Origin of the sequence: Rhizobium lentis (assembly GCF_014200175.1) — a bacterium.
GTDB classification, from domain to species: Bacteria; Pseudomonadota; Alphaproteobacteria; order Rhizobiales; family Rhizobiaceae; genus Rhizobium; species Rhizobium mulingense.
Map to the genome: position 1 here is coordinate 1 of NZ_JACHBD010000011.1, position 113,312 is coordinate 113,312.

The following is a 113,312-nucleotide window of genomic DNA, read 5'->3' on the forward strand; positions in this document are numbered from 1 at the left end:
ATCAATGCCAAGCTGAAAGGTATGCCTGGACGCGGCGAGTGGCGTTGTTCCCGATGCGGAAGCGCGATCTGCGTTCGAGGCTGCGGCGAAGGAAGAGCGGCACGCCGCTTGCGGCGTTGTCCGCCGGTTCGGCGGCGATGATGGTCGACATGGAATTTGATCCGAATCCGCGGACGGCTGCGTCAAGGCAGTCCGTCCGACATAAAAGGATCGCGTCACGGCGCTACCGCAACGCGGGGTCAGGCAAGAATCGGATCGGAAGGCGGCGCGCGAGGGCCAATATTGCGCGGAAAGAGCTGGCGATGGAAGGCTTCGGCCTTGCGAGGGAGCTCGACAGTCGCTGCCAGCAGCATCGGTGAGCCGACGAGATCCGTCGGCGTCGGCAGGAGCACGGAGGCTGTGATGCGGCAGGCTTCGCAGCCTCGGAAATGCGCTGCCGTGTCATGCTGCTTCCCCGCCTCGTCAGTGATCCTCACGCAAAGCGTAGGGACCGTTCCATCGGGAAGCGTATATTCGGTAAGGTTTGGAACACCCGCGTCAGCGCTCAGAGCAGGAACTTGATGCGCGAAGCCGACGAACAACAGAGCAACGGCGCACAGAGTGCGCACCGCCCATTGCTCGAATTGCGTCAGATAGCGTTTCATTGTTCCCCGCCGCAAAGGCGCGACGAACCTGATAGCGGCAATCACGGCAAAGCTCAATGCGGCATTCTGTTCGCGCCCTGATGCGGCAGGTCGCTGAGCTCCTGATCGCCGAACCGATCCTGAAAAGAAACGCGGCCGCATATACCAACGTCGCCTGTATCCACATCAGCGGGCCCGCTTTCTCTTATAAAGCGTTAGGGCGGGGGGTCATTTGTATCTCTCCCTGCGTTGATATCAGTCGGAGTGCCGTCAGTAGCCGCAAATGCGACGAGCACCTTAGCGTTGTTTCCTGGCGGATTGGCGAGTTCGTGGGTTTACCGTGACGGTGTTAAGAGTGTTTGCGGCGTCAATGTCTTTCCTATTGCTACCGTGACGGTGGTGGGTGGTGTGGCCGGAAGCGTTTTGTTGCTTCTAACCCCATCCAGCGTATTCGATGGCATCCTGCCATGGCTGTTGCTGGCGGCGACATTGATGCTTGCTGCAGGTTCAAGACTCAGCGCCCAGCTTCGGACGCAGACGCGTGCGAATGCTTTTGCATTCGCAATAGTTCAGTTCTTGCTGGGGCTTTATGGCGGCTATTTCGGGGGCGCAGTGGGTCTCATGATGCTCGCGGCGTGGAGCGCGCTCGGGGGCGGAGACATCAAGAGCCTGAATCCGACAAGAATGGTGATGGTAACTGCCGCGAACGCAGTTGCCGTAGTCGTCTTCATACTGGCCGAGCCTATCGTGTGGCAACAGTGCATTTCCATGACGTTAGGAGCGGTTATCGGCGGGTGGATCGGAGCGCATGTCGGACGCAGGCAGCCATCATCAGTCGTACGAGCGCTCACTCTTGCAGTCGCCGTTTTGACGACGGCGGTGTTCTTTTCCCGAGCCTATCTTTGAGTAGGTCGGGGGCACCTAGGAAGCTGGGTCTACGGTATTGGGGAAGAACTCTCTCGTTTCCCGATCCAGATTGCCAGCTTGCCCGCCGTTATCGAGAATGCCGATCGCCAGACATTGGCGTTCGCACCCAGTAGCCGACCAGGGCATGCCAGTGATGGCGAGGAAAAAGATCAGGATGCCGGCGAATGCCCCTGTCACAGCGTGCAGGTCGCGCCAGAACACCCGACGCGCCGGTGCAGATGGTCGGTGACACCGGCTGGGCTCAGCCGTCCACTCGGCTCATGCGACATCGATGATTTCGGTGATTTTTTCACCCGCCACCGTGAAGATCGACACACCGGATACGTCAATCTCCTGACCCGCTACCCAGCCGTTTGCCAAATCGGAAGCGATAACACCGTTAAACTGGACGTGAAGCACGGTCCTGCCATCTCTTGTCGACGATGATACGACCTTCTGGCGGCGTGATTTGAACATGGAGGCGCTCGACCGTGCGAGTTCCGCAAAGGCATCGCGTCCTTTCAGCGCGTGCGTGGTCTCTCCGCTCATTACATGAAGGAACGATACGCCGCCATCCAACTGTTCGACCATTCTGTCGATATCCTTGAGGTTATATGCGGTCACATAGTCGGCGACAGGGCGCGGCAATGCATCTTGAGACGTCTCACGTTGTTCAGACATAAATAAAGCCTTGATCATGTGTCGAAATCAGTCGCAGGAAAGATAGCCTGCGTGATTGTTTCTCGCTATTTCAAAGGAAGCAACACCCTGTATAACGGCGGTCGACACGCTTCCCGAATGGTTCACGCCACCGCGTTGCGAAAGTGTCTTCGAGGCAATTGTGGCAAAACCAAAACAGCTCTTTGACGGTGAAGAACATGGCAGATCGAGACGACTTTGTCGGTTTGGACGAACGGGCGGTTTTTTATTTTCTCTGCGTATATGAGCATGGATCATTGCGTTCCGCTGCCGAGGCCCTGGGGCTGACGCCATCGGCAATCGGCAGAAAGATCCAAATTCTCGAGCACCAGATTGGATACCCGCTTTTGAATCGAGACCTGCGAGGGTCGAAGCCCACACCGGCAGCTGATCTGCTGGCAAAATACCTGAAGGACCGAAACAAGCGTGACCGCCAGGTTCTTCACCAGATTTCCGAGCATGAGGGGCTGGAGAGCGGGGAAATTGCCATCAGTACGGGTGAAGGCTTCGCTCAGGACATGATGGAAACCGTCTTGGCGGAATTCATGCTCGCTCGTCCTGGCATACGGGTAAAGGTCGCGATTGGAACAACCGAAGAAATCATCAAGGACCTCCTTGAAAACCGTGCCGATGTCGCGATCGCCTATAATGCCAATCGGAACGACGAAATCGAAATCGTTGCTGAGTGCTCAGACCCCTTATGCGCCTATGTGCATCAAAGCCATCCGCTGGCGGGTAAAGGTGAGGCTTATCTAAGCGAGCTCACCGACTATCCGTCTGCGCTGCATTCGAAATCGTCAGGTATTCGAGCAGCAATGACGCGGTTTCAAAACGATGAAGGGATAACGCCGAGGATTCAGTTCGAGACAAGCTCCCTCCAGCTGTTAAAGTCCTATGTCGAGAAAAACATCGGCATTACGTTTCTGCCGGCTTCGGCGGGGACATTCCTGTTTGCTGCGGAGATAAAGAGGATCTCCCTGATAGACGCCGCTTTTGATAATGCAACGAACCAGTTGATGCTGCACCGAGGGCGGGCTCACTCTGGGATCACAATGCAATTGATAGGGATCGCGCGGGAAAAAATGATAACACTGCGAACGAAAGAAGCCCCTTCGAAAAGGAGACGGACTCATTCGTGACGAAAACTGGGTGCAACCCGTAAATCACGGATAGAGGCCCAGCTTTGGAAACTAGTAATGTCAGAGCTCGACAAAATCAGAAACATGACGCGCCGCTCTCCGGCATATTCGAACCCTTCCTCGTCTGGGGATACCAAGATCAGCAGCGGATCATCGACGGTTTCGGAGGGAAATCCTCCGGGACGGCTGTCGGCGTTCAGTAGAATAACGTGAGCCGCTTCAAGTCCTCTCGAAGCGTGGATCGTTTTGAAGGACATGCGCAATCCGGGGTGTCCGTATCGAAGATCCGGCATATTCGGGATGCTCGATCACGATGATCGTAGCCGCGACCTGATCACGCGCGTCTTCGATGGCGCCGATGAAGGGCTGACGCGTGACGATGTCCTCGACAACATTACGCTCTATTGGCTTACCAACACCGCAGTCTCCTCGGCGCGTCTCTACTGGGAAAGCAAGCTTGCCTTCTTTCAGCCGAAAGGAGTCGAGCTGCCGATGGGCGTGAGCGCATTTCCGGACGAGATCTATACCGCGCCGGAAAGCTGGGCGCGAAAGGCCTATCCCAAGCTCATCCACTACAAGCGGCTTTCCAAGGGCGGCCATTTTGCCGCATGGGAACAGCCACAGGTTCTGGCTGAAGAACTGCGCGGAACCTTCCGTCCGCTGCGTTGAGGAAAACGGCGACGCCCGGCAGGATATGCTGGGCGTCGACTATCGAGGCATTCGTGGAACTTACCTGCTACTACAATCCTGGTCGCCTTGACCGGCATTCTGCTGCTCTCGATCGTGATCGATCCGGTGACGGCTGGCGGCCTACTTGCCCCGCTTTTTGTGGCGATGGACCTGTTCGCGCTCCGCTATACGGCTTTCCGGAACCGGCAAACAAACCGTTGGAGCGAGGCAATATTGCTGCCGCGCCCGGTATTACCCAACCTGCTTCACAGCGAGGGTGCCTTTGGCAAGCGGCCTGATCAACGACTTTGCCGAAACGGTCGGATCGAGCCAGTTGGCCCATGCGTTGCGCTCGAGGATGACGATCTGCCGGTCGTGGTAGGGCGCGATATCCGGTCCCGGCGCCATCGTCAGCATCGTGAAGGCCTCTCCAATCTCCGGCGTTTCGCGCCAGATGCCGGCGATGCAGAAGATCGGCTCATCCTTCTTGGTGAACAGCCATTTGTCCTTGCGCTTCTTCTTTGGATCCTGTGGTTCGGTGAACTCGTAAAAGCCGTCGGCGACGATCAGGCAGCGATTGGAAGCGAACTCCCGACCTTCCGACCGAAAATTATACACCGGGCGTTTGTTTGGTCCGGGCCAACTCCAGCGCCGCTGCACGAGCTCGGCCTCATCGCCGGCTCCATCGATCGTCCGGATGATTGGGCCGACGTCGGTAATCTTAATGTCCTCGCGCGCTTCGAGGTTCGGTATGCCCTCACCAAAGCGGATCTTGATCTTCACATCGGCGAAGTCCTTCGCGATCGAAGCAGCATCCACCATCAGCCGATAATCATTGCACATGCGTCCTCCATGACAGGTTGGTTGCTTCGAAAAATTGTTCCTGATATGTTCTGTCCATGATGCGCGCGAAGGTTTTCCAGCCAGACGCCCCGCTCGATGAGCGCCGCGTCATCATAAGACGCCATGACGGCGATGTGGAGATGGTGGAGCTGCCATGGGGGCTGCGTCCCCGCGATGGCGGTCCGCGCGCCGCAAACGTCGTCCGATCGGAAGGACGGAGCTTCCCGACGCACCGCTGCCTGATCCCAGCTTCGGAGTTTCGCCATAGAAGCTTCAGCTTCGCGCTCGCCAATGGCGACTGGTTCTATTTCGCGGGGATCTGGCGGCCGGCGGCTGAGGATTGGCCGGAAGCCTATGCCATCCTTACCATCGAAGCGAATGCCGATATCGCGCCCTTCCATAACAGGCAGATGGCAGTGCTGACACGGGACCAACGCATGGCGTGGCTCGATGGAACTGTTGCCGAAGAGGAAATCCTGCGGCCGCTTCCGGCGGGGACATTCCGGGTCAAGCGCCGGGCTGGCGCCTCCGCTCAGCCCCTCCTGGCGATCTAAAGCGCCAACCGCAGCTGCGGCTCCGTTGAAGCGGCGCGCCGTTCCAGCGAGGAGAGGGTGACACCGAGCAGGCGCATGCCCTTTCGGGTCGGAAAGATCGGCGCCAGCAGCAGGCCGACGATCTCCTCAAGGTCGGCGATCGCGGCCAGAGGAGTGGGAACAGTCTTGCTGCGGGTGATCTGGTTGAAGTCGGCATATTTGACCTTGAGGGTCACCGTCTTGGCGCCGATCCCATTGGCCTCGCAATAACCCCACACCTTTTCGATCAGCGGCAGAAGCCCTTCGCGCGCCGGCTCGTAGGCATGGAGATCTTGCGAGAAGGTATCTTCGGCTCCGACGGATTTTCGTACCCGGTTCGGCTTGACCTGGCGCTCATCGATGCCGCGGGCGATGCCGTAAAAATAGGGACCGGACTTCCCGAAATGATCCACCAGGAATTCCAGCGTCTTTCCCTTGAGGTCGGCACCAGTGTCGATCCCCAGCCGGTGCATCTTTTCGGCTGTTGCCGGCCCCACGCCATGGAATTTCTTGACGGGAAGGGCTTCGACGAAAGCCGGCCCGTTTTTCGGGGTGATGACCGCCTGGCCGTTGGGCTTGTTGAGGTCGCTCGCCATCTTGGCGAGGAACTTGTTATAGGAAATACCCGCCGATGCGTTGAGGCCGGTGACCGCTTTGATCTTGGCGCGTATCGCCAGCGCGATCTCGGTGGCGATGTCCATGCCTTTCAGGTTCTCGGTGACATCGAGATAGGCTTCATCGAGCGACAGCGGCTCGATCAGCGGGGTGTATTCCGCAAAGATTTCCCGGATTTGCTGCGACACCGCCTTGTAGACGTCGAAGCGCGGCGGCACGAAAATCAGGTCCGGGCACTTTCGCTTGGCGGTCACCGACGGCATGGCTGAGTGAACGCCGAATTTGCGCGCCTCGTAACTCGCCGCCGCTACCACGCCGCGAGCGGCGGATCCACCGACGGCGATTGGCTTACCGCGCAGTTCCGGATTATCGCGCTGCTCGACTGACGCATAAAAGGCGTCCATGTCGACATGGACGATCTTGCGCGGCCGCTCGTGACCTTCATCGTTTGTCATGACTTACTTCCATCGGGACCATCTGTGTCCGCCAGACATGGGAAGTGCGCGCCGCATTTGTCACCTTCCGGCGTTTGCATGCGCAACCCATGGCCATCCGCCGGCGGAGTACCGCGAAGCTCGCACCGCCGCCGAACGCTTTCACCAACAGCTTGCGCTCGATCGTGCCATGGCGGTCACATCGCTGACAGATGAATTCGATAACCGGCTCACGATAATCCTTCAGTATCAAATCATTCAACGGCTCCGTCGGGCCATGCGAAAAAATTCCTAATTCAGCCATCGAATTGAATCCGTTCATGGAATTCGTCAGGCCCTCCTCCGCCTCAACTTCAGCGCGCTTCCTGTGCATTGACTCGTTTTTGCTTTGAGAACAAATAAAGAACATATCGCATTTTCTCAAGTCAAAACGGGCTGCCGCAAGGAGATCATGACTGCATCAGTCGCCACTTCGAATGCCGTTCTCAATGGGTTGCGCGAAAAAATCGCCAGCCTGGAAGGAGTGGGTTCGCGCCGTCGCAGTGTCCTGCCGTTCGGCGTTGGCGAGATCGATGCGCGGCTGCCGGGCGGTGGCCTGGCCTACGGCGCGCTGCATGAAGTGGCCGGCGGCGGGAACGGCGCGATCGACGGAGCGGCCGCGGCCCTCTTCATCGGCGGGATTGCGGCCCGTACCACCGGCAAGGTCGTCTGGTGCCTGACGCGTTTCGACCTGTTCTTTCCCGCACTCGCCCAGGCCGGGCTTCACCCCGACCGCGTCATCTTCGTCGAATGCGACAAGGAAGAGACGGTGCTGGCGAGCTTCGAAGAGGCCTTGCGCTATGGCGGCCTCGGCGCGGTCGTCGCTGAGCTGGTGCGCCTGCCCATTACAGCATCGCGCCGGCTCCAGCTTGCAGCGGAAAAGTCCGGCACATTGGGCCTGGTGATCCGCCGCTGGCGGCGCCAGACGGAAGCCTCCGATTTTGGTATGCCGACGGCCGCGGCAACCCGCTGGCGGATCTCGGTGCTGCCGTCCGAGCCGCTTCCGGTGCCGGGTATCGGTCGCGCGCGCTGGCTGGCGGAGCTCATGCGGGTCAGGGCAGGCGAGGGAGGAGAATTCATTATCGGAGCAAGTGATGGCAAGGGTCGTATCTGTCTTTCTTCCGACACTGCCGACCGACCGGATCAGGCGCGCCGATCCTTCGCTCAATCCTGACACGCCGCTGGTGGTAATCGCCAGGAGCGGGTCGAAGCGATGGGTGGCGGCGGCCGATCCGGCAGCTCACAAACTCGGACTGCGCGTCGGCATGCCCGCCGCCAAGGCGCAGGCGCTGGTCCAGGGGCTGGCGATGATCGACGCCGATCCGGCGGCTGACCTCGCGACACTTGAACGGCTGACGCTCTGGGCCTTGTCGCAATATTCTCCCGTCGTTGCCATGGATCCCCCTGATGGCATCGTCATGGATACCGAAGGCGCCGACCATCTGCAGGGCGGCGAGGACCTGATGCTCTCCGGTCTCGTCAACCGTTTCCGCGGCCGGGGTCTCTCGGCGCGAGCGGCGATCGCCGACAGCTGGGGTGCGGCGCATGCGCTCGCCCGGTCAATGGATCGCGAGACGGTTATCATCCCGCGCGGCGAGACCGCCAAGGCCGTAAACCGTTTGCCGCTGTCCTCGCTGCGGCTGCCGGCCGAGATCGTCGGAAGTCTCCGCACGCTCGGCTTCGCCACCGTCGGCGATCTGGCAGCGACACCGCGGGCACCGCTGACGTTGCGTTTCGGGTCCGAGGTTGGACGCCGCCTCAACCAGATCTTCGGCCGGCTCGCCGAGCCCATCGATCCGATCCGGCCGGCGGACCTCGTCGAGGTCCAGAAATCCTTTGCCGAGCCGATCGGGGCAGCGGAGACCATCGAGAAATATGTTAGCCGTCTGGTGCGGCAGCTCTGTCTTGAGCTCGAGAAGCGAGGGCTTGGTGTGCGGCGCGCCGACCTCATCGTTCACCGCGTCGACAACAAGATCCAGTCGCTCCGGGCGGGCACGGCCAAGCCGGTCCGCGACGTCGCCTGGCTGACAAAACTCTTCCGAGATCGGATCGAGAAGATCGAGCCGGGCTTCGGCATCGAGAAGCTGAGCCTCGCGGCCATCATCGCCGAACCGCTTGTTGAGATGCAATCGGCTTCCTCGCTGATCGAAGAGCGGATCACCGATGTGACGCCGCTGATCGACGTGCTGGGAAACCGCGGCGGCCAGCGGATCTTCCGTGTCGCGCCTGTCGCAAGCGATGTGCCCGAACGCAGCGTCCAGCGGATCGCCCCGACGGCCGACGAGGTCGGCACCACCTGGCCGCTCCATTGGCCGAGGCCATCCAGGCTTTTGCCACATCCGGAAACCATCGAGGTGATTGCCCTGCTGCCGGATCATCCGCCGGTCTCCTTTACCTGGCGTGGAAAGCGGCGCCGGGTAAAGCGCGCCGACGGCCCTGAGAGGATCTTTGGAGAGTGGTGGCAGCGCAGTTCGGAATGGGTTGCCGTTCGCGACTATTTCGTCGTCGAGGATGATGCCGGAGAGCGCTTCTGGATTTTCCGGTCCGGCGATGGCGTCGACGCCGATACCGGATCGCGCAAGTGGTTCCTGCATGGGGTGTTTGCCTGATGCGCTACGCCGAGCTGCAGGTCACCACCCACTTCTCTTTCCTTCGCGGCGCAAGCTCGGCGGAAGAACTTTTCGCGAACGCCAAACTCATGGGCATCGAGGCGCTCGGCGTCGTCGACCGCAACAGCCTGGCCGGTATCGTCCGGGCGCTGGAAGCATCGCGCGCCACCGGCCTGCGCCTCGTCGTCGGTTGCCGGCTCGATTTGGCTGACGGCATGTCGATGCTCGTCTATCCCACCGACCGCGATGCCTATTCGCGGCTGACGCGGCTCTTGACGCTGGGCAAGGGCCGGGGTGGCAAAGCCAACTGCATCCTGCATCTCGATGATGTGGCGCACTATTCCGAAGGCCTGATCGGCATTCTCGTACCGGATCTGGCCGACGAGGTCTGCGCCGTGCAGTTGAGGAAGATGGCGGATGTCTTCGGCGGCCGTGCCTACGTCTCGCTCTGCCTTCGCCGGCGCCCGAACGATCAGCTACGGCTGCACGAGTTGTCGAACCTGGCGGCGCAGCACCGGGTGAAGACGGTCGTCACCAATGACGTGCTGTTTCACGAGCCCGGCCGGCGGCAGCTGCAGGACGTCGTCACCTGCATCCGCACCGGCACCACCATCGACGATGTCGGCTTCGAGCGCGAGCGGCACGCGGACCGCTATCTAAAGCCGCCGGATGAAATGGCGCGTCTGTTTCCCCGCTACCCGGAAGCGCTGGCACGCACGATCGAAATCGTCGAGCGCTGCAGGTTCAGTCTGGAGGAGCTCGTTTATCAATATCCCGAGGAAGCGTTGATCCCGGGCATGACCGCCCAGCAATCGCTGGAACACTATACCTGGGAAGGCGTGAAGACGCGGTATCCCGAAGGCTTGCCGACGCATGTCGAAAAGACGATCCGTCACGAGCTGTCCCTGATCGAGACGATGAAATATGCCCCGTATTTCCTGACGGTCTTCTCCATCGTCCGCTTTGCCCGGTCGCAGGGCATTCTCTGCCAGGGCAGGGGATCGGCGGCCAACTCCGCCGTCTGCTACGTGCTCGGCATCACCTCGATCGACCCGGAAACCAACGACCTCCTCTTCGAGCGCTTCGTCAGCCAGGAGCGGGACGAGCCACCCGACATCGATGTCGATTTCGAACACGAAAGGCGGGAGGAGGTGATCCAATGGATCTACAAGACCTACGGCCATCACAAGGCCGCACTCTGCTCGACGGTGACCCGCTATCGTGCCAAAGGCGCCATTCGCGGCGTCGGCAAGGCGCTCGGCCTGCCCGAGGACCTGATCAAGGCGCTTTCCTCCGGCATCTGGTCCTGGTCGGAAACGGTCGGCGAGCAACAGCTGCGCGCACTCGGCCTCAATCCGGACGACCGTCGTCTCGCCTTGACCTTGCGGCTTGCCCAGCAGCTGATGGGAGCGCCGCGGCATCTCGGCCAGCACCCGGGTGGATTTGTTCTGACCCATGACAGGCTGGATCATCTCGTGCCGATCGAGCCGGCGGCGATGGCCGGCCGCCAGGTGATCGAATGGGACAAGGATGATGTCGAGGCGCTCAAAATGATGAAGGTCGATGTATTGGCGCTCGGCATGCTGACCTGCATGGCCAAGGCGTTTGCCTTTATCGGCGAGCACAGGCACCACGATCTCGATCTCGCGACTATCCCGCACGAGGATCCGGCGACCTATGCAATGATCCGCAAGGCCGACACATTGGGCACCTTCCAGATCGAGAGCCGGGCGCAGATGTCGATGCTGCCTCGCATGAAACCGAAAACCTTCTACGATCTCGTCATCCAGGTGGCGATTGTCCGGCCGGGGCCAATCCAGGGCGACATGGTCCATCCTTATCTGCGCCGCCGCGAAGGCAAGGAGAAGGTTGAATATCCGACGCCCGAACTGGAGGCGGTCCTCCACAAGACGCTCGGCGTGCCGCTGTTCCAGGAGTCGGCGATGAAGGTGGCGATGGTCTGTGCGGGGTTCACGGGCGGCGAAGCCGACCAGCTCCGAAAATCCATGGCGACCTTCAAGTTCACCGGCGGCGTCTCACGATTCCAGGACAAGCTTGTGAGCGGGATGATCCGAAACGGCTACACAAAGGAGTTTGCCGAGAAGACGTTTTCGCAGCTGGAAGGTTTTGGCAGCTACGGCTTTCCCGAAAGCCATGCGGCCTCCTTCGCGCTGATCGCCTATGCCAGCAACTACATTAAATGCCATTTCCCGGACGTCTTCTGCGCCGCTCTGTTGAACTCGCAGCCGATGGGGTTTTATGCGCCGGCACAAATCGTACTCGATGCGAAGAAACACGGCGTCGAGGTGCGACCGGTCTGCATCAACCGCTCCCGCTGGGACTGCACGCTCGAGGAGGTGGAAGGCACGGACCGGCACGCGGTACGGCTTGGCATGCGTCTGGTGCGCGGTTTGGCGACCGCCGACGCCGCACGCATTGTCGCCGCGCGCGCCGACGAGCCGTTCGCATCGGTGGATGACATGTGGCGCCGGTCCGGTGTGCCCGTGGCCTCCCTCGTCGAGTTGGCCGAGGCCGACGCCTTCCTGGCGTCATTGCGACTCGAACGACGCGATGCGCTTTGGGCGATCAAGGCGCTACGCGACCAGCCGCTGCCTCTGTTCACGGCCGCAGCCGAACGCGAGGCGCGGGCAGTCGCCGAGCAGCAGGAGCCGGAAGTCGAGCTCAGGCAAATGACCGATGGGCATAACGTCGTCGAGGATTACAGTCACGTCGGGCTGACACTCCGCGAGCACCCATTGAGATTCCTGCGGGCCGACCTTGCCAAGCGCCGGATCGTCACCTGTGCCGAGGCCATGACGGCCCGCGACGGCCAGTGGCTGATGGCGGCCGGCCTGGTGCTGGTGCGCCAGCGGCCGGGTTCGGCAAAGGGCGTGATGTTCATCACCATCGAGGATGAGACCGGCATTGCCAATGTCGTCGTCTGGCCAAAGCTGTTCGAGCGGTCGCGTCGGGTCGTGCTCGGCGCCAGCATGATGGCGATTAACGGCAAGATCCAGCGAGAAGGCGAGGTGGTTCACCTGGTCGCCCAGCAGCTCTTCGACCTTTCGGCCGACCTGTCAGGGCTTGCCGGGCGTGACGGTACGTTTTATCCGCCAACCGGCCGCGGCGACGAGTTCGCCCATGGCTCGGCGAGCAGTCCCGATTCACGCGAAAAAGCACCTCCGGGCGTTCGGGCGAGGGACATGTTCGTGCCGGATCTTCATATCGATACGCTGAAGATCAAGAGCCGGAATTTTCAGTAAACTGGCTAATCGCCTGTTGCAATCGCGGGGTCTTGGGTTAAACGCGTTCGGCGCAATACAGCCTTTCATGCGCAGCTGCCTCGCCGCGACATGGGTCGCCTAGGCGATACCTCATGGGCGGGGAGGACGCGCGCGCAGACAACGAATTCTTCCGCGCCCGGTTCACTCTGGTGTCCGCCTGCTGCTATCGACATAGTCATGGGGAGTGTGGCAAGACCTCGAATGCGTGCATAGTGGGCGGTCAGCGAGGAACAGCGCGGTCAGCGGTCGATTTGCAGCCATGTGCGACGATGTCCGGTGTGCCGCGAGCGCGACTTGGTCGTCGTAGATTTCGATTAGCGTGTAGCTGTCCGTCAGGGTGCTCGACTTGAACAATTCGTACAGGCGGCTACCCGGTTCATTGGCGCGCACCGCAGCGGCCTGGACCGCGAAGGCGCGTTCAAATGCGTCGGTGTTACCCGGCGCGACTGTGAGTTCGACCATCATCCCGATCATCGTATCGCCTCGCATCTACGGCCAACAGAAGCCCGGCCCATAACCGGGCCGGGTCCAGCGACGGATTATGCCTTCGCCACGAACTCCTGCGCGGTGATGGCGTTGGCATAAAAGGGTGCGATCTCAGCAACGAAGTCGTCCTGCTGCTTCCGGGTATAGCCGGCTGACGCGTCGTAGATGACGTTGGTGTGGTAGCCGAGGTCGTGCGCGTTGCGCATCGAAGACTCGACGCACTGTCGCAGCGAAAACCCCGACAGGTAGATCTCATCGATGCGGTTGTTGCGCAGATAGCCGTCGAGCGTGGTTCCGACGAAGACGCTGCTGCCGCCGGCGCGTTCGCGAACGACATGTTCGCCCGCCGCCGGCTCGAAGCCGGGGAAGAAATCGGCCTGCTCGCCCAGAAACGAGCCGTAGTCACGCATCATCTTGCGCAGGCCATATTTGGCCTCGCCAAGCACCTTGAAGGTCGGCTCGAACTTCAGCGAGGCGTGGATCACGTGCATGCCGCGACGGCGGGCCTCTTCGAGAGTGATCTTCGAATTGGCGACGGCGGTGTCGACCTGCTCGCGATCTTGAAACGCCGGATATATGCCACCGGTCGGCGAGAGCCAGTCGTTGACATATTCGATTAGGATCAGCGCGCTCTTGGATGCGTCGGTCATGGTATAACTCCTGGGATGTTTGTTAGGGTCAGGCGGCGATCATCGCGCCTTGCTGGCGCAGGTGCTCGCGAAACAGATCGGGATAGGTGTCGATCACAGCGTTCTTGACACTGGGTCGTTCGGCAAGTGCCGCGCGCCATGCGGTCACGCGTGGCAGGCCAGCGAAGATCGGGTCCGCCACGGCCGGATTGATGATCCCGAAATAGCGGAACAGCGGTGCGTAGACCGCATCGACCAGACCAAAATCCGCCCCGGCGAAATACGGGCCGTCGCCTAGTTCGGCCTCGATCTTGCATAGCCGATCATGGAAGGCGGCCCGCTTGGCGTCGGCGGTCGCCATGTCCTTGGCGTGAAGGAACTGCCAACCCTCCGCAAAGGTCTGGGTGGCGAATTCGATCCAGGCGCGATGCCGGGCACGCACCAATGCATCGTCGGGATACATCGCCGCGCCACCCTGCGTCTCGTTTAGATATTCGCAGATCACGACGCTTTCGAAGAGGATCGCATCCTCACCGTTCGGCTGGCGCACCTTCAGCACTGGCACCTTGCCGGTCGGCGACAAGGCCAGGAACCAGCCGGGCTTGGCCGATAGGTCGACGTTGACCCGGTCGAAGGCCACCCCCTTTTCGAGGAGGACGATCGCGGCGCGCTGGACGAATGGGCACAGCGGGTGGCTGACGAGAGTGAGGTTTTTCTCGGTCATGACGGTGTCTCGATGTGGTGGAATGGAGATCAGAGCGACTGGCCGCCCGACACGTCGAACGTCGTGCCGTTGGCCCAGCCGAAATCGTCGGACAGGATGGCTGCGACCGCGCCACCGATGTCGTCGGGCTGGCCGACGCGGCCGAGCGCGATATTGCCGGCAACAAAGTCATTGATTTGCTTGTCGTCGCGCACCCGGCCGCCGCCGAAGTCAGTGGCGATGGCGCCCGGCGCAATCGCGTTGACGCGGATCTGACGAGCGCCCAGTTCGACCGCCATGAACTTGGTCAGCGTCTGCATCGCCGCCTTGGCGGCGGCATAGAGGCCATAACCGGCCATGGTCGTCCGCACAAAGCCGGTAGAGACGTTGAGGATGCGCCCGCCGTCGACGATCAGCGGCAGCAGCTTCTGGGTCAGAAACAGCGGCCCGCGCAGGTGCATGTCGACCATCTGGTCGAACTGGTCCTCGCTCGCGTCGGCAACCATTACATACAGGCCCTCACCACCGTTGTTCACCAGATAGTCGAACCGGTCGACGCCAAACGTGGTCCCCAGCGTGTGGGTGACCGCCTGCGCGAAGCCGGAAAAGCTTGCCGTGTCAGTGACGTCGAGCGCCAGCATTGCCGCCTTTCCGCCCAGGGCTTCGATCTCTTCAACCAGTGACTGGGCTTCTGCGGCGCTGTTTCGGTAGGTGCCGATGACGCCCACACCACGCCTGGCGAGATGCAGCGCCATGTTGCGACCGAGGCCGCGGCTGGCGCCGGTAATGAGTGCGATCTTCTGAGACATGGCTACGTTCCTTGTGATTTTGATTTTCCGGACGGCACGCCGCTGAGGCGTGGCATTCGCTGCCAGTCAGATAGGCGATTGCTGTGTCCGACGCCCCGCCTGATGCTCTCAATTGCTTGCCTGATTGTCTCAGGCTCTTTGCAGGCGTGAGGATTGATGTCATATTCTTCGGCATGACCGGTAACCTACAGCCCCTTCGCGATCTCGCGCTCCGCCACGGACGGACCGGAATGACCCTGACGCCGATCCCGCGCGTGGTAATCGGCGTGGGGCAAGCGACCTCGGAGACGTCACCGTGTCTCTACCGCTCGATGATCTGCTTTATTCTGCAGGGATCGAAAGAGGTGGCCATCCACGACGACGTGCTGCGCTACGACGCGTCCCAATATCTGGTCAGTGCACTCGATCTGCCTTTAAGCGGACAGATCCATGACGCCGACGACGGCAGTCCCTATGTGGCGGTTTCGTTAGTACTCGATCCGGCACTTCTCGCCGAGGTCGCATCGACGATGCCGGCGGCGCGCGACGCGGACGCTCCAGGCAGTGGCATCGCGATCAACCCGATGACTCCGCCGCTGCGCGACACGCTGCTGCGACTGCTGGCCTTGCTCGACACACCTGCGGACATCCCGGCGCTCGCGCCGTTGGCCGAGCGCGAATTGCTCTATCGTCTCCTACAAGGCTCACAGGGGCGACTGTTGCGCCACATCGCCCGCCCGGAAGGCGCGATCGGCGGCATCCGCCGCGCGGTTGAATGGATTCGCGACCATGGCAACACGCGGCTGCGGATCGAGGCACTGTGCGACGCCGCTGGCATGAGCCGCGCAAGCCTGCATCGACACTTTCTCGCGCTGACTGGATTGAGCCCGATCCAGTATCAGAAGCAGCTACGCCTTCAGGAAGCACGCCAGTTGCTGCTCGCTGGCGACCATAGTGCCTCCGACGTCGCCTATGCGGTCGGCTATGAAAGCGCCTCTCAGTTCAGCCGCGAATATTTGCGGCAATTCGGGGCTCCGCCCGTCCGCGACGTGCGCAGGATCAGGGAGTCGATCGGCGATCAGATTATCAGTTAAAGATCACTGTCAGTTTCGATGTCATCGAGTGCATGCTGTTTAGCGAACCTTGTGTTCTTCCCGCCATGGCCAGCCGCACGTGGACTTTGACAGTCTGCCACCCGTTTCTGTTATTTGTTAAAAAGGTTGCCTTGTGCAGACGGCGCACGCTTAGCCTTTATCGAGAACGAATCCATACCGTAGGCCGGAATTGCTTCGGCTGCACGCTTTGTAGAGCCCATCAACGCGCGTGTCTGAAAGCAGCCACGCTTTGCGATTCCCCTCGATAACGGACTGCTTATAGGTCAGGCTCGTCGCGACCGCCATGCTTGGAACTGCAGCGAGCCTAGGTGCTGGCTCAGTCATCATGCGCGAGCGAAGTCGACAGATCGAGCATCGCGCCAGCGTCTGCGATGAGCTGACGGCCTTTCGCGGTGATACCCTGGACCGCGTCCTCTCCGATCTACGCAAACGCGTGGCAGTTCCTCAACGCCAGCGATCACGCGACTGCTGATGAGAAGAAAGCTGCGTTTCAAGACCGTCTCCAGCGACTGGAGACGCGAGGTTCGACCCTTGAAGCACTGGAGATGCAAAACCTTGTTTTCCATCAATCGATCGGCCAGCTTCCCATTGTATCCCCAAGCTACTGCGATCTGGATTTCATCATGGTCGCCAATAAGGCGATTCAGCAGGGCTGGCATTGTTCCGGCGTTAAACAGCGTGACCTTCATCATTCCCCTCAAAGCTAAGCCGGCGTCGAGCGACCGCCTAAGTCCTACACTCAGAGAAACACGGCCTTACATGTGAAGTCTTTGGATTTGATTGCCGCCCATCCGCTCAATCGACCTCGCCTCGCATAATAGCAGGGCGCCTACCTTGCCTGGTTCCGTTCTTTGAGGGCGACACGCAAGCCATCTTGGACCCACCGAGGGAGCCAAAATTTTTCCCTGAGGCACGCGTCCCCTCGCACGCTCGCTTGCTGGGTGGCCGCGAATGCGGCAAGCCAATGGGCGCGCAGACTTGACGCTTCGAGATCGTGAGCCGAACCGTCGGAATCGGCTGCGGCTGGAGTCTGAGCGCAATTGGATGGAGTTGGGTGTTGTTCATCCCTTAAGGGAGCTCTGCATTGCAGCTGACACGAGCGTTGTGCTGTGCTTGTTTCCGATTTGTGCGTCTAGGATCGCATAATGGATCGAAGGGAACACCAATTCATCGGACACGCCGATGGGCGGTACCGGTGAAGGGAACTACGCCGGCAGGCGCGCCTCGGCATAATGGTCGGCCGCCTGTTCCAGCACCTCTTCTGCCCACTGGTTCAGACTCTTTCCCGAAAGCTCAGCAGCAAGCGCTGCTCGGCGATGGACTTCGGGAGCGACACGAAACATCATCTTCCCGGAATAGGGTCGCTGAGGCTCTTTGCCGATTTTCCTGCAGGTCTCCAGGTAGTCATCAACTGCCTCATGGAAGGCTTTCTTGAGTTCAGCGACACTGTCACCGTGAAAGCCGATTACATCGGAGATACCTGCAATCCTGCCGAAAAACACATCGTCCTCAGCGTCGAATTCGATGCGAGCGTGATACCCGTTGTAGGTCATGGTGTTCATGGCGTTACTCCAATCTGCATCAGGAACTCGCGAGCATCGCGCACCTGATAGCGCTTTGCTTCCTTGGCCGGATGTGGTCTATGGAAGCTCGCAATGATCCCGTCTTTTTCAAACTTAACGCGGGAACCGTTCCCCTCAATGAGGTCGGCTCCGGCAGCCACAAGCAAATTCTCTATAGCGGCCCATTCAATGGTTCCCGAGACCGGGTCCTTGAAGACCGCCGCGAGAGTCTTCCTCTGCTTGCTGTTCATGCTAGCAAATATAGAGACGCTTGCTGATTATGCAAGCGAAAACTCAGCAATCATCTTAAATTCATCCCAAAGATCGAATGTGCGGCGTGGCCGGGCGTAATCACGGGTAGGCTTGGTTCTCGATGCCGAGATCAACGGGTCGGTGGTTCGAACTGGTTCAAGGCGAAGGTGTCTCACGCGGCCGCAATTTATGAGATGCTTCTTTTCCGCCATCTTCAGACATTGCCTGCATAGCTAAAAGCCACAAATCCGGAACGGATGAGCGGGCTAGTCGTCCCGCCTCCCTGACGGCCGCTATGCTGAGGCTCCTGCGGCTATTCCGCCCTAAGCGCGGCAAGGCCACGGAAATCCTTTTCACGGCGCCGCTATGCTGATTTCTCCGATACTCTTCAAGCGAACCTGAATCCGGCCGTCGGCGGTGACCTTGCCTCGTTGAATAATCCATTTTGAAATAAGCTCTGGGCCATTGAGGACCAGGGAATGAAGCGCAACCGTTTAGCGTGATGCGGTGCCGCGAGCCGGAAATGGCTCCGCACTGCAACCCGCCGCTACCGCCCCAAATACAGCAACCAAAAACTGGCGGAGCGAACTCAAAGCTGGATAAAACTTGAGGGCAAGTCATGACCGCTGACAACGCGCTAGAGAGTTGTAGGGTTAAAATGCGTGTCTATATCAGTTCCATGAACCTTTGGTCGATATCAAGGCGACATTTGTTTCCGAGAACGCACTCGATCCTGAAAGAGATCAATTGAGTGATTTGACTTTCTCATGATTGCGCCGGCAGGTCTTATTGATGTGGAAGACCTGTCGGCGACCAGTTTTAATGGACTTTGCTTGAGTAAAGCAAAGTGGCGGCCGCAAGAACGCAACCTACTGCGCCAACCGTGGCGAAGATGTAGAAGTTCCACTGCGGGGCGAGACCGGCGCCAAGCACGGCACCCCCGATGGCTGGACCGATCATTCCGCCGATACGGCCGATGCCGAGTGAGAAACCGAGGCCGGTTCCGCGGATTTCGACCGGATAGAGGTTTCCGACGAGGATGTTGGCGAGGATCTGCGTGCCGATCGTTCCCGTGCCTGCGAGTGCCACCAGACCATAGACCTGGAGGCCCTGATCCACCTGCGTCAGCAGCCAGATCGAGCAGGCTCCGAGTAGAAACATGCCCGCGACGACAATCTTGACATTGCCGCGGTCGGCAATCCTCGCGCCGATCAGCAGCCCGATTGCGGCTCCGAGATTGAGGGTTACCGAGAAGAGTAGGGCGGAGCCGAGGTCATAGCCCATCTTATTCATGATGGTCGGAAGCCAGTTGACCATGCCGAATGTCAGCAGGAGCGAACAGAAGTGGATACCCCATGCGTTCAAGGTCGGCAGCAGGCGACCTTCGGAAAACAGCGACCGGATGCCGACCTGTACAATAGGCTTAGCGATGGGATTGGCCAGCCCGTACTGGTCTGCGATCTGGTTGGCTTCGCTCTGGCGGTTCTTCGTTGCCAGCCATTCGGGAGACTCGGGTATGAGGCGGATGAAGAAAGGCAGAAGCAGGATCGGTGCGCCGCCGATGATCATCAGCGGACGCCATCCGTATTTCTGTATCAGCAGCATTCCGAGGATGCCCGAAACGATGCCGCCGGCGAGATAACCGAGAAGAGCAATCGAATAGGCCATTGCCTTCCGCTTCGGCGGAGAAAACTCGATGATCAACGCGGTTACAGTCGGAAAAAGAGCGCCAAGGCCTAGGCCGGCAAGAAAGCGTGTTCCCTCGAAAACGAGAAAGTTCGGCGCAAGACCGCTGCCGATCATCATAACGGAGAAGCTCAGCAGACTGCCTATGATGACCTTGCGGCGACCTATCCTGTCAGCGAGTGTCCCGGCGACGAGAGCGCCCAGCAGCATACCGAACAGGGTGATGGAGGCGGCTCGTCCCACCAAGCCGGGCGTCAAGCCCCAGTTGGCTTCACCGAGCAATGCCGGCGCGACGGCGCCGTAGACGATCAGGTCATAGCCGTCGAACAGGATCAGCAGACCGCAAAGAGCGATGATGATATTCGGGCTGCGAACGCGTTCCTTGATAATAGCGAGATCTTGTATGGCCAATTTTCCCTCCCCATACATTTGAGTACAGGAAGTACGCTCCTGCCAGCGGCAGGTCCGCGTTGATCCATGTACAAATCCTCCTGGATCGTTGCCGGCGTGGTTCCTCCCAGCTCCAGACTCGCCCATGAGAGCGCGATGTCAAGACAACGATGACACCCTATTAAATACTTGCGAATAAAATATTTGCAACTGCAATCTTTTCAGATGGCAACTTTTCCCTTTCCGGATATTGCCGGCAGGTTGCTGTGCATGCGGCGCAGCGCCTTCTTCAGGGCTGCGACCTCTTCTTCCGACATGCCCTGCACCGCGGTGCGTTCAAGTTCCACGGCAAGCGGCATAAGCCTTTCCGTCATCGCCTCGCCCTGCGGGGTCAGCCTTACGATGACGATACGGCCGTTTTCTTCCGGACGTGTTCGCGACACCAGCTTGCGCTTGGCCAGTGTGCCGACCAGGCGCGAAAGCGTCGAAATCTCGACGGAGACGACGTCGGCGAGATCCCCCAGGGTGCTCTCCTGGCGCTCTTTGAGCATGGCCAGGACCCGGTACATCGCCACGCTGAGATTGTCTTCGGCGATTCTCTGCGCGAATACCTCGGCTATCCGCACGCCGGCGCGATTGAGAAGATAGGGAACGGAATCGGTAAGTTTGTACATGTCTCTGTCTGCTGGCGGGATTCGGCTTGCCGGGGGCTCTCTCCGACATGCACCTAAATGACCGGAATGACAACACGATTGGCTTCAGCCGCCGAGAACGGCTGGGAAGATCAAGCATTTTCCGCATAATTTTTAAATTTGCATTGACAACAATTGCAAATGCAATAATTTAAATTACAGGAGACACGGGAGGAAATCATGTCTGCCACTGCTGCCCTCGGCATAGCGCCGGCCCCCGCACCGATCAGCGATGCATTTCGATCGACCATGCGTCGTTTCCCGGCGACGGTGACGGTCATTTCCGCCTGTCGCAACGGCGCGGATCATGGAATGACGGCAACGGCCGTGACATCACTTTCGATGGATCCGCCATCTCTCATCATCTGCCTGAACAATCGCACCTACCTGCATGACATGCTGCTTGAGGTGCCTGAATTCGCAGTCAGCGTTCTGACCGACAGGCAGGCAGCCGTATCGGAAGGTTTCAGCGGCAAGATTGCGCCTGAGCGTCGGTTCGATGCTGCCGATTGGATTCGCCATGAGCGCGGCATGATGGTGCTGGGATCCGCTCATGCCGCGGTTGTCTGCCGCCGTATGGGCGCAGTTCCTTATGGAACGCACACGATCTTCATCGGGCAGGTGGTGGATACACGCCATTCCGACGACACCACCGCGCTGATGTACGAGAACTCGAAATATTGCGCGCCACAGCACGCGCTTCCTGCATCCCAGAACTGAAGGTAGTTCCATGAACAATACAGCTGCCCTGTTTCCCGCCTCGGCGCGGGTCGAGAACGCATGTCTTGCAGATCGCATCGCCCCCGTGCTGGAGGAGATCCGTGCCGGCGCGCGCGATACCGAAAAATCCGGCCGCGTGCCGGCACGCAATATCGATCTGCTGCGCGCCGCCGGCTATTTCGATATCGTCAAGCCTGCCCGTTTCGGTGGCGAGGAAGGATCGTTTGCCGAGCTTGTCGATGCAAATATCCAGCTGTCGTCGGCTTGTGCCTCCACCGGCTGGGTTGCGGGCCTCCTTTCCGCGCATCAATGGCTCCTTGCCATGTTTGATGAAAGGGTTCAGCAGGACGTGTGGGGCAGCAATCCGGATGCGCTGCTCTGCGGTTCCTATGCGCCGGTCCGCATGGCGGAGCGCATCGAGGGCGGTTTCCGGTTATCCGGTGACTGGGCCTTTGCGAGCGGATGCGATAATGCACAGTGGGCGCTCTGTGCGGCGATCATTCCGCCAAACGGCGAGGGGGAGCGTCCTGTACCGGCGTTCCTTCTGGTTCCCGCCAGCGATTATGCCATTGCCGAGACCTGGGACGTGGTCGGCCTCGCGGGGACCGGCTCAAAAAGCCTGATCCTCAAGGACGTCTTCGTTCCGGAATGCCGTATGCTGAGCTTTCCGGATGCGACCTCCGGCAGAACGCCGGGCGGACGTGGCTATAAGGGTATCGGCCTTTTCAACATTCCGCTGCTGATGGGGGTTCCGTTCTGCCTCGGCAGCGCGGCCGTCGGTGCGGCGAAGGGCGCATTGGAGAGCTATATCGACCACATGGGGGCCCGTGTGACACGTGGCGCAGTCGCCGGTGGCAACAACAAGATCGCAGAATTTCCGACGATCCAGCTTCGCGTGGCGGAAGCCTCCGCATCCGTGGATGCCGCCCGCGAAATCATTCTGCGCGATATTGCCCGGGCGCAGCAACTGGCCCAGGCCCGCGAGGATGGCGCCGGCGAGATCACCGAAGAAGATCGGATTCTTGCCCGTCGTAGCCAGTCTTTTGCGGTCAGCCTGGCCCTCCGGGCCGTGGAAGCTCTCAATGCATCGACAGGCGGCCTCGGCCTCCAGATGTCCAATCCCGTCCAGCGGGCATGGCGCGATGCAAATGCCGTCGGGCGCCATATTTCCATGAACTGGGATGCCGTGGGGACCATGGTTGGCCAGCAGCTGCTCGGTCTTCCGCCCAAGGGACAATTCTGATCCGCCATCCCACTATTTCGATTGAAGACAGGAAAGAGAGCATATCGTGCAAGGCAAGATCGCGCTTGAAGAACATTTCGCCATTCCCGAGACGCTGCAGGATTCGGCTGGTTTCGTGCCGGGCGACTACTGGACGGAACTGTCCGCCCGGCTTCTCGATATCCAGGACAAGCGTCTGCGGCTGATGGATGCCCATGGCATTGAGAAAATGATCCTGTCGCTGAACGCTCCGGCCGTGCAGGCGATCCCGGATAAGGCAAAGGCTCTGGAGACTTCCCGACGCGCCAATGACTTTCTGGCGGAGCAATGCGTCAAGAACCCGAACCGTTTCCTGGGATTTGCAGCTTTGCCCCTGCAGGATCCGGATGCGGCCGCGCAGGAATTGCAGCGATGCGTGACGACGATGGGTTTCGTCGGTGCACTGGTCAATGGCTTCTCGCAGGAAGGCGACGGAACGACGCCGCTCTACTACGACCTGCCGCAATATCGTCCGTTCTGGGCCGAAGTCGAAAAACTCAACGTTCCCTTCTATCTGCATCCGCGCAACCCGCTGCCGCAGGATAGTCGGATCTATGCTGGCCATTCCTGGCTGATGGGTCCGACCTGGGCGTTCGCACAGGAGACCGCTGTTCACGCGCTACGCTTGATGGGATGCGGCCTGTTTGACGAACATCCGGCTTTGCGCATCATCGTTGGTCACATGGGCGAGGGACTGCCATATATGATGTGGCGCATCGACAACCGGAATGCGTGGGTCAAGGTGGAAAAGAACTATCCGGCCAAACGCCCGATTGCCGATTATTTCAACGATAATTTCTACATCACGACCTCGGGGAACTTCCGCACGCAGTCGCTTATCGATGCTATGCTGGAAATCGGCGCGGACCGAATTCTGTTCTCGACAGACTGGCCATTCGAGAACGTCGACCATGCTGCAAACTGGTTCGACAACACGACCATCTCCGAGGCCGACCGTCTGAAGATCGGTCGCACCAACGCGGTTTCACTCTTCAAACTCGATCGATAGCATGTTTGCACCTTTCAGATACACGGCCAGCGCGGCACAGGTCTTCTTTGGGAGCGGCTCGTTGAACCGTCTCTCCGAGGCGATTGCTGGGCAGGGCGGCAAGCGCGCCCTGATCCTTTCGACCCCGCACCAGAAAGCGGAGGCCGAACGGATCGCGGCTTCCCTCGGTCCGCTTGCGGCGGGACTATTCCACGACGCGACGATGCATACGCCGGTCGATGTAACCGAGCGCGCGATCGCCGCATACAACTTGGCCGGCGCCGATTGCGTGGTCGCAATCGGCGGCGGATCGACGATCGGTCTCGGCAAGGCGATCGCCTATCGCAACGACGCGCCACAAATCGTGGTGGCGACGACCTATGCGGGATCGGAGGTTACACCAATCCTCGGCCAGACAGAAAACGGGCAGAAGACAACGGTCCGCGGCCCCGGCATCCTGCCCGAGGTGGTGATCTACGACCCGGAATTGACATTGGGATTGCCAGTCAACATCAGCGTCAGCAGCGGGCTCAATGCAATGGCGCACGCCGTCGAAGGTCTCTACGCGCAGGATCGCAACCCGATTTCGTCAATGATGGCGGTCGAGGGCCTGCGCGCGATGAAGCAGGCTTTGCCTCAAATCGTAAGTGCCCCTGGGGACATCGGGCCGCGAAGCGAAGCGCTTTACGGTTCCTGGCTGTGCGGTACGGTGCTCGGAGCGGTTGGCATGGCCCTCCATCACAAGCTTTGCCATACGCTGGGCGGTAGCTTCGATCTGCCGCATGCGGAAACCCACGCGGTCATTCTTCCCCATTCTGCCGCCTACAACGCGGCGGCCGCAGCGGATGCGTTAAAGCCGGCCGCCGATCTCTTCGGCGGCTCGCTGGGCTGCGGTCTTTATGATTTTGCCGCTTCGATCGGCGCCCCGCTGGCGCTGCGCGAGCTGGGCATGAAGGAGGCCGATCTCGACCGTGCGGCAGAACTCGCCGCCCAGAACCCCTACTGGAACCCGCGCCCGATCGAAAGGAAACCGATCCGGGTTTTGTTACAGAGCGCCTGGGAGGGCGCGCGGCCGCGTTAATGCCTTAGGAGGATGGTCACGTGCCTGAATATTTCAGCGAAGAGAGATCCGTGGAAGCCGTCAATTCGCGGATGGGGCAGGACATTAATCCACGCCTGGCCGAAATCATGGCGTCGCTTGTCAAGCACCTGCATGCCTTTGCCAAGGATATCAGCCTGACCCAGGAGGAATGGGAGCTGGCCATAGGCTTCCTGACCCGAACCGGCCATCTCTGTCATCACGAGCGACAGGAGTTCATCCTGCTCAGCGATACGCTTGGGCTGTCGATGCTGGTGGATGCAATCAACAACCGGCGTCCGCCAGGCGCCACGGAAAATACAGTGTTCGGACCTTTCCATGTCGAGGGCGCGCCCATACGGCAGATGGGTGAAAACATCTCGCTCGACGGCAAGGGCGAGAGCTGCCTCTTCATCGGGCGGGTGCTGGATCTCGGCGGCAATCCGATCGAGGGAGCCCGGATCGACGTATGGTCGGATAATTCCGATGGCTACTACGACGTCCAGCAGCCGGATATTCAGCCGAAGTGGAACAACCGGGGCATCTTCGTGACCGGCGCAGATGGCGCCTATAGTTTCGTCGGCATAAAGCCGGTTTCCTACCCGATCCCGGATGACGGCCCGGTCGGCCAGATGTTAACGTCCCTCGGCCGCCATCCCTACCGTCCTGCCCATACCCATTACCTGATCACGGCTTCAGGTTATCAGAAGCTCGTAACCCACACCTTTGTCGGCGACGATCCCTATCTGGAATCAGACACGGTGTTTGGTGTAAAAAAGAGCCTGATCGCTCCTTTCGAACGTGTGGATCGTCCGACGGTCTGGCGCTCCGCTTTCGATTTCGTGCTGACGCCCGTCGAGACCAGACGATGATCGTCGTTCGTTATGCGGTATCCGATCCCGGCAAGGCTGCCGAACGTTCCCAATTGATCGACGAACACAAGGCCTATCTGCGGGACGCACCGATCCGCATCTTGCTTTCCGGACCTTCTGCTCCGGTTGCCGAAGGCAAGTCCATGACCGCTGTCGTGATTGCGGAGGTCGACACATTTTCGGAGTTTGAAACGTTTAACCAGCTTGATCCCTTCGTACTTGCCGGTGTTTACAGAAGTGTAGACACGTTTGAATGGAGACCAACCTTTGGAACTCTCGGAGAGAGGGTCAAGGCGGGGTTTGATCGATGACTGGTGAGGCGTGACAAGCACCATTTGGTAGACGGTTACTTCCCCAAATTCTGACGTGATTTCAATCAAGCGGCCTCATCGTCATCATTCGATTCTGTCGCTTTGAGCCTTGTTCAGTTGATTGAACCGCGCCGGGTATGCCGGAGGCTCCACTTTGTCAAATGTTGGAGCCTCCGGCATACCCGGCGCGGTTCACACCGAGACCCGGATCGCTCTCTGGCCCATTGAGCACGGCCGGCACCTCAGATCTCCGCAAAGATCTCGATGACGTTACGATCGGGATCGCGGAAGAACACCGTACGGTGACCCCAGGGCTGATCCGTGACTTCATAAACGAGCTTCACACCCTTTGCCTTTAGTTGCTCGGCGCATCGCTGAACCGCAGGGGGCGAGACCCGAAAGGCAAGCTGCAGCGAAAGCGTTCCCTTGGGTGCTGGACGATCGTTGAACATGACTCCAGGTGACCAAAAAGCCTCTCAGCTGCGAGGGTTAGAAGAAGATGCGGCCTGTCGACGAGCCTTAACGCACTTTCTTCCCCCACCGCTTTTGTTGAAATACACCGTTAACCATGTCATGGTGACGGAAGAAAATAAGCTTTTTGCTTCCATTTGTTAAAAACCGTAAAGCTTAACAATGCGCTATGATATTGACGGTGCGATGCTTCAAAGCCTGCTTCCAGCCCTTGCTGCCGCAGAGGACGGATTGGCGCGGCTCGACGAGCGGGTGTTGCGCTCGCCGGTCGGCGAGGGATTTGCCGAGCGCAGTCACTTCTTCGATGCTGCGGGCGCGCTCTGGGTCGCCGGCGAACTCGTGCATGTCGAGGATCTCGTTTTACACGACGCGCATATGGATAGCCGAGCCCCCAGCCACGAGCTGACGATCGCCCATTCGGTGCTGCGGACGCGTCGGCGCATCTGGACCGGTGAACCGTCCTGGGCTCTTAGCGGGTCGGGCCTTGCAGTGCTGACGTCGGCCATGGGGGAAGGGGAGGGGACCGCGCTGGCAAGCAAAACCCCGGCGATCGAGGTCGATACCGACGAAGAGGGCGAGGATGAAGGCGGGCCGCTTGCCGCCGAGATGGCGGAGATCGATGCGCTGCTTGCCCGCTCGCAGAAGCTCATCGACATCCATACGGGCAAGGCGCCGGCGGGAGAGGCGGTGGCCGCAATATCCTCAGCCAAGCGCAACGATGACCCGCTCGGGCTGCTCGGCGACGAGGAATGGGACGAGGAACAGCGGCTTGCGGAGTGGCGAAGCGTGCTGCCATTGGCCGACAGCCTGCCGCCGATCCTCGGCGCCGTCATTCTTTTCGAGGCCTGGGACAGGATCGAGCCGCTACGGCGACAGCAATGGCTCGGCGGTCTTCTGGTCGCAAGTTATCTCCGCGCCCGCGGCAAGGTCGCCTCGCATCTCTTTTCCTTTTACGGCGGGCTGAAGCTGGTGCGCCACGAGCGGCGGCGGGCGCGCGACCGGCCAACCCGGCTGCAAGCCTTTCTGGAGGCGATGCATCTGGGTGCCGCGGCCGGTCTCAAGGAAATCGACCGGTTGTCGCTGGCACGCACGCAGATGGAGCTGCGCTATCGCGGCCGCCGCTCAAACAGCAGCCTGCCCGAGCTTGCCGATTTCATCTTGTCGCGGCCGATGGTCTCGGCGGCGATGATTGCCCGCCATCTCAGGATTACGCCGCGCGGCGCGCTGAACCTCGTCAATGAGATCGGCATTCGCGAAATCACCGGCCGCGGTCGCTATCGTGCCTGGGGTATCATCTGAAACGAAAGCGGCCGGGCGTGAACCCGGCCGCTTTCGTTTTGAGATGAGCACCCGATCTGCCATCCTGTCACGGAGTGCAGACCGGGCGCTCTTGCGCTTCCATTGCCCCCGGAAGCGCGGTCCTATTCCCGCTCGCCGGTGAAGTTGAGCAGAAGCGTGAAGATGTTGACGAAGTTCAGGTAGAGCGAGAGCGCACCGAAGACGGCGAGCTTCTGGTTCGATTCCTGATCGTAATTTTCCGAATATTGTTCCTTGATGTTCTGCGTGTCGTAGGCGGTGAGGCCGACGAAGACGACGATGCCGATCACCGAGATTGCGAACTGCAGCGCGCTCGAACCCAGGAAGATGTTGACGATGCTAGCGATGATGACGCCGAAGAGGCCCATCATCAGGAACGAGCCGATGCGCGACAGGTCACGCTTCGTCACATAGCCGTATAGGCTGGTGGCGCCGAACATCGTGGCGGTGATGAAGAAGGTCCGCGCGATGCTCATCCCGGTGAAGACCAGGAAGACGGAGGCGAGCGACAGGCCCATCACCGCGCAGAAGGCCCAGAAGGTGATCTGCGCGGTGCTGGCCGACATCGTCTGGATGCGGAACGAGAAGAAGAAGACGAAGGCGAGCGGCGCCAGCATTACCACCCACTTCAGCGGCGAGCCGAAGATCGGGACATAGAGGGCCGGCGTCGAGCCGACGACGAAGGCGACGAGGCCGGTGATGACGAGGCCGAGAGCCATATAATTGTAGACGCGCAGCATGTGCTGGCGCAGACCCTCGTCGAAGATAGCCTGGGAGCCGGCAACGGCGCCATAGCGGGGATTGATCGGGTTCATGCTGATCTCCTCGGTTAGAACTAATAGAGCGAGCGAGCGAGCCGTTCGGCCGCCTGATCGAGATTGAGACCGCTATCGTCGGCGATCAGGGCGTAAGCGACTTCGCCGATCTGCCAATAGGCGGCTTCTGCCTTTTCGAGCGCGAGATGGCTGACCGGCTGGACCTCGAAGGCGCCCGGCCGGACGGCGAAAAGCGAGAGTCGCTTTCCATCCGCTACCGTGATCGCCATCTCGACGCTGGGGCCGAATTCGGACGGGAAGATCTGCACGTCGGCGATCTTCCAATCCCTAGGCAGTTCGGGCATCACGATCGCGGTGGCCGCGCGGATGTCGTCGGCGCTGTAAGTGGTCGGTGGCTGCGAAGGCATGGTTTCGCGCAGGACTGCGGTCTGATAGGCGCGGACGGCATCCTCGACATAGGCGGGCGCTGGAACGGAGGCCGCTACCTCGGTCGCCGAAAAGGCACCGAAGGAATTGTGCGCCACCCAACCGGCGGTCACCAGAATACCGACGGCGGCGATGCGCTGCATGGAGTGGAAGATGCGGCCATAGGAAAGGCCACGCTCCAACCGGCGGGCGGCATCGCGGGTCTCGGGACGACCGAAGCCGTTTTCGCCGGCAAGCGCCAGGCGCAGCTCACCTTTCACGCTGAGATCGGCCATCACCTTGGCGGCAATCGCCGGGTTCTCCGAAAGATAGGACTCCACCTGGATGCGGCGTGCGACATCGAGCTCGCCGTCGACATAGGCGTCGAGATCGGCGTCGACGATCGGATCAACTGCTTTCATGGCCGTTCCCTCCGATTAATCTCAGATGCGAAACGCGCGGTGTCTTCTCCTCGAATTCGCGCAGCTGCGTGCGGGCGCGGGAGATGCGTGACATCAGCGTGCCGATCGGAATGCCGAGCGCATTGGCCGCTTCCTGATAGGAAAGGTCTTCGATCGCAACGAGATGCAGCGCCTCGCGCTGTTCCTCCGGCAGGTCGAAGAAGGCGTCGCGTACCTGCTGCAGGCGCACGGCGTGTTCCTGGCCGGCCGGCAAGGACTGCTCGGCTTCGACAGCCGCTTCGTCATGGCGCCGTGTCAGCGACCGCTTCTGGCGAAGGCGATCGATATGGGCATTGTGCAAGATGGAGAGCAGCCAGGTACGCAGGTTGCCGCCGCTGCGGAAGCTCTTTTTCTTCTCGAAGGCGCGCACCAGCGCATCATGTACTAGATCCTCTGCCTCGTCCGAATTGCGCACCAGCGCACGCGCGTAGCGCCTCAGCGCTGCGAGCTGTCCGATGACGTCGAAGGGGCGGTCTTTGCGTTCCATGATTGAGTATACGCAAGCGCGCGGGATTTTATTCCCGGCGGGACAAAAAAAGTCATCCGGACGGAATATGGTTGCCGATATTCGGCCAGGATATGATGCGCGCCTTAAATCGGCGATTGTTTATGACGATCACATGCCAGACCTTCCTGACCCGACCTTACTGAAAAGCTCAGCGGCCGTCCGAAAGCTCTTCGAGAATCGGACAGTCCGGCCGGTCATTGCCATGGCAGGCATGCACGAGGTGCTCCAGCGTGCGGCGAAGTTCCGTCAGTTCGCGGATCTTGCGGTCGATCTCACCGAGTTTGCTCTCGGCGATATCCCTGACGTCGGCGCTCGCCCGACCCTGGTCCTCATAGAGCGCCAGCAATTGCCGGCATTCCTCGACGGAGAAGCCGAGACCGCGCGAGCGCTGCAGGAAGCGCAGCTTGTGAACGTCGCTCGCAGCATAGTCGCGATAGCCGTTTCCGCCCCTTTCGGGGCGGATGAGGCCGATATCCTCGTAATAGCGGATCGTCTTCGCAGGCAGGCCGGAGCGCTCGGATGCTTCGCCGATATTCATCGTCATCTCCTATAATTTTGCCAAGCGCAGCCTCAACGCATTTGCAATCACCGACACGGACGAGAGGCTCATCGCCGCTGCCGCGATCATCGGCGACAGCAGCAGGCCGAAGACCGGATAGAGCACACCGGCGGCGACCGGAACACCGAGGGCATTATAGCCGAAGGCGAAACCGAGATTCTGGCGGATATTGCGCATCGTCGCCTCCGCCAGCCGCCGCGCTCTGACGATGCCGTTGAGGTCGCCCTTCACCAATGTAATGCCGGCGCTTTCCATCGCAACATCGGCGCCGGTGGCCATGGCGATGCCGACATCGGCCGAAGCAAGTGCCGGCGCATCGTTGACGCCGTCGCCGGCCATGGCGATGACGGCGCCCTTGGCGCGCAATTCCTCGATCAGCGCCTTCTTGCCTTCCGGCAGCACGTCGGCGCGGACTTCATCGATGCCGAGGCTTTTTGCGACCGCCTGCGCGGTGCGCTCGTTGTCGCCGGTCGCCATGATGATCTTCAGCCCGCTGTCGTGCAGCGCCTTGATGGCGGCTGATGTCGTCGGCTTGATCCGGTCGGCAACGGCAACAAGACCGGCAAGCTTGTCGTCGATCGTGACGAACATTACCGTCTTGCCGTCCCCACGCAGCGCTTCTGTCTTCTCCGACAACGCCGAGGGATCGACGCCGAGTTCGGCGAGCATTGCTGCATTGCCGAGCGCCACGCTCGCACTGGCGGCAAGGCCCTTTACACCCTTGCCGGTCTTCGCCTCGAAGCCGGTCACCTCCACGAAGGTGATACCGCGCTCTTCGGCACCGGAAACGATCGCTTCGGCCAGGGGATGTTCCGAGCCGCGTTCGAGGCTGGCAGCCAGCGACAGTAGCCGGCCTTCCTCGATGCCGCCGACGGCGACGACGTCGGTGAGAACAGGCTTGCCTTCCGTCAGCGTGCCTGTTTTATCGACGATCAGCGTGTCGACCTTGGAAAAGCGCTCCAGTGCTTCGGCGTCCTTGATTAGCACGCCTTCGCCAGCGCCGCGCCCCGTCGCGATCATGATCGACATTGGCGTCGCCAGACCGAGCGCACAAGGGCAGGCGATGATCAGAACGGCGACAGCGGCAAGCAGCGCGTTTGCCAGGCTTGGTTCCGGCCCGACGGCGGCCCAGACGATGAAGGCAAGGACGGCCACGGCAACGACGGCGGGCACGAAGAAGGCCGACACGCGGTCGACGGCGCCCTGAATCGGCGCCCGCGAACGCTGCGCCTTGGCGACCATGTCGACGATGCGCGACAGCACCGTGTCTGCACCGACTTTCTCGGCCGACATCACAAGAGAGCCGTTCTTGTTGATCGTACCGCCGGTCAACCCGTCGCCCGCCGTCTTCTCGACCGGCAAGGGTTCGCCCGTTATCATCGATTCGTCGACGGTCGACTGGCCTTCCAGGACAGAACCGTCCACCGGCACGCGCTCGCCCGGGCGCACGCGCAACCGGTCGCCGGTTTGGATCTCCTCCACCGGCACGTCGCTCTCGTTGCCATTGGCATCAATGCGCCGCGCCGTCTTCGGCGCGAGGTCGAGCAGGGCGCGGATCGCCGAGCCGGTACGCTCGCGTGCCTTCAACTCCAGCACCTGGCCGACGAAAACCAGAGCGACGATGACGGCCGCCGCCTCGAAATAGACGGGCACGGAAGCGCCATGGCCACGAAAGCTCATCGGGAAAATACCCGGCGCAAGCGTAGCGACGACGCTATAGACATAGGCGGTGCCGACGCCGAGGCCGATCAGCGTCCACATGTTCGGGCTGCGGTTGACGAGGGACGCCCATGCGCGGCGGAAGAATGGCAGGGCCGCCCACAGCACCACCGGCGTCGCCAACAGCAGTTCGATGTATGTCGCCCGTGGTTCGCCGATCGCTTCCCGGAGCGGCAGGCCGAGCATCGGCCCCATGCCGAGCGCCAGCAGCGGCAGGGCAAGAATGGCGCTGACCCAAAGCCGTCTGGAGAAATCCACAAGTTCCGGGTTCGGGCCTTCGTCATCAGGAGAAATACCCATCGGTTCCAGCGCCATGCCGCATTTCGGGCAGTCGCCGGGACGGTCGCTGATGACCTCCGGATGCATCGGGCAGGTATAAAGCGTGCCCTTTGGCGCCGGCTTGGCTGCCGGACGGGCGCCGTCGCGATAGGCGGACGGGTCAGCTTCGAACTTGGTTTGGCAGGCGGCCGAGCAGAAGTAGAATTTCTCGCCCTCAAATTTCAGAAAGTATTTTCCCGTCGAACGATCAACAGCCATGCCGCAGACCGGATCGTTCGCTGTCAGATAATCCTGTGGCTGAGCCGCAAACTTCGTCCGGCAGCTCTCGGAGCAAAAATGATAGATGCGGCCCAGGTGGACGAACGAGGGTTTGCCGGCTTGCGGATCGACGGTCATGCCGCAGACGGGATCACGGATCACAACTTCGGCGGACTTCTCCTGATGATCATGGCCGCAATGGCACTGACCGTTGCCATGGGTGTGGTTGTGATGATGATGGTGGTCGCGTTCGTGCTTGGTATCCATGACTATCTCCGATGCCCGAAGGGCAGTTGGAGACGCTTATCCACCTTCCAGCAACTGGAAGGTCAAGCGCTAATTTTGACGATATCGATTTTATCGAAAACCGCCGCTTCGCGTCGCGCGACGGCGGTATCGCCCGATCCTTAGATCGGGCTGACCAGGCCGAGAGGCTGGCTCCCAAGCAGTGCGGCCACCGAAATGCTGCCTCCCGGCTCGATCGTTTTTCCAGTCACGAGATCCGCCTTCAGCCCGTGAAGAGGGGAGGGCACCGCGATCGCCGTGTCCTCCCAGAATTCCGGGCCGGCAAAAAGCACGCCGGGATCCAGCCAGCCGAACATCAGCCGCGGGGCGACGGTGATCGCGAATTCGCTATTATGCACGCGGGCAAAAGCCAGCACGTGATCACGGCGGCTGCCCGTCGTCTTCAACGGCAGATAGTCGCCCTTGGCGAAGAGAACCGGGTGCCGCTGGCGAAGCTGCAGGCCGATTGCGATGATGCGCTGCTTCAAGGCGGCCGCCTGAAGCTTGGCGATCGGTCCGGCTTCATCAAGCCAAGCCGTGAGTCGCGTATAGTCGACCGGCCGGCGATTGTCGGGATCGACAAGACTGAAATCGAAACCTTCCGAGCCCTGATAAATGTCGGGAATGCCCGGCGCCGTAAGCTTGAACAGTGTCTGCGACAGGCTGTTCACGTAGCCCGCCGCAATGAAGGGCTGCAGCACCCTTTCGAAATCTTCCAGAAAGGCGTCATTGTCCGGCGATACCAGCGCCGCCGCATAGGCTGTGATCGCCTCCTCGTAAGCGCCATCCTGTTCGGTCCAGGCGCTGCGCAATTTCGCCTCGCGCACCGCCTTTACCGCGTAATCGGTAAAGCGCACGCGGAGGTCGTCCCCCTGTGCTCTGTCGAATTCTTCCGGCCAGACGCCGGCGAGCGCCTGATACAGCATCCATTCGGTATTCGGTTCCGGCGCCGCACCACCCGGCAAATTCTTCAGCCAGGAAAGGTTCATGTGACGCCAACGCTCCAACGCCTGGGCAAAAACGTCCGCGCCCTCGCTCAAGACGTAAAGTCTTGCGCGTGCATCCTCGCCCCGTTTGGTGTCGTGAGTGGAGCTCGTCGAAAGCCCATGCGGCTGCAGCCGCGCCCGCTCGGCCATCCGACGATGGAAGCCGTCCGGCCCCTCGGGCGGTTTGCCCGGTTCGCCGCCGACCTCGTTTGCGGCAAGCAGCCTGCTATAGCGGTAGAACAGCGTATCCTCCGTCGCCTTCGCCATGACGGGCCCACTCAGCTGCTGAAAGCGAATCCGGAATTCATGGGCCGCGTCACCGTCAATCTTGCCTTCGAGAAGCTTCAGCACGTGATCGAGCGCGCGCCGGTCGAGTTGCGGCATGACCTGCGATGCGGTTGCGGCAAGGACGGCCGAATCCTGCCAGCTCAGCGGACCGCCGTCGCCGTAGGTGCGATAGACGGGGAATGCGATCAGCAGCTCGCGCACCGCGGTGGCGATCTCTTCCCGGTTTATCTCGGGAAAGATTCCCGCTGCCATGGCGACCAGCCTGCCGGTCTCGCCGGCGAAATTGCGCTCGACCATCTGTTGCTTGGCAAGGCGCCGGCCTTCATCGAGATCGCCCGCCTCGCCGGCGAGGCCGCGATAGGCATCGTCCAGTATCCGCAGGCCGCTGGCGTCGATGAAGAGCTCGCTGAGGGCGGCGATGAATTCATATCCGGTGGTGCCGGCGACCGGCCAGCTCTCCGGCAGGACCTCGCCCGCCCCGAGGATCTTTTCGACGACGATATAGGTGTCGGGACCGACTGCTGCCCTGAGCCTGTCGAGATAGGCCTTCGGTTCGGCGAGCCCGTCGACATGGTCGATGCGCAGGCCCTGCACCTTGCCATGGCGCACGAGCTCGAGCACCAGCCGATGCATGTCCTCGAACACCCGGGGGTCCTCGACGCGGGTGCCGACCAGTCCGGTCACCTCGAAAAAGCGGCGGTAACTCAGATGCCGCGCCGCTTCCTTCCAATGGGTCAGGCGCCAATGCTGCTCGTCATGCAGGTCTCTCAGGAATTCGCGATCGGACGAGACGTCCTCAAGCTTTTGCCGGAGGGTCGCGCGATCGCCGCCTTCGAAGAGGATGTCGCGCAGCGCCCGGGCGAAGTCCTCGCCTGATGTGACGGCCGCCTCCGCCATTCTCGTCGCGACCGGATCGTCAAGCCGGTTTGCGACCGCGCCATAGCTGCTGGGGTTCAATGGCAGCAGCGTCTCGAAATAGGCTAACGCGAAATTGCCGTGCGTTTCGTCAAGCACGAGGCGCAGTTCGCCGGCGGCCAGCGCCTCTTCGAATCCCTGGCCGAGCTGCGGCAGGGTCAGCGGCTCGCCCCAGTCGATGTCGAAATGGCGCGCATAGGCGCTCTGCCGGCCGAACGCCAGCACGTCCCGCCACCAGGCGTTTTCCGGTGAGGCGGCCATATGATTCGGAACGATGTCGAGAACCAATCCCATGCCCGCCGAGGCGAGGCGTTCGGTCAGCCGGTCGAACCCGGCGCGGCCGCCAAGTGCGGGATCGATCTCATTGGCGTCGGTGACGTCATAGCCGTGTGTCGAGCCGCTGACGGCGGTGAAGATCGGTGAGGCATAGAGGTGGCTGATGCCGAGCGTCTTGAGATAGGGAATGAGGCGAGAAGCATCATCGAAGGTCATGCCGTTGCGGAATTGTATCCGGTAGGTCGCTGTCGGAACTGTCATGAGGCCGTCTAACGTTGGAGGGAGACCTTTTCCAACGGTTGTCGCCCGGCTTTGGTTCCTTCAGTCGATGAAAACGCCGACACTTGCGGCGCGCCCGGCGGAATCGATGACGGTCAGTTTCGAATAGCCGCCGCCATCGGGCAGCCATTGCTGGGTGCGACGGCGCGAGAGATCGGGTAAGGGCTTGCCGTTGGCGAGCCACCGGAAGGGCGCGCGGCCGCCCTGCAGCTTCAACAGCAGCGGCGACAGGTCGCCTCCCTTTGCGCCGAGATCGATATGGGCGCCCTCGGGCGGATAGACGATCAGCGGCGCGGGCTCGCGGCCGGAGGCGACGAGCAGGCCGCTGGCATTCAGCGCAAAACGCCGCTGGCTGATCGGCAGCTCCGACTGTGCGATGCGCACGGCGCCCGCCGGCGGGCGGGGCAGGGGCGTCGTGGCGAGGCCGGATTTGGCAAAAGCCTCGAACAGGATCGGCGCGGCGGTCCCATAGCCGGTCAGACCGGGCACGGCGCTGTTATCGGGCCGGCCGACCCAAACGCCGAGCACGTACCGGCCGTCATAGCCGACCGACCAGGCGTCGCGATAGCCGTAGCTCGTGCCGGTCTTGTAAGCGATGCCGCGCTGCGGCGCGCCGGCGGGAGGAATGACGCCGGAGAGAATATCGGCGACGTTCCAGACCGCTACCGGCTCAAGCAGCGGTTCGCCGTCGAGCTTGCCCGGTGTGCCGGTGACGCCGTCGCCGAGCCGTACCGGCTGGCCGCGATTGGCGAGCGCTGTATAAAGCTGCACCAGATCCTTCAGCGTGATGCCGACGCCGCCGAGACCGATCGCAAGGCCCGGCGTTTCATTCGGCGGCAGGGCCGGGCGCACTTCGGCGCGGCGTAAGCGCACCAGCAGCCGCGACGGCCCGATGGCGTCGAGCAGCTTGACGGCCGGCACGTTCAAGGAGAGCTGCAAGGCCTCGCGCACGGTGACGTCGCCCTGATAGCTCATGTCGAAATTGCGCGGCCGGTAGCCGAAGAAATCGGCCGGCCGGTCTTCGATGATCGTCTCCTGGGACACGAGGCCCTGTTCGAAAGCGAGTCCATAAATGAAAGGCTTCAGCGTCGAGCCAGGCGAACGGTTGACGCGTGTCATGTCGATCCAGCCGGAACGGCTGGCGTCGAAATAATCGGCCGAGCCGACTTCGCCGACGATCGCACCGGTCTGGGCATCCGCCATCACCATGGCGAGCGAAAGCTTCGGCCCGAGTTTCGTCGTCGCGGCGCGGGCGACGGATTCCAGCCCCTGTTGCACCTGCTTCTTCAACGTCGTCTGATGCTTGAGGACCAGAGGCTCCTTCCGCAATGCGGCTTCGCCGACATGGGCGGCAAGGGCAGGCAGTTGCAGGCGCCGCGGTGGAATGGCGACCGTTTCGGCCCGTTCCGCCTCACCGTCGCCGACGGCCTCGGCCACTGCGACGCGGTCGAGCACGCGCTTGCGCGCCTCCTGCGCGGCCTTGAGATTGCGGTCCGGACGACGCCGTTCCGGCAATTGCGGCAGGGCGACCAGCAGCGCCGCCTCGGCCACTGTCAGGCGGCGCGGCTCCTTGCCGAAATAGGCAAGGCTTGCGGCGCGCACGCCCTCAAGGTTGCCGCCATAGGGGGCATGGGTAAGATAGAGGTCGAGGATCTCTTCCTTCGACAGCCGCCGTTCGATCTGCACGGCGCGTGCCAGCTGCAGAAGTTTTGCTGAAAACGAGCGTTCCGTGCGCGGCTCGATCAGCCGGGCCACCTGCATCGAGAGCGTCGAGGCGCCGGAGACGATTCGGCCGTTGCGGACGAACTGCAGGCTGGCACGCCCGAGCGCCAGGATATCGATGCCGCCGTGATCGTAGAAACGCTGATCCTCATAGGCAACAAGCATGCGCAGGAATTGTGGATCGACATCGGCGACCACAGTCTTCAGCCGCCAACGGCCCTCCGGGGTCGCAAAGGCACGCAGCAGCTGCCCATCGGCATCCAGCACCTCGGGTGAAACCACCGCCGCCTTGTCGAGCGGCGGCGGAAAGGTCCGGTCGGCGGCGTCGAGCGCGAGCAGAGCCGCGCCGGCAAGCAGGATGCCGGCGGCGGAGCCGATCGCGAACTTGTGCCACAGCCTCATTATTGTGCTGCTACGACCTCCATCTTGCCGGTCGCCGTGCGGGCCGAAAGCTCCGGCCGGTACATGTCCTCGACGCTTGCTGCCGGATGGTCGTAAGTGCCGGGGGTGACGGCGCGTACGACATAGGCGACGTTGAATTCACGCTCCTCGCCCGGCGCACGGTTGAAGGCGGCGACAAAGCGGTCGTAGCGGAATTCGGTATGGGCGGCTGATATTTCGCCGATCCAGTCGAAATTCGTCATCTGGGCGCTGTCGACGAGGTTCGGATTGTCGATCTCGAAGCCGGCCGGCAGAAGGTCGGTGATGACGATGCGCGACTGCCAGTCATTGGTCTCGCGCACGTGGATGACGACCACGTAACGCTCGTTCTGCTTCGCCTCGCTGATATTGGCCTCCTCGCCGTCGAGCGTGTAATAGCTGCGCTCGATGAGGAAGCCGTCGCCGCCGGCCGGCAGCGGCACGGTGGGGGCGGCAACGGTGGTGACGACAGCCGAGACGGAGTCGTTCGTCTGGTTGGTCAGCGTCAGCGGATGATCGGCGAGCGCATCGCCGGTCATGCGTGCCATATAGGCGCCGCTATGCGCCGCGCCATTGACATCGATCTTCAGGCCGTCATCACCGCCCTGGAGCGCGCGCGCTGCAAGCAGCATCCAGGCCTCTTCCTGGGTGCTCTTGTATTTGCTGCGGCCCCATTCCTTGGCAACGGCCTTGGCGAGATCCGGGATGACAGGTGGCACCGGCCGGCTCTCGGCGGCAAGCGCCAGGATCGCAGCACCGTCGCGCAGGATCGTGCCGTAGTCGGTGCGCGAGAGGTTCACGCGCGACACCATCGATTGCTGCGACATCTGCAGCGCGTCGATGAAAATGTTCTTCGAACGCTGGGCATCGCCGTAGAGCGCCAGTGCGGCGGCGATATGTGCCTTGGCGAGCGGCGTCGGGAAGTCGTTGATCATCGTATCGGCGTAATAACGCAGATCGCTGATCGCGGCCTTCTTGTTGCGGGCGAGAACATAGATGGCATAGGCGATCTGGTCGCCCTGGCCCTTGATGTCGGTGGTGTAGGAGAGGTTATTCTGTAGGTTTTCGAGTGCCTGCACGAAGGCCTTTTCCGGCACGTCATATTTCATTTCGCGGGCCCGCGTCAGGAAATCGGTGACGTAGGAATCGAGCCAGACGTCACCGGAATCCGGACCCCAGAGGCCGAAGCTGCCGGCCGAGGCCTGGTAGGAGAGCACACGATAGATCGCGTCCTGTACGCGCTTGCGCACGTCCTCGTCGTTTTCGATGCCGGCCTGCTTCGCCACTTCGGCGAAATAGAGCAGCGGCAGCGCCCGGCTGGTCGTCTGTTCGGCGCATCCGAAGGGGTAGCGGTCGAGCGTCATCAGCAGCGCCGGAATGTCGAAGGCCGCCGAACGGGTGACATTGACGCTGATCGAGGCGCCAGGCAGCACGCTGTCGGCCAGCAGGTTCTTGTCCACCGTCAGCTTGGCCCCCGGCTTCAGTGCCAGCACCCTGCGCTGGGTGATCGGCAGGGATGCCGGACGGACCGGCACGTCGACGACCTGGTCGAGCGAAAGGCCGGAGGCGTCGGAAAGGTTGATCGAGACGCTGCCGGCGCCCGGCTGTTTGCCGATGAGCGAAAGCGTCAGTTGGGATTTCGCGCCGGCTTCGAGGCGGATCGTCTGCGCGGCGGATCCGTCTTCGATGCCGACCGCGTCATTGCCGGTCAGCTGCAGCTTGTAGTCGCCGGCCGGCGCATCGGTATTGGCGATCTCGAGGCGCAGATTGGCCTTGTCGCCAGGAGCGAGGAATTTCGGCAGGCTCGCCGTCACGACCACGGGATCGCGGATGATGACATCCTTAACGCCGTGGCCGACACCGGTCTTCGACCAGGCGACCGCCATGACGCGCGCCGTGCCGTTGAACTGCGGAATGTCGAAGGAGACTTTCGCATTGCCCTCGGAGTCGAGCTTGACCGGGCCGGAGAAGAAGGCGACGAGCTTCTGCGTCGGCGGGCTTGCCTGCAGCGCAATGGCGCCACCGTCGCCGCCGGTCCTGAGCTTGCCGGTCGCGCCCAGCGAGCCGTCGATCAGCCGGCCATAGAGGTCGCGGATCTCGAGACCAAGCTGGCGCTGGCCGAAATACCAGTCTTCCGGGTTCGGCGGTTCATAACGCGTCAGGTTGAGAATGCCGACATCGACGGCGGCAACCGTGACGTAGGCATCCTCGTTGGCGCCCGCGCCGGTCACCTGCAGGCCGATATCAAGCGTTCCGCGTGGCAGCATCTTTTCCGGCGTATCGAGCTTGACCTGCAGCGCGCGCTGTTCGGGATCGACCTTCAGCCATTTGATGCCGATCGAGCGCATCGGCATGTGGCTGTCCTGGGCGTCGCCCGGGCGGAAGAGCGTTGCCGTGACATAGGCGCCGGCGCCCCAGTCCGCCGTGACCGGGATGTCGATCTCGCCGCCGGTCTCACCGATCGTGGTATTCTGTACGGCGACGAGCTTTTCGGTTCCGGCCGTCACCATCAGTTCGCCGCCATAGCGCGACGTGACTTTCAGCTTGGCAGTTTCGCCGATCTTGTAGCTGTCCTTGTCGAGGGCGATTTCCAGGCCGTCCGGCGTTTCGGTCGACGTCGAGGCGACGAACCAGCCGGCGTCGAATTCGACGCTGGAGGTCGGGCCGTCGGCGTCAGGGCTTTCCACTTCGAGACGGTAGCGGCCCCAGGTCACCGGCACGGAAATCTTGCCGCCGTCCATCGTTGCGTCGACACTGCCGTTGGAAATCTGCTCGGCGGTATAGACCGGCTCGTATTTCCAGGCCGTCCCCTCGCGATACCATTGGTACTCGCGGTTGAGGCTGTAGAATTTCCAGCGCAGGCCCTTCGTCTCTTGCTTCTGTCCGGCGGCATCGACGCCGATCACCGTGAAGTTGGCGACGGAATTCTCAGGCAGCTCGTCGGAAAATTCCGGCTTGATGCCGATCGAAGCGCGCTCGTTCTTCACCGGAAGGACAAGCGAGCGCTCGATGGCGCGCCCGCCCGCTTCCTGCATGCGGATATAGACGGTGGCGTTGAGCAGCTGCGTCGTTGCCGGCAGGTCGCCGACGGTGAGGTCGGTCGAAGCTTGCCCGTTTTCGTCGAGCTCCGGCAGCCCGTCGATCGGCAGACGCGAATCTTCGTTCGCCTCCTCGTCGGCAAGGCCGAAGAAGAATCCCTTATAGGCGGCGCTCTCACGCGTCGGCTTGACGACAACATCGCCCTCGAGCGTCAGGCCGACGGCCGGAGCGCCGTAGAGATATTTGCCTGAGATCGTGATGTTCGCCGGCGTATCCGGGCCGATCTCCTTGGCCTCGGTCTTGATCTCCATGTCGGTGCGATCAGGCACGAAATCGTCGACCAGGAAGCTCTTGCTGGCGATCGCGCTACCCTTCGGATCGGTGTAGATGTTCATCGTCCAGGTGCCGCGCATGGCGTTTTCCTGGGTGGCGAAATCGACGGAATAACCGCCGAGATTGCTGGTCTGGCTGACGATCCGGCGGTCTTCGACGCCATCCGGGCGGCTGAAGATGAAGGTCAGCGGCAGATTCTCGATGGCATTGCCGTCGGTGTCGCGGGCAAGCGCCTGAGCGTGGACCGTTTCGCCAGCGCGATAGATGCCGCGTTCGGTAAAGGTCAGCACGTCGATCGCGCCGGGCGAGGCGCGGCCGGTGACGCCGCGGTCGGAGAGATCGAAGCCGGCGCGTGTCATGTCGAGAAAGACATAGTCCGAGGCGCCGTTCTTCGCGGTAATGACGGCAGGTGTCAGCGCCGCCGTGCCGCGGATCAGGCCGGCGGTGAAGATGGCGCGGCCGTTTTCATCGGTTGTCGCCGTGCCGAGCACCTCATTATTCTTGGCCAGCAGCTGCAATTCGACGTCTGCTATCGGTTTTGCCGAGGCGAGCGAACGGGTGAAGACGTTGAGGCCGTCGGTGCCGGCATAGGTGCTGACGCCGATATCGGAGACGAGGAACCATTGCGTCGCCTGCGAATCCCATTCCTGCGCCGGGCCGTTCCCCGCCGTTGCGGTCATCACGTAGATGCCGGGCTTGCGTTCGGGCAGCGCCTCGTCCACCGGGAAGCTGGTGATGATGTCCTTGTTGAGCTCGTTGGCGATCTCGATCGAACCCTGCCAGACAAGCTCGCCGCTCTGATCCTGGATGTTCTGGGCGCTGTAGCCGTCGAGCTGGCTCAGGAACTGCGAGTTGGTCAAAAGCGGCGCGATTCCGCGATCGCCGATGCGGTAGAGCTTGAGATTGGCCGAGGTCAGGTTGACCGAGACGATCGGAATGCCGCGGCGCGCCGTCGAGGGCAGCACGAAGCTGTCGCCGGTGAAGCGCACCATCTGGCTGCGATCCTTGATATAGACGTCGATGGTAACAGGCGCATCGAGCGTCTCGTCGACCGATGACGGCAGGCCGGTGCGGAAGGCGATCTTGTAGGTCTGGCCGTGTGTCAGGCCCTCGACGCAGATCTGCTTGTCCTTCGTCTCGACCGCCTTGGGCGCCTCGCCGTTCAACGTCACGAAGGGCGTGTAGTCGGTGGTCTTGACCAGCGCCTCGGAGAAGGTGGCGCAGGCCCGCGGCGTCGCGCTGTCGGCGTCGACCGTGTGTTCGGTGATGCGGAAGCCTTGCGTCGATTTGAGCTGCAGGTAGGCGCTCTGCACCTCGTCGGAGGCAACCAGCGCCAGGCTCGCCTTGTAGGCGCCGAGCGCGGGGCGGTAATTGGCGTTTCGTTCGAGAGCGCTGGCGAGCACGGCAAGGGCCTCGGCGCGCTTGGCCTTGGTGCGCGTCAGCTCGTAGCCGTTCAGCGCATCGAGCACGGCCTGGCCGGTGACGCTGCTTTCCGTGCTGCCGAAGGAAATCGCGGCGCGGGCGGTTTCGAGCCAGAGATCGGCATCGTCTGGCGTGAGCGACAGCGCGCCGTGGAAGGCGATCAGCGCGTCGGTCAGGTTGTTGGCGGTCATGTCGAGACGGGCATTCGCCGTCAGGCTGTCGGCGCCCTGGCCCTGCTGGCCGTCGGTCAGGGCAAGATTGTCCCTGAAGTCGTGGGCTTGCTGGATCAGGTCGTTGGTCAGGAAGGTCAGGCGCGGTGCGGCGCCGATATCAGGTTCCTTCTGGGCTGATGTCTCGACGATTTTGCCGGCGATCGCGCCGGGGAAGGCGTTCATCGTCTTGAAATCGGATTTCAGGAAGCACCATTTCACCTTGGGATTGTAGGTGAAGGCCTTGCAGCTCTTGTCGCCGATGCAGGAGGTCTTGCATTGATCGAGCGAGACGTTCTGCTCGGTGCGAAGATCGAAGCCGAAGAAATCGGCGTCCTTGATCGTCTGAATGTCACGCTTCGTCTCCGCGGCGGCGGCTGGAAAGCTGACGGCGATCACGGACAAAAATGCGATGCTGGCGAAAGCAAAGAACGAGCGCACGGACATAGATTCCCCCCAAGGATACAGGCGATGCTGGCTCTGACCGGCGGCACTCTCCTCACTCCCCACGCGATTGTCAACTCAACTTGAGCGCTGTTTCAACTTCGCACTGGCACTTTCTTTTGGTTGTCACATCGGCGTGAGTGATCGCCTTGTGATTTGCCGCTTTTGCAAGGATGAGCAAGGATTTTGGACAACTCGCAGGAGGTCGCGCCATGTCCATATCTTCCCACCGCAGGAGCTTCGCTTCGCTCCTCGCCGCCGCCGTTGTCTTACTCGGTGCGAGTGTAGCCGCCGCCGAGGAGGCGGTCGTCATCCCGCCGCCCGATATCGACGAAACCGCCACATCGGGCACCGAGACCGCCATTTTCGCTGGCGGCTGTTTCTGGGGCGTCCAGGGCGTCTTCCAGCACGTCAAGGGCGTCGAGAGCGCCGTCTCCGGTTATGCCGGCGGCGAGGCGAAAACGGCGCAGTACGAAACTGTCAGCACCGGCTCGACAGGCCACGCCGAAGCCGTCGAGGTGCGGTTCGACCCGAAAAAGATAAGCTACGGCAGGTTGCTGCAGATCTTCTTCTCTGTGGCGCACAACCCGACGCAGCTGAATTTCCAGGGACCTGACCGAGGCACGCAGTATCGCTCGGCGCTGTTCGTCTCGAATCCGGAGCAGCGCAAGGTGGCCGAACGCTATATCGACCAGCTCGACAAGGCGCATGTCTTCCAGCAAGCGATCGTCACCAAAGTATCGGATGCCGCCGGCTTCTATCCGGCCGAGGCCTATCATCAGGATTTCCTGACGCTCAACCCGACCTATCCCTATATCGTCTATAACGACCTGCCGAAAATCGAGAACCTGAAGTCGCTGTTTCCGGCCGACTATCGCAGCCAGCCGGTGCTCGTCGGTAAGACCAAGGGCTGATCGGCCGGTCAGGGCATGATGTCGATCGGCGTATGGTCGGGAACGCGGGCCCAGATCTCACCCATTTCCGTATTGGTGACGGCAATGCAGCCATCGGTCCAATCCCACAGCCGATGGGCTTTTCCGAGCAGGCCCCAGCCATTGGGCAGCCCGTGGATCATGATATTGCCGCCTGGCGGAAAGCCGTTCACTTCAGCCGCCCGCTGCTCTTCTGGCTTCGGATAGGAAATATGCAGGCTCAGATGCGCCATCGACTTCTGATTGCGCCAGTCTATTTCGTAGCGCCCTTCAGGCGTCTTCTCGTCGCCTTCGCTTTGTTTGGGGCCTGCATCGGCAGCACTGCCCAGAGAAATTTGATAGGTCGCGATGGGAGCGTCGCCTTTAAGGAGAACCATACGGCGTTCAGATTTATAAACGCGAATAAGATCGGCGCGTTGTTCCATCGGCGCGGCCGGGGGCGGTGAGCCCGAGCCGATCCTCGCCATCACCTTGGTATAGGCGAAAAGGCCGACGGCCACGATGGCCAGCACGATAACCTTGTTTCTCAAGCCGATCCTCGATTCTCGAGCCAATGAATAATCATAACGTGTCATCGCGCCCTCAACCAGAGGTGCGCGCTCAAGATCGGCCATAGTTTACCTGCCCTGCCAGCGCCTCCTTAAGAATTAATTAACGTTAACAATAGCTTAAATCAGAAAAATCCCGTTTCACCGCGGAACATATCGTCAAGTTCGCCGTTACAACACTGAGTTTCGGCAGGCACAGCTGCTGAAGCGGATCCTTCTTTCGAAGTATGTGCGTAACAAGGGGACGTATCATGGCCACCAATGTCGTGCGGCGCTTGCAGCAAGATGAACTCATGAAACAGCGCGTCTTGATCGTCGAGGATGAATTCCTCATCGCCCTCGATCTCGGCGCGACGGTGGAAGGCATGGGCATGCAGGTCGCCGGCTTGGCGAATGATCGCGAACAGGCGCTGCAGCTGGCACCGTCCGCCGATATTGCCTTTGTCGACGTCAATCTCGCCGATGGCCCGACCGGGCCTGAGCTCGGCCGGCGGCTGGCGGAAGAATATGACATCGCCGTCGTCTTCATGACCGGAAATCCCGAGACCGTCGCCGACGGCGTCAAGGGCGCGGTCGGCGTCGTCCAGAAGCCGGTCATGCCTTCGGTTGTCGAACAGCTGGTGAAATATCTTGCCGCGCGCCGCGCCGGCATGTTCGCCGTCGTGCCGGCGCAGATGACGGTTTTTGCCTGATCAGCCGGATAGAGCTGTCAGCCGCGGCTCAGCTCCGAACTTCTCCGCCGCCGGTCGGCCATAGGCCCTGAGAAAGGTACGAACGGCATTGCGGGCCGCCTTTTCCAGTTCCGCGTCGGTCGGCGTTCCTCCGAAAAGTGTCATCATCTGCAGGTCGGCATTACTGAGCGCGACGAACTGCCGGGCGGCGACGTCGAAATCGTCGATGACAAGCGCTCCCTTTTGCGCCAGCCGTGCGAGAAGTGCGGAAAGCGCGGTCGTCAGCTTGCCGGGCCCGTGCTGGCGCCAGCTTTCGAAGAGATGTGGGTATCGCTCACCCTCCGTCTGCACCAGCTTGCGCAGGAACTTTCCGTCATGATTGCAGATGCAGTTCTTGTTGAGGCGGATGACGAAAGCCGTGAGGTCATCCTCCAGATTGTCGGCATTATCAGGGAAGGCCGACAATACGGAAAAGAGCATGGCATTGGCGCGGTTCATGACGTCCTCGACAACGGCGACGAACAGCGTTTCCTTCTCGCGGTAGTGATTGTAGATCGTCTGGCGGGAGACACAGGCGACGGCGGCAATCTCGTCGATGCTGGCGGCGGCAAATCCCTGGCGGCAGAAAACGTCGGCAGCGGCATCGAGGATTGACATGCGCTTGGCACATTGCCCGCGCTGGCTATGCCCCGTCATCCGGACTGCCGGTGTCATGCGATCGTTCATGAGAGCGAAGATAAGACGCCTTGACGTTTTAGACAATGGCGCCTAGTTTTACATTAGTGTCCAAATTTATTGACACGCCTGCTTCCCCGCCGAAGATATGAGCTCCCAACTTCGTCTTCGCGCGAACGATCATCATTGAACCCCCAAAGAGCACTGCGGCGAAACGACCATCCGGCGTCTTTGCTCGCGCTTTTATGAAAGATCACCATTATGACGGCTTCCTTCTTCCGCACGGCCCTCATTCTCGGCCTTTTATCGGCCATCGGCCCCTTTGCCATCGACATGTATCTGCCTGCGTTGCCTTCGATCGGCCAGGATCTGCATGCCGACAATAACGTCACCCAGCTGACCCTTCTCGCCTTCTTCATCTCCTTTGCGCTCTCCCAGCTCGTCTATGGTCCGATCTCGGACATGTGGGGCCGCAAGCTGCCGCTCTATCTCGGCATCGGCCTCTTCGCGCTAGCCTCGATCGGCTGCGCGCTTTCGACCGATATCGAGACGCTGATCGCCTTCCGTTTCGTCCAGGGCATCGGCGGTGCGGCCGGCATGGTCATTCCGCGCGCCATCGTCCGCGACATGCATACCGGCGTTCAGGCCGCGCGGCTGATGTCGCTGCTGATGCTGGTCTTCTCGATCTCGCCGATCCTGGCGCCGCTGACCGGCAGCGCGGTCATCGAGTTTTACGGCTGGCGCGGCGTGTTCTGGGCCGTGACAATAGCCGCCTTGATCGGCTTCGTCCTGCTCGCCACGCAGCTTGACGAGACCCGCCCGGCCACTGATCGCAGCGGCAGCGGCCTCGGGAGCGCCATGACGGCTTACCGGCTGCTGCTATCCGACCGCAATTTCCTGACTCTGACCTTCATCGGCGGCCTCGGCATTTCCAGCTTCCTCGTCTATCTCGCCAACTCGCCCTTCGTGCTGATTGAGCATTACGGGCTGACGCCGACGGAGTACAGCTTCGCCTTCTCGATCAACGCCGTGTCCTTCTTCGCGGTGTCGCAGGCAACGGGCTGGCTCGGCGAGCGTTTCGGCCTGGTGCGGGTCATGCGGATTGCCGTCAGTGCCTTCGCACTTGCCATGATCGTCATGGCGGTTGCTATGGCGGCGGGCTTCAATCAGCTGCCTGTCATGGCGAGCTTCCTGTTCATCGGCTACGGCTTTCTCGGCCTCGTCATCCCGACGAGCGCCGTGCTGGCGCTTGAGGATCACGGCGCGATCGCCGGCACCGCCTCGTCGCTGATGGGCACGTTGCATTTCGTCATCGCCGCCGTCGCCATGGTGATCTCGAGCCTGTTCTTCGACGGCACCGCCCTTCCGATGGCCGCCGGCATCGCCGTCTGCGCCTTTATGGCCTTGGTGTTGACGCAGGCCACGATCGGCCGCCGCGCCGCCACAGTCGCCGCTGAATGATCAGAAGGGGCCGCACCGGTCATCCGGTTGCGGCCACCAATCACGGTTGCGGCATCGAAGAAAATACTTCGCCCAATTGAATATTGGTTGATAGCGCTATCTAGGCGTTAACGACATTGTCATTGCGGAGAATATGCATGGTCGACGAGAAGCGGCTGATCTCGAAAATCACCTGGAAGCTGATGCCGTTTCTCGGCATCCTTTATCTCATCGCCTATATCGATCGGCAAAATGTCAGTTTTGCCAAGCTGCAGATGGTCGATGCCCTGGGCCTGAGCGAATATGCCTATGGTCTTGGCGCTTCGCTCTTCTTCATCGGCTATTTTCTCTTCGAGGTGCCGAGCAATCTCTTCCTCGACAGGCTCGGCGCGCGTGTCTGGTTCGCCCGCATCCTGGTCTCCTGGGGCCTCGTCACCATCGCGCTCGCCTTCACCCAGAACGCGGCGATGTTCTATATCCTGCGTTTCCTGCTCGGGGTCTGTGAAGCCGGCTTCTTTCCCGGCGTCCTCTATCTCCTGACTCTATGGTTCCCTTCGGGCTATCGCGGCCGGATGGTCGGCCTGTTCATGATCTTCAGCGCGATCGCCAATGCCGTCGGCGCACCGCTCGGCGGCGCGCTGCTCGATCTCGACGGCCTCTACGGCTTTGCCGGCTGGGAGTGGGTGTTCCTGGCGACCGGTATTCCGGCCGTCATCGCCGGCGTCGTCACCTTTTTCTATCTTCCCGGCCGGCCTGAGAATGCGAGCTTCCTCAGCCGCGAGGAGAGGAGCTGGCTGGAACGGAGGCTCGCCTCGGAAAATGCCGGCATGGACGAAAATGCCGGAAACGGCTTCAAGGCGCTCGTCGACCCGCGCGTCCTCTTGATGGCGCTCTGCTATATCGCCTTTCCGCTGTCGGCCTATGGGCTGAGCTACTGGCTGCCGACCATCGTCAAGGCCTTCGGCGTCAGCAACACGGTGAACGGTTTCCTCAACGTCATTCCCTGGCTGCTGGTCGCAGGCGCGCTCTATGCCGTTCCCGCCATGGCCGACAAGGCGCAATCGAAGACGCCCTATATCGTCATTCCGGCCTTCATCGGCGCCGCCTGCCTGCTGCTGTCGGCACTGATCCCGAACCACACGGTGCAATTCGCCTTCCTCTGCGTCGCCGCCGCCGGCATCTTCGCGCCGCAGCCGGTGTTCTGGAGCCTGCCCTCGCGGTTCCTGAAAGGAGCGGGTGCGGCGGCCGGACTTGCCGCCATCAATTCGGTCGGGAATCTCGGCGGCTTCGTCGCCCAGAACGTCGTGCCCTGGATCAAGGATGAAAGCGGCAGCACCATCGCGCCGATGTTCTTCCTCGCCGCCTGCCTTGCGGCCGGCGCCCTCTTGGTCTTCTTCGTCACGCGTCAATTGTCGAGCCGCGAAGCTGCGGCGGCACCGAGCCGGATCTGAGCGATGTGCTTCAGGCCGTCAGCGTGAAGGCGTCGCTTTCGCCCGGAACGAGCTCCATCGGCCAGATCCTGTTGCGGGCGCCCTGCGGATAATGATCGGCATAGGCCGGCATGGTGGCAAGCAGGGTTTCGCCAAGCTGGGCGCCGAGATCGCGCAGCGACATGCGGAAGGAGGTCAGCGACGGCTGGAGAAAAAGGGTGCGCGGCTCTTCGCGGAAGCCGACGACGGCGAGGTCGCGACCGGGCACGATGCCTGCCTCGGCCAGCCTGCGGTAAAGCCCGATCGCCATCAGCTCGTGGATCAGGATGATCGCCGTCGGCCGGTCTTCGATCATCAGCAGTTCGTGGCCGGCCTGATAGCCGCCCTGTTCGCTCGACTTGACGCGGATGACGAGGGTCGGATCAAAGGCGATGCCGTGGCGCTGCAGCGCCTGGCGATAACTGTCGAGGAAGATGTAGCCGAGATTGATGTCGGAGGAGGGGGCGGCCACCGCAATCCGTCGATGGCCCTTGGCAACGAGCCGGTCGACGCCGCGCGCCGCCACGCCTTCGAAATCGAGGTCCATCCAGGTATAGCTGCCGCCGGACGCGCTGCGGCCGAGCGCCACGAAGGGGATGCGGGCTTTTTCCAGAAGCTCGATGCGCCGGTCTGTGCGCCGTGTCGCCGAAATGATCAGCGCATCGACGAGGCGGCGCGCCACCATGCGCTTCAGATATTCGTGCGGATCCTCGTCGTCAGGGCAGGGCAGCATGACCAGATCGAGCTTGTGGCGAGAAAAGACGCTCTGCAGCCCGTCGGTGACGCCGAGGAAGAAGTCGTCGCTGTTTTCGACCGTCTCGCGGCTCACTTCCAGCATCAGCCCGATGACATTGGTCATGCCCTGGCGCAGGCTGCGGCCGGACTGGTTTGCGACGTAGCCAAGCTCCTCGGCGGCGGCGAGCACCCGCCGGCGCGTTTCCTCGTTGACGTCGGGCTTGCCGTTCAGCGCGCGGGACACGGTGCCGATCGAAATGTCGAGATGCTCGGCGAGCTGGCGGATTCCCTTCATGTCAGCCGATCTTCCTCCCCTAAGGCGCCGAGTCATGGCCCTTCTTGCCACAGGATGACCTCTGCGAAAAGCCATAGGGGAGAGTTATGGTCTGAAGCTTCGGCGAATGACGAGTTCCAGGATGACGCGTTCGTAACCTGCAGGCGCGTCCGGATTTTCGAGACGCGTGGCTCGACCCGGTCGATGACGGCAGCCGGACGAGCGGCTGCTCTCCTGCCAGCATGTCCTTGATATTGAAATCAAAAAGCCGAGGCTGCGGAACGCAACCTCGGCTGAGGGTCAAGCGACGCTGACGCGTTCAACGCCACTTCAAAGAATTTCAGGCCTACTCGCAGACCCGCACGGTTTCGGCGTGATAGCCGCCGTCATAGCGGTTGCGCACGTCGCGGTCCTCATACCAGCATCTCGGCTCTTCGACATAGCGGGGGCTCTCGACATAACGAGGACCTTCATCGACGTAGCGCGGGCTACCATTGGCGATTGCGCCGCCGATCAGGCCGCCGACGACGCCTGCAGCAACGCCGCCGGCGATGATGCGGCCGGTATTGTTATGGTGATGATGGTCTCGCGCGGCAGCGGGCTGAATAGCCGATCCAACAAGGGCCGTCGCGATCAACAGGCTGCTAATAATTCTCTTCATAACGCTCTCCTCAGTGGGCACAGGCCCCGGATAAAAGTAAAATGCGGCAGCAAGGCGTTTGTTCGTTCAAACTTTGCGACAACAGGTAACGCATGTCAGGTCGCCGATTCCCCCGCCGTCGTCTCCTCCAGCACGTCTTCGGGAATATCGTCGAAGGAAGCGTAGTTCAAGTTATAGAGTCTGGAATAGAGCTTGCCGTTCTTCATCAGCTGGCGGTGGTCGCCGCTTTCGATGATTTCGCCGTTCTGCAGCACGATGATGCGGTCGGCCTCGCGGATCGTCGCTAGGCGATGGGCGATGACGAGGCCGGTGCGGTTTTCGAGCAGTTTGACCAGCGCCTTCTGGATCAGCATCTCGGTATAGCTGTCGATATTGGCGGTCGCCTCGTCGAGCACCAGGATCTTCGCATCCGCCACCAGTGCACGGGCAAAGCTCAGGAGCTGGCGCTGGCCGAGCGATAGATTGCCGCCGCGCTCGCCGAGAATGCTGTCGTAGCCGTCGGGCAGGCGCATGATGAAATCATGCGCGCCGACCGCCTTGGCCGCCTCGATCACCTGCTCGCGCGTCGCCTCCAGCTTATGGTAGCGGATGTTTTCAAACACGGTGCCGGTAAAGAGGAAGGGCTCCTGCAAGACCATGGCGATCTGCGCGCCGAGCGAATCCTGGGTCAGTTCCCTGACGTCGTGGCCGCCGACCAGCACCTGCCCCTGCTGTACGTCATAAAAGCGATGGATGAGCGACATGCAGCTCGATTTTCCCGATCCCGTCGGCCCGACCAGCGCCACCGTCTCACCGGGATTGACCTTGAAGCTCACATGTTTCAACACCGGGTGCTTCGGATTGTAGCCGAAGACGACATCCTTGAACTCCACCGAACCGTCCATGTCGCGCGACAGGGTCTTGGCGTTGGGCGCGTCTTTGATGTCGACGGGCACGTCGAGCACTTCGGTCAGACGCTGGCCGGACGCCATGGCGCGCTGCATCACCGAATATTGCAGGGTCAGCGACCGGATCGGGTCGAAGAAGCGCTGGATATAGAAGAGAAAAGCGACGAGCACGCCGACGTCGAGCGCCTGGTTGAGAACTCGGGCGCCACCGACGACGATGACGAGCGCCATCGCCACACCGGTCAGGCTGTCGACGATCGGCACCATCACCTGGGCATAACGCGCAGCCGTCAGGTGCGTCCTGAGATTGGCATGCGCCTTGTCGTCGTAGAGCGTGAAGTTGACGCCCTGCCGGTCCATGCTCTGGACGGCGCGCACGCCATGGATCGCTTCGGCGAGGGCGCCGTTTGCCACCGAATTGGTCTCATGCGCGGCCATGAAGGACTTGCGGGCGAGCGGCAGCCAGAACAGCCGGACGATGAAAAGCACCGGCAGCACCGAGAGCGTCAGCAGCCCCAGCTTGAAATCGAGGTAGAGCATCACGAAAACGATGCCGAAGAGCAGCACGATGTCGCCGACCGAAAGCACCGAGGTCTCGAGGAATTCCTGCATCGAGTTGACGTCGCCCTGCAGGCGCGACATCAGGCGCCCCACTTCGGTCTTGTCCATGAAGGAGAGCGAAACGCGCTGGAGATGCGAGAACATCGCCTTGCGGATGTCGAAGAGCACCTCTTCCGCGACGTTGCCGACCAGCGTCTCCTGTGCGTAGCTTGCCGCATAATTGATAAGGATGGCGATGGCGAAGGCGGCGATCGCCGAGATCAGCGCCGAAGGACTGCCGCCCGGCGACATGCCGTGGTCAATGGCATAACGGATGATCAGCGGGATCAGCAATTGCATCGTCGTGAAGGTCAGGATGGCGACGACCGCCCAGAGGACCTGTGTGCGGTAGGGGTGAACGAACGCCCAAATGCGCTTGACGATGTTGCCGTCGAAGGCCTTGCCGAACATTTCCTCCTCGATGCGATGCGAACCGACCACTGCCCGCGGCGGGCGGCGTCCGTCCTCGCGGACGTCCGGACGCTCGGTTTCCAGTTCCTCGGCCATCGTCGTTCCTCCTGCGGCCATCACTTGAGGCTGGTCCGCACATCAATTGCTTGTCCGCGCTTCTCCCCAGCGGGGAGAAGGTGCCCGAAGGGCGGATGAGGGGGCCACACGGCAGGCCCTCATTTGCCCTTCGCTTCCGGGTAGCGCACTCGTCGCTATCGCTCCTCGCCCCCTCATCGCCTCGCTTTGTTCGGCACTTTTCTCCAGCGGGGAGAAGAGAAGATTACGCGCTCAACACCTCGTCGCCCGGCCGTACCTGCAGCTCGTAGAGCGCCTTGTAGCGGCCCGCGAGGGCAAGCAGCGCCTGATGCGTGCCGCGCTCGACGATCCTTCCGTCTTCGACGAACAGGATCTGGTCGGCATGCATCAGCGAGCTCAGGCGGTGGGCGACGATGATCGTCACCCGGTCGGCGGCATAGCGGCGCATGGCGCTGCGGATGCGCTGTTCGGTGGCGGCATCGATCGCCGCCGTCGAATCGTCGAACACCATCACCGCCGGCTTCAGCATCAGCGCGCGGGCGATCGAAAGACGCTGCCGCTGACCGCCGGAGAGCGAAACGCCGCGCTCGCCGACGACGGTGCCGTAGCCGGTGGGCAGGCCGAGCACGTAATTGTGCAGCTGGGCGCTTTCGCTGGCGCGTTCGATGCGGCTTTCTTTCGCCCAGGGGTCGCCATAGGCAATGTTGTTTTCGATCGTCGTCGTGAACAGGAAGGAATCCTGCTGCACGACGGCAACGGCGCGGCGCAGCGACTGCAGGGTGGCCTTGCGGATATCCTGGCCGTCGATGGTGATCTTGCCGCCGCTGACGTCGTAGAAGCGCGGGATCAGATGGGCGATCGTCGACTTGCCGCTGCCGGGCGGACCGACGATGCCGATCGTCTGGCCGCGTCGGGCTTCGAACGAGACATCGTGGAGCACCGTGCGCTTTTCCGAGCCTGGATAAGCGAAGCTGACATTTTCGAAGCGCAGCACGCCTTCCGTTACCGCCAATTCTTTGGCATCCGGCGCATCCTTGATCGCGATGTCGAGGTCGAGCAGGTTGAAGAGCCGCGAGCCGCAGGTGGAGGCGCGGGCAAAGGCATTGACCATCAGGCCGAGCTGGCGCACCGGCATCTGCAGGATGGTCATGAAGGTCAGGAAGGAGGCGAGCGTGCCGACGGTAATCTCGCCCGACATCACCTTGCCGCCGCCGATCCAAAGCACGAGGCCCATCGCCGCGAAGAAGGAAAAGGTCATGGCACTGGTATTGACGACGCGGATGCCAACCCGCTGATGGGCGAGCGCCAGCGCGTTTTTCGAGGCCGCCTCGAATTTCGTGAGTTCATGCTCCTGGGCGGCAAAGGCGCGCACGACGCGGATGCCGCCGAGATTCTCCTCCATGATGCGGGTCAGCACCGACAGCCGCTCCTGCAGGTCGAGCCAGGTGGCGCGCAGCCTGAGCTGCGTCACCGAGGAGCGCCAGCCGACGAACGGCACGAAGGAGAGCGCCAGCAGCCCGAGCACGACGTTGGTCGACAGCAGCATATAGGCGCCGATGCCGATCAGGATCGTGAGCAGGATCATGCGCACTAGCGCGGTGGAAAAATACATGCGCACGCCTTCGAGATCGAGCATGCCGACGGTGATCAGATCGCCGGAATGCACGGTATCGTGAAAGCTGAAGGACAGCCGCTGGATTTTTTCATAGCAGGCCAGGCGCAGCTCGTAGCCCATGTGGTGGCCGACGGATTCACTGAAATAGTTCTGCACCATGGTGAAGAGGCCGCGCAGCACGCTGGCGCCGAGCAGAAGCAGCGCCGTGGTCAGCAGCGCGTCCTGCGCCGCCTGGCCGGCCGCACCGCCGCCCATCGCCATTTGCGTGTGGTCGACGGCCTGGCCGAGAAGGCGGGGGATCATCAGCTGGAAGGTAGAGGCGATGAGCGTGGCGCCGATCGCAAAGCCTGCCTGCCAAGGGTGGCGGAAGGCCATCACGGTGATGCGCACCAGTGTAAAGAGGCCTCGGCCCCAGCCTGCCGCAGTTGCAAGCGCCATCGAAGCCGAAGGCTTCGTCGCGCGTGTTAACGCATCGCTGCTCACGGTATTTTTCCAATAGATGTGTGCTCGGACGCTGGCCCGAAAAGACGGCAAATCCATGAAAGGATTGATAGCCCCGTCAGTTTTGCCGATTCCATTTGGCGGTTCAAGTAAAGAATTCACCAACTGGTTATTTTTGCGTGAGGCCGCCTCGCCTCAGCCGCGGGAACAATCGGCGCGCGGGTGGGTTGCAGCAGGCAGACCCGTCGGGCAACCGTTACCGGAGAGATAAGATGCCGCTGAAAGCCCTTGCTCTCAACGCCACGCTGAAGACCAGCGACGCCAAGGACCCGTCGTCGACCGACCGGATGATCGCTCTCATCGACAAGGCGCTGTCCGAATATGACGTTGTGACCGAAGTGCTTCGCCTTGCCGATTTCAACGTCAAGCCGGGCGTCACATCGGACGAAGGCGCCGGCGACGACTGGCCCGATATCCGCGCCAAGCTGCTCGACTCCGATATCCTGCTGCTGGCGACGCCGATCTGGCTCGGCCAGCCGTCCAGCATCTGCAAGCGGGCGCTCGAGCGCATGGACGCCTTCCTCGATGAGACGGACGATCAGGGCCGCATGGTTTCCTACGGCAAGGTCGCGGCCGTTGCCGTCGTCGGCAACGAGGACGGCGCCCATCATGTGTCGGCCGAACTCTATCAGGCGCTGAACGATGTCGGCTTCACCATCCCGGCCAATGCGGTCGCCTATTGGGTCGGGGAAGCGATGGGTTCCACCAATTTCGTTGATCTCGACAAGGTGCCGAAGGTCGTGACGAAGGCCGTCGACATGCTGGCGCGCAATACGGCGCATCTGGCCGGGCTGCTGAAGGCAAAGCAATATCCCGGTGAAAGCGCTTAAGACTAGAGCCTTTCCTGGTTAGATTGAAGCATTCTGCCGGGGCAGGTTTTCGTCAGGGCAGAGGCGATTGGCGATGGGCATACCCCAAGGTACGTCCGAGCCGATCGCCTCTGATCCTGGCGGAAACATGCCCGGCCCTTCGGGTTGGCTGAAACGGGCCGGCTGATCGACCGGCCGGCTTGGCCGTAGAGCCAGGCTACGACGCGCGCCGGCCGGTCGGCCATCCGACTCCGTTTGAGCCAACAGAATGCTTCAATCTAACCAGGAAAGGCTCTAGGTCACTGAGCGCCGCCTCGTCGATGCGATAACGACCGGATTCTCGTTGCGACCGAATGCACAATTGATCGGAACGCGCGCGCTCCCTTCTTTGGGGAAGGGAGCGCGCGAGTTAGCATTTGTTTAAGTTGTCGCAAGTGTTCGTCACGCTGGCCGTTCAGAAGCACTTGTCCGCCACTTGATGAGGCGCTTCTCGGCGATGTCCAGAATGCTGTCGATAATCAAGACGAAGATCGCGAGGATCAGGATGCCGGCGAAGACGCCGACCGCATCGAAATTGCCTTCGGCCTGAGCGATCAGATAGCCGAGCCCGGCAGAGGAGCCGAGATACTCGCCAATGATCGCCCCCACAACGGCGAAGCCGACCGAAGTGCGCAACGAGGACAGAATCCAGCTTGCCGCTGCCGGGAAATAGACGTGGCGAAGCAGGTCCCGCCGATTGCCTCCCAGAATGCGGGCGTTCGACAATACCACCGGGTTGACTTCGCGCACGCCCTGCATCGCGTTGAAGAAGGTGACGAAGAACACCAGCGTCACGGCGAGCGCCACCTTGGACCACAGCCCAAGGCCGAGCCACAGCACGAAGATCGGCGCGAGCACGACGCGAGGAATTGCGTTCAGCCCCTTGATGAAGGGGTCCAGAATGCGCGCGGTCGAACGGCTGAGGCCGAGCCACACGCCCGCTGCCACGCCAAGTGCCGTTCCAACGAGGTAGCCTAGTACGGTTTCCGTCAGGGTGATGGCGACGTGGCTATAGAAGCTGACGTCCGCCACCCAGGATAAAACCTGGTTGAAAATGTCGACCGGAGCCGGAAAAAAGAAGACGTCAATGGCGCCGGCCTCGACACCGAGCTGCCAGCCGCCGACAATTACCACGAGCAGCACGATTTGAATGAGACGTTCAGTCATGACGTTCATAGCTTTTCTCCACTTCGCCGCGCAGCGATGACCAGATGTTGCGATAAAGATCCATGAAGCGCGGATCGAGCTTGATTTCAGCGACATCGCGCGGACGCTCGAGATCGACGGGGAAGCTGTCGATCACGCGCGAGCGCGGTCCAGCAGCAAGCACGACGACCCGATCACCAAGAGCAATCGCCTCCTCGAGGTCGTGCGTTATCATCACCACTGCGCGCCGCTCCTCCTGCCAAAGCCGCAACAGTTCGTTCTGCATCAGGTGGCGGGTATGGATGTCGAGCGCTGAGAAGGGCTCGTCCATCAGGATGACCTTTGGACCGGTGATCAGCGCCTGCGCCATCTGCACGCGCTTGCGCTGTCCGCCGGAAAGCTGGTGCGGATAACGATGCTCGAACCCTTTGAGCCCGACTTTCGCCAGCCATCTCATCGCCTGCTCGCGACGATCGGCGGCACCGACACCTTTGAACATGGGACCAAGTTCAACGTTCTCGATTGCGGTCTTCCATGGAAGCAATGCATCCTGTTGAAAAAGATAACCGATGTCGTTCTGGACCCCGCGCACCGGCTGACCATCGATGAAAACAGTCCCGCTGGCAGGCTTCAGAAGGCCGGCAATCGCGTTCAGAACGGTGCTCTTGCCGCAACCGGTAGGTCCAACGATGGCCAGGAACTCGCCATCGGAGACGCTCAGATTGACATCCTGCACAGCGACATAAGCCCCGAAGGACATGGTGATGGAATCGATGGAAACCATCGGCTTTGCATGATCCGGACTGTTGGTCGGGGGTGCAGTTTTCACTACGGCCAATTCCATGACCTCCTCCTATCAGTTGGCAGGGGCGTTCGGGACCTTGCCGACGAACTCGTTCGTGTAGGTTTTTGCGAGGTCGATTTCGGCCGCGGCGACTTTGTCGTTGAAGCTCTTCAGGACGGCGAGCGGAATCTTGATATCGTCTTCGTTGATGCGCCCGTCCTTCGAGAAGATCGCCTTCGCGTTCTCGACCGCCTTGACGTAGGTGTCGCGATCGCCGGAAATAAATTCCTTCGGCAGCTTTTCGACGATCTCCTCCGCGGAGTGGCTGTTCATCCACTCGAGCGCCTTGACGGTCGCATTGGTGACCTTCTGGATCGTTTCCGGATTTTTGTCGATATAGCTCTGCGTGGCATAGAGGACGGAAGTCGGGTAAATCCCGCCATAGATTGCCTTGGCACCATCGTCGCTGCGTCCGTCGATCAGGATCTTGCCGACGCCCTTGGCCTCGATGAAGGTCGCTGCCGGGTCGTAGTTGACGAGGAGGTCGACCTTGCGCTGCTCAAGAGCCGCGACCGCGGCAGACCCGGAGCCGACGCCGATCAGCGAGATGTCGTCTGCGGACAGGCCGTGGCGCTGAAGATAATAGCGGACGAAGAAATCGGAGGACGAGCCCGGCGAGGTAATCCCGATTTTTGCGCCCTTGATGGTTTCAGGTTTAGCCGGGTCGAAAGTGCTGTTCTTGCCGCCAGCCAGCACCAGCCCGGAATTGCGGGCGAGCTGCACGAACGCCACGACAGCCTTCTTCTGCGACTGCATCTGGATCGTGTGGTCATAGAAGCCGACGGCGATATCCGTCGAGCCGGCAACGAGCGCCTGAAGTGTCTTCGAGCCGCCCGAAGCAAAGTTTTCGACTGTTACCTCCAGGCCTTCCTTTTCATAAAGGCCGAGTCCCTGGGCGACCGGAAAAGGAAGGTTGTTGAGGTTGTAGGAACCAACGCTGATGCGGACCGGATCCGCGAGTGCAGAACCGGCAAACACGACGGTTGCCGCGAGGGCGAGCATGAGCTTGCGCATGGTATTTCCTCCTGTTGGGTGGCGCCCTCCCGGCGGCCACGGTTATTATGCCGCGCAACCCAGTTGAGCGACAGGTTTTGCGAAGACCTGGCCTTCGAACAGCCGCCGGGCGGTGCGAAGGATTCCGGCGACGACCTTGCCGTCTCTCTCATACAGCTTAACGTCCAGGTGGCCGCTTGGGTGCTCTATGGAGAGTACCACCGGGGGCGTACGCCCGCCGATCAGAAGCGATGCAACCGTATCATGGCTGATACAGGCCGTGGCGATGCCGACGGCGCCCGTGGTTGCAAGCGACGGGTGACATTGATGGGGCATGAAATACCGTACGCTGATGTCGCCTCCAGACCTTGGCCGGGAAAGGAGCACCGGCTTCGGCGTTACCTGATTGCGCACGTCTCCAAGGCCCATGCGTTCGCCGGCAGCGATGCGCAGCTCTTCCAGCCGCCCAAGCAATGCTCGATCAGCATTGAGTTCAGCCGCTGATTCGAAGCCACTTGCACCGATCGCTGCTACCTCGATCAACATCATCGGCATTGCACAGTCGATGCAGGTGACAGCTACACCATCAATCAGGTCGACAGGCTTACCAGTGGGAAACAGCTGCCCGGTTCGAGCCCCGGCTGCGTCCATGAAGGTCAGTCCGATCGGCGCTGCACGTCCGGGCACACCATCGATTTCAGCATTACCGAGATAAGAAACGCTGCCGTTTGGAGTGGGAACTTCGGCCTCGATCAGCTTCCTGGTATTGACGTTATGGATCCGGACGAGTGTCGTTTCTCCACGAACCTGGACAAGCCCAGCTTCGATGGCGAAGGGGCCAACTGCAGCCAGCATGTTGCCGCAGTTCGGGGAAGTGTCGACAATCTGTTGATCGACCCGCACCTGGGCAAAGAGATAATCCACGTCGGCGCCCGGAATGCTGGCAGGTCCGACGATAGCTACCTTGCTTGTGACCGGGTTGCCGCCACCGATGCCGTCTATCTGCAACGGATGACCAGAGCCCATGACGGAGAGGAGAATCTCGTCGCGCTGACCGGCAGCTGCGGGAAGATCGCCTGCCAGGAAGAACGGCCCCTTTGAGGTGCCGCCTCTCATCAGTACGCAAGGGATCGCCAACAGGTCGTTCATGCTTGTGCTTCCATCGGAATTATGTCATCGCCGTATCAATCGGCCCGCTTTGATCCAATTATCGGAATATGCGTTTATTTGTGAAATGCTAAGAATCGGAGGATTGATGCAAGATGAGCATTAATTGTGAGATCCTTGACCTTCGAGCCTTCATGAGCGTCGTGGAGTTGGAGAGCTTTAATCGCGCCGCTGATGCCTTGCATATGTCGCAGCCCGCGTTGAGCCGCCGCATTCAAAAACTCGAGCAGGTCATCGGCGCGCCGCTTCTGGAACGGACAACCAGGCACGTGTCCGCGACAGCTCTCGGTACAGAACTCATGCCGCTCGTCCGACGCCTGCTGGAGGAGTTCGATGGTTCTCTCTTTGCGGTCCGCGACGTTGGAGCCAATCGCGGCGGATTGGTGACGATTGCATGTCTTCCAACCGCGGCGTTCTACTTCCTGCCTACGGTCATCCGCCAGTTCAATGAAGAATATCCAAACATCCGCTTTCGTATCCTCGATCTGCCTGCCACTGATGGTCTTCGAGCCGTGGCAAGTGGCGAGGTGGAGTTCGGCATAAACATCATTGGCACCTCCGACCCTGACCTCACCTTCGAGCGGCTTGCGGAAGACCCATTCGTGCTTGCAGCGCGAAAGGATCATCCTCTTGCGGCAAAACAATGGGTCGAGTGGGCGGAACTAGAGCCCTATCACTTGATTACGGTTCATCGGTCGAGCGGCAACAGAACGCTGCTCGACGCGGCACTGGCAAAATCAAACATCAAACTTCGCTGGTTTTACGAGGTAACCCATCTGTCTACCTCCCTCGGTTTGGTTGAGGCGGGGCTTGGGATTTCGGTGCTGCCGCGAATGGCAACCCCGCGGGAAGACCATCCATTTCTGATCACCCGCCCCATCCGCAATCCCGACATATCGCGCACAATCGGTGTGGTTCGACGTCGCGGCGGCACGTTGTCACCGGCGGCAGAACGGTTTCTAGAGATGTTGATAGGTGTATGGGGAGCGTGATTGAAAGACGCGGCAACGATGGTTCGAGCAACGCAATCGAACGTAGGTCACGTTGACGATATCCTGAGAGGAAGCGCGGAAGCAGATGGCCAATGGCGGTGGCTTTCCCCACAACCGGCGGATCTGGCCACTCTGTTGAAGGTGAGGCCGCATCAGGCCAAGGCGGTGCTGACGAGGCGTGGCCACCATGGCGCGAGGGGGTATTTGGTCGGAAAATATGCCGCTGTTCCAACAAGTTAAACTTCGCTCCAATAAATCCCTTGCCACTCGCGGTTTTTGGCGCTTTCATACACGACTAGTTTAATAGACTATGGACGGGCTGCTTTGCCGCCGAGTTCGTTTGCGGGCCGCTTTTGCGGGCCCGCTCTGCGGTCGATGTTTGTGAATGGCCGCATGACCCTCATCAACGCGTGACCCGGTGTTTATGCGTTGAAACCTCGATCGACCCCAAGGGCGCTGATGAAGCCGCAAAGGAGTTGCGATGACGGTTCAGGGACTTTTCTCCGGAAGGGCCAATGCTGCGGCGATGATATCGGCCGTTCCGCGCATTGCGATCGTCGGGCGCGGCTTTTCCGGCATGATGACGGCCATTGCGCTGATGAAGACGGTGCGCGCCCCCTTCCACCTGCAGCTGTTCGATCCGAACTCGTCGGTCAGCGGCGGCCAGGCGCTGGCCTCTGCCCGCGCCTCGACGATCCTCAATACTCGCGTGCGCGATCTCTCGGTCGCCGTCGGCGACAGCGACGATTTCAACGACTGGCTCTGTACCAACGCCGCCTTCCGCGCCGCCGTGCCGGCCGCCATTCCCGGTTTTCGGCAGATCTTCGTGCCGAAGGACATCTTCAGCGATTACGTCTACCAGCGGTTTTCCGAAGCGCTGGCGGCGCGCCGGGACATTACGGTGCAGGTCTGCAACGATCCTGTCGTGGCGATCCGGCGGAGCCACGGCACCCGCTTCCTGCTCGAAAGCGCCAATCCGGCCAATCCGCTATTCGATACGGTGATCCTCGCCACCGGCTATGGTCTCAGCGATCCGCATGCCGAGGAGCCGGATGCTTCGCCGGTCCGCGCCCAGCGCCTCGTGGCACGGCCGCATGCGGTGCTGCTCGGCAGCGGCATCCGCGTCGTCGACCAGTTGCTGCAGTTGCGCGATTCCGGTTATGCCGGCCAGGTGACGATCATTTCCCGGCGCGGCTTCCTGCCCCAGAGCCATACGCCGAATTCCGCCGATCCGGTGTTCCCGGCCGAAGCGCTGCCCGAGAGCCTGCCCGACATCGTGCGCTTCATCCGCCAGGCCTGTCGCGAGGCGGAAGAAGAGGGGCGAAGCTGGCAATCGGTGATGAACGGGCTGAGGAAACATGCCCGCTCGCTTTGGAGATCGCTGCCGGCCGGCGACAAGCGTCAGTTCAACCGCCATTTGCGGGCGATCTACGACAGTCACCGCAATCGCCTGCCGGAAGCCATACACCTGCGCCTGCAGCGCGAGCTCGCCGAAGGCCGCACGGTGCTGCGCCGCGGCCGGGCCGGCCGCCGCGGCCTGAGCGGCCTGTTCTTCACGCCGGCCGGCTCCTCTGTCGAAGAGATCATCCATGCCGAGCGCATTATCGATTGCCGCTGCCAGGCGCCGGATCTTTCCACGCCGCTGATGGAGAGCCTGTTTTCCTCAGGCCTCGCCATGCCGGACGAACTGTCGCTCGGGCTGGCGGTCACTGCGCGCGGCGAGCCCTTCCTGGAGGACGGTTCGACGGTTGTCGGGCTCTTTGCCGTCGGCCCGCTCGGCCTCGGCAGCCTGCCCGATATCGATCTCGTGCCCGAGATCGTCTCCCAGGCCTATGCGGCGGCCGAACGGATCGGCGAGCGCTTCTATCCCCAGGTCAAGGCCGTCTGAAAAAGTGTGATCTTTTCGGAACCATCTCCGCCCCGCAGCGTTAACAGCGCTGGTGACCAAGAGGGGCAGATGGAAGTGCTGGATCGACATGTTACGTCTCTTAGCGAAGAGGGACGCTTTCGTCTTCTGGTCGATGCCATCACCGACTACGCCATCTACATGCTGAGCCCCGAAGGCATCGTCACCAGCTGGAATACCGGCGCTCAGCGCTTCAAAGGCTACAAGCCTTCGGAAATTCTCGGCGAGCATTTTTCCCGTTTTTATGTCGAAGAAGATTGCGCGGCCGGGATTCCTGAGCGCGCGCTTGCCACGGCACTCGAGCAGGGACGGTTCGAGGGGGAGGGCTGGCGCCAGCGCAAGGACGGCAGCCGCTTCTGGGCGCATGTCGTCATCGATCCGATCCGCCGCCCCTCCGGCGAGCTCATCGGCTTTGCCAAGATCACCCGCGATCTGACCGAACGCAGGGCAGCCGAAAACGCGATCCGTCAGAGTGAGGAACAGTTCCGCCGGCTTGTCCAGGGCGTCTCGGACTACGCGATCTACATGCTCGATCCCAATGGCAATGTCAGCAGCTGGAATTTCGGCGCCGAGCGGATCAAAGGCTATCGGCCGGATGAAATCATCGGCCGACATTTCTCGACCTTCTATACGCCGGAGGACCGCGCCGCCGGTCTGCCGGAGACCGCGCTCCGCATCGCCCGCGCCGAAGGACGGTTCGAGCGGGAAGGCTGGCGTGTCCGCAAGGACGGCACCCGCTTCTGGGCCAGCATCGTCGTCGACGTCATCCGCGGCGATGACGGAGACGTGCTCGGTTTTGCCAAGATCACCCGCGATATCACCGAGAAGATGGAGACGCAGCGGGCGCTGGAGCAGGCGCGCGAAGAGCTTTTCCAGTCGCAGAAGATGGAGGCGATCGGTCAGCTGACCGGCGGTATCGCCCATGATTTCAACAATCTGCTGATGGCCGTGCTCGGCAGCCTGGAAATCCTGAAGAAACGCATGCCGCAGGATCTCTCCCTGACATCGCTGGTCGACAATGCAATGCAGGGCGCCCAGCGCGGTGCTGCCTTGACCCAGCGCATGCTGGCCTTCTCCCGCCGGCAGGAATTGCACATGGAGCCGCTCGACGTCTCCGGTCTGGTGCGTGGGATGATGGATATTCTAAGCCGTTCGCTCGGGCCTCTCACCACCATCGAGACCTCATTTCCCGTCAGGCTGCCGACCATCCTCACCGATCCGGCCCAGCTGGAAATGGCGATCCTCAACCTCGTCGTCAACGCGCGCGACGCAATGCCGTCGGGCGGCCGCATCGTGCTGCGCGCCTCTGAGGAATCGATAGCCGCGGGCAAGGGGCCGCTGTCGGCCGGCCGCTATGTCAGGATCGCCATAATCGATGAAGGCGAGGGCATGGATACAAAAACGCTGGAGCAGGCGGTCACGCCGTTCTTCACCACCAAGGGCGTCGGCAAGGGCACCGGTCTCGGCCTTTCGATGGTACAAGGTCTTGCCAGCCAATCCGGCGGCCGGCTCATCCTGAAAAGCCGCCCCGGCGAAGGAACGACCGCGGAATTATGGTTCCCGATCGCAGCCGTCGAGCAGCGGGTCGTGGCAACGGCCGACGTGCCGCAACCGGATAGCGATGCACAGCGCCGGCTGCGGATCGTCGCCGTAGATGACGACGGCCTGGTCCTGATGAATACGACGCTGATGCTGGAGGATCTCGGCCACACCGTCTTCGAGGCGATGGCTGGTCCCGAGGCGCTTGACATCCTGCGTAAGGAGCCGGTCGATCTGGTCATCTGCGATCACGCCATGCCGCGCATGACCGGGGCGCAGCTCGCCGAGGCGATCCGCAGCGAGTGGCCCGAGATGCCGATAATCCTCGCCACCGGTTACGCCGAACTGCCCGACGGCGTCGGCGCCAATCTGCCCCGCCTGGGCAAGCCGTTCTCGCAGGCGCAGCTCGCGGAAGCGATCAGCCGGGTTGCTTGTTAGCCGTGACTGACTGGTGCTACCGCATGTCGCCCGGAAGTGTGGGTCACCGGGATAACGGACATGCGTAAAAACAAAGAACCAAAGCGCGAGGAGCGAATCTGAAAGATCGCGACGCGCTCTAGGCGCGAAGCTTCTCGTCGCCATTATCCCGGATGCCCGTGCGGCCGGCTCCCTCGCCTAGTTCCGATGTCCTCGGGATTTGCTGTTCATCGGTCGCGGCCGCAGTTGCGCCGCCGAGCAGGCGCTTTTCGGTCTCTTGCAGATCGAGGATTGCCTGTTCGATCGTCTCAGCCGAAGTTTCGCGCGAGGCTGCGCGCCACCGATGATGCCGCCACCATGCGACGAGCAGGCGTCGGCTAGGAACTTCAATCGTCTCGTGAATGAACCATGCTCCTGCCGCCGCAACGAAAAGCGCCACCAGGATGAGCACCAGTTCCGGCATCAGAGCCTCGAAAGCCCGGCGTACAAGGAACATGATCGGGACGTGGAAAAGATAGAGCGAAAAACTGATCGTCCCCAAGAACCGCACGGGTGCCGCTGCCAGGACATGGGCTGCGATGGGAGGCTGTCGCGCGACGAGCGCCACAATCACGGCTGCGGCGGCCGCGCTTTGCAGGCTCCAGAATTCAGGGGAGAAACCAGGCAAGACATGCCTGTAGGTGAAGAACATCGCCAGAAGGAACAGCGTGAAAGCGCCCGTGGATGCGGATGGCCTCCACCTGTTCCAATAGGAATGCATCGCCCCGGCAAGAGCACCGAACAGGAAGTAGGGGAGCTTGGAAAGAAGCAGTATGCCTGGTCCTGGCAGCTCAAGCAGACCATCCACCACGACCAGCACCGCCAAACCTGCGATCACGCCGCTGTAGCGTTGCGGGCGCGTCAAGCAGAGCCAAAGGATCGGGAAGAACAGATAGAATTGAATTTCCGGTGGAATTGACCAGAAAACCCCGCTCGAGCCCAGAAGAAAGACGTGGCGGAAAAACTCCGTGCCGCCGATGATCGGCTGAACGAAGTTCAGACTTTGTATTCCGGACAGCATCGCCACGAGCAGGACAGCAGTCAGATAGACCGGATAGATGCGGGCAAAGCGGCTCACAAGAAAATCCAGGACGGTTTCCTTGGTGACCGGCCGCGAGCCGTAGAGATGGGCCATCAGAAATCCGCTGAGGGCAAAGAACAGGCCGACGGCTTCGCTGCCCATGGTCACGTCATGCAAGACCGTGTCCGGAAAGACGAGCCCGATATGCGCCTGCACCACCAGAAGCGCGGCGAGACCGCGCAGACCATCGAGACTGGGGATGTAATCCGGCCGGTTCATGTGCAGCTTTTAGATGTTCTGTTCAAGCAAGCAGTATCGGACATCGCTTTACAAGAGATTAAGCCGCCGAGCGCAAACTACCGGCGTGCAACTGTTGCTTGCCGGAGAGCCGCACCGGTGCAAAGCGACAGCGAGTGCCAACCTACGCTCGGCCTCTTCCGATCTCGCCGCGAACAACAAACACCAGCAATGCCAGCACCATCACCGCCAGCCCGTACCAGGTGATCGCATAGACGAGATGGTTGTTGGGAAAATGGATGACGGTCAGGCCGCCGACGGGCAGACCACCCGGGTTGGCGGTGGCATCCGCGTCGATGAAAAAGGGTGCGACCGCGCCGAGGCCGCGCTTCTGGGCAATCGCGGCGACATCGCGCGAATACCAGCGGTCGGCGGCGACGTCGTTGGATTGCAGCAGCGATCCCTTGGGCTCCGTCATCCGCATGAGCCCGGTGATCTCGATCGGGCCTGATATCTGACCGTCGCGGCGCGAGGCCGGGTCGCGCCTGTCCGTGGGTACGAAGCCGCGATTGACGAGAATCGCGGCGCCGTCGGCGAGCATCAGTGGCGTCATCACCCAATAGCCCGGACCGAGCACGGTCGAGGCATAGACCAGCGTCTCCTTGTCGTTTGCCAGCACTCCCTCGACTGTCACCCGGCGATATTCGTCGTTGCCGGCATCGACCTTGTCCCAGTCGGCGCGCGCCGGGGCCGGTAGGGGGGCTGAGTGCACGCGCTGGTCGACGCGGGCGATGAGGTCGCTTTTCCAGCCCAGGCGCTGAACCTGCCAGGTGCCGAGACCAAAGAGGATGGCGGCAAGCAGCGTCAGACATACGGCGAAGAGCGCAGGTTTTGCCCGAAAATGCGCTCTTTCCGATGTTTCCTTGGAGGTTTCGCTCATGGGCTTAGGGCGGCGCGGCGGCCGCCCCTTTCGTTACGGCATGTTCTTCATCATCTCCGGGCTCATCGGCATCATGTTGGTGTTGAGATGATGCATGACCCAGAGCGAACCGGAGAGCGCGATGGCGACGATGATGAGGGTGAAGATCAGCGCCATCATCGTCCAGCCGCCCTCGCTTCTCGGGTTCATGTGCAGGAAGAAGACCATATGGACGACGATTTGGACAGCCCCGATAGCCATCACCAGCACCGCCGTCACCGCCGGGCTTTCGAAGACATCAGCCATGACCAGCCAGAAGGGAATGGCGGTCAGAACGACGGAGAGCGCGAAGCCCGCCATGTAACTGCGGAAGGTGCCGTGGCCGGCCTGGTGGCCGTGGCTGTGGCCGTGATGCGCCTCGTGGGCGTCCTCATGAGCAGGGGCTTGCGAACTCATCCGACAACTCCGAGCAGATAGACGAAGGAAAAGACGCCGATCCAGACGACGTCGAGGAAGTGCCAGAACATCGAAAGGCACATCAGGCGGCGGCGATTGGCCTCGATCAGCCCGTGCATCGACACCTGCACCATCAGCGTGATCAGCCAGATGATGCCGAAGGTGACGTGCAGTCCGTGCGTGCCGACGAGCGTGAAGAAGGAGGACAGGAAAGCGCTGCGCGTCGGCCCGGCGCCCTCGTGGATCAGGTGGATGAACTCATAGAGTTCCAACCCGATGAAAGCCGCGCCGAAGAGGCCGGTGACGGCAAGCCAGAACAGCGTTTCCGCCTTGGCGTTCCGCTCCATCTGCAGCATGGCGAAGCCGTAGGTGATCGAGGAAAAGAGCAGCATCGATGTGTTGAGGGCGACGATCGGTAGATCGAAGAGATCGGCGGGCGACGGGCCCGCGGCATAGTTGCGGCCGAGCACGCCGTGCGTAGCAAACAGCACCGCAAAGATCAGGCAGTCGCTCATCAGGTAGAGCCAGAAGCCGAGATTGGTGCTCCCCTCCGGATGATGGTCTTCGGTCAGATAGAATTCAGGCTTTTCGGCCGTGTCGATGGTTTGATCGCTCATGGTCATTACACCTGCTCGGCAAGCAGCGCCGTGCGCTTGCCTTCCGTTTCGGTCACCTTGCCGGCGGGAATGTAGAAGTCGCGTTTGTAGTTGAAGGTATGGCCGATCGCCACGGCAAGCAGCGCGACGGCGGAAACGATCACCAGCCACCACATGTACCAGATCAGGCCGAAGGCGAGCGCGACGCTGATTGCCGACAGGACGGCGCCGGTGCCGGTATTCTTCGGCATGTGGATCGGCTTGAAGCCGCCGAGCGGGCGCTCGTAGCCGCGCTTTTTCATGTCGTACCAGCTGTCATGGTCGTGAACCACGGGCGTGAAGGCGAAGTTGTAGTCCGGCGGCGGCGAGGAGGTCGACCATTCCAGCGTCCGGGCATCCCAGGGATCGCCGCTGTCGTCTCGCAATTCCTCGCGTTTCATGAAGCTGACGACGATCTGGATCAGGAAGGCGGCGATGCCGAGCGCGATCAGGCCGACACCGAAGGCCGCGATGATGAACCAGATCCGCAGCGACGGATCCTCGAACTGGCTCATGCGGCGGGTGACGCCCATCAGGCCAAGCACGTAGAGCGGCATGAAGGCGAACCAGAAGCCAATCTGCCAGAACCAGAAGCTCATCTTGCCCCAGAAGGGATCGAGCTTGAAGCCGAAGGCCTTCGGGAACCAGTAGTTCACGCCGGCGAACATGCCGAAGAGAACGCCGCCGATGATAACGTTGTGGAAATGGGCGATGAGGAACAGCGAATTGTGCAGCACGAAGTCGGCCGGCGGCACGGCCAGCATGACGCCGGTCATGCCGCCGATAACGAAGGTCACCATGAAACCGACCGTCCACAGCATCGGCACCTCGTAGCGGATGCGGCCGCGATACATGGTGAAGAGCCAGTTGAAGATCTTCGCTCCCGTGGGGATCGAGATGATCATCGTGGTGATGCCGAAGAAGGAGTTGACGGAAGCACCCGAGCCCATGGTGAAGAAGTGGTGCAGCCAGACGATGTAGGACAGGATCATGATCACGCAGGTTGCGTAGACCATTGAGGCGTAGCCGAACAGGCGCTTGCCCGAGAAGGTGGCGACCACTTCCGAGAAGATGCCGAAGGCCGGCAGCACCAGGATGTAGACCTCCGGATGACCCCAGATCCAGATGAGGTTGATGTACATCATCGGATTGCCGCCGAGGTCGTTGGTGAAGAAGTTCGTCCCGGCATAGCGATCGAGCGACAACAGGGCGAGCGTTGCCGTCAGGATCGGGAAGGAGGCGACGATCAGCACGTTGGTGCAGAGCGCCGTCCAGGTAAAGACCGGCATCTTCATGAAGGTCATGCCCGGCGCGCGCATCTTGACGATGGTGGCGATCAAGTTGATGCCCGAGAGCGTCGTGCCGACACCGGCCACCTGCAGGCCCCAGATATAATAGTCGACGCCGACGCCGGGACTGTAGGCGGCGCCCGACAGCGGCGGATAGGCGAGCCAACCGGTCTGGGCGAATTCGCCGATGAACAGCGACAGCATGATGATGATCGCGCCGGCGGTCGTCATCCAGAAGGAGAAGTTGTTGAGGAAGGGGAATGACACGTCGCGCGCGCCGATCTGCAGCGGCACCACGAAGTTCATCAGGCCGGTGACGAAGGGCATCGCCACGAAGAAGATCATGATGACGCCGTGGGCAGTGAAGATCTGATCGTAATGGTGCGGCGGCAGGTAGCCTTCCGACCCGTTGAAGGCGACCGCCTGCTGGACGCGCATCAGGATCGCATCGGAGAAGCCGCGCAGCAGCATGATGACGGCCAGGATCACATACATGATGCCGATCTTCTTGTGATCGACGCTGCAGATCCAGTCGTTCCAGAGCAGGCCCCAGAACTTGAAATAGGTGATGGCGCCAAGCACGGCGAGACCGCCGATGACGACGCCGATGAAGGTCACGACCAGAATCGGCTCGTGGTAGGGGATGGCATCGAGGGTCAACCGGCCGAAGATCAACTTCAGGAGGTCAGGATTGGAAAACATGGAACAACCCGTTCATTATGTCTTGCGACGCAAAGCGCCAGGTTAATTGTTGTTGTTGAGCTGCGCAGGCGCCGGATCGGTGCCGTTGCTCATGCCGGGCATGGAATGGCCGTCGTGCTGCATGTCCATGCCGGGCATGTCATGCTGCATGTCGTTGCCATCAGAATTGCGCGGCGGTTCGGCCTTTGCCGGAACGCCCGTTGCAGGTACGGTTGCGCCCGGCTGGACGACGCCTTCGCCGGCATGGCGGTTGTCGTATTGCAGCTTTTCGCGGTTCTCGGTGCTTTCCTTGCCGCCGCCGCCCATCATGTCGATGTGCATCATCTCGTTCATGCACATCTTGCCCGGCGTGGCGCACATGTTGAGGATGGCGGTGTAGAGATCGGCATCGGCGCCGGCATAATAGCGCACCGGCTCCTTCTCGCTCGGCTTCTCGAGCTTCAGGTAGGCGTCGCGGTTGAGCATCGTGCCCTGCTGCTTGACCTTGGCCACCCAGGCGTCAAACCCCTCGCGGTTGAGGCCATGGAACTTGAAGCGCATATGCGAGAAGCCGGCGCCGCTGTAATTGGCCGAGAAGCCCTCATATTCGCCTTCTTTGTTGATGACGGCGTGCAGCTTCGTTTCCATGCCGGGCATGGCGTAGATCTGGCCGGCGAGCGCCGGGATGTAGAAGGAGTTCATCACCGAGGAGGCGGTGATCTTGAAATTGATCGGCATGTCGACGGGCGCGGCGAGCTCGTTGACGGTGGCAATGCCGACTTCGGGATAGAAGAACAGCCATTTCCAGTCGAGCGCCACGACCTCGACGGTCAGCGGCTTGGTATCAGCCGGGATGGCGCGCTCGGCATCGAGCCGGTCGAGGGGGCGGTAGGGATCGAGCTTATGCGTGGAAATCCAGGTGACGGCGCCGAGCGCAATGATGATCGCCAGGGGTGCCGCCCAGATGACGATTTCGAGGCGGGTCGAATGATGCCATTCCGGCGCGTAAGTCGCGGCCGTGTTGGAGCGGCGGTAGCGCCAGGCGAAGAGCAGCGTCAGGAAGATCACAGGAACGATGATCAGAAGCATCAGCACCGTCGAGATGACGATCAGATCGCGCTGTTGCGCGGCGATGTCGCCGGAGGGCGCCATGACCACCATGTTGCATCCTGCCAGGAAAAGCAGCGGCAAGACGGATAGAAGGCGGGAAAACTTCATGAGTTTTGGCACGTCTCTAAGCTCTTGTTGTTTCGTTTTGTCCACGACTAAAGCACTGAACCGAATAGCGACATGAGGCGGAAGGTCGCAGTGCAGCAAACATGCCGCACTGCGGCAAAAATCATTGCGCGCTAGTGCTTTGAAATCCTGATGAAATCTAGAAGGATTTTAGCCCTGCGCATGTTTCAATCCAATATATCCCCAACTGCCGGTCAGGCCAGCATTTGCAGGGGAAATCACACTCCGGATCACGCAATTTTTTCGGTCCGCGCTTCATTTGAGCCGTGATGATGAACTATTTCGGTCTTACGGACTTGATAAGCCTGCCGGTTTGATCAAGATCAGGCTTGAGGCGCCTTGCCGGAAGCGCCTTAACGAGGAGGCGTTTTATGGCAACAACATCGCATTACGGACCGTCGTCGTCGTCGCTTGAACGCGACGCACGGCGCATTCACGACGACAAGCCGGTGTCACCGGGCAGCATCGCCATCGGCGTGGTGATCGGCCGCATGTCGGAATTCTTCGATTTCTTCGTCTACGGCCTCGCCTCGGTCCTGGTCTTTCCGCAGCTCGTCTTTCCTTTCGCGCCCGACAGGCTGACCGGCACGCTCTATTCCTTCGCCATCTTCTCGCTCGCTTTCCTCGCCCGTCCCGTCGGCTCCGTCGTCTTCATGACCATCGACCGGATGTATGGGCGCGGCACGAAGCTGACGATCGCGCTCTTCCTGCTCGGCGGCTCGACGGCCTCGATCGCCTTCCTTCCCGGTTACGCTGAGATCGGCGGCTGGTCGATCGCGCTGCTGGCGCTCTTCCGTCTCGGCCAGGGCTTCGCGCTCGGCGGCGCATGGGACGGCCTGGCATCACTGCTCGCACTCAACGCGCCGGCCAATCACCGCGGTTGGTACGCGATGATCCCGCAGCTCGGCGCGCCGATCGGTTTTGCGCTGGCAAGCACGCTGTTCGGTTATTTCGTCGCCAATCTTTCCAGTGAGGATTTCCTCTCCTGGGGCTGGCGCTATCCCTTCTTCGTCGCCTTCGCGATCAATGTCGTGGCGCTGTTTGCGCGGCTGCGCCTGGTCATGACCAAGGAATTCGGCACGCTGCTCGAACAACATGAGCTGGAGGCTGCGCCGATCCTCGAGGTGCTGCGCGTTCATGGCCGCGACATCCTGATCGGCGCCTTCGTGCCGCTCGCGAGCTTCGCCATGTTCCACCTGGTGACCATCTTCCCACTCGGCTGGATGAGCCTCTACGGCAACCAACCGATCGGCACCTTCATGGTGGTGCAGGTGGTCGGCGCCATGGTCGGCGTCGTCGCCATCATCGCCTCGGGCCTGATCGCCGACCGCATCGGGCGGCGCGCCCAGCTTGCCATCTGCGCCGTCATCATCGCCGTCTTCAGCTTTATCGGGCCGACCCTGATCGCATCCGGCAATAACGGCCACGATGCCTTCGTCATTATCGGCTTCGGCGTGCTCGGCCTGTCCTTCGGTCAGGCGACCGGTTCGATCTCGTCGCGTTTCGGCCGCGGCTACCGTTATACCGGCGCTGCCTTCACCTCGGACCTCGCCTGGCTGGTCGGCGCCGGCTTCGCACCGCTGGTGGCGCTCAGCCTCTCCAGCCGCTTCGGCCTGACCTTCGTCGGTTACTACCTTCTTTCCGGCGCCATCTGCACGCTCGCCGCACTGGCCTTCAGCAAGGCGCTGGAACAGCGCGAATAGATGGGCTGCACCTCGTGCGCCCGCCGAGACTTCTCCCCGCTCCGACGGGGAGAAGGATATGACTGGCGATTCTCTCGCAGCCGTTCTTGCTGATCTATCGCACTGCGCCTTCTGCAGCCGCAATGCGATGACCGCTGAAATCTTGATCTGAAATCTTATTGCGCCATCTGCGGCTGTTTCGCCGCTCGCGCCGCGGTCAGTTCCGCGGTGGTGTGGTTCAAGCGATCGGCGAGCACGCGCATGATTTCGACGGCCATTTCGGGGAAGTCGCTGAGCAGCTTCAGGAAGTGTTCCTTGCTGATGCGCAGCACTTCCAGCGGCGATGTGGCGCGCACCGTTGCCGTGCGCGAGACGTCGCAGAGGATCGCGATTTCGCCGACGATGGAATTGAGCTCGACGTCGGCGACCTTGATCTCGCCGGCCGGCGAGGAGACGATGATGTCGGCGCTGCCGGAGAGAATGACATAGGCAGCGTCGCCGACATCACCCTGATGGAAGAGATCCTGACCGGCCTTGTAGGTCATGCGGTCGGAGGTGAAGGCCAAAAGCTTGAGCTTTGCTGGCGCAATCCTTGAAAAGATCGGCACCCGTCGCAGCATTTCGACTTCGTCTCTCAACAGCATGAGCGTTTCAATCCCCTGGGCGCCAGGGTTCTTCGAACCAGACGCCTTAAATTCCCGGGCGTTCCCTAGGGAACGCCTACCATCGCCGCTCCTATAGAATATTACGATAACAGTTCCTTGAACATACCGTTTTTCTCGGAAAGTTCCGGATAGTTCCCGGCCTCGGCCAGGCCGCCGCGATCGAAGAGGAGGATCCGGTCGAACATCTCGGCGAGCCGCGCATTGGAAAGCACCCAGATGATTGCCGGCCGCTCGCCTTCCTTATGCAGGTCTTCGATGATGTTGCGAGTGATCTGGTCCTGGACGCGCTGATCGAGCGCTGACAACGGCCGGTTGAAGATAAAATAGTCCGAACGCTTCAGAAGCGCGCGGGCAAGGTTCAGCTTCTGCCGCTGCACCATGGTCAGCCGCTTGCCGCCCGAGCCGACGTCGAATTCCAGCCCGATCGACAGCACGTCATCATAAAGGTCGAGCGCGTCGAAGAGCTCGCCCATGACGGCGCGGATACGCTCGGAGGCGTCGGCCTGCTGATAGGCGATGCGGCCGAACAGCACATTGTCCATCAGGCTCGCCGACGGAGTGAAACGCTCGGCGTCGTAACGCTCGATCAGCTCGGCGAGATCGCCCGGAATATGCGCATGGAACTGTTTGCGGGCGCTGACGATCTTGTCCATCAGTTCGTTCGTCAACAGGCCGAAGCGGTGGCGCGGCTCGATATAGGCGAAACTCAGCCGGATGATCGCCGAACGCTCCTCCGGCGTGGCGTCCTCGAAGCGGCGGCTCTGCAGCTTCTGCAGCAATGCCTGATAGGTCGGAATGTCGTCCGCCGTCATGAAGGTCAGCTGCTGGAAGAAAGGATGGTCCGGCGGCAGGTCATGGAAGAGTTCGACGGCGTTTTCGGCGATCTCGAGGCCCATGGCGTAGAGATCGGTGCTGAGGCCCGTTTCGCGAAAGAGCTGCTGGAAATAGGGGTGCGCAGCCAGCCTGCGGTTGGTCATCAACGGCCGCTTCATCGTGCCGAACAGCAGGTTTTCGCCGACCGTCGCCTGGGCGTTGTAGGCATCGAAATCGAAAGGTACGACGATGCCGTCGAGCCCCTCGTCACGCAGCCGGTCCCGGAGCGAAGCGCGCAGCGCGACGACATGGTCGCTGACGGCGACATGCACGTCGGTGTTGACGGTCGAGCGCAGCGCCAGATCGAGAATGTCTTGCGAGATTAGCACCGCGTCGAGCACCGGCCGGATCGCTTTCAGAAGGTCTTCCGGCCCGCTGGCGCCGGCCGCCTGGTAATCCACCCAGTCGCTGTTAAGGTCGAGGGTCGGATTGCCGGCCTTCACGGCCTCGGCCGAATGCCATTTATATTCGAGCGCTTCCTTCTCGTCGTAGACGGGATCGGTCATCGGCGCGTGCTTGAGGCCGTAGAGCAGATTGCTGGCGAGCGAGCCATGGAAGAAGAAGGTGTCGGCCGAGGCATAGGAGATGCGCCGGCCGGTGATCGATTCCGGCATGCCCAAGAGGTCGCGTCCATCGATGGTGATGCGGCCGGAATCCGGCCAGATCATGCGGCCGAGCGCTTCGGCGAAGGCTTCCGCGCCGCTGCCGTTCGGGCCGACGATCGCCACCGTCTCATTCGGCTTGATTTCGACCGAGACGTGGTCGACGAGGCGGGCACCACTGTCGTCGGAAAGCGTCAGGTTGGTGACGACGAGCGCGCTCGTCAGCGCCCCGACCGGGGCGGTGGCGAGTTCCTGGATCTGGCTGTCGATCAGCGGTTCGACGTTGAACTGTTCGTAGACCTGCTGGTATTTCACCTGCACGTCCTGGCGCATCTGGTCCCAGTCGATCAGTTCCTTCAACGGCCCGGGCAGATCCTTGTAGGCCGATATGACGGCGACGAGCTGGCCGATGTCGAGACGGCCCTGCAATGCCAGATAGCCGCCGATCGCGTAAAACAGGAAAGGCGTGACCTGGGCGAGGAAGTTGTTGATGAACTTCACCAGGAATTTCCACTGGTAAAGGTCGTAACGGATCGAGAAGATGCGGCCGAGCCGCCAGGCGATGTCGGCACGTTCGAGGTTGGAGGTGTCGTTGCCGTGGATCGTGCCGATGCCCTCGACGATTTCGCCGACGCGGCCGGAAAGCTCGCGCGCCGTCAGCTGCCGCTGGCGGCCGAGGTCCAAGAGGCGTTTCCGCATGCGGGGGATGACGACCGCCTGGACGCCGACGATGCCGGCGGCGATCATGCCGAGCCAGAAATTCTGCACGATGATGAAGGCAAGCGCGGTGATCGCCTGGCCGCCGAGAAGGGCGGGCGAAACGAAGGCATCGCCGGTGAAGCCGCCCATCGGCTCAACCTCGTCCTTGATCATCGTGGCAATCTCGGCCGATTTCACACGCTTGAAATGGGCGGGCGGAAAACGCAGCACCCGGTCAATGAGCTCGAAGCGGATTCGCCGCAGCATGCGTTCGCCGAGCCGGCCCTTATAGGTGTTGATGTAGAATTTGAAGAGGCCGTTCAGCACCACAAGCGCCAGGAACACCAGGCTGAGCGCCATCAACATCTGGAAGCGATTGAGCTGCACGCCCTGGAAGAACTCGACATGGCCGATCAGCGGAATGTTGTAGGCGATGTGCATGAAGGTCTGGGTTGCGCCGGGGCCTTCGAAGCCGTCGCCCTGGATCGGTCCGTTGACGATCTGCTTCGGCAGGTCGAAGGACAGGAAGTAGGGCACCATCGAGGCGGCGACGACAGCCAGAATCCACAGCTGCTGCAGCCGCGTGTTCTTCCAGATGTAGCGGGCGAGGCTTTTTTCCATGGCTAACCGTCAGCTTGCAGGGAAAGTCCGGGGACGCGATCCGGACGCCGGAACGGGGAGAATTTTGAGAACAGGACCATGCAGCCGGACCGCCGATATCGCAATGAAAACAAGGCGAAGGGAGCGGCTGCAGAAAGGCCGATTCTCGCCGGAACTCTGCTTATATCACAGGATTTTTGAATTAGGCGAGCGATTCGGCAATCATGGAGCGAATGATGCCGGCGGTCTTCTCCGCTCCGTCGAGATCGAGCAAGACCCTCCCGCGACGCGGTGCGGCGAGCGCCTTTTCGACGGCTTCCTTCACATGGCCCGGCGTCAGTCCCTCTTCCGGCAGGATATCGGCGAGGTCAAGTGCCTGCAGCCGTTCGGCGCGCACCGTCTGCTCGGTCTCGCCGCCGGCCACGAACGGGATCAGGATTGCCCGGCATTGACTGCGCAGGAGATCGCCGACCGTGTTGTAGCCAGCCTGCGAGATCGACACCTTGGCGCCGCGCAGCAGCGAGGGAAAATCCTTGCGGAAGCGCACCAGCGTCACATTCGCGGGCGCATCCTGCGACAGCGCGGCGAAATCGGCCTCCGGCAGGTTCGGCCCTGAGATCAGCAGCCAGCGAAGATCGGCCGGCAATAACGCCGCCGCCTCTTTCGCCGCGCCGATCAGCGCCGCGCCGACGGCGCCGCCGCCCACTGACGCGATGATGTCGAAGGTCTCATCCGGTTCCGGCGCCGGCGGCGCGGCGACGAGGCCGGTATAACGTACCCTGTCGGCAATCTCTGCCGTCAGCGGGAAGGTGTTCTCGAGCCTGACGAAGCCGGGATCGCCGTGCACGAGCACCGCGTCGAAATGGTCTCTGACCAGGGCTGCGGTTTCCGCGTCGCGGCCGGCCTTGCGATTCTCCTGCAGGATGTCGCGTACCGAGCTCAGCAGCTTCGGCCGCGGTTCAGCGGTTTCGATCGCCGCAAGCAAAGGCAGCAGTTCGAAGCGCATCTGCCGCCGGCCGAAGGGGAAGGCTTCGATGATGACGACGTCGGGCCTTGCGCTATGAAAGGCCTCGAGCAGCAGGTCCCGACGGGCATGGAGGAAGTCCTCGCCTACCGGCCGGCCGTCGGCATCGGCGAGGCCGGAAAAGCCGGCATTGCTGGCGACGACCGCCGGCAGCGCCACGGTCTTGACGCCCTCGCCGGGAAAGCCCGGTACCGGCAGGCCGCCGGTCACGACAGTGACGTCGAAGCGGTCCTTGACGAGGGCATTGGCGATGCGGCTGGCGCGGGCGATGTGGCCGATGCCGAGCAGGTGCTGGACGTAGAAGAAGATGCGCGCTGCCGTCATGACGCTTTCTGCCATTCGGCCTCGAATAGGCCGCTGAGCTGCCTGATGCTGGAGTGATAGTCGAAATCGTCGCGCACCCGCCTTTCGGCGGCGTCGCCGAGGCGCCTGCGCAAGGCCGGGTCGCGGATCGCCGCCGTGAGTGCCTTAGCCAGCAGCGCTGGATCTTCCGGCGGCACGACGAGGCCGTTTTCGCCGTCCCTCAGAAGTTCCGGCACGCCGGAGACTTCGGTCGAAACGCAAACGAGCCGCTGGCTCGAGGCTTCCACAAGCACGTTCGGCAGGCCGTCGCGGTCGCCATTGGCGGCGATCCGGCAGGCGAGTGCGAAGAGGTCGGCGCGGCGATAGTGATCGAGCACGTCTTCCTGCGCCATGGCGCCTTTCCAGACAATGCGCTCGGAAAGGCCCAACTCGGCGGCGAGCGCCTTCAGCTTCGCCAGTGCCTCGCCGCCGCCGATATGCTCCATGCGCCAGTGCAGATTGGCGGGCAGCAGGGCCAGCGCGCGCAGCAGCACGTCGTAACCCTTCTTCTCGACGGCGCGGCCGACGCTCAAGATGAAGGCGGGATCGTTCGGATCATCGCCGGTCCGCTGCGAACGCTCGCCGGCAAAATGGTCGAAACGGGCTAGGTCCAGACCGTGGTAACTCAAGTGCACCGCATCCCTGCGGGATGTCAGCATGCGCATGTGCTCGTAGCCCGTCCGGGTGCAGGTGACGGTCCAGCGGGCGCTGTTCAGTTTTTCGGTGAGCTCCCAGTCGGGCGACGTCCATATGTCCTTGGCGTGCGCCGAACAGCTCCAGGGCGTGTCCGTCAGGATGCTTGCATATTCCGTCACCGAGGCCGGCGTGTGGATGAAATGGGCATGCAGCCACTCGCCTCCATCAGGCCATTCACGCCCCAGCACCAGCGCCTGGCCGAGGCGGCGGAAGCGGTTGCGCGAGAGGTCGCGTGGCAGATCGGCCAGGAAGCGTTTGATCAGCGCCTTGAAGCCGGGTCTGGAGAAGCCGGCGACCAGGCCTTTCAGCACCCGGATCGGTTCCTCATGCAGATATTCCGGCAGATAGACGACGCGCGCCTTGATCTCGTCATGGACGGGATGGCGCTTCTTGTCGGTCGGCCGGCGCATCGAAATCAGCGTCAGGTCGAAGCCGGCCTTTTCCAGGCCGAGCAGCTCCTGGGCGATGAAGGTTTCCGAAAGGCGGGGATAGCCTTTCAGGACGACGAGAATCTTGCGGCGTGGCGGCAAGGCTGGTCCTATTCCGCGCCGACGAGGGCGAGGTGGCTGGCGCGGCCGTCGATCCACCGGCCGACGGTCTGCGAGATGTGGTCGAGCCCTTCGAGATGCATATTGCTGCCGCTCTTCGACGGCGGCAGGCGGGAGGGCAGGCGCTTCAGTGCCTCGGCCATGATGGTGGGATCGACCGATTGTTCCGGCAGCAGCATGTCGACGAGGCCGAGCTCGCTGGCCCGCTTGGCGCGCAGCAGCTGTTCCTGGCGCGGTTTGACCCGCGGCACGATAAGGGCCGGCTTGTCGAAGGAGAGGATCTCGCAATAGGTGTTGTAGCCGCCCATGGCGACGACACCGGTGGCGCCGTCGATCAGCTCTTCCATATGGTTGTCGAACTCGATCACCTCGATATAGGGAATGGCTTCGCCCTTCTGCACCAGCTTGGCGCGCTCGGCCGCCGGCATATAGGGCCCGAGCACGACGAGCGCCTTCTGTGTCAGCGTCGGATCGGCCTCGTAGGCGTTCATCACGTCGTGGACGAGATCGGAGCCGTCGCCGCCGCCGCCTGTGGTGACCAGCAGGTAATTGTCCTTGCGGGCGTTGATCGAGGTCTTGCCCTTGGAAACGCTGCGCTGCAGGAAGCCGACGAAATCCATCTTCCGGCGCAGGCTGGCCGGCACGTCGAGACCGATCAGCGGGTCGTAGAAATCAGGCGGGCCGTAGACCCAGACGCTGTCGTAATATTGGTCGATCTTCTGCATGATGCCGTTTCTTTTCCACTCGGCATCGAGCAGATGCGGCGCATCCATAATCTCGCGCAGCCCAAGCACCAGCACGGTGCCGCGGGCCTTGAGGTAGGCGAGCGTATCCTCGACCTCACCCTTCAGCCCCATCGGCTCCTTGTCGACGATGAAAATATCGGGCTGAAAGGTCTCGGCGGTGTGGCGAATGCTCGATTCGCGCATCTTCAGCGTCTCGTGCAGGTCGATGTGGCTGGCGAGCGACGTGTATTCGCCATTGCGCAGCTTGATGACGCTCGGAATTTTCACGAAGTCGACGCGGGCGCGGTAGTCGAACGCGCCGGCGATCGTCGCACCCGAAATGATCAGGATGTTGAGGCCGCGATAATCCTCGACCAGCGCATGGGCGATGGCGCGACAGCGGCGCAGATGGCCGAGGCCGAAGGTATCGTGACTGTACATGAGGATGCGTGCATCTTCGAGACGTCTGGCCATGGGTGTTCCCTCCGGGGTGAACAACATGAATTAGTACCCCCACCGTCCGGAGGCCATGAGGCGGGGGCGGTGCCGTGAGGCGCCGCCGGCTTTCCTGCTATTTGTAGGGATCTGCCGCATCACGCAAGCCGTCTCCCAGAAAGTTGAACGCCAAAATGACAAGAACAACAGGAATGATCGGAAAGAGCAGCCAAGGGTAGAAGGCGATGACGCTGACGCTTTTTGCTTCGGTCAGCAGAATGCCCCAGCTGGTGATCGGCGGGCGAAGGCCGAGGCCGAGGAAGGAAAGCGCGGTCTCGCCGAGGATCATGCCGGGGATCGAAATCGTCGCCGAGGCGATGAGATGCGACATGAAGCCCGGCACCAGATGCCGGCCGATGATGCGCGGCGTGCTGGCGCCCATCAGCTGTGCCGCCTGGACGTAATCCTCCTCGCGCAGCGCCAGCAGCTTCGAGCGCACGGCACGCGCTAGCCCCGTCCAGTCGATGATGCCGAGGATGACGGTGATGCCGAAATAGATGACGATCGGGCTCCAGGTCACCGGCATGATGGCGGCAAGCGCCATCCACAGCGGCAGGCTCGGCAGCGATTGCAGCACCTCGATCAGGCGCTGGACGATGAGATCGAAAACGCCGCCCCAATAGCCGGCAAGCCCGCCGATGACGATGCCGAGCACGAAACTGATCGCGATTCCGATCAGGCCGATCGTCAGCGAGATCCGCGCGCCGTAGAGGATGCGCGAGAGCACGTCGCGGCCGAGCCGGTCGGTTCCGAGCAGGAACATCTGGCCGCCGATTGCCGGGCAGACGAGATGGTAGTTCGAGGCGACGAGGCCCCAGAATTTATAGGAATCGCCGCGGCAGAAGAAGCGGATCGGCTGCACGTCGTTCGGCCGGTCGGTATAGACACGGTGCAGCGTGTCGAGATCGAGCGTCATCGTGCGGCCGTAGACGAAGGGGCCGACGAACTCTCCCTTGTCGAAGAAATGGACGCGCTGCGGCGGCGCATGAATGAAATCGACATTGCGGGTGTGCAGGCCGTAGGGCGCCAGGAACTCGACGATCAGGATCATCAGGTAGACGGCGGCGAGAAAGATGCCGGAGACCAAGGCCAGCCTGTGCTGCTTGAACTTCCACCACATGAGACGCTTCTGCGAAGCGAGATGGATGCGCGATTGCGCCGCCATCATGGTTTCGGTCGCGAGCGGATCGAAAGGTGCCGTCGAGACGTAGTGCGGAAGCGGCGCGCCGGGTGCGGGAAGGGGCGACATTATTTGGTGCTCCTGCCTTGCAGACGGATGCGGGGATCGAGGAAGCCGAGGGCGATATCGGAAATCAGCACGCCGATGACGTTGAGGAAGGCGAGGAACATCAGGAAGGAGCCGGCGAGATACATATCCTGGCTCTGCAGCGCCTTGATCAGCATCGGACCGGTCGTTTCCAGCGACAGCACGATGGCGACGATCTCAGCACCCGAGATGATCGACGGCAGGATCGAGCCGATATCGGCGACGAAGAAGTTGAGCGCCATGCGTAACGGATATTTGACCAGCGCCCGCATCGGATGCAGGCCCTTGGCGCGTGCCGTCGTCACATATTGCTTCTGCATCTCGTCGAGCAGGTTGGCGCGTAAGCGACGGATCATGCCGGCGGTACCCGCCGTGCCGACGATGATCACGGGAATCCACAGGTGGGAGAGGATCGAGCGCGCCTTCTCCCAGCTCATCGGCGCCGAGATATATTGCTGGTCCATCAGATGGCCGATCGAGATGCCGAACCAGATATTGGCGAAATACATCAGGATCAGCGCCAGCATGAAGTTCGGGATGGCGATGCCGAGCAGGCCGAGGAAGGTCAGGCCGTAATCACTCCAGCTGTACTGGTGCGTGGCCGAATAGATGCCGATCGGGAAGGCGATCAGCCAAGTGAGCAGGATCGTCGTGAAGGAGACGAGGATGGTCAGCCACAAGCGGTCGCCGACGACGTCGGACACCGGCAGCTGATATTCGAAGGAATAGCCGAAATCGCCGTGCAGCATGCCGCCGACCCAGTAGAAATAACGCACGATCTCCGGCTTGTCGAAGCCGTATTGCTGGCGCATCTCCTCGATTTCCTGGAGATTGGCGGTCTCGCCGGAGGCGCGCAGCTCGGCGATCTGGCTCTCGAAAAAGTCGCCGGGCGGCAGTTCGATGATGGTGAAAACCAGCGCCGAAATGACGAAGAGCGTCGGTACCATGGCGGCAATGCGCCAGAGAATGTATCTGAGCACGCCTCAGGCCTCCTTGTACCAGAATGCATCCGGCATGTAGATGCCGAGATAGGAGGTGGGATCGAAGCCGTAGAGGGCTTTTTCCGGCAGGTTCTGCAGCTTGGCGGCGCGAAGGATCGGCTGCAGCGTGCTGTTGATCAGGCCGATCGAAAACACCTGCTGCGTATAGAGCGACAGCATCCTGTGCCAGATCGCCTGGCGCTCCTCGAACTTCGCTGTCGAGCCCCATTGTTTGAGCAGATCGATCAGTTCGGCCGCCTCCGGCAGGTCAGGCGCCACACCCTCCTGGCCAGCGGAGAGATAGTGCATGCCCCAGAGCGGCCATTGCAGCTGATCGTCGAGCGTCGGCGCCAGGCCCGAGGGCGACATGTCGGCTGTTGGCACGCCATTGTCGAGGCCGTACCAGATCGACATCATGATCGTGCCGCTCATGGCGCGGTTGCGGAAGACGTCGCGCTGCGAGGTGCGGGTATAGAGCGCGAGGCCGATATTGGCCCAGTGATCGTGCACCAGCTCCAGCACGTCGGTATCGAGGTTGCTTTCGCCGGCCGTCTCGACGGTGATCTCGGCGCGCCGGCCGTCCGGCAGCAGCCTGATGCCGTCGTCGCCGTGCCTGGTCAGGCCGAGTTCGTCGAGCAGGCGATTGGCCTCGTCGGGATCGAACTTGACGAAGGCGTCGGCATATTCCTGCTTGAACAGCGGGCTGTCGGGCAGCACTGTATCGGCGCTCGGCGTGCCCAGGCCGTAGAAGGCGACCATGTTGATCTCGTGCCGGTCGATCGCTAAGGACAGCGCCCGGCGCAGGCGAACGTCGCGGAACAGGCCGCGCCAGACCTCGTCGGCGCAGTTGAGGTTCGGCAAGAGCGTGATGCGCGAGCCGCGCGCCACCTTCCAGAGATTGACCTTCACCGGAAAGCGCTTTTCGGCCTCCTTCAGGAAGGTGTAGTCGTTGAAATCGATGCCGGTCGCCTGCAGATCGGCTTCGCCCGCGCCCGCCTTGGCGGCTATGATCGACGAGGAGGAGACGTTGAGGACGAAACGGTCGAGATAGGGCAGCTGCCGGCCGGTCTCGTCGACCCGGTGGAAGAACGGGTTGCGCTCGAAGACGAACTGGTCGGCCGGCAGCGCCGTCGTGTTGCGCCAGGGATCGAGCGTCGGCAGGTTGGGATTTTCCGGCCGGTAGGAACGCGCCATCTTGATGTGCAGATCCTGCCACTTCTTGACGCGGCTGGTCTTCATCATCTGTTCCATTTTCGCCTCATCGGGCTGGAACTTCTTATGAAACTGCTTGAGGTAATGCGCCGGCCCAAAGATGACGAGCGGCTGGGGACCTGCCAAGCTCGGAAGGAACATCGGATTGGGTTTTTCCCACGTATAGCGCACCGTCAGCGGATCGAGCATCTCGAAGCGCGGCAGGCTGCCGTGCGGGCGAAGCTCGAGCGCGCCGCCGCCCGGTGTCAGCTTGTCGTTCAGGATGACGTCTTCCCACCAATAGCGGAAATCGTCGGCGGTGAACGGCTCTCCGTCGGACCATTTATGGCCTTCGCGCAGCATGAAGGTGAAGACCTTCTCGTCCTCGGCGTAGAAATCGGCGAGGATGTCCGGCTGGAACTGCAGGTGCTTGTTGTAGCCGATCAGGCGGGAATAGCCGTAGATCGTCATGAAGCGGATGTCGCGCTGGCTGCCGATGATGGTGCGCACCGTGCCGCCATAGGCGCCGGGTTCGAGTCCCATCTCCTTCAGATTGACGATGCGCGGACGGGCGGGAATGCGCTCGGCCATGGCAGGCAGGCTGCCTGCGGCCAGCCGCTCCTTGAGGAATTCCGGCTCGACTGCCTGCTCGGCGCGAAGCACCGCCGGTGCGATCGCAGCACCGACAAGGCCGCCGAGAAAGGTGCGACGCGTCACCATCCGCGCAACTCCTTGGCATCGGCGCCCTTGCGGGCGCGCACCAGATGACCGTCGCCGAGATCGGCATAGGCAAGCTCGGAAGCGTCGTCATGCTCTGCGGTGAAGGTCACGCCCCAATTCTGCTTGTCGGCGGCGCCGTTTTCCCTGAGCGCCTTGAAATCGAGCGGCCGGTCGAGATCGGGAAAGGGGACGGCGGCGAGCAGCGATTTCGTATAGGGATGCACCGGATCGCGCAGGATGATCTCGCGCGGCGCGATCTCGACGATGCGCCCCTTGCACATCACCGCGATGCGATCGGCCATGTAATCGACGACTGCGAGGTTGTGCGAGATGAAGAGATAGGTGAGCCCCAGCTCTTTCTGCAGATCCTTCAGGAGGTTGAGGATCTGCGCCTGGACGGAGACGTCGAGCGCCGAGACCGGTTCGTCGAGGATGATGAGTTTCGGCCCGAGGGCAAGCGCGCGGGCAATGCCGATGCGCTGGCGCTGGCCGCCGGAGAAGCTGTGCGGGTAACGGCTGAGGTAGCGCTTGTCGAGACCGATCGCTGCCATCAGACCTTCGACCTTGCGCTTGCGTTCATCGCCGTCGCCGCGGTCGTGGATCTCCAGCGGTTCACTCAGAATGTTGCGCACCGTCATGCGCGGCGACAGCGAGGAGACCGGATCCTGGAACACCATCTGGATCTTGGTGCGCATATCCTGCAGTGCCTCGCCGCGCACGGAAAGCACGTCGATCACATCTTTGCCGTCGTTGAACACCACTGCGCCGCTGTCCGGCGTGATGGCGCGCATCAGGATCTTGCTGAGCGTCGTCTTGCCGCAGCCGGATTCGCCCACCAGGCCAAGACATTCGCCGCGGCGGATATCGAAGCTGACATCGTCGACGGCGCGCAGCACGGTGGCCTCGTGCTTGCCAAGAAAGCTGCGCCTGCGCGTCTTGTAGGTCTTCGACAGATTGGTGACGGACAGCAGCGTGCCAGGCGTCTCCGCCTGCAGCGGCTTCTTCTTGCCGACCAGAGTCTCGAGATTGACCGGCACATCGCGCAGCGCCTTCAGCCGCTCGCCGGGTTTCATGTCGAAATGCGGAACGGCGGCCATCAGCGCCTTGAGATACGGGTGCTGCGGATTGCGGAAGATCGCCTCAACCGGCCCAGCTTCCATGATCTCGCCGTGATAGATGACGACCACCTCGTCGGCCATGTTGGCGACGATGCCGAGATCGTGGGTGATGAGCAGCATCGCCATGCCGAGCTTGGCCTGCAGGTCGCGCAGCAATTCGAGGATCTGCGCCTGGATCGTCACGTCGAGGGCCGTCGTCGGCTCGTCGGCGATCAGCAGCGCCGGCTTGCAGATCAGCGCCATGGCGATCATCGCGCGCTGGCGCATGCCGCCGGACAATTCGAACGGATACATGTCGTAGGTGCGGTGCGGATTGGAGAAGCCGACGAGGCCGAGCATTTCCTCGGTCTTCTCACGCGCCTCCTGCTTGTCGGCTTCGGTATGGATCAAAAGCGCTTCGCTGATCTGGTTGCCGACCGTGTGCAGCGGCGAGAGCGAGGTCATCGGCTCCTGAAAGATCGTCGCCATGCGCCGGCCGCGCAGGTCGCGCATTTCCTCGCTGTCGCGCGACAAGGAGAGGATATCGGTCGTGCTGCCGTCGAGCGGATCAGTGAAGAGGATGCTGCCCGATGCCTTGGCCGGATTGGGCAGGATGCCCATGATCGCCTGGCTGATCACCGATTTGCCCGAGCCGGATTCACCGACAAGAGCGGTGACCTTGCCCGGAAGGATGCGGAGATTGGCTTCCTTTACGACACGCAGGCGGTCGCCGAAAACGGAGAAGGAGACGTCGAGATTTTCAATACGCAACAAATCGGCAGCGGACGCCATACCAATGAAATTCCCCAGTCTTCTATGTTCCCTTTAAGGCACACTATCGTACCGCAAACGGGGTGTCTAGCTGATGACAATCAAGGGGATATCGCCGCCTTTCGCCGTGGTCGTCCGGACGAAACACGCAGTTTTATCGGTGCCGGCCTGGCGTTTTACTGGATGAACTTCTCCATGCTGGTGCGCTTGACCTGTTTTTTGGCGTCCCGGTGCAGCAGAATGACCTGCTCGGCTTCGGAAAGTCCGTTCTGCACGGCCTCGCGGAAATGTTCGTCGACAAGGATCTCCGGGGCCGGCGCGCGCGGCTGCAGCACCGTCACCTTCTGGCGGATGCCGCGCAGCTTCTCTTCGCCGAGCCGCGTCCACTCGCCGCCGCAATACCCGGCGAAGGCCTGGCTGGCGACGACCTCGCGGCCATATTTCTTGGTCAGGATCTGCAGACGCTGCACCTCGTTGACCGCCGATCCGAAGGCGGAGAAGGTCAGGCGGTCTTTCAGGCCGACATTGCCGAACATGACGTTGCCGACATGCAGGCCAATGCCGTAGCCGATCTTGCTGAGACCCTTCTGTTGGCGGTCGTTGTTAAGCTCGGCCACCCGCGCCTGCGCCTGGTGGACGGCCGAAAGTGCTGCCTCGCAGGCAATTTTCGACGGGTCCTTGTGGCGCCCGCAGGGATAGACGGCGAGGAAACCGTCGCCGAGGAAGCTCAATATTTCGCCGCCATTACGGTTGAAGGGGGCGGCGATCGCGTCGAAGAACTGGTTCAGCGTGTCGATATAGGCCTGGCGGCCCTCCTTTTCGGCATATATGGTGGATTCGCGCATGTCGCCCATGACGAGGGCCGCACGAATCGTCTCGCCGTCGCCGCGGCGGATCTGGCCGTTCAGCACCCGCTTGCCGGCGTCGCCGCCGAGATAGGTGGTCAGCATATTGTTGGCGAGCTTGCCGAGCACGGCCATCTTGGCGGCGACCGCCAGATGGTTCTGCATTCGCAGCAGCGCATCGATCATGTCGTCGGAAAAGCCGTTATTGTGGTCGGTCGACCACGAGCCCATCATGCCCTGCACGGAGCCGTCGCCGAAGGGCTGCACGAAGGCAAGGTAGTCGGTGATCTTGTCCTTGCGCAGATCCTCGAAGATCGGGAATTCGGCCGGCCCTTCCTGCGACAGCCGGCGGCGGATGTGCTGCAGGTTGTTGTCGAGCAGGTAATAATAGGGGCTCTGCAGGAAGCGGTCCGGCTTCTGCCCGGCCGGCATGCGGAAGCCTTCGATGGTCACGCCGCTGGCGCGCCGCCAGGTGAAGCTCAGCGCATCGTAGAGCGGATGCAGCATCGAGAACGTCAGGTGCACGCGGGCGATCGGCAGGCCGGCGGAGGCAAGCCTTTCGCAGAAGCCGCGCACGATGTTTTCGAGGTCATCGCCTGCCAGCGAGGAATTCGTCAGCCATTCGGCGACCCGGTCCAACAGGATGGAGGACACGCTGGATTCGATCGTGCTCATTCTCGGTATGGTCCTCATAAGGCACGCCATCCCCAAGAGGCAAAAATCCCTCGGCCGGCACATTTCATGAGCAGGTCGCAGGGAAATCAGGATGTACGAGCGGTATTATTGTGTCAACGATCTGCCTAAAAGCCCGCAGCCGCGCGCCTCAGCTCCCCTAACGGAGGGCCGGACGGGTGGTCCTTTCACGGTGGTTCATTATCAAAAGTCCAAATAGGGATGCTGCATATGCGAAACAATGGGAGCGAGATTCTTTTGTGCTCCAAAGTTGCATCGGGTGACCCGGCCGGGACATTTCGGCCACACCTGTATCGACATATGTCGATGAGGCCGGTCCCTCATCCGCCTACCGGCACTTTCTCCCCGACGCGGGGCGAAGGGGCAAGCGGCGAAATTTCCGTCCCCATAGATCTTTCGCAGGGCACGTCCCCTCTCCCGGTCAGAACGGGGAGAGGGCTAGGGTGAGGGGCAACCTTTGGGGTCCGAATCGGACAGCAATGCCGCCCACGAGAAGAGGAGAACCCGCTCCCGGGTTTAATTCGCCGCGATCATGCATTAGATCAGCTTCCTGAATTCCCCGTTTGAAAGATCCCGCCTTGGCCACCTCCACCTTCGATACGCTGTTGCACAAAATCGAAACCCGCGCGGCGCGCGCCGGCGTCATCGGTCTCGGCTATGTCGGCCTGCCGTTGGCGATTGCCGTGGCGCGCAGCGGTTTTGCGGTCACCGGCTTCGACATCGACCCTTCCAAGATGGTGGCGCTCGAGGCCCGCCGCTCCTATATCGACGCCGTCAGCGACGCAGCCCTTGCCGCCGAGATCGATGCGGGCCGTTTCGAGGCGACTACCGATTTCGCCGGTCTGGCCACCTGCGACGTCATCATCATCTGCGTGCCGACGCCACTCACCAAACACCGTGATCCCGACCTTTCCTTCGTCGAGGCGACGTCGCGCTCGATCGCCCAGCATCTGCGCCCCGGTCAGCTCGTCGTGCTGGAATCGACCACCTATCCCGGCACCACCGACGATATCGTCAAGGTCATTCTCGAAGGCACCGGGTTGAGAGCCGGCGCGGATTTCTTCGTCGGCTTCTCGCCGGAGCGCGAGGATCCCGGCAACCAGCATTATCACACCGCCACCATTCCGAAGGTCGTCGCCGGCGACGGGCCGGAGGCGCTGTCGCTGATGAAGGCGTTTTATGGTGCGGCGGTATCGACGGTCGTGCCTGTTTCCTCGAATGCGACGGCCGAGGCGGTCAAGCTCACCGAAAACATCTTTCGTTCGGTCAACATCGCCCTCGTCAACGAGTTGAAGACCGTCTATGCGGCGATGGGCATCGACGTCTGGGAAGTGATCGATGCGGCCAAGACCAAGCCCTTCGGCTACATGCCCTTTTATCCTGGCCCCGGCCTCGGCGGTCATTGCATCCCGATCGATCCCTTCTACCTCACTTGGAAATCGCGCGAATACGAATTGCCAACCCGCTTCATCGAGCTTGCCGGCGAGATCAATTCGGCGATGCCGCGCTATGTCGTCGGCAAACTGGCCGAAGCGCTCGACATGCGCGCCGGCAAGGCGCTGAGCCGCAGCCGTGTGCTGGGGCTCGCCTATAAGAAGAACGTCGCTGATATAAGAGAGAGCCCGTCGCTGCGGCTGATCGAGATCATCGAGGAGCGCGGCGGCCGGGCCGACTATCACGATCCCTTCGTCGCCGAGATCCCGCCAACGCGCGAACACCAGGCGCTGAAGGGCCGCCGATCAGTGGCGCTGACGCCGGACGTCGTTTCCGACTACGATGCGGTGCTGGTAGCAACCGACCATGACAGCGTGGATTATGCGGCGCTTGCAAAAAGCGCGACGCTGATCATCGACACCCGCAACGTCTTCAACCGGCTCGGCCTTTCGGCCGATCACGTCATCAAGGCGTGACGGCAACGCCGGAAAGCGCCTTGCCGGTCATCCGGCTCGCAGCCACCGCATAACCGCCCGATGCGCCATCGATGAAATGCATATGGTCGCGCGAAATCGGCGTCGGCACGAAGCAGGTCATCAGCGCCGAGGCCTGCCGATGCAGACCATAGCGGGCGATGCCCTTTGCCCGCGCTGCCTCCAGCAGCGTCTCGATGCGTTTCAGGTGCTCGGCATCGACATCGACCGTCATCTTCAGCCCGTCGTCGAACTTGCGGAAATCGGAATTGCCGGCGACGTCGCGCTTGTAGCGGCGGGCATCGAACCTGCCGAGCGGAATGCCAAGCTTGTAGCAGACGACGACGATGGCGAGCTGCAGCAAGATGAAGAGCTTTTGCCGCAGGCGCCGGCCGGCCGGCGCTGTGGCCTTGGCCTCGCGATTGATGCCGTGCAGCGAGAAGGCGAAGTCCGGGCCGCCGGCCGGCACCGGATGGCTGCCGCGGTTCTGCTCGCCGGTGATGGCGACGATGCCGTTGACGAGGTCGCGGAATTCTTCGCCCGGCCGGCCTTCGCCGGGAACCGCGATGATCGAGACAATCTCGCCGTTCTGCGCGTCGATCGGGCTCCAGCGGCAGGAAAGGCCGGCGAGATCGGGCCGTGTTCCCGGGGCCGCGCGCTCTATACCGTAATGGCCCTGCTTCATCTGCCGTTCCGCCCAGCTGGTGCCGCCGCCCCAGAACATCGCATAGGTGACATAGGGGCTTGCCGAATAACGCGCGACGCGCACGTCGAGCCCCTCGGCGCGGGTGTCGGCGACCGGAACGATGGCGACGCGCAGCATCAGGCCGAGATCCTCCTCGACCCAGATCTGCACGGCGGCAAGCGCTTCGCGGGCTGTCTGCTCGAGCGCGCCCGGCAGCGCGATCAGCGCGCCGTCGCCGCCGAAGACGAAGGGATAGTCGCCCTTGCCGACGGCGTTCAACACCGCCGAAATGACGCTGGCGCCCGCCATGTTGACGTCCTTGTAACGGCCGCCGGCGATCGCCTGCGTCGAGCCGACGATATCGGCGAGCGCCAGCACCCATCCGTCGGGCAGCGGCCGGTAGTTGGCGGGATCCGTCACGCCCTCGAAGGCGCTGAAGAGCGGCACGGCGGCAAAGAATTCTTCGTCGTTCACGGTTTCCATGTCATTGATCCTAGCACAGACCCGCGTTGGTGCTGCAATGCCAATTCCCATTTACGGCAATCGACTTGGCAAGGTTTCAGTGATAGCACGCGCTCACGATTTTCATCACGGATACGGATTTAGATGAGCCGCCTCGACAGCTTCATTCGCCGGTTGACGGCCCAACGCGATATTTTGAACGCGATCACCGATCTGGTCGCCGAAATCGAGGGGCCGGTGCTGGAATTCGGCCTCGGCAACGGCCGCACCTATGACCATCTGCGCGAGCATTTCCCCGGCCGCCGCATCATCGCCTTCGATTGGGAGGTCCGCTCCTATTCGGCCTCGACGCCGGAGCCGCAAGACATGGTGACCGGCAATATCCGCGACTCCGGCCAAGCCTTCCTCGGCATCGGCGCGGCGCTCGCCCATGCCGATATCGGCACCGGCCACGACGAGATCGACGCCGTGACGCTGACCTGGCTGCCGCAGCTGATCGCCGGCGTGCTCGCTCATAACGGCATCGCCGTCAGCGGCCTGCCGCTTGAGCATCCGGAGTTGGTGGCGCTGCCGCTGCCGGAGGGGATCAAGGAAGGGCGGTATTTCCTCTATCGGAGGACGTAAGCGATTGGGCGGGGACTGCGGCATCGGCCGCTGTCGCGATTTGCAGTGGCAGTTATTCCTCTTTTGGAGGACTTAATCCCTCACGAGGCGCAGGAATAAGTCGCTGCCGGGCGGGCTTCCAGTTTTGCCTCGAACTCGTCCGCGATCTGTTTGAGAGTCACACTGCCCAGCCGCCTCAGCAGCAGCGCCTCGGCCTCCTGCATCGCATCTGCCAGCGCGCTATTGACGGCCTGCTCTACCAGACATTGCGGCTGGTCGTCGGCGGGGCTGATGGCGAAGACGTGAGGCTCGCCAAGGGCGTTGTAGACATCGAGCAGGGTGATCTCAGACAAGGGACGCACCAAGGTCCAGCCGCCGCCGTGGCCCTTTTCGGAGCTGACATAACCCCGTTCGCGAAGGCCGGCCATGGTGCGGCGGACGACGACGGGATTGGTGTTCAGCATCTTCGCAATCATTTCGGAGGTCGCCGAATGCTCGTGCCGATCCATGTGGATCAGCACGTGCAGCATGCGGGAAAGGCGGCTGTCGTTGCGCATTGTTTCCATCCTGTCGAACGAGCGGGTGATTATCGCAGGCCATCTGTAACAACACAAGTGACATGACGCTTGACTGGGCTATTTCATGTAACTTATGTTGATTCATGAAAATGAGACACCGAGGGAGTGACAGCATGTCTTACGAAGTCATCGTCATCGGCGGCAATTTTGCCGGCCTGTCGGCCGCCATGCAGCTTGCCCGGGCGCGGCGGCGGGTTCTGCTCGTCGATGCGGGCATGCCGCGAAACCGATTTTCGCAGGCCGCGCACGGTTTTCTCGGTCAGGACGGCCGGGCACCGGCGGCGATCATGGAGGAGGGGAAGAGACAGCTTTCGCTTTATCCGAACATCACGCTGCGCGACGGCAAGGTCGTCCACGCGCAGAAGCAGGATGACCAATTCATCGTCGGCATCGAAGGCGGCGGCGAAGAACGCGCTCGCCGACTCATTCTCGCAACCGGCGTCAGCGACACGCTGCCCGAGATTGCCGGCCTCGGAGACCGCTGGGGGCGCTCGGTGCTGCACTGCCCCTATTGCCATGGTTATGAGGTGAGCGGCGGCGAGCTTGGTGTCCTTGCAAACCATCAGCACTCGGCGCATTCGGCCATGATGATCCCGGACTGGGGCGCGACCACCTTTTTCACCCAGGCGCAGTTCGAGCCCGATGAAGAGCAGCTGGCGCGGCTGACGGCCCGCGGGGTGCGCATCGAACACACCCCGGTCGTGGAATTGCTGGGCGATACTCCGGAGCTCGAGGCGGTGCGCCTCGCCGATGGCCGGATCGTGCCGCTCGACGCCATCTTCGTCGCGCCGAAGACGGCGATGGCGAGCCCCGTTGCCGAGCAACTCGGCTGCGCTTTCGATGACGGTGCCTTCGGGCCGGTCATCCGGATCGGCGAAAACAAGGAGACCAGCATCACGGGCGTCTTCGCCGCCGGCGATGCGGCAAGCTCCATGCATAGCGGCACGCTTGCCTCGGCATCCGGCGTGCTCGCCGGCGTGCATTGCCATCAGTCGCTGGTGATGCAGTCTGCCGGATAGGTGCTACGGCGGCGCGTCGGTTGACCGAGTGCGCCCAGGCAGATCCCGCAGCGTCCCCTCGGTTCCGCCGCCTGATGGGTACGGGAGCTTCAGAATTCGCAGGTTTGTATTGCACCGCAGATTCTAAATTAGGGATATTGCAATGAAATTACGGATTTTAGGTGCATTGGCGCTTATTCTTTCTGCTACAGGTCACGCTCAGGCCGGAGATCGCATGGCCGCAGCCATGTTCTTTCGTGAGGTGTCGAAATCTTCATGCGGTTTCAAGATGACGCCAGAATGGGCAATCAAAGCTGCAACCATTCTTGGAATGTCGGATCCTATCCACGAGCCAGTGCTCTCGGCGGTGTTTGCAGTTTGTGAAGCGGTAAAAAAGGGAAAGAAAGGCAAAACTATTGAGATCCGGGCTCCCGACAAACATAAAGTGATGCGGAAGGTCATTTTGGAAAAAGCCGAGTGGTGGCAAGCATGATGCGGAATTCACGTCCGCATCGAAGCCGGTGGAGAAGAAGGTGGCCGGCGCCTCATTCTTGCAGCCGGCGTCAGGTTGAGAACGCCGGCTGACGCCAGACTCCGCTCTCGTGCAATGGAAGGCGTGCCCGCACAAGGCTGCCTTTACGGCAAAAACAGCACGTTATACTGATCGATGTCCCCTGGCAGATCCCGCACCTTCATCTCCTCCTCGCGGTCCTCGAAGAGGACGAGGCAATCCTCATAATAACCGGCAAGCATTGAGATGAAGGCTCTCGTGCCCTCAGGTCCATAGAACAGCGGCGTGAACTCCATGTGGAGCGGCACGCGGCGGGCAAGCAGCGGCTGCATCGAGCGGCAGGCGACCGGCTCGTAACCCTCGATATCCATCCAGACGAGGCCGATGGCGGCCGGGTCGATCACCAGGTCGGCAAGGATTTCGGAAACCGGCTTCACCGGCACGCGGATCTTCGTGTCGGTCGCACTTTGGCGGATGGCGCTGCTCTTGCCGTGATTGTTGCGATTGAGGAAAAAATCGATCTCGCCCGCGTGCTCGCCGGCGGCGCAGTTGACGAGCCGAACTTTCTCCTCCAGCCGGTTCTGGCGGATGTTGAGGGCGAGGAGTGGGAAATTGCGTGGGTCCGGCTCGATGCTAACGATCCGGGCGTAAGTGTTGCTCATTGCGAAATAGACGGTCTGTGTGCCGATATTGCCGCCGATTTCGAGCAGCGTCGCGTCCTTTCTGAGCAGGCCGCGCTCGCGCAATATGACGATCAGCCGGTCGACGGCGTCGCGCTCGAAATGGCCCTTCCGGAAGACCTTGCGGCCGATATAGTCGGCGGGCGAGAAGGTCATCAGATGATCGCCGGCGTCGACCGTCATCGAGACGACGCGCGGGCCGATATTCTCGATCACCAGGCGGCGGCCGAGGCGGGTGTCGAAGAGGCGCGAGGCGGCTCTATTGCGCGCCTTGCGCAGGCGGCGGCTCCAATATTTGGCGGTGAGCCAGGGCTTGCCGGGCATCAGTCTTTTCCTTCGAGCGGTTCTGCCGCTTTCTCTCTCGGAATGACATAGACTTTCAAGGGTAGCGCCCGCCCGCGCACGCTGATTTCACGGCTTTCGATGCCGGAAAGGTCGGCGCCGGAACGGGCCGCCACTGGTTCGGAGATGACGATCGCCGCTTCGAATTCCTTGGCGGCACTTTCCAGCCGGCTTGCGACGTTTACGGTATCGCCTATCGCCGTCATGCTGCGCACCCGGCCGTAGCCCATCGTTCCGACGACGGCCGGGCCGGTGTGGATGCCGATCGCGATGCGCAGCGGCAGCGCCAGCTCGTCGGCCAGTTCGGCGGCGAGTTTCTCGATTTCCGTGACGATCGCCGCAGCCGCCTTGAGCGCCTGGTAGCAGGCCTCCTCCGGCGCTGTGTTGAGGCCGAAGAGCGCCATGGCGCCGTCGCCGATGAACTTGTCGAGCCGCCCGCCCGCCTGCTCCACCGCCTTGCCGATGATGGCGAAATAGCGGTTCAGCAGGAAGACGACGTCGAAGGGCAGGCGCGTTTCTGTCAGCGTGGTGAAATGGCGGATATCGACGAACAGCACCGCGATTTCGCGCTCGCGGCCTGGGCTCGTCTCCTGGCTGTTTGCCGGCAGGGCGGTTTCGACCGCCGGCACCAGAAGCGGTGCGACCGCAACGTCGCGGTCCGGGCGCAGCTGGCAGGCAAGGCGAACGTCGGGGCCGGCATTGATGCGCTTGAGCGTCGTCTGCTCCATCTTGTCCGGCGCGGGCAGGCTTTCGTAATCGCCGAGGATCTGCACGCGGCAGGTGGAGCATTGGCCCTTGCCGCCGCAGACGGAATAATGCGGCAGGCCACCGAGCCGGCTTGCTTCCAGCACCGTAAAGCCGCGCGGCACGCGGATCACCTCGCCACCCGGATAATGCACCGCCACCTGGTCGAGGCGCTCCTTCAGCCGGCGCCGGGCGCGGGCGACGACGACGATGAGCAGCGAGGCCGAGAAAGCGGCGTAGAGTCCGGCGCGAACCGCGGCGGTCCTGGCGCGGACCTCAGGGTCGTGGAGATAGTGAGCGTTGAGGTTCACCTCGTACGGATTGGTCGCCAGCTGATAGGAGGGATCGGCAAGCGTGCGGCCCATCTGCACGAAGCCGAGAACCGAGAGCACCGGCACGAGGATCGCCAGCGCCAGCAGCAACGGCGCGGCGCTTGTATACCACGGGCGGTAACGCAACCAAAAATGGATCCCGATGCAGCCGTGAAACCAGACGGCGACGACGCCGAGCACCTGGCGGGCACCATTCGCGGGGTTCTTAATCCACAGCTGCTCGACGACCGTCTCGTAGTCGTCGATGTAGCCATAGAGGTCATGGGCGATGCGCGTGCCGATAACATGATCGATCAGAAGCAGCGGGATCAGCAGGCCGAGCACGATCTGCGCAGTTTCGCCCTTCGGTATGACTAGGCTTCGGCGCATGTAGATGGCGCGCAGCACCAGCGTCATGTGGATCACGACTGATGAATAGAACACCGCCGTGCCGACGGGATTGCGCCAGATGGCGAGGAAGAGGTGACGGGCCTTGTCGGCGGCGGCGAGCGAAATCAGCCCGAGCGCATGGTTGGACAAATGCAGCAGGACGAAAATGAAAATGACGAGGCCGGAACCAAGCCTTGCCCGTCTGATCGCGCGTTCCGAAAAAATCCCTGTGGCTGAGGCCGTCGTCATTCATTCCCGTTCTTGTCGATAAATCCGAGGCCCATAGAGATTGGGAAAGAGGCGGAATTGCTTCGACCGCGATCACATTCCATATGTGTATGCGCAACTTTTTAGGAAGGCGGCAATAAGGGAATTTTTTAGGCGCGAGCATGAGGCCGCAAAGCATGCAACTTTCCGCCCGCCATCATGCTCTATCGCTTTGATTCGGCTATATGTTCTGATAAACCCTTGATCACCCGCAAACACCATTTGGAAACAGTGTGTCTATGAGGAATGCAGGGATGCGGGTCGCCTTCTATGCGCCGATGAAATCGCCGAACCATCCGGTACCCTCGGGCGACCGGCTGATGGCGCGGCTGTTGATCCGCGCATTGGAGCTTGCCGGTCATCAGGTCGAGGTCGTCTCCGAATTCCGCACCCATGCGGCGACGCCGGAGGCAGCCGCGGCGCTCGAACCCGCTATCTCAGCCGAATTGGCGCGGCTGCGGGCGAAATGGCAAGGTCTACCACGGCCGGATCTCTGGTTCTGCTACCATCCCTATTACAAATCGCCCGATCCTTTCGGGCCGGTGATCTCGGCCGCATTCGCCATTCCCTATGTCACCGCGGAGGCCTCCTATGCGGCAAAACGCGACCGGGCCGGTTGGGCGGCCCGGCAGAAGCGCGTGGGCGAGGCGATCATGCAGGCGGCCGTCAATATCGGTTTCACCGAACGGGACCGGGCCGGGCTTTCCGCCGCCTTTCCGCAGGCGCGGCTTGCGGCGTTCAAACCCTTCATCGATCCGGCGCTGTTCGAGGTGGTGGCGCCGGCACCCGATCCCAGTCGGCTGATGACGGTCGCGATGATGAGGGCCGGCGACAAGATGGAAAGCTACGCGATGCTCGCAAAAGCATTGCGGCTGCTTGAAAACAGGCCATGGACCCTTGCGATCATCGGCGATGGGCCGATGCGCCGGGAGGTGGAGGCACTGTTTGGCCGCTTTCCCGGCCGCATCGAATGGCTGGGCGAGCAAGGTGAGCCTGAGATCGCCGGCCTGCTCGCGCGCGGCGGCATCTATGTCTGGCCCGGCTGCGGCGAGGCCTATGGCCTTGCCTATCTGGAGGCTCAGGCAGCCGGCCTGCCCGTCGTGGCGCAGCAAACGGCGGGTGTGCCCGCCGTGGTCGAGGCCGGCGTCACCGGCCTGCTGACGCCGGAGGGCGATGTCGTCGCCTATGCCGGGGCCATCGCGGCCCTCCTCGGCGACCAGCAGAAGCGAGACGCGATGGGGCAGGCGGCGCGGCGTTTCGTGCTCGAGGAGCGCTCGCTCGCGACGGCTGCCCGCGCCCTGGATGAGATTTTGCGCAACAGCGCACGAACAGGAGTGAGGTGATGAGCGAAGGGATGAGCTGGGAACCGCTGCGCCGCGAGCTCGACCGCTGGCGAGCCGCCGACCGCGTGGCGCGGCTCTGGCTGCGCGACGACGATGCCGTCGAGCCGACGCCTGATCTGGAGCGGCTGTTAGCGCTGGCCGGCGAGAACGGGATTCCGCTGACCCTTGCCGTTATTCCTGCCCTGACCGGCGAGGCGTTGGCGGCGCGGCTGGCGGCGGAAGAAGGCGTCGCCGTTGCCGTGCATGGCTGGTCGCATACCAACCATGCCGGGCCGGAACGCAAGAAACAGGAACTCGGCGGCGAACGGCCGGCCGAGGTGGTGCTGGGCGAGCTGCGTGCAGGATGGCAGCTCCTGAAGCGGCTGCATCCCGCCCGTTTCCTGCCGGCGCTGGTGCCGCCGTGGAACCGGATCGACGCCGCGCTCATCCCGGCGTTGCCCCAACTCGCCTTTGCGGCGCTTTCAGTTTACGGGCGGGCAAGAGAGGGCGGGCCGATCCCGCTTCTCAACACCCATGTCGACATTATCGACTGGCACGGCCCGCGAGGCGGCCGCAGCAAGGAGGAGCTGGTGGCCGAATTGGTCGCCGAACTCCGCGACCGGTTTGCCGGCAATGATGAGCCGATCGGCGTGCTCACCCATCATCTGGTGCACGATGATGCAGCCTGGGATTTCCTGGCGGACTTGTTTGCGGTGACGGCCGATCACCCTGCCGTCTCCTGGTCGTCGGCGGCCACACTCCTCAAACTTTAAGCTTGGCGATTATGCGGCATGAAAGCGCCCGAGGAAGTCCCGCATCAGTGCTGCGACCTCATCCAGATGCGTCTCGAGCAGCCAGTGCCCGCCGTCGAGAAGATGCAGTTCGGCATCCGGCAGATCACGGAGATAGGCCCGCGCCGATTGTTCCGGCATATAGTGGTCGTTCGGCCCCCAAACGATCAGGGTCGGCGGCCGGTATTGCCTGAGATATTTCCGGTGCTCGGGAAACCAGGCGCGGTTCTCCTTCAATCCGGCGATCAGGTCGATGGCGATTTCCTTGCGCTGCGGCGTGATCATTGACCAGTGCAGCCTCCAGAGATCCGGCGGGATCGCGTCGGCCAGAGGCGACGGCAGGTCGTTGAGGAATTCCTCCCGGAACGTCTCCTCGCTGATTGCTTGCGCCAGCGCCTTCCTCATCTCCGCGCGCGGGAGCGCCCACGTCACTTCGATATCGGCATATTTCGGCCCGAGCGCATCCTCATAGGGAATATCGCCATTCTGGATGATCAGCGCCACGATGCGGCTGGGGTGTTTGATCGCCAGCCGCGCTCCGATCGGCGAGCCGAAATCGTGGAGGTAGAGGGCGAAGCGGTCGACATCGAGCACGCCGATAAAAGCCTCCAGCCAAGCGGCATAGCCATCGAAGCTGTAGTCGAAATCGTCGGGCGTGCCGCTGTAGCCCGCGCCGGGGAAATCCGGGGCGATCAAGCGCCAGCGGTCGGCAAGGCGCGGCATGAGATTGCGAAATTCGTAAGACGAGCATGGATAGCCGTGCGGCAGCAGCAGGACCGGCGCCTCCTTCGGACCCGCCTCACGGTAAAAAATCTCGATACCTGCAACGGTGGTGATGTGATGTCGGACGAGCATGGCGAGATTCACGTTCGGTCCTCCTGATACTGCTCGGCGCCCTCCACGGGCCGCAGCCATGCCTCGCGGCGTTTGATCCAGAGTTCGTAGCGCGGCGTGAGCGGCGTCGGCGCCTCCTTGAGGATGCCGAGCTTGATCTCCGCCTCCTGTTCATCGGCGGAAAACAGACGCGAACCGCAGCCGGTGCAGAAGCGTCGGCCATGGAATTCACCTGTTTCGCCGGAATGTTCAAATTGGCCGGCGGGCCAGACGCCGTAAAAGGTAAAGGCCGAACCGCTTTCCTTTCGGCAGTCGGTGCAGTGACAAATGCCGACGCGCAGCGGTTCGCCACGAACAGAAAGTTTCACCTGCCCGCAAAGGCATTGTCCGGTAAGCACGGTCATGGCTGATACCCCGTTTCATCGATCTTGCGCTGCCGAGGAAACGGTCGGACCCGGCATCTGTTCCGTCAGCAAGGCGCGAACGGCCGGCGTCTTGCGCGGCGCGGAGGCCGGTGTTCTAGATCACCACGGTCTGGTTGTCGCGAGCGGCGAAGGCGCCGGGGAAAGCCGCCTCAGCCTGCGCTTCCATATCGGCCAGCTGTTCGTCCGTGCGGGAAGGGGCGTGGTGGAACAGGGCGAAGCGCTTGGCGCCTGCCATTTTGGCCAGCTCGGTGCCGTGCTCCCAGGTCGAATGGCCGAAGCCCTTGAAGCGCTGCATCTCGTCTTCATTGTAGGTGCAATCGTAGACGACGAGATCGGCCCCCTGCATCATCTCCAGTGAGACCGGATCATAGCTGCCGGGGATATGCTCGATATCGTAGATGAGAGCGATCGAACGGCCCTGCCATTCGATGCGGTAGCCGATGGCGCCGCCCGGATGGTTCAGCGTGAAAGTCTTGATCTCGATGCCCTCACGCGGGGTCAGAACCTGACCGGCGTGGAAATCGCGGAAATTCATCGTCGCCTGGCAGATGTCGGTCTTCACCGGGAACCAGGGCGGGCTGATGAACTGCTCGACCATTTCCCGCGTGCTCATCTTGCCGTCGAGATGACCGGACCAGATGTTGACGTTGATCGAGGGATAGTAGATCGCCTTGAAGAAGGGCAGGCCGATGATGTGGTCGTAGTGGCAGTGGCTGAAGAACAGATCGACGTCGCTGACGCCGTCGGCAAGCAGCGACAGTCCTGCCTCGCGCAGGCCGGAACCTGCGTCGAAAAGCAACCGATGTTTTCCGCAGCGAATCTCGATGCAGGAAGTGTTACCGCCGTAGCGATCGAACTCGGGGCCCGATACGGGAATACTGCCGCGGACGCCCCAAAATTTTATCTGAAACAGTTCTGTCGTCATCGTTTTTCAAACCGGCCTTCCCGCATCGCCATCGTAATCATAGTTTATCCCGATGCGAAGCAGCAGAATTCCACGGGTTTGCCTGCGCCCCCTTTCATTCTCCTAACCGCTAGCGGAAGAAGAAGTATATTCTCCTAAGCAATCGGCTTTCGCTTCGGAAAGCAACCCAGTATGGTTGGTTTTCGGTAAATGGGCTGCTCGGGCGGGGCGTTTTCCGCAAGTCATGCCTATTAGATGGTTGCGCACGATTGAAAAAGCAAATCGCTTGCTTGTGGCCATCCCGCCGCATTCCTTTGCTGGCGGGCCGGCCTTCAGCTGCGGCCTCAGCCCGTACCAAGCCGCTTGATATTTCCGGTCAGTTCTCGGGCAAGCCGCAAGCTCGCAGCGGTTCCCATCGTCATTTGCGGCAGCAGCAGCCATTCGAGCGTCCAGGCCGCTCCGGAGCGTTCCTGTTCATGGACGAGGGACTGGTGGATGCCGGAGAGCGCCGTGGCGTTGAAGCGGGCAAGCGAGACCAGAACTTCGGCGGCGACGGGATTCTGCTTGTGCGCCATAGCCGAAGAAGTCCCCCCGCCTGCCATTTCGATTTCATCACCAGCCTGCGCGAGCAGCGCGATATCCTGGCCGATCTTGCCGAGGCTGCCGGAGATCGAGGCAAACAGGCCGGATATATCGGCGATTACAAGGCGGGCGCTCTGCCATTGCGCGATGTCGGTGAGGCCCAGTTCCTGAGCGAGCGAGGCACGGATGGCTGCGGCCCGCGACCCGAGCTTGTCGAGGGTGCCGGCCGCGCCCCCGAACTGAACGGGGAAATTTTGCTCGGTCAGGCGGTCGCGATAGATCGCCAGCGGCGCGCGCCAGGCAGCGAGACGGTCGGCGACGGTGATCGGGATCGCCGCCTGCATGCGGGTATGGCCCATCAGCCGATTGCCGCCGAACCGGCGGTCGAGCGCATCGAGTCGGGAGACGATGGCGGAAAGCCGTCCGGCAAACAGAAAGGCGATCGCCTTCAAACGGATCATCAGGCTGGTGTCGATGACATCCTGGCTGGTGGCGCCGAGATGCAGGCTTTTGGCCGCTTCCTCCCCGACCGCGGCGCGCAGCTGCTTGACGAGGTCGGGAACGACTACGCCGTCGCGCGCCGTTGCCGCGCGAAGACTGGCGAGATCGGGGGAAAAGCCGGCGCAGGCTTCCGCGATCTTTCTTGCCGCTTCTTCGGGAATGACGGCGTGATCGGCTTCGGCCCTGGCAAGCGCGGCCTCGAAGGCGGCCATGGCGCGGAGATCGGCTTCGGCGGAAAAATAAGGCGCGATTTCATCGTCGCCGACGAGGCCGGATAGGAAAGGGTGGTCGAAGGGGGATGCGGTCATGGTCTGCTCGTTTGTGGCTGCGGCCCCCTCATCCGGCTGCCGCCACCTTCTCCCCAGGGGCAGAAGGGGTGTGAGGCAGCGCCAGCGCCCAGGGCATGTCATCTCGTATGGCACATCCCCTCTCCCCCACGGGAGAGGGTAGGGTGAGGGGGCTACTTGCACTGAACCTCATGGATAAGCCATTTGCCAAGCCCTCAAATATCCAAAAACACCGTTTCGTCAGGACCCTGCAAATGGATGTCGAAATGGCAGATGGCGCCGTCGCGGGTGGCGACCATCGTCGCGACACGTTCGCGATGTTCGATGCGCGATAGCAGCGGATCGGCGGCGTTGGCTTCCGTCTCCTCAGGGAAATACATGCGCGTCTGCAGGCCGATATTGATGCCGCGGGCGACGATCCAGACGGTGATGTGCGGGGCTTGTCTGCGGCCGTCCGTGAACGGGACTCGACCGGGCTTGACGGTCTCGAAACTGTAGACGCCGTCCTCGGCGCGGGTCGGGCAGCGGCCCCAGCCGGTGAAATTTGGGTCGGCGGCGCCGCGCATTTCCGAGGGGCTGTTGTAGAGGCCGGCGCTGTCGGCCTGCCAGATCTCGACGACAGCGTCGCGCACCAGGGCGCCGGCGCCGTCGAAGATGCGGCCGGTGACGGTGATGCGTTCGCCGAGCGTCTTGTCGTTGACCATCGCCACGCCGAGATCGCTGTCGTAGACGCCTGTTATGTCACAGAAATTCGGTGTCAGGCCGATATGGACATAGGGGCCGGCCGTCTGCGACGGGGTTTCCTTGAGATAGCCGAGCTGCTGCATGGTCAATTGCCCTCCAGCCTGTTTTCGAACATCGTCGAGCGGCGGCCGCGCAGCACGATATCGAATTTATAGGCGCGTGAATCCATCGGAATGGTGTTTCCCCAGTCCAGCGGCGCGATCAGCTGCTCGATCGCCGCCTTATCCGGGATCGTGCCGACGATCGGACATTTCCAGATCATCGGATCGCCCTCGAAATACATCTGGGTGATCAGCCGCTGGGCAAAGCCGTGGCCGAAGATCGAGAAATGGATATGGGCGGGGCGCCAGTCGTTGACGCCGTTCGGCCAGGGATAGGCGCCGGGCCGCACTGTGCGGAAATGATAGCGGCCTTCCTCGTCGGTGATGGCGCGGCCGCAGCCGCCGAAATTCGGGTCGATCGCCGCCAGATAGCTTTCCTTCTTGTGGCGATAGCGCCCGCCGGCATTAGCCTGCCAGAACTCGACCAAGGCGCCGGCAACCGGCTTTGCCCGCTCGTCGAGCACGCGCCCATGGACGATAATGCGTTCGCCGATGGCGCTTTCGCCGGGCCGCGCGTAATTCAGGATCAGGTCGTTGTCGAGCTCGCCGATCATCGAATGGCCGAAGACCGGACCTGTGGTTTCGGAGATCGTGCCGTCGAGCGACAGCAGCGCGCGCTGCGGCGCGCGCAGCACCGAGGTCTTGTAGCCGGGCGTCAGCGCCGGCGCATGCCAGGCGCGGTCCCGGGCGAAGAAGGCGCCGGTCTCCGGCTTGCTGTTTGCTCTTTCAGTCATGTTTCCCCCTCAGGCCGCCTTTTCGGCGTCCATTTGCGCAAAGGTCTGCTTGGCGATCTTGATCGCATGATTGGCGGCGGGAACGCCGGCATAGATCGCCACATGCAGGAGCGCCTCGCAGACATCCTCGCGGGATGCCCCGGTATTGGCGGTGGCGCGCACATGCATGGCGACCTCCTCGTCCTGGCCGAGCGCTGCCAGCAGGGCAATGGTGACGATCGAGCGCTCGCGCTTGGTCAGGACAGGACGCGACCAGACATGGCCCCAGGCAGCTTCGGTGATCAGCTCCTGAAAGGGACGGTCGAACTCCGTGGCGGTCGCGGCGGCACGGTCGACATGGGCATCGCCGAGCACGGCGCGGCGGGTCGCCATGCCCTGCCGGTAGCGTTCGGAGGGGGTCTCGTTCATGGGCTGCTTTCTCCAGGCGAAATCGATGTGAGGAAGGCGCGGATGATCGCCGTCAGCGCTTCCGGCTGCTCGACGCAGGGGATATGGGCACAGTCTGGGATGACCTCGTAACGGGCGCCCGGGATCAGCCTGGCGGTCGCAAGCACGAGATCCGGCGGCGTCGAGCCGTCCTGGTCGCCGACGATGCAGATGGTCGGAACCGCGATCCTCTTGGCCGCTTCGGTGAAATCGGCATCCCGGATCGCTTCGCAGGTGGCGATATAACCTTCGACCGGCTGGCGCGTCAGCATGTTGCAATAGCCGGCATAAGCGGTGTTTTCGGGCCGGCGGAAGGCAGGCGTGAACCAGCGCTCCATGATGGTGTCGACGATGCTGCCGATGCCGTTTTTCTCAACCGCGGCGATGCGGGCATTCCAGCTTTCCGCTGTACCGATCTTAAGGGCTGTGTCGCTGAGGATGAGGGCGCGCACGAGATCCGGCCGCCGCGGATAGAGCGACTGGGCAATGAGACCGCCCACGGAGAGGCCGCAAATGACAGCGTCCTTCACCGAGAGCAAATCGAGCAGGCCGGCGAGATCAGTCGCATGGTCCTCGATCGACGCGGGGAGCTGGCCGACATCGGAAAGGCCGTGGCCGCGCTTGTCGTAAAGCAGAATGGCGAAGTCGCCTGCAAGCCGCACCACGACATCGCGCCAAATGCGGAAATCCGTTCCGAGCGAATTGATGAAGACGATCACCGGCCGATCGGCGGGCGCGCCGATGACCTGATAGTGGATCGTCACGTCGTTTATGCGGGCGAACTGCACTTCAATCTCCTTAATTCATCAAGTCAGCTCAGCCGGGAAGCGCAGGCACCGTTTGGTTCCGCTGGCGAAGCGTTTTCGACACGAATACCCACGCCGAGAATGGCTCCGTCCGTCTCTTCACCCTCCGTCATGCTCGGCCTTGTGCCGAGCATCCACACGGCATTCACCAACAGCCGCGCCATGGATCCTCGGGTCAAGCCCGAGGATGACGGAGGAGTGGGGTTGGCCGCCCCTTATCTGCCCTGTCGGAATCGAGCCACGCGTCTCGAACCCTCGTTCGGACCCCGCAGTCCGGGCGCAGGGGGATATTCCGCACCTTGCCCCTCAACCTCGACGCGGCGAATGGCTCCGTTCGCCTACCCATCGTCCGTCATGCTCGGGCTTGACCATCCACGCGGCATCCACCAGCAGCCACGGCATGGATCCTCGGCTCAAGGCCACTCCTAATAATAAAACTGACCGGTTGATCCGGTTAAGTAAAATGATATTTTCTGGCTTTTCGATAACCCAGGAGTTATGCGGGCGATGATCGACAGCCGTGTGAAGTTCCGTCATCTGCAGACCTTTGTCGAGGTCGCGCGGCAGAAGAGCGTGATGAAGGCGGCCGAATTGCTGCATGTCAGCCAACCGGCGGTGACGAAGACGATCCGGGAACTGGAAGAGGTGCTGGGCGTCGATGTCTTCGAACGGGACGGCCGCGGCATTAAGATCACCCGCTACGGTGAAGTCTTCCTGCGCCACGCCGGTGCGGCGCTGACGGCACTGCGCCAGGGTCTCGATTCAGTCTCGCAGGAGCAGTTCGCCGATGCGCCGCCGATCCGCATCGGGGCCCTGCCGACGGTCTCGTCGCGGATCATGCCGCGGGCGATGGAGCTCTTCCTCAGGGAGAAGACGTGGAGCCGGGTCAAGATCGTCACCGGCGAGAACGCCGTGCTGCTGGAAGAGTTGCGCGTCGGCGACCTCGATCTGGTGGTCGGGCGCCTGGCAGGCGCCGAAAAAATGGCGGGCTTCTCGTTCGAGCATCTCTATTCCGAACAGGTGGTGTTTGCCGTGCGCGTCGGCCATCCGCTGCTGAACGGCCGGCAATCGCTGTTTTCAGGCCTCGGCAATTACACGGTGTTGATGCCGACGCGCGGCTCGATCATCCGGCCGGTCGTCGAAAATTTCCTCATCGCCAACGGCGTTTCCAACCTGCCGGACCAGATCGAGACGGTTTCAGACTCCTTCGGCCGCGCCTTCCTTCGGTCCAGCGACGCGATTTGGATCATTTCCAATGGCGTGGTTGCCGGCGAGGTCGCGGATGGGCGGCTCGCGCTTCTGCCGATCGACACCGTCGAAACCAAGGGGCCGGTGGGGCTGACGATGCGCACCGATGCCGTGCCGTCGGCGTCGCAAACTATCCTGATGCAGACGATCCGCGAGGCGGCGCGGAAGCTTTCCTGACCTTACCTCTTCAAATTCGCTTGCTGAATGCCCAGATTTGGACTAACTCTAGTTCAGGACAGGAGAACACAATGCAGCAGGCGCGACGCAGAGAGCAGGAGCCTGAGCGGCTGGAAACGGAGCGGTTTGCACCGGCAAACCGACGGCGGCTGAGCCCGCCGGCTTTGCGTACCTTTCTGGCGATCGCCGATTTCTGGGGGTTGAGCGAAGAGCAGCGTCTGCTCGTGCTCGGCTACCCCTCCCGTTCGACCTATCACAGCTGGGCCAAGCAGGCGCGCGAGCACGGGGCCTTCACGCTGGATGTCGATACGCTGACCCGGATCTCCGCCGTGCTCGGCATCCATCAGGCGCTCGGCGTGCTGTTTGCCGACGAACGGTCTGGCGTCGCTTGGCTGCGCACACCGCATCAGGCGCCGGTTTTCGGCGGCCAGCCGCCGCTTGACATCGTCACGAGCGGAACCCAGGACGGGCTGATGACCGTGCGCCGCTTTCTCGACGGTGCGCGCGGCGGTCTTTACATGCCGCCCAATAGTCTGGACGAGGCCTTTACGCCTTACGAAGATACGGACATCGTCGTCCGGTGAGCGGCCGTTTTGCCGAGGCGCCGCGGCCGTCCTACCGGCTGATCCCGTCGCAATTTCCGCCGATCGGTCTCTTCGATACGGTGGCGAGGGCTGCCGATCTCGAAGCGGTGATGGAGCTTGTCGGTTGGACCAATGACCGTCTCGTCGCCGACCGCATCCGGCGGCTTCCCGAAAACGAGTGGGTCTACGGCAGTCCGAATGCCAGCATCGTGATGGCGGCGTTCCTGCATGTCGCGCCGGGCGGCATGCGTTTCAACGGCCCCGATCTCGGCGCCTGGTATGCCGCCGACAATCTAAAGACAGCCGCCGCCGAGGTCGGCCATCACCTCCGGCGCGAGACTGTCGCCCGCGGGGTGGCGACGATGGCGCGCACTTACCGAAGCTATGCGGCCGCTCTGATCGGCGACTATCTCGATATTCGCGGCGAGCAGACATTGCGGCCCGATGTCTATGACGGCGCGAGTTATGCGGCCTCGCAGGTACTCGGAGAACAGGTGCGTTCGAGCGGCGGCGCCGGCATTCTCTATGACAGTGTCCGGCTGAGAGGCGGCGTCAACATAGCAGCGCACCGGCCGCGCAACATTCGCGACGTGGTGCAGGCCGATCATTTCGAAATCACCGTTTTCGCGGCCGATCGGCACATCGACGTCAGGAAGCTTGCAACCCGGCGACGGCAGCCGAAAGCCGGTGCTTAAACTGGCAACCGTTCGGCCCAGGCCTTGGCCGCCTGCGCCATCGTGGCGAGGTGATCGGCAGCCGAGAAGCCGGAGATTTTCTTGCGCGGCTTGAGGTCGTGGTCGCCGTCCTCGAGCCAGAGGATTTCGATCCGGTCGGAGAGATCGTAGCCCGGCACCTCGTCGCGCGTGCCGAATTCGTCGCGCGTGCCCTGGCAGATCAGCGCGGGTGTCGCCAGCTGCTTGAGATGGCCCGTGCGCAGCTTGTCCGGCTGGCCGGGCGGATGGAAGGGATAACCGAGGCAGAGGAGGCCGGCGATCTTCCCCTTGTCATGGAGATCGTCGGCGACCATGCTGGCGACCCGGCCGCCCATCGACTTGCCGCCGATGATGAGGGGGCTCTCTGCGCCGAGCGCGGCAATCGCCGCCTCATATTCGGGATTGAGCGTTTCGGCGCGCGGCGGCGGCTTGCGGATTCCGCTGCGGCGGGCGGCCATATAGGCGAACTCAAAACGAGCGACGCGGAAACCGGCGTCGGCAAGCGCTTTCGCCGCTGCCGTCATCGACGCCGAATCCATCGGCGCCCCGGCGCCATGCGCAAGCAGGATCGTGAAGCGCGCATCCTCGGGGCCTTGCAGCAGAAACCCGTCCAGCATCGGCAATCCTCCATTCGCCATCGGAACCATGTCGACGGCCGTGACTTGTTCCTGAAAGGAGACAGACAATGTCAACGAACGACGAAAACGTAAAGCCGGAGCAGCGCCGTCCCAAAGATGTCGCCGCCATTCCCGAGAAACCTGAGCCTGCTGACGCGGAATCGATCGCGCCGCCGGCCGTGCAGCCGGCCGGGGAAGGGGACAAAAGCGAACGGCCGGTGGTCAACCCCGTGACCGGCGTCGCCTTTTAGGGGATCGCAAAATTATCATGCAGATCGGCCCTTGAAACGGCGACGCAAAGGGCGCATATACCAGCCCTGCCTGAAAAATGGATGCCCGGGGTATCGACGTCGTCGAACCCTTTGCTGTCCGACAGGATAAGGGCGCTCCCCGCAAGGGTCGAGCGCCCTTTTTGCTTTCGGACATTCTCGAGACTTCGCTTTCGAAGCTGGGCGATCTTGAGGAACTCCCACCAAAATCTATATAGCACTTCGGAATCCCGAAATGGCTGCGGGACTGAAATCATTACATATTTTTTCGCCGCAGCGGGGCAAAAAAGCCCACGCATTTCGGAATCCCGAAGCGGGCGAATTTCGGGATTCCGAAGTGGGATATTTTCTTGGCGTTCTTTTACGCCGTGCTGTCGATTTTAACATCAGCCGATCGTCATCTTAACGATGTGCTGCAGTTCAGCATGTTCTCAGGCAATTGTAGGAGATATGAATATGAATAATCAGAATCTCGTACCCGCCGCCGTGCTTGCGGCAAAGAACGGCGTTCGGTTCCCCAACGAGAGCGAGGAATATCGCATCGCCCGTGATGCGCTGCTCGCCGAAGAGATCGAATTGCGCCGCCACATCGAACGCGTGGCGGTACAGCGCCGGGCGCTGCCGCCGGGCGGCGCGGTGACGAAAGACTACCGCTTCGAAGGCGTCGACGGACCGATAAGCTTCAGCGAACTCTTCGCCAACAAGGAAACGCTGGTCGTCTACAGCTACATGTTCGGTCCGGAGCGCGAGCGCCCGTGCCCGATGTGCACTTCACTGCTGTCGGCCTGGGATGGCGAGGTGCCAGATATCCAGCAGCGCGTCGCACTTGCGGTCGTCGCGCTTTCGCCGATCGGCAGGCTGCTCGCCTTCAAGAAGGAGCGCGGCTGGCACCACCTGCCGCTCTATTCCGATCCGACCGGCGATTACAGCCGCGACTATCACGCCATCGGCAGGGGCGGCGGCGATGACGCGGCCTTCAACGTCTTTACCCGGCGCGATGGCACCATCCGCCATTTCTGGAGCGGGGAGATGGGCGAGGTGACGGCCGATCCGGGTGAGGATCCGCGTGGCGCGCCCGATCTGATGCCGCTCTGGACCGTGCTCGATTGCACCCCCGAAGGTCGGGCACCGGATTGGTATCCGAAGCTCTCCTATTGAGGCTGCAGGCCATCAGCCGATGGAACGGTTTCTCGGTGCCTCGGCCCATTCGATGTTGGTGACCGCGGCCTCCGGCAGCGGTGTCGGGTCGATATCATAGACATAGCCGCTCAGCATGTCAGCGGCGCGTTCCGTCGCCTTGATCTTGGCTTCGGTTTCGGCCACCGCCTTGCCAATCGCCTCGATGCGGGCGCGGAACATGTGCGCAAGCACATCCCGGCCCGAATCCTTGGCGAGCCGCTCCAGATGGAGCCCGATTCGCGAGGCATGGCGCTCCAGCTCGCTCTTGCTGAACCGGGCTTTCCGTAGCTCCTCGGAAAGGCTGTCCTGCATGACGGCGACAGGGTCGAAGCTTCCCGGCGCACGCTCGTCCAGCACTGCATCGGTAACGAGCTTCTCGATCATGACAAGCGCCTGCAACTCGGCGGCGTCGGCGAATTCGACGTCGTAGCCGGTGTCGTCGTAAACCTTGCGGCGGACCGGATCGAGGAGCAGTGCATAGGCCTTCTGCAGATTATCGAAGGCTTGCGAATCGCCTCCCGAATCCGGGTGGGCGACCTTCGCGAGCTTGCGATAGGCTGTCTTCAATTGCGCTTCGTCCGCATCGCGTTCAACGCCGAGAATATCGTATGGATCCGTCACGCCTGCTCCCCTGCTGCCCCTGGTCTCGCGGGCAGTCTAGGCCTTTTTCTGCATCAGAAAGGCGAAGTTTAGACCGAAAGTGCGAATGACGTCCATGGCCCGACATGGAAATAGCCGCTGCGAACGCCGGGACTATTCCACGATTATCAAATCTTTCCAGTCCGTTGCGTCGGGATCAGCGTGTGGCGATCGAGACGAGATAACATTCGGCTTCGCCGTCGATTTCAAGCGCGCTTTGCGCTTGATTCTCGATCAGCAGCGCATCGCCGGCCGCGAGCGCGCCGGTCTCGTCGCCGTGGCGGAATGACAGGGTGCTGCGGTGGCAGAGCAACAGGCATGTCGGCGACGTCAGCGGCAAGGCCTTGCCGCCAGCGAGTTCAATGCGGACCAGCCTGTGGGTAATGCCGTCGCGGTGGGTCATGACGTTGAGATCGGTGATCGCGCCGTCCTCGAGTTTGGCCGTGACCGGGATATCGGCCGGGAAGGCCAGCGGATCGCTCGCCGTTGTCAACAGCACCGGCGTGCCGCCTTCGATGTCGAGCTCCATGCCGTTGCCGTCGAGAATCGCCAGCGTGCGGTCTATGCCGGGAAAGATCGAGAACGGCCCGTCGGCTGCGACGGTCGCCATGCTGACGCGCCAGTCGAAGCCGGCAAGGCCGGCCTCTTCCGGCGAAACGGCGATCTCCACCGTTTCGCCGCCGCCGTTTTTCCACGGCATGCGCTTGTGATCGGCAGCGCGCAGGATCCTCACCGGGCTCAGTTCCCGAGAATGCCGGGCAGGCGCAGGCCCTTTTCCCGGGCGCAGTCGAGGGCGATGTCGTAACCGGCATCGGCGTGGCGCATGACGCCGGTCGCCGGATCGTTCCAGAGCACCCGCTCGAGACGCTTGGCCGCATCATCCGTGCCGTCGGCGCAGATGACGACGCCGGAATGCTGGGAGAAGCCCATGCCGACGCCGCCGCCATGATGCAGCGACACCCACGTGGCGCCCGACGCGGTGTTGAGCAGGGCGTTCAGCAGTGGCCAGTCAGAGACCGCATCCGAGCCGTCCTTCATCGCCTCGGTTTCGCGGTTCGGCGAGGCGACGGAGCCGGAGTCCAGATGATCGCGGCCGATGACGATCGGCGCGGAAAGCTCGCCGGTTCTAACCATCTCATTGAAGGCCAGTGCCAGGCGGTGGCGGTCGCCGAGGCCGACCCAGCAGATGCGCGCCGGCAGGCCCTGGAAGGCGATGCGTTCTCTCGCCATGTCGAGCCAGTTGTGCAGGTGCTTGTTGTCGGGCAGCAGTTCCTTCACCTTGGCGTCGGTCTTGTAGATATCCTCGGGATTGCCCGACAGGGCCGCCCAGCGGAACGGGCCGATGCCGCGGCAGAACAGCGGCCGGATATAGGCCGGCACGAAGCCCGGGAAGGCGAAGGCGTTTTCCAGGCCCTCGTCCTTGGCGACCTGGCGGATGTTGTTGCCGTAGTCGAGCGTCGGAATGCCGGCGTTCCAGAAGGCGATCATCGCCTCGACATGCTCGCGCATCGAGGCGCGCGCCGCCTTTTCCACCGCCTTCGGATCGCTTTCGCGCTTGGCCTTCCACTCGGCCATCGTCCAGCCCTTCGGCAGGTAGCCGTTGATCGGGTCGTGCGCCGAGGTCTGGTCCGTGACGATATCGGGCCTGATGCCGCGGCGGACCATTTCCGGCAGGATTTCGGCGGCATTGCCGAGCAGGCCGACGGACTTGGCTTCCCCTGATTTGGTCCAGGCATCGATCATCGCAAGCGCTTCATCGAGCGTTTCGGCCTTGGCGTCGAGATAGCGGGTGCGCAGGCGGAAATCGATCGAATCGGGATTGCATTCGACGGCGAGGCAGCAGGCGCCGGCCATGACGGCGGCGAGCGGCTGTGCGCCGCCCATGCCGCCGAGACCGCCGGTCAGGATCCACTTACCCTTGAGATTGCCGCCGTAATGCTGGCGGCCGGCCTCGACGAAGGTCTCGTAGGTGCCCTGCACGATGCCCTGCGTGCCGATATAGATCCACGAACCGGCCGTCATCTGGCCGTACATCGCAAGGCCCTTTTTATCCAGCTCGTTGAAATGATCCCAGGTCGCCCAGTGCGGCACGAGGTTGGAGTTGGCGATCAGCACGCGCGGCGCATCCTTGTGGGTGCGGAACACGCCGACCGGCTTGCCGGACTGCACGAGCAGCGTTTCTTCTTCCGTCAACGTCTTCAGCGTCGCGACGATGCGGTCGAAATCCTCCCAGGTGCGGGCGGCGCGGCCGATGCCGCCATAGACGACGAGCTCGTTCGGATTTTCCGCGACATCGGGATCGAGATTGTTCATCAGCATGCGCAGTGGCGCTTCGGTCATCCAGCTCTGGGCATTGAGCTCGTTGCCGCGGGGCGCGCGGATTTCACGGATATTGTGGCGTGGATTGCTCATGGCGGTTCCCCTGTCGAGTGATCGTTATCGTTTCAGGCCCGGTGCGATCTGCTCGATGCGCACCAGAATGTCTCTGAGATGGACGCGAAGCCTGTCCGCCTTCGCGGTGTCGTAGGCAAAGGGTGGTGCCTCGGTCTCAAGATGAGTCGACTGCGCGAGCTCCATCTGAATCGCATGCACGCCGGTTTCCGGCCGGCCATAATGGCGGGTCGTCCAGCCGCCCTTGAAGCGGCCGTTGAGCACGCTGTCATAGCCTTCTGCGACTTCGACAACGGTGAGCGTTGCCTGCTCTATGGCGCCGTCGCATGTCCGGCCCAAATCGGTGCCGATATTGAAATCCGGCAGCTTGCCTTCGAAGAGGAAGGGAATATGCGAGCGGATCGAGTGGCAATCATAGAGGATCGCCACACCATGGATTGATCTGACACGCTCGATCTCGGCCGCAAGGGCGGCATGATAGGGCGAATGAAAGTCACTCAGCCGCGCCGCTATATCGGCTTCGTCAGGCGCCTGCCCATCCTTCCAGATCGGCTTGCCGTCGAAATCCGTCTCCGGGACGAGGCCGGTGGTGTTCTGGCCGGGGTAGAGGCTGACGCCTTGGGGATCGCGGTTGGCGTCGATCACATAGCGGTGGAAGGTGGCGCGCACGGTCGTGGCGTCATCGAGCAGGCCGTCATAGAGCCGGTGGATGTACCAGTCGGTATCGGCGAGGATCCGGCCATTGTCGTTGAGCCGGTCGTAGATCGCGGGGGGCACCTCGGTGCCGGTATGGGGGAAAGCGAGGATGACGGCGGAGGTGCCCCGATGAATTTCGTATGGTGTGGTCATT

The 113,312-nt window shown here is 61.9% G+C and carries 101 protein-coding genes and 5 pseudogenes; 37 read left to right on the forward strand and 69 right to left on the reverse strand.

Going from position 1 to position 113,312, the window contains the following annotated elements:
• Window position 1: 1 nt before the first annotated feature.
• Window positions 2-151, reverse strand: a complete 150-nt coding sequence (locus GGI60_RS23455; protein ID WP_183919065.1) for a hypothetical protein — start codon at window positions 149-151, stop codon at window positions 2-4.
• Between the two features lie 88 nt (window positions 152-239).
• Window positions 240-644, reverse strand: a complete 405-nt coding sequence (locus GGI60_RS23460; protein ID WP_183919064.1) for a hypothetical protein — start codon at window positions 642-644, stop codon at window positions 240-242.
• A gap of 198 nt (window positions 645-842) precedes the next feature.
• Here GGI60_RS23460 and GGI60_RS23465 point away from each other — a divergent pair.
• A pseudogene (locus tag GGI60_RS23465) lies at window positions 843-1,529 on the forward strand (sulfite exporter TauE/SafE family protein); the annotation flags it as partial.
• Between the two features lie 107 nt (window positions 1,530-1,636).
• Here GGI60_RS23465 and GGI60_RS23470 read toward each other — a convergent pair.
• Both GGI60_RS23470 and GGI60_RS23475 read right to left on the reverse strand, forming a co-directional pair.
• Window positions 1,637-1,763: pseudogene (locus GGI60_RS23470) on the reverse strand (PepSY domain-containing protein); the annotation flags it as partial.
• A 45-nt stretch (window positions 1,764-1,808) separates the two neighbouring features.
• Window positions 1,809-2,228 (reverse strand): nuclear transport factor 2 family protein, encoded by a 420-nt coding sequence (locus GGI60_RS23475; protein WP_183919062.1) that lies wholly within the window; start codon window positions 2,226-2,228, stop codon window positions 1,809-1,811.
• A gap of 179 nt (window positions 2,229-2,407) precedes the next feature.
• On the opposite strand from GGI60_RS23475, the gene GGI60_RS23480 reads away from it, so the two are divergent.
• Window positions 2,408-3,367, forward strand: a complete 960-nt coding sequence (locus GGI60_RS23480; protein WP_183919061.1) for a LysR family transcriptional regulator — start codon at window positions 2,408-2,410, stop codon at window positions 3,365-3,367.
• Here GGI60_RS23480 and GGI60_RS23485 read toward each other — a convergent pair.
• Complete coding sequence (locus tag GGI60_RS23485) at window positions 3,358-3,624, reverse strand: hypothetical protein (protein ID WP_183919060.1); 267 nt, start codon at window positions 3,622-3,624, stop codon at window positions 3,358-3,360. The two genes, GGI60_RS23480 and GGI60_RS23485, sit on opposite strands and share 10 nt — an antisense overlap.
• A gap of 43 nt (window positions 3,625-3,667) precedes the next feature.
• On the opposite strand from GGI60_RS23485, the pseudogene GGI60_RS23490 reads away from it, so the two are divergent.
• Window positions 3,668-4,036 (forward strand): annotated as a pseudogene (locus tag GGI60_RS23490) (epoxide hydrolase); the annotation flags it as partial.
• An 84-nt stretch (window positions 4,037-4,120) separates the two neighbouring features.
• Window positions 4,121-4,303 (forward strand): annotated as a pseudogene (locus tag GGI60_RS32805) (sulfite exporter TauE/SafE family protein); the annotation flags it as partial.
• Here GGI60_RS32805 and GGI60_RS23495 read toward each other — a convergent pair.
• Window positions 4,289-4,879, reverse strand: a complete 591-nt coding sequence (locus GGI60_RS23495; RefSeq protein WP_183919059.1) for an SOS response-associated peptidase — start codon at window positions 4,877-4,879, stop codon at window positions 4,289-4,291. The pseudogene GGI60_RS32805 and the gene GGI60_RS23495 overlap by 15 nt on opposite strands.
• A 56-nt stretch (window positions 4,880-4,935) precedes the next feature.
• On the opposite strand from GGI60_RS23495, the gene GGI60_RS23500 reads away from it, so the two are divergent.
• Window positions 4,936-5,433 carry an SOS response-associated peptidase family protein gene (locus GGI60_RS23500; RefSeq protein ID WP_183919058.1) on the forward strand — a complete coding sequence of 166 codons (498 nt, stop codon included), beginning with the start codon at window positions 4,936-4,938 and terminating at the stop codon, window positions 5,431-5,433.
• Here GGI60_RS23500 and dinB read toward each other — a convergent pair.
• Window positions 5,430-6,521: a DNA polymerase IV gene (gene dinB, locus GGI60_RS23505; protein WP_183919057.1), complete on the reverse strand. Its 1,092-nt coding sequence runs from the start codon at window positions 6,519-6,521 to the stop codon at window positions 5,430-5,432. The genes GGI60_RS23500 and dinB overlap by 4 nt on opposite strands.
• Window positions 6,518-6,804, reverse strand: a pseudogene (locus GGI60_RS23510) (hypothetical protein). Before GGI60_RS23510 ends, dinB begins: the two are co-directional and overlap by 4 nt.
• A 147-nt stretch (window positions 6,805-6,951) precedes the next feature.
• Here GGI60_RS23510 and GGI60_RS23515 point away from each other — a divergent pair.
• The 3 genes from GGI60_RS23515 to GGI60_RS23525 are packed head-to-tail and all read left to right on the forward strand — an operon-like array spanning window position 6,952 to window position 12,411.
• Window positions 6,952-7,713, forward strand: a complete 762-nt coding sequence (locus tag GGI60_RS23515) for an ImuA family protein (protein ID WP_183919056.1) — start codon at window positions 6,952-6,954, stop codon at window positions 7,711-7,713.
• Window positions 7,634-9,148, forward strand: coding sequence for a DNA polymerase Y family protein (locus GGI60_RS23520; RefSeq protein WP_183919055.1), 1,515 nt, complete (start codon window positions 7,634-7,636; stop codon window positions 9,146-9,148). The genes GGI60_RS23515 and GGI60_RS23520 overlap by 80 nt, the downstream gene beginning before the upstream one ends.
• Entirely contained in the window at window positions 9,148-12,411 is a 3,264-nt protein-coding gene (locus GGI60_RS23525; protein WP_183919054.1) for an error-prone DNA polymerase, read from the forward strand. The genes GGI60_RS23520 and GGI60_RS23525 overlap by 1 nt, the downstream gene beginning before the upstream one ends.
• A gap of 162 nt (window positions 12,412-12,573) precedes the next feature.
• Here GGI60_RS23525 and GGI60_RS23530 read toward each other — a convergent pair whose 3' ends face one another.
• The 4 genes from GGI60_RS23530 to GGI60_RS23545 all read right to left on the reverse strand — a co-directional run bounded on the left by GGI60_RS23530 (window position 12,574) and on the right by GGI60_RS23545 (window position 15,059).
• Entirely contained in the window at window positions 12,574-12,906 is a 333-nt protein-coding gene (locus tag GGI60_RS23530; RefSeq protein WP_246720473.1) for a putative quinol monooxygenase, read from the reverse strand.
• Window positions 12,907-12,971: 65 nt separating this feature from the next.
• The gene (locus GGI60_RS23535; protein WP_183919053.1) at window positions 12,972-13,568 is read right to left on the reverse strand and encodes an isochorismatase family cysteine hydrolase; all 597 of its coding nucleotides are present in this window, start codon (window positions 13,566-13,568) and stop codon (window positions 12,972-12,974) included.
• Between the two features lie 28 nt (window positions 13,569-13,596).
• On the reverse strand, window positions 13,597-14,271 hold the full coding sequence (locus GGI60_RS23540; RefSeq protein WP_183919052.1) for a glutathione S-transferase family protein: 675 nt from the start codon (window positions 14,269-14,271) through the stop codon (window positions 13,597-13,599).
• A gap of 29 nt (window positions 14,272-14,300) precedes the next feature.
• Window positions 14,301-15,059 carry an SDR family NAD(P)-dependent oxidoreductase gene (locus GGI60_RS23545; protein ID WP_183919051.1) on the reverse strand — a complete coding sequence of 253 codons (759 nt, stop codon included), beginning with the start codon at window positions 15,057-15,059 and terminating at the stop codon, window positions 14,301-14,303.
• Window positions 15,060-15,232: 173 nt separating this feature from the next.
• On the opposite strand from GGI60_RS23545, the gene GGI60_RS23550 reads away from it, so the two are divergent.
• The gene (locus GGI60_RS23550) at window positions 15,233-16,132 is read left to right on the forward strand and encodes an AraC family transcriptional regulator (protein ID WP_183919076.1); all 900 of its coding nucleotides are present in this window, start codon (window positions 15,233-15,235) and stop codon (window positions 16,130-16,132) included.
• 344 nt (window positions 16,133-16,476) lie between these two features.
• On the opposite strand, the gene GGI60_RS23555 is transcribed toward GGI60_RS23550, so the two are convergent.
• From GGI60_RS23555 to GGI60_RS23575, 5 genes are all read right to left on the reverse strand, one after another.
• On the reverse strand, window positions 16,477-16,842 hold the full coding sequence (locus tag GGI60_RS23555; RefSeq protein WP_183934855.1) for a hypothetical protein: 366 nt from the start codon (window positions 16,840-16,842) through the stop codon (window positions 16,477-16,479).
• Window positions 16,843-17,358: 516 nt separating this feature from the next.
• A complete protein-coding gene (locus tag GGI60_RS23560) occupies window positions 17,359-17,715 on the reverse strand; it encodes a type II toxin-antitoxin system HicB family antitoxin (RefSeq protein WP_183919049.1) in 357 nt (118 codons plus the stop codon).
• The gene (locus GGI60_RS23565) at window positions 17,712-17,966 is read right to left on the reverse strand and encodes a type II toxin-antitoxin system HicA family toxin (RefSeq protein WP_010053144.1); all 255 of its coding nucleotides are present in this window, start codon (window positions 17,964-17,966) and stop codon (window positions 17,712-17,714) included. The genes GGI60_RS23560 and GGI60_RS23565 overlap by 4 nt, the downstream gene beginning before the upstream one ends.
• Window positions 17,967-18,786: 820 nt before the next feature.
• Complete coding sequence (locus GGI60_RS23570; RefSeq protein ID WP_183919048.1) at window positions 18,787-20,082, reverse strand: MFS transporter; 1,296 nt, start codon at window positions 20,080-20,082, stop codon at window positions 18,787-18,789.
• 182 nt (window positions 20,083-20,264) lie between these two features.
• Window positions 20,265-20,717 (reverse strand): MarR family winged helix-turn-helix transcriptional regulator, encoded by a 453-nt coding sequence (locus GGI60_RS23575; RefSeq protein WP_183919047.1) that lies wholly within the window; start codon window positions 20,715-20,717, stop codon window positions 20,265-20,267.
• Between the two features lie 198 nt (window positions 20,718-20,915).
• On the opposite strand from GGI60_RS23575, the gene GGI60_RS23580 reads away from it, so the two are divergent.
• The 6 genes from GGI60_RS23580 to GGI60_RS23605 are packed head-to-tail and all read left to right on the forward strand — an operon-like array spanning window position 20,916 to window position 25,965.
• Window positions 20,916-21,455: a flavin reductase family protein gene (locus tag GGI60_RS23580; protein WP_183919046.1), complete on the forward strand. Its 540-nt coding sequence runs from the start codon at window positions 20,916-20,918 to the stop codon at window positions 21,453-21,455.
• 10 nt (window positions 21,456-21,465) lie between these two features.
• Window positions 21,466-22,698, forward strand: coding sequence for a flavin-dependent monooxygenase (locus tag GGI60_RS23585; RefSeq protein ID WP_183919045.1), 1,233 nt, complete (start codon window positions 21,466-21,468; stop codon window positions 22,696-22,698).
• A 46-nt stretch (window positions 22,699-22,744) separates the two neighbouring features.
• Window positions 22,745-23,725 (forward strand): gamma-resorcylate decarboxylase, encoded by a 981-nt coding sequence (gene tsdA, locus GGI60_RS23590; protein WP_183919044.1) that lies wholly within the window; start codon window positions 22,745-22,747, stop codon window positions 23,723-23,725.
• Window position 23,726: 1 nt separating this feature from the next.
• On the forward strand, window positions 23,727-24,785 hold the full coding sequence (locus tag GGI60_RS23595; RefSeq protein ID WP_183919043.1) for a maleylacetate reductase: 1,059 nt from the start codon (window positions 23,727-23,729) through the stop codon (window positions 24,783-24,785).
• 20 nt (window positions 24,786-24,805) lie between these two features.
• Window positions 24,806-25,654 (forward strand): dioxygenase, encoded by an 849-nt coding sequence (locus GGI60_RS23600; RefSeq protein WP_183919042.1) that lies wholly within the window; start codon window positions 24,806-24,808, stop codon window positions 25,652-25,654.
• Window positions 25,651-25,965, forward strand: coding sequence for a YciI family protein (locus tag GGI60_RS23605; protein ID WP_183919041.1), 315 nt, complete (start codon window positions 25,651-25,653; stop codon window positions 25,963-25,965). The genes GGI60_RS23600 and GGI60_RS23605 overlap by 4 nt, the downstream gene beginning before the upstream one ends.
• A gap of 242 nt (window positions 25,966-26,207) precedes the next feature.
• Here GGI60_RS23605 and GGI60_RS23610 read toward each other — a convergent pair whose 3' ends face one another.
• Complete coding sequence (locus GGI60_RS23610) at window positions 26,208-26,417, reverse strand: VOC family protein (protein WP_183919040.1); 210 nt, start codon at window positions 26,415-26,417, stop codon at window positions 26,208-26,210.
• A gap of 181 nt (window positions 26,418-26,598) precedes the next feature.
• Here GGI60_RS23610 and GGI60_RS23615 point away from each other — a divergent pair, with 181 nt between their 5' ends.
• Complete coding sequence (locus GGI60_RS23615) at window positions 26,599-27,735, forward strand: RHE_PE00001 family protein (RefSeq protein ID WP_183919039.1); 1,137 nt, start codon at window positions 26,599-26,601, stop codon at window positions 27,733-27,735.
• A 122-nt stretch (window positions 27,736-27,857) separates the two neighbouring features.
• Here GGI60_RS23615 and GGI60_RS23620 read toward each other — a convergent pair whose 3' ends face one another.
• From GGI60_RS23620 to GGI60_RS23655, 8 genes are all read right to left on the reverse strand, one after another.
• On the reverse strand, window positions 27,858-28,568 hold the full coding sequence (locus GGI60_RS23620; protein WP_183919038.1) for a Bax inhibitor-1/YccA family protein: 711 nt from the start codon (window positions 28,566-28,568) through the stop codon (window positions 27,858-27,860).
• Window positions 28,569-28,588: 20 nt separating this feature from the next.
• On the reverse strand, window positions 28,589-29,356 hold the full coding sequence (locus GGI60_RS23625; RefSeq protein ID WP_183919037.1) for an anti-sigma factor family protein: 768 nt from the start codon (window positions 29,354-29,356) through the stop codon (window positions 28,589-28,591).
• On the reverse strand, window positions 29,343-29,882 hold the full coding sequence (locus GGI60_RS23630) for a sigma-70 family RNA polymerase sigma factor (RefSeq protein WP_183919036.1): 540 nt from the start codon (window positions 29,880-29,882) through the stop codon (window positions 29,343-29,345). Before GGI60_RS23630 ends, GGI60_RS23625 begins: the two co-directional genes overlap by 14 nt.
• 169 nt (window positions 29,883-30,051) lie before the next feature.
• Window positions 30,052-30,441: a Cu(I)-responsive transcriptional regulator gene (gene cueR / locus GGI60_RS23635; RefSeq protein WP_183919035.1), complete on the reverse strand. Its 390-nt coding sequence runs from the start codon at window positions 30,439-30,441 to the stop codon at window positions 30,052-30,054.
• 9 nt (window positions 30,442-30,450) lie between these two features.
• Window positions 30,451-32,985 carry a heavy metal translocating P-type ATPase gene (locus GGI60_RS23640; RefSeq protein WP_183919034.1) on the reverse strand — a complete coding sequence of 845 codons (2,535 nt, stop codon included), beginning with the start codon at window positions 32,983-32,985 and terminating at the stop codon, window positions 30,451-30,453.
• A gap of 140 nt (window positions 32,986-33,125) precedes the next feature.
• Entirely contained in the window at window positions 33,126-35,729 is a 2,604-nt protein-coding gene (treY, locus tag GGI60_RS23645) for a malto-oligosyltrehalose synthase (RefSeq protein ID WP_183919033.1), read from the reverse strand.
• 60 nt (window positions 35,730-35,789) lie between these two features.
• Window positions 35,790-37,871: a penicillin-binding protein 1C gene (gene pbpC / locus GGI60_RS23650; protein ID WP_183919032.1), complete on the reverse strand. Its 2,082-nt coding sequence runs from the start codon at window positions 37,869-37,871 to the stop codon at window positions 35,790-35,792.
• Window positions 37,871-43,339, reverse strand: a complete 5,469-nt coding sequence (locus GGI60_RS23655; RefSeq protein WP_183919031.1) for an alpha-2-macroglobulin family protein — start codon at window positions 43,337-43,339, stop codon at window positions 37,871-37,873. Before GGI60_RS23655 ends, pbpC begins: the two co-directional genes overlap by 1 nt.
• Before the next feature lie 209 nt (window positions 43,340-43,548).
• On the opposite strand from GGI60_RS23655, the gene msrA reads away from it, so the two are divergent.
• Window positions 43,549-44,250 carry a peptide-methionine (S)-S-oxide reductase MsrA gene (gene msrA / locus GGI60_RS23660; protein ID WP_183919030.1) on the forward strand — a complete coding sequence of 234 codons (702 nt, stop codon included), beginning with the start codon at window positions 43,549-43,551 and terminating at the stop codon, window positions 44,248-44,250.
• Between the two features lie 8 nt (window positions 44,251-44,258).
• Here the strand turns inward: msrA and GGI60_RS23665 are convergent, their stop codons facing one another.
• Window positions 44,259-44,798, reverse strand: a complete 540-nt coding sequence (locus GGI60_RS23665) for a murein L,D-transpeptidase family protein (protein WP_183919075.1) — start codon at window positions 44,796-44,798, stop codon at window positions 44,259-44,261.
• A 269-nt stretch (window positions 44,799-45,067) separates the two neighbouring features.
• On the opposite strand from GGI60_RS23665, the gene GGI60_RS23670 reads away from it, so the two are divergent.
• Window positions 45,068-45,508 carry a response regulator gene (locus GGI60_RS23670; protein WP_183919029.1) on the forward strand — a complete coding sequence of 147 codons (441 nt, stop codon included), beginning with the start codon at window positions 45,068-45,070 and terminating at the stop codon, window positions 45,506-45,508.
• Here GGI60_RS23670 and GGI60_RS23675 read toward each other — a convergent pair whose 3' ends face one another.
• The gene (locus tag GGI60_RS23675; RefSeq protein WP_183919028.1) at window positions 45,509-46,249 is read right to left on the reverse strand and encodes a TetR/AcrR family transcriptional regulator; all 741 of its coding nucleotides are present in this window, start codon (window positions 46,247-46,249) and stop codon (window positions 45,509-45,511) included.
• A 174-nt stretch (window positions 46,250-46,423) separates the two neighbouring features.
• Here GGI60_RS23675 and GGI60_RS23680 point away from each other — a divergent pair, with 174 nt between their 5' ends.
• Window positions 46,424-47,623, forward strand: coding sequence for a multidrug effflux MFS transporter (locus GGI60_RS23680; RefSeq protein WP_183919027.1), 1,200 nt, complete (start codon window positions 46,424-46,426; stop codon window positions 47,621-47,623).
• Between the two features lie 137 nt (window positions 47,624-47,760).
• Window positions 47,761-49,053, forward strand: a complete 1,293-nt coding sequence (locus tag GGI60_RS23685) for an MFS transporter (protein WP_183919026.1) — start codon at window positions 47,761-47,763, stop codon at window positions 49,051-49,053.
• A gap of 10 nt (window positions 49,054-49,063) precedes the next feature.
• On the opposite strand, the gene GGI60_RS23690 is transcribed toward GGI60_RS23685, so the two are convergent.
• The 4 genes from GGI60_RS23690 to GGI60_RS23705 all read right to left on the reverse strand — a co-directional run bounded on the left by GGI60_RS23690 (window position 49,064) and on the right by GGI60_RS23705 (window position 54,767).
• Window positions 49,064-50,101, reverse strand: a complete 1,038-nt coding sequence (locus GGI60_RS23690) for a LacI family DNA-binding transcriptional regulator (RefSeq protein WP_183919025.1) — start codon at window positions 50,099-50,101, stop codon at window positions 49,064-49,066.
• A 325-nt stretch (window positions 50,102-50,426) separates the two neighbouring features.
• Window positions 50,427-50,741: a hypothetical protein gene (locus GGI60_RS23695; RefSeq protein ID WP_183919024.1), complete on the reverse strand. Its 315-nt coding sequence runs from the start codon at window positions 50,739-50,741 to the stop codon at window positions 50,427-50,429.
• 95 nt (window positions 50,742-50,836) lie between these two features.
• A complete protein-coding gene (locus GGI60_RS23700; protein WP_183919023.1) occupies window positions 50,837-52,735 on the reverse strand; it encodes an ABC transporter ATP-binding protein in 1,899 nt (632 codons plus the stop codon).
• A 223-nt stretch (window positions 52,736-52,958) separates the two neighbouring features.
• Window positions 52,959-54,767, reverse strand: coding sequence for an ABC transporter ATP-binding protein (locus GGI60_RS23705; RefSeq protein WP_183919074.1), 1,809 nt, complete (start codon window positions 54,765-54,767; stop codon window positions 52,959-52,961).
• A gap of 275 nt (window positions 54,768-55,042) precedes the next feature.
• Between GGI60_RS23705 and GGI60_RS23710 the strand changes: the two genes are divergently transcribed.
• A complete protein-coding gene (locus GGI60_RS23710; protein ID WP_183919022.1) occupies window positions 55,043-55,660 on the forward strand; it encodes a flavodoxin family protein in 618 nt (205 codons plus the stop codon).
• A 420-nt stretch (window positions 55,661-56,080) separates the two neighbouring features.
• Here the strand turns inward: GGI60_RS23710 and GGI60_RS23715 are convergent, their stop codons facing one another.
• The 4 genes from GGI60_RS23715 to GGI60_RS23730 are packed head-to-tail and all read right to left on the reverse strand — an operon-like array spanning window position 56,081 to window position 59,810.
• The gene (locus tag GGI60_RS23715) at window positions 56,081-56,854 is read right to left on the reverse strand and encodes an ABC transporter permease (RefSeq protein ID WP_183919021.1); all 774 of its coding nucleotides are present in this window, start codon (window positions 56,852-56,854) and stop codon (window positions 56,081-56,083) included.
• Entirely contained in the window at window positions 56,838-57,668 is an 831-nt protein-coding gene (locus tag GGI60_RS23720) for an ABC transporter ATP-binding protein (protein WP_183919020.1), read from the reverse strand. The genes GGI60_RS23715 and GGI60_RS23720 overlap by 17 nt, the downstream gene beginning before the upstream one ends.
• A gap of 12 nt (window positions 57,669-57,680) precedes the next feature.
• Entirely contained in the window at window positions 57,681-58,682 is a 1,002-nt protein-coding gene (locus GGI60_RS23725) for an ABC transporter substrate-binding protein (protein ID WP_183919019.1), read from the reverse strand.
• A 45-nt stretch (window positions 58,683-58,727) separates the two neighbouring features.
• Window positions 58,728-59,810: a 4-oxalomesaconate tautomerase gene (locus GGI60_RS23730; RefSeq protein ID WP_183919018.1), complete on the reverse strand. Its 1,083-nt coding sequence runs from the start codon at window positions 59,808-59,810 to the stop codon at window positions 58,728-58,730.
• A 113-nt stretch (window positions 59,811-59,923) separates the two neighbouring features.
• Between GGI60_RS23730 and GGI60_RS23735 the strand changes: the two genes are divergently transcribed.
• The 3 genes from GGI60_RS23735 (at window position 59,924) to GGI60_RS23745 (ending at window position 64,703) form a co-directional block, all read left to right on the forward strand.
• Window positions 59,924-60,820: a LysR family transcriptional regulator gene (locus GGI60_RS23735; protein WP_183919017.1), complete on the forward strand. Its 897-nt coding sequence runs from the start codon at window positions 59,924-59,926 to the stop codon at window positions 60,818-60,820.
• A gap of 481 nt (window positions 60,821-61,301) precedes the next feature.
• The gene (locus tag GGI60_RS23740) at window positions 61,302-62,708 is read left to right on the forward strand and encodes an FAD/NAD(P)-binding protein (RefSeq protein WP_183919016.1); all 1,407 of its coding nucleotides are present in this window, start codon (window positions 61,302-61,304) and stop codon (window positions 62,706-62,708) included.
• A 69-nt stretch (window positions 62,709-62,777) separates the two neighbouring features.
• Window positions 62,778-64,703 (forward strand): PAS domain-containing sensor histidine kinase, encoded by a 1,926-nt coding sequence (locus GGI60_RS23745; protein ID WP_183919015.1) that lies wholly within the window; start codon window positions 62,778-62,780, stop codon window positions 64,701-64,703.
• Between the two features lie 118 nt (window positions 64,704-64,821).
• Here the strand turns inward: GGI60_RS23745 and GGI60_RS23750 are convergent, their stop codons facing one another.
• The 6 genes from GGI60_RS23750 to cyoA form a co-directional block, all read right to left on the reverse strand.
• Complete coding sequence (locus tag GGI60_RS23750; RefSeq protein ID WP_183919014.1) at window positions 64,822-66,021, reverse strand: acyltransferase family protein; 1,200 nt, start codon at window positions 66,019-66,021, stop codon at window positions 64,822-64,824.
• A 142-nt stretch (window positions 66,022-66,163) separates the two neighbouring features.
• Entirely contained in the window at window positions 66,164-66,919 is a 756-nt protein-coding gene (locus tag GGI60_RS23755; protein ID WP_183919013.1) for an SURF1 family protein, read from the reverse strand.
• 33 nt (window positions 66,920-66,952) lie between these two features.
• Window positions 66,953-67,354 (reverse strand): cytochrome o ubiquinol oxidase subunit IV, encoded by a 402-nt coding sequence (cyoD, locus tag GGI60_RS23760; RefSeq protein WP_183919012.1) that lies wholly within the window; start codon window positions 67,352-67,354, stop codon window positions 66,953-66,955.
• A complete protein-coding gene (cyoC, locus tag GGI60_RS23765) occupies window positions 67,351-67,971 on the reverse strand; it encodes a cytochrome o ubiquinol oxidase subunit III (protein ID WP_183919011.1) in 621 nt (206 codons plus the stop codon). The genes cyoD and cyoC overlap by 4 nt, the downstream gene beginning before the upstream one ends.
• Before the next feature lie 5 nt (window positions 67,972-67,976).
• Window positions 67,977-69,980 carry a cytochrome o ubiquinol oxidase subunit I gene (gene cyoB, locus GGI60_RS23770; RefSeq protein WP_183919010.1) on the reverse strand — a complete coding sequence of 668 codons (2,004 nt, stop codon included), beginning with the start codon at window positions 69,978-69,980 and terminating at the stop codon, window positions 67,977-67,979.
• A 42-nt stretch (window positions 69,981-70,022) separates the two neighbouring features.
• Window positions 70,023-71,189 (reverse strand): ubiquinol oxidase subunit II, encoded by a 1,167-nt coding sequence (cyoA, locus tag GGI60_RS23775; protein WP_183919009.1) that lies wholly within the window; start codon window positions 71,187-71,189, stop codon window positions 70,023-70,025.
• A gap of 377 nt (window positions 71,190-71,566) precedes the next feature.
• Between cyoA and GGI60_RS23780 the strand changes: the two genes are divergently transcribed.
• Window positions 71,567-72,898, forward strand: coding sequence for an MFS transporter (locus GGI60_RS23780; RefSeq protein ID WP_183919008.1), 1,332 nt, complete (start codon window positions 71,567-71,569; stop codon window positions 72,896-72,898).
• A gap of 155 nt (window positions 72,899-73,053) precedes the next feature.
• Here GGI60_RS23780 and GGI60_RS23785 read toward each other — a convergent pair whose 3' ends face one another.
• The 10 genes from GGI60_RS23785 to GGI60_RS23830 form a co-directional block, all read right to left on the reverse strand.
• On the reverse strand, window positions 73,054-73,521 hold the full coding sequence (locus tag GGI60_RS23785; RefSeq protein WP_004679746.1) for a cyclic nucleotide-binding domain-containing protein: 468 nt from the start codon (window positions 73,519-73,521) through the stop codon (window positions 73,054-73,056).
• A 101-nt stretch (window positions 73,522-73,622) separates the two neighbouring features.
• On the reverse strand, window positions 73,623-76,337 hold the full coding sequence (locus GGI60_RS23790) for an ABC transporter ATP-binding protein (RefSeq protein WP_183934856.1): 2,715 nt from the start codon (window positions 76,335-76,337) through the stop codon (window positions 73,623-73,625).
• A 181-nt stretch (window positions 76,338-76,518) separates the two neighbouring features.
• Complete coding sequence (locus GGI60_RS23795; RefSeq protein ID WP_246720474.1) at window positions 76,519-77,679, reverse strand: glycosyltransferase family protein; 1,161 nt, start codon at window positions 77,677-77,679, stop codon at window positions 76,519-76,521.
• Window positions 77,661-78,908 carry a glycosyltransferase family 4 protein gene (locus GGI60_RS23800; protein WP_183919007.1) on the reverse strand — a complete coding sequence of 416 codons (1,248 nt, stop codon included), beginning with the start codon at window positions 78,906-78,908 and terminating at the stop codon, window positions 77,661-77,663. Before GGI60_RS23800 ends, GGI60_RS23795 begins: the two co-directional genes overlap by 19 nt.
• Window positions 78,909-78,916: 8 nt before the next feature.
• The gene (locus tag GGI60_RS23805; protein ID WP_183919006.1) at window positions 78,917-80,125 is read right to left on the reverse strand and encodes a glycosyltransferase family protein; all 1,209 of its coding nucleotides are present in this window, start codon (window positions 80,123-80,125) and stop codon (window positions 78,917-78,919) included.
• 97 nt (window positions 80,126-80,222) lie between these two features.
• Window positions 80,223-81,395 carry an ABC transporter permease gene (locus GGI60_RS23810; RefSeq protein ID WP_183919005.1) on the reverse strand — a complete coding sequence of 391 codons (1,173 nt, stop codon included), beginning with the start codon at window positions 81,393-81,395 and terminating at the stop codon, window positions 80,223-80,225.
• Window positions 81,395-82,393, reverse strand: coding sequence for an ABC transporter permease (locus GGI60_RS23815; RefSeq protein WP_183919004.1), 999 nt, complete (start codon window positions 82,391-82,393; stop codon window positions 81,395-81,397). Before GGI60_RS23815 ends, GGI60_RS23810 begins: the two co-directional genes overlap by 1 nt.
• Window positions 82,394-82,396: 3 nt before the next feature.
• A complete protein-coding gene (locus GGI60_RS23820) occupies window positions 82,397-84,304 on the reverse strand; it encodes an ABC transporter substrate-binding protein (RefSeq protein ID WP_183919003.1) in 1,908 nt (635 codons plus the stop codon).
• A complete protein-coding gene (locus tag GGI60_RS23825) occupies window positions 84,298-86,193 on the reverse strand; it encodes an ABC transporter ATP-binding protein (protein ID WP_183919002.1) in 1,896 nt (631 codons plus the stop codon). The genes GGI60_RS23820 and GGI60_RS23825 overlap by 7 nt, the downstream gene beginning before the upstream one ends.
• A 155-nt stretch (window positions 86,194-86,348) precedes the next feature.
• Window positions 86,349-87,692: an adenylate/guanylate cyclase domain-containing protein gene (locus GGI60_RS23830; RefSeq protein WP_183919001.1), complete on the reverse strand. Its 1,344-nt coding sequence runs from the start codon at window positions 87,690-87,692 to the stop codon at window positions 86,349-86,351.
• Window positions 87,693-88,288: 596 nt separating this feature from the next.
• Here GGI60_RS23830 and GGI60_RS23835 point away from each other — a divergent pair.
• Window positions 88,289-89,620, forward strand: a complete 1,332-nt coding sequence (locus GGI60_RS23835) for a nucleotide sugar dehydrogenase (protein WP_183934857.1) — start codon at window positions 88,289-88,291, stop codon at window positions 89,618-89,620.
• On the opposite strand, the gene GGI60_RS23840 is transcribed toward GGI60_RS23835, so the two are convergent.
• Complete coding sequence (locus GGI60_RS23840) at window positions 89,610-90,785, reverse strand: DUF3095 domain-containing protein (RefSeq protein WP_246720475.1); 1,176 nt, start codon at window positions 90,783-90,785, stop codon at window positions 89,610-89,612. The two genes, GGI60_RS23835 and GGI60_RS23840, sit on opposite strands and share 11 nt — an antisense overlap.
• A gap of 123 nt (window positions 90,786-90,908) precedes the next feature.
• Between GGI60_RS23840 and GGI60_RS23845 the strand changes: the two genes are divergently transcribed.
• Entirely contained in the window at window positions 90,909-91,388 is a 480-nt protein-coding gene (locus tag GGI60_RS23845; RefSeq protein WP_183918998.1) for a class I SAM-dependent methyltransferase, read from the forward strand.
• 80 nt (window positions 91,389-91,468) lie between these two features.
• Here the strand turns inward: GGI60_RS23845 and GGI60_RS23850 are convergent, their stop codons facing one another.
• Window positions 91,469-91,924 (reverse strand): Rrf2 family transcriptional regulator, encoded by a 456-nt coding sequence (locus GGI60_RS23850; RefSeq protein WP_183918997.1) that lies wholly within the window; start codon window positions 91,922-91,924, stop codon window positions 91,469-91,471.
• 134 nt (window positions 91,925-92,058) lie between these two features.
• On the opposite strand from GGI60_RS23850, the gene GGI60_RS23855 reads away from it, so the two are divergent.
• Together GGI60_RS23855 and GGI60_RS23860 are read left to right on the forward strand one after the other, a co-directional pair.
• The gene (locus GGI60_RS23855) at window positions 92,059-92,964 is read left to right on the forward strand and encodes an NAD(P)/FAD-dependent oxidoreductase (protein WP_183918996.1); all 906 of its coding nucleotides are present in this window, start codon (window positions 92,059-92,061) and stop codon (window positions 92,962-92,964) included.
• A 142-nt stretch (window positions 92,965-93,106) separates the two neighbouring features.
• On the forward strand, window positions 93,107-93,436 hold the full coding sequence (locus tag GGI60_RS23860; RefSeq protein WP_183918995.1) for a hypothetical protein: 330 nt from the start codon (window positions 93,107-93,109) through the stop codon (window positions 93,434-93,436).
• 143 nt (window positions 93,437-93,579) lie between these two features.
• On the opposite strand, the gene GGI60_RS23865 is transcribed toward GGI60_RS23860, so the two are convergent.
• Window positions 93,580-94,458, reverse strand: a complete 879-nt coding sequence (locus tag GGI60_RS23865) for an FkbM family methyltransferase (protein WP_183918994.1) — start codon at window positions 94,456-94,458, stop codon at window positions 93,580-93,582.
• Window positions 94,458-96,170 (reverse strand): adenylate/guanylate cyclase domain-containing protein, encoded by a 1,713-nt coding sequence (locus GGI60_RS23870; RefSeq protein WP_183918993.1) that lies wholly within the window; start codon window positions 96,168-96,170, stop codon window positions 94,458-94,460. The genes GGI60_RS23865 and GGI60_RS23870 overlap by 1 nt, the downstream gene beginning before the upstream one ends.
• A gap of 272 nt (window positions 96,171-96,442) precedes the next feature.
• Here GGI60_RS23870 and GGI60_RS23875 point away from each other — a divergent pair, with 272 nt between their 5' ends.
• Together GGI60_RS23875 and GGI60_RS23880 are read left to right on the forward strand one after the other, a co-directional pair.
• Window positions 96,443-97,531, forward strand: coding sequence for a glycosyltransferase family 4 protein (locus GGI60_RS23875; protein WP_183918992.1), 1,089 nt, complete (start codon window positions 96,443-96,445; stop codon window positions 97,529-97,531).
• Window positions 97,531-98,283 (forward strand): polysaccharide deacetylase family protein, encoded by a 753-nt coding sequence (locus GGI60_RS23880; protein ID WP_183918991.1) that lies wholly within the window; start codon window positions 97,531-97,533, stop codon window positions 98,281-98,283. The genes GGI60_RS23875 and GGI60_RS23880 overlap by 1 nt, the downstream gene beginning before the upstream one ends.
• A 9-nt stretch (window positions 98,284-98,292) precedes the next feature.
• Here the strand turns inward: GGI60_RS23880 and GGI60_RS23885 are convergent, their stop codons facing one another.
• The 8 genes from GGI60_RS23885 to pcaD all read right to left on the reverse strand — a co-directional run bounded on the left by GGI60_RS23885 (window position 98,293) and on the right by pcaD (window position 104,627).
• Entirely contained in the window at window positions 98,293-99,156 is an 864-nt protein-coding gene (locus GGI60_RS23885) for an alpha/beta fold hydrolase (protein ID WP_183919072.1), read from the reverse strand.
• A gap of 8 nt (window positions 99,157-99,164) precedes the next feature.
• Window positions 99,165-99,539 carry a GFA family protein gene (locus GGI60_RS23890; RefSeq protein WP_183918990.1) on the reverse strand — a complete coding sequence of 125 codons (375 nt, stop codon included), beginning with the start codon at window positions 99,537-99,539 and terminating at the stop codon, window positions 99,165-99,167.
• Window positions 99,540-99,654: 115 nt separating this feature from the next.
• Window positions 99,655-100,485 carry an MBL fold metallo-hydrolase gene (locus GGI60_RS23895; RefSeq protein ID WP_183918989.1) on the reverse strand — a complete coding sequence of 277 codons (831 nt, stop codon included), beginning with the start codon at window positions 100,483-100,485 and terminating at the stop codon, window positions 99,655-99,657.
• Between the two features lie 323 nt (window positions 100,486-100,808).
• On the reverse strand, window positions 100,809-101,855 hold the full coding sequence (locus tag GGI60_RS23900) for a 3-carboxy-cis,cis-muconate cycloisomerase (protein WP_183918988.1): 1,047 nt from the start codon (window positions 101,853-101,855) through the stop codon (window positions 100,809-100,811).
• Between the two features lie 194 nt (window positions 101,856-102,049).
• The gene (gene pcaG / locus GGI60_RS23905) at window positions 102,050-102,661 is read right to left on the reverse strand and encodes a protocatechuate 3,4-dioxygenase subunit alpha (RefSeq protein WP_183919071.1); all 612 of its coding nucleotides are present in this window, start codon (window positions 102,659-102,661) and stop codon (window positions 102,050-102,052) included.
• A 2-nt stretch (window positions 102,662-102,663) separates the two neighbouring features.
• The gene (gene pcaH, locus GGI60_RS23910) at window positions 102,664-103,413 is read right to left on the reverse strand and encodes a protocatechuate 3,4-dioxygenase subunit beta (RefSeq protein ID WP_183918987.1); all 750 of its coding nucleotides are present in this window, start codon (window positions 103,411-103,413) and stop codon (window positions 102,664-102,666) included.
• 9 nt (window positions 103,414-103,422) lie between these two features.
• A complete protein-coding gene (gene pcaC / locus GGI60_RS23915) occupies window positions 103,423-103,821 on the reverse strand; it encodes a 4-carboxymuconolactone decarboxylase (protein ID WP_183918986.1) in 399 nt (132 codons plus the stop codon).
• Window positions 103,818-104,627, reverse strand: a complete 810-nt coding sequence (gene pcaD / locus GGI60_RS23920; RefSeq protein WP_183918985.1) for a 3-oxoadipate enol-lactonase — start codon at window positions 104,625-104,627, stop codon at window positions 103,818-103,820. Before pcaD ends, pcaC begins: the two co-directional genes overlap by 4 nt.
• A gap of 525 nt (window positions 104,628-105,152) precedes the next feature.
• On the opposite strand from pcaD, the gene pcaQ reads away from it, so the two are divergent.
• The 3 genes from pcaQ (at window position 105,153) to GGI60_RS23935 (ending at window position 107,349) form a co-directional block, all read left to right on the forward strand.
• A complete protein-coding gene (gene pcaQ / locus GGI60_RS23925; protein ID WP_183918984.1) occupies window positions 105,153-106,070 on the forward strand; it encodes a pca operon transcription factor PcaQ in 918 nt (305 codons plus the stop codon).
• A gap of 71 nt (window positions 106,071-106,141) precedes the next feature.
• Entirely contained in the window at window positions 106,142-106,654 is a 513-nt protein-coding gene (locus GGI60_RS23930) for an MbcA/ParS/Xre antitoxin family protein (protein WP_183918983.1), read from the forward strand.
• A complete protein-coding gene (locus tag GGI60_RS23935; RefSeq protein ID WP_183918982.1) occupies window positions 106,651-107,349 on the forward strand; it encodes an RES family NAD+ phosphorylase in 699 nt (232 codons plus the stop codon). Before GGI60_RS23930 ends, GGI60_RS23935 begins: the two co-directional genes overlap by 4 nt.
• On the opposite strand, the gene GGI60_RS23940 is transcribed toward GGI60_RS23935, so the two are convergent.
• Window positions 107,346-107,984, reverse strand: a complete 639-nt coding sequence (locus GGI60_RS23940) for an alpha/beta family hydrolase (RefSeq protein ID WP_183918981.1) — start codon at window positions 107,982-107,984, stop codon at window positions 107,346-107,348. The genes GGI60_RS23935 and GGI60_RS23940 overlap by 4 nt on opposite strands.
• A gap of 68 nt (window positions 107,985-108,052) precedes the next feature.
• Between GGI60_RS23940 and GGI60_RS23945 the strand changes: the two genes are divergently transcribed.
• The 3 genes from GGI60_RS23945 to GGI60_RS23955 all read left to right on the forward strand — a co-directional run bounded on the left by GGI60_RS23945 (window position 108,053) and on the right by GGI60_RS23955 (window position 109,411).
• Entirely contained in the window at window positions 108,053-108,235 is a 183-nt protein-coding gene (locus GGI60_RS23945; protein ID WP_183918980.1) for a hypothetical protein, read from the forward strand.
• 253 nt (window positions 108,236-108,488) lie between these two features.
• The gene (locus GGI60_RS23950) at window positions 108,489-108,659 is read left to right on the forward strand and encodes a hypothetical protein (protein ID WP_183918979.1); all 171 of its coding nucleotides are present in this window, start codon (window positions 108,489-108,491) and stop codon (window positions 108,657-108,659) included.
• 50 nt (window positions 108,660-108,709) lie between these two features.
• On the forward strand, window positions 108,710-109,411 hold the full coding sequence (locus GGI60_RS23955) for a DUF899 family protein (RefSeq protein ID WP_183918978.1): 702 nt from the start codon (window positions 108,710-108,712) through the stop codon (window positions 109,409-109,411).
• 12 nt (window positions 109,412-109,423) lie between these two features.
• Here GGI60_RS23955 and GGI60_RS23960 read toward each other — a convergent pair whose 3' ends face one another.
• The 4 genes from GGI60_RS23960 to hutG all read right to left on the reverse strand — a co-directional run bounded on the left by GGI60_RS23960 (window position 109,424) and on the right by hutG (window position 113,311).
• Window positions 109,424-110,053 carry a J domain-containing protein gene (locus GGI60_RS23960; RefSeq protein WP_183918977.1) on the reverse strand — a complete coding sequence of 210 codons (630 nt, stop codon included), beginning with the start codon at window positions 110,051-110,053 and terminating at the stop codon, window positions 109,424-109,426.
• Window positions 110,054-110,228: 175 nt separating this feature from the next.
• The gene (locus GGI60_RS23965; protein ID WP_183918976.1) at window positions 110,229-110,804 is read right to left on the reverse strand and encodes a HutD family protein; all 576 of its coding nucleotides are present in this window, start codon (window positions 110,802-110,804) and stop codon (window positions 110,229-110,231) included.
• A gap of 5 nt (window positions 110,805-110,809) precedes the next feature.
• On the reverse strand, window positions 110,810-112,483 hold the full coding sequence (gene hutU, locus GGI60_RS23970) for a urocanate hydratase (protein ID WP_183918975.1): 1,674 nt from the start codon (window positions 112,481-112,483) through the stop codon (window positions 110,810-110,812).
• A 24-nt stretch (window positions 112,484-112,507) separates the two neighbouring features.
• Window positions 112,508-113,311 (reverse strand): N-formylglutamate deformylase, encoded by an 804-nt coding sequence (gene hutG / locus GGI60_RS23975; RefSeq protein WP_183918974.1) that lies wholly within the window; start codon window positions 113,309-113,311, stop codon window positions 112,508-112,510.
• Window position 113,312: the final 1 nt, after the last annotated feature.

Bases quoted from the DNA above. Each gene is read 5' to 3' on its own strand.
- GGI60_RS23565 (WP_010053144.1), bottom strand. From the start codon at position 17,966: ATGAACAGCAAGCAGAGGAAGACTCTCGCGGCGGTCTTCAAGGACCCG.
- GGI60_RS23715 (WP_183919021.1), bottom strand. From the start codon at position 56,854: ATGAACGTCATGACTGAACGTCTCATTCAAATCGTGCTGCTCGTGGTA.
- cyoB (WP_183919010.1), bottom strand. From the start codon at position 69,980: ATGTTTTCCAATCCTGACCTCCTGAAGTTGATCTTCGGCCGGTTGACC.
- GGI60_RS23570 (WP_183919048.1), bottom strand. From the start codon at position 20,082: ATGTATGGGGAGGGAAAATTGGCCATACAAGATCTCGCTATTATCAAG.
- GGI60_RS23485 (WP_183919060.1), bottom strand. From the start codon at position 3,624: ATGTCCTTCAAAACGATCCACGCTTCGAGAGGACTTGAAGCGGCTCAC.
- GGI60_RS23730 (WP_183919018.1), bottom strand. From the start codon at position 59,810: ATGAACGACCTGTTGGCGATCCCTTGCGTACTGATGAGAGGCGGCACC.
- GGI60_RS23955 (WP_183918978.1), top strand. From the start codon at position 108,710: ATGAATAATCAGAATCTCGTACCCGCCGCCGTGCTTGCGGCAAAGAAC.
- GGI60_RS23750 (WP_183919014.1), bottom strand. From the start codon at position 66,021: ATGAACCGGCCGGATTACATCCCCAGTCTCGATGGTCTGCGCGGTCTC.
- GGI60_RS23795 (WP_246720474.1), bottom strand. From the start codon at position 77,679: ATGGCAGAAAGCGTCATGACGGCAGCGCGCATCTTCTTCTACGTCCAG.
- GGI60_RS23710 (WP_183919022.1), top strand. From the start codon at position 55,043: ATGCCGCTGAAAGCCCTTGCTCTCAACGCCACGCTGAAGACCAGCGAC.
- GGI60_RS23810 (WP_183919005.1), bottom strand. From the start codon at position 81,395: ATGTCGCCCCTTCCCGCACCCGGCGCGCCGCTTCCGCACTACGTCTCG.
- msrA (WP_183919030.1), top strand. From the start codon at position 43,549: ATGTCCATATCTTCCCACCGCAGGAGCTTCGCTTCGCTCCTCGCCGCC.
- GGI60_RS23640 (WP_183919034.1), bottom strand. From the start codon at position 32,985: ATGGATACCAAGCACGAACGCGACCACCATCATCATCACAACCACACC.
- GGI60_RS23860 (WP_183918995.1), top strand. From the start codon at position 93,107: ATGAAATTACGGATTTTAGGTGCATTGGCGCTTATTCTTTCTGCTACA.
- GGI60_RS23555 (WP_183934855.1), bottom strand. From the start codon at position 16,842: ATGAAGGTCACGCTGTTTAACGCCGGAACAATGCCAGCCCTGCTGAAT.
- GGI60_RS23540 (WP_183919052.1), bottom strand. From the start codon at position 14,271: ATGACCGAGAAAAACCTCACTCTCGTCAGCCACCCGCTGTGCCCATTC.
- GGI60_RS23625 (WP_183919037.1), bottom strand. From the start codon at position 29,356: ATGAAAGCAGTTGATCCGATCGTCGACGCCGATCTCGACGCCTATGTC.
- GGI60_RS23940 (WP_183918981.1), bottom strand. From the start codon at position 107,984: ATGCTGGACGGGTTTCTGCTGCAAGGCCCCGAGGATGCGCGCTTCACG.
- GGI60_RS23950 (WP_183918979.1), top strand. From the start codon at position 108,489: ATGGCTGCGGGACTGAAATCATTACATATTTTTTCGCCGCAGCGGGGC.
- GGI60_RS23520 (WP_183919055.1), top strand. From the start codon at position 7,634: ATGGCAAGGGTCGTATCTGTCTTTCTTCCGACACTGCCGACCGACCGG.
- GGI60_RS23460 (WP_183919064.1), bottom strand. From the start codon at position 644: ATGAAACGCTATCTGACGCAATTCGAGCAATGGGCGGTGCGCACTCTG.
- GGI60_RS23825 (WP_183919002.1), bottom strand. From the start codon at position 86,193: ATGGCGTCCGCTGCCGATTTGTTGCGTATTGAAAATCTCGACGTCTCC.
- GGI60_RS23890 (WP_183918990.1), bottom strand. From the start codon at position 99,539: ATGACCGTGCTTACCGGACAATGCCTTTGCGGGCAGGTGAAACTTTCT.
- GGI60_RS23680 (WP_183919027.1), top strand. From the start codon at position 46,424: ATGACGGCTTCCTTCTTCCGCACGGCCCTCATTCTCGGCCTTTTATCG.
- GGI60_RS23515 (WP_183919056.1), top strand. From the start codon at position 6,952: ATGACTGCATCAGTCGCCACTTCGAATGCCGTTCTCAATGGGTTGCGC.
- dinB (WP_183919057.1), bottom strand. From the start codon at position 6,521: ATGACAAACGATGAAGGTCACGAGCGGCCGCGCAAGATCGTCCATGTC.
- GGI60_RS23805 (WP_183919006.1), bottom strand. From the start codon at position 80,125: ATGGCCAGACGTCTCGAAGATGCACGCATCCTCATGTACAGTCACGAT.
- GGI60_RS23550 (WP_183919076.1), top strand. From the start codon at position 15,233: ATGACCGGTAACCTACAGCCCCTTCGCGATCTCGCGCTCCGCCACGGA.
- pcaH (WP_183918987.1), bottom strand. From the start codon at position 103,413: ATGACTGAAAGAGCAAACAGCAAGCCGGAGACCGGCGCCTTCTTCGCC.
- GGI60_RS23850 (WP_183918997.1), bottom strand. From the start codon at position 91,924: ATGCGCAACGACAGCCGCCTTTCCCGCATGCTGCACGTGCTGATCCAC.
- GGI60_RS23480 (WP_183919061.1), top strand. From the start codon at position 2,408: ATGGCAGATCGAGACGACTTTGTCGGTTTGGACGAACGGGCGGTTTTT.
- GGI60_RS23895 (WP_183918989.1), bottom strand. From the start codon at position 100,485: ATGACGACAGAACTGTTTCAGATAAAATTTTGGGGCGTCCGCGGCAGT.
- GGI60_RS23595 (WP_183919043.1), top strand. From the start codon at position 23,727: ATGTTTGCACCTTTCAGATACACGGCCAGCGCGGCACAGGTCTTCTTT.
- GGI60_RS23475 (WP_183919062.1), bottom strand. From the start codon at position 2,228: ATGATCAAGGCTTTATTTATGTCTGAACAACGTGAGACGTCTCAAGAT.
- GGI60_RS23945 (WP_183918980.1), top strand. From the start codon at position 108,053: ATGTCAACGAACGACGAAAACGTAAAGCCGGAGCAGCGCCGTCCCAAA.
- GGI60_RS23630 (WP_183919036.1), bottom strand. From the start codon at position 29,882: ATGGAACGCAAAGACCGCCCCTTCGACGTCATCGGACAGCTCGCAGCG.
- GGI60_RS23695 (WP_183919024.1), bottom strand. From the start codon at position 50,741: ATGAAGAGAATTATTAGCAGCCTGTTGATCGCGACGGCCCTTGTTGGA.
- GGI60_RS23670 (WP_183919029.1), top strand. From the start codon at position 45,068: ATGGCCACCAATGTCGTGCGGCGCTTGCAGCAAGATGAACTCATGAAA.
- GGI60_RS23530 (WP_246720473.1), bottom strand. From the start codon at position 12,906: ATGATCGGGATGATGGTCGAACTCACAGTCGCGCCGGGTAACACCGAC.
- GGI60_RS23870 (WP_183918993.1), bottom strand. From the start codon at position 96,170: ATGACGACGGCCTCAGCCACAGGGATTTTTTCGGAACGCGCGATCAGA.
- GGI60_RS23585 (WP_183919045.1), top strand. From the start codon at position 21,466: ATGAACAATACAGCTGCCCTGTTTCCCGCCTCGGCGCGGGTCGAGAAC.
- GGI60_RS23875 (WP_183918992.1), top strand. From the start codon at position 96,443: ATGCGGGTCGCCTTCTATGCGCCGATGAAATCGCCGAACCATCCGGTA.
- GGI60_RS23525 (WP_183919054.1), top strand. From the start codon at position 9,148: ATGCGCTACGCCGAGCTGCAGGTCACCACCCACTTCTCTTTCCTTCGC.
- cyoC (WP_183919011.1), bottom strand. From the start codon at position 67,971: ATGAGCGATCAAACCATCGACACGGCCGAAAAGCCTGAATTCTATCTG.
- GGI60_RS23615 (WP_183919039.1), top strand. From the start codon at position 26,599: ATGCGCTATGATATTGACGGTGCGATGCTTCAAAGCCTGCTTCCAGCC.
- GGI60_RS23735 (WP_183919017.1), top strand. From the start codon at position 59,924: ATGAGCATTAATTGTGAGATCCTTGACCTTCGAGCCTTCATGAGCGTC.
- GGI60_RS23885 (WP_183919072.1), bottom strand. From the start codon at position 99,156: ATGCTCGTCCGACATCACATCACCACCGTTGCAGGTATCGAGATTTTT.
- GGI60_RS23840 (WP_246720475.1), bottom strand. From the start codon at position 90,785: ATGGAAACCGTGAACGACGAAGAATTCTTTGCCGCCGTGCCGCTCTTC.
- hutG (WP_183918974.1), bottom strand. From the start codon at position 113,311: ATGACCACACCATACGAAATTCATCGGGGCACCTCCGCCGTCATCCTC.
- GGI60_RS23855 (WP_183918996.1), top strand. From the start codon at position 92,059: ATGTCTTACGAAGTCATCGTCATCGGCGGCAATTTTGCCGGCCTGTCG.
- GGI60_RS23455 (WP_183919065.1), bottom strand. From the start codon at position 151: ATGTCGACCATCATCGCCGCCGAACCGGCGGACAACGCCGCAAGCGGC.
- pcaQ (WP_183918984.1), top strand. From the start codon at position 105,153: ATGATCGACAGCCGTGTGAAGTTCCGTCATCTGCAGACCTTTGTCGAG.
- GGI60_RS23785 (WP_004679746.1), bottom strand. From the start codon at position 73,521: ATGCTGTTGAGAGACGAAGTCGAAATGCTGCGACGGGTGCCGATCTTT.
- GGI60_RS23690 (WP_183919025.1), bottom strand. From the start codon at position 50,101: ATGAAGGGAATCCGCCAGCTCGCCGAGCATCTCGACATTTCGATCGGC.
- GGI60_RS23620 (WP_183919038.1), bottom strand. From the start codon at position 28,568: ATGAACCCGATCAATCCCCGCTATGGCGCCGTTGCCGGCTCCCAGGCT.
- treY (WP_183919033.1), bottom strand. From the start codon at position 35,729: ATGACAGTTCCGACAGCGACCTACCGGATACAATTCCGCAACGGCATG.
- GGI60_RS23495 (WP_183919059.1), bottom strand. From the start codon at position 4,879: ATGTGCAATGATTATCGGCTGATGGTGGATGCTGCTTCGATCGCGAAG.
- GGI60_RS23930 (WP_183918983.1), top strand. From the start codon at position 106,142: ATGCAGCAGGCGCGACGCAGAGAGCAGGAGCCTGAGCGGCTGGAAACG.
- GGI60_RS23720 (WP_183919020.1), bottom strand. From the start codon at position 57,668: ATGGAATTGGCCGTAGTGAAAACTGCACCCCCGACCAACAGTCCGGAT.
- cyoD (WP_183919012.1), bottom strand. From the start codon at position 67,354: ATGAGTTCGCAAGCCCCTGCTCATGAGGACGCCCACGAGGCGCATCAC.
- GGI60_RS23580 (WP_183919046.1), top strand. From the start codon at position 20,916: ATGTCTGCCACTGCTGCCCTCGGCATAGCGCCGGCCCCCGCACCGATC.
- GGI60_RS23745 (WP_183919015.1), top strand. From the start codon at position 62,778: ATGGAAGTGCTGGATCGACATGTTACGTCTCTTAGCGAAGAGGGACGC.
- GGI60_RS23865 (WP_183918994.1), bottom strand. From the start codon at position 94,458: ATGCCCGGCAAGCCCTGGCTCACCGCCAAATATTGGAGCCGCCGCCTG.
- GGI60_RS23610 (WP_183919040.1), bottom strand. From the start codon at position 26,417: ATGTTCAACGATCGTCCAGCACCCAAGGGAACGCTTTCGCTGCAGCTT.
- pcaG (WP_183919071.1), bottom strand. From the start codon at position 102,661: ATGCAGCAGCTCGGCTATCTCAAGGAAACCCCGTCGCAGACGGCCGGC.
- pcaC (WP_183918986.1), bottom strand. From the start codon at position 103,821: ATGAACGAGACCCCCTCCGAACGCTACCGGCAGGGCATGGCGACCCGC.
- GGI60_RS23830 (WP_183919001.1), bottom strand. From the start codon at position 87,692: ATGAGCACGATCGAATCCAGCGTGTCCTCCATCCTGTTGGACCGGGTC.
- GGI60_RS23845 (WP_183918998.1), top strand. From the start codon at position 90,909: ATGAGCCGCCTCGACAGCTTCATTCGCCGGTTGACGGCCCAACGCGAT.
- GGI60_RS23740 (WP_183919016.1), top strand. From the start codon at position 61,302: ATGACGGTTCAGGGACTTTTCTCCGGAAGGGCCAATGCTGCGGCGATG.
- GGI60_RS23880 (WP_183918991.1), top strand. From the start codon at position 97,531: ATGAGCGAAGGGATGAGCTGGGAACCGCTGCGCCGCGAGCTCGACCGC.
- GGI60_RS23560 (WP_183919049.1), bottom strand. From the start codon at position 17,715: ATGAACACCATGACCTACAACGGGTATCACGCTCGCATCGAATTCGAC.
- GGI60_RS23790 (WP_183934856.1), bottom strand. From the start codon at position 76,337: ATGGAAAAAAGCCTCGCCCGCTACATCTGGAAGAACACGCGGCTGCAG.
- GGI60_RS23605 (WP_183919041.1), top strand. From the start codon at position 25,651: ATGATCGTCGTTCGTTATGCGGTATCCGATCCCGGCAAGGCTGCCGAA.
- GGI60_RS23700 (WP_183919023.1), bottom strand. From the start codon at position 52,735: ATGGCCGAGGAACTGGAAACCGAGCGTCCGGACGTCCGCGAGGACGGA.
- GGI60_RS23725 (WP_183919019.1), bottom strand. From the start codon at position 58,682: ATGCGCAAGCTCATGCTCGCCCTCGCGGCAACCGTCGTGTTTGCCGGT.
- GGI60_RS23780 (WP_183919008.1), top strand. From the start codon at position 71,567: ATGGCAACAACATCGCATTACGGACCGTCGTCGTCGTCGCTTGAACGC.
- GGI60_RS23900 (WP_183918988.1), bottom strand. From the start codon at position 101,855: ATGACCGCATCCCCCTTCGACCACCCTTTCCTATCCGGCCTCGTCGGC.
- hutU (WP_183918975.1), bottom strand. From the start codon at position 112,483: ATGAGCAATCCACGCCACAATATCCGTGAAATCCGCGCGCCCCGCGGC.
- GGI60_RS23535 (WP_183919053.1), bottom strand. From the start codon at position 13,568: ATGACCGACGCATCCAAGAGCGCGCTGATCCTAATCGAATATGTCAAC.
- GGI60_RS23685 (WP_183919026.1), top strand. From the start codon at position 47,761: ATGGTCGACGAGAAGCGGCTGATCTCGAAAATCACCTGGAAGCTGATG.
- GGI60_RS23545 (WP_183919051.1), bottom strand. From the start codon at position 15,059: ATGTCTCAGAAGATCGCACTCATTACCGGCGCCAGCCGCGGCCTCGGT.
- GGI60_RS23755 (WP_183919013.1), bottom strand. From the start codon at position 66,919: ATGAGCGAAACCTCCAAGGAAACATCGGAAAGAGCGCATTTTCGGGCA.
- cueR (WP_183919035.1), bottom strand. From the start codon at position 30,441: ATGAATATCGGCGAAGCATCCGAGCGCTCCGGCCTGCCTGCGAAGACG.
- pbpC (WP_183919032.1), bottom strand. From the start codon at position 37,871: ATGAGGCTGTGGCACAAGTTCGCGATCGGCTCCGCCGCCGGCATCCTG.
- GGI60_RS23820 (WP_183919003.1), bottom strand. From the start codon at position 84,304: ATGGTGACGCGTCGCACCTTTCTCGGCGGCCTTGTCGGTGCTGCGATC.
- GGI60_RS23655 (WP_183919031.1), bottom strand. From the start codon at position 43,339: ATGTCCGTGCGCTCGTTCTTTGCTTTCGCCAGCATCGCATTTTTGTCC.
- GGI60_RS23705 (WP_183919074.1), bottom strand. From the start codon at position 54,767: ATGGCGCTTGCAACTGCGGCAGGCTGGGGCCGAGGCCTCTTTACACTG.
- GGI60_RS23500 (WP_183919058.1), top strand. From the start codon at position 4,936: ATGATGCGCGCGAAGGTTTTCCAGCCAGACGCCCCGCTCGATGAGCGC.
- GGI60_RS23575 (WP_183919047.1), bottom strand. From the start codon at position 20,717: ATGTACAAACTTACCGATTCCGTTCCCTATCTTCTCAATCGCGCCGGC.